Raw genomic sequence first — 114,931 nt, forward strand, 5'->3', positions numbered from 1 at the left:
AAGCGAGCCTTGCGCGCAATCCGATCAACGGCATTTTCCGCGGTGACATGCGCCGCGCCGATAAGATCGGCGACTTCTTTTCCGACGCCTACATCGCCGCGGAACGGGCGGCAGCCGAGAAGGACCTGAAGCAGCTAGGCCAGATCGACCGTGCCAAGCTGACCCCGACCAATCAGGTCGCCTATGACGTCTTCAAGCAGCAGACGGAGACGACGCTGAAGGGGTTCGACCCGGCCATCGTCGCGCTGACGATCGTACGGCCGATGGACCATTTTTATGGCATCCAGACCTTCTACCCCGAATTCGCCTCGGGCCAGGGCGCGGCACCGTTCAACACGGTGGCGGATTATGAGAACAATCTGAAGCGCAATTTCGAATATGCGCATCTGCTGGACGAGGCGATCACTCGCTTTCGCCAGGGCATGGCAAGCGGCATCGTCCAGCCCAAGCTGGTCGTGCGCAACATGATCGCGCAGTTCGACAATCTGCTTGCCGTGCCGGTCGAGAAATCGACTTTCTATGGCCCGGTACAGAATTTCCCGGCGGCCATCCCGGCGGCAGAGCAGGCGCGCCTGAAGGCCGCCTATGCCGCGCAGATCCGCGACGTGATCGTGCCCGCCGAGCAGCGGATGCGGACCTTCCTGGCCGACACCTATCTGCCGGTGGCGCGCGACACGGTCGGGCTTTCGGGGATGCCGGGAGGTGACAAGCTCTATGCCTATCTGATCGAGCAGAACACCACCCTCCCCCTCAAGGCGGAGGATGTGCACCAGCTCGGCCTATCGGAGGTCGCTCGTATCCTTAAGGCGATGGAGGTCCAGAAGCTGGCCGTCGGCTTCAAGGGGACCTTGGCAGAGTTCTTCACCTTCCTGCGCACTGACCCGCGTTTCGCCCCCAAGAGCGCGGCGCAGCTTCGCGAAGGCTATGAGGCGATCGGCCGCCGCGTCGATGCGCGCATCCGCGAGCAATTTTCGTTGATCCCCAAGACCGCGCTCGAAATCCGCCCGGTCCCGGCGTTCAAGGAAAAGACCGATGCCGGCGGCTCCTATCAGGGCGGCACGCCCGACGGCTCACGCCCAGGGGTGTTCTACTACAACACATACGACCTCCCCTCGCGCTATATGTGGGAGATGGAGACGCTGTATCTGCATGAAGCGGTGCCCGGGCATCACTTCCAGATCAGTCTCGCCCAGGAAAACACCGCCCTGCCCGCCTTCATGCGCTTCGGCGGCAACACTGCCTATGCCGAAGGCTGGGCGCTCTATGCCGAGACGTTGTGGCCGGAACTGGGCATGGAAACCGATCCGTATCAGCGCATGGGCGGCCTGAACGACGAGATGCTGCGCGCGATGCGACTCGTCGTCGACACCGGCATCCACGCCAAGGGTTGGACGCGCGATCAGGCGATCGACTATATGCTCGCCAACTCACCCATGGCACGCACCGATGCGACGGCAGAGGTGGAGCGCTACATCGCCATTCCGGGCCAGGCGCTGGCCTATAAGATCGGCCAGCTGACGATCAGCCGGTTGAAGGCGCAGGCGAAGGCCGAGCTGGGCGCGAAGTTCGATCCCCGCCGCTTTCATGCCGAGGTGCTCGATACCGGCGCGCTGCCAATGCCGGTGCTCGAAAAGAAGATCGCGGACTGGATCGCGGCCGAAAAGCGCCGCTGATCGGAGCAAGCGCCACGTCAGGGGACGTGGCGCTTCTCCAGTTTCCGCGCCAGCGTCCGGCGGTGCATGCCCAGCCGCCGCGCGGTTTCCGAAATGTTGAAGTTGGTTTCGGCCAGCGTCTCGTTGATCCGTTCCCACTCCAGCGTCTTGATCGAGCTGGGACGATCGGTGATCGCCGTCGTCGCGTCGCCGCTAGCCTTGTGGAAGGCCGCCTCGATATCGTCGGTGTTGGACGGCTTGGCGAGGTAATGGCACGCGCCCAGCTTGATCGCTTCGACCGCCGTCGCGATGCTGGCAAAGCCGGTCAGAACGACGATCAGCATGGCGGGATCGTGCGCGTGCAGCGTCTGCACACAGGCCAGGCCCGACGCCTGCCCAAGTTTAAGGTCGACCACCGCATAGCGTGGCGAGACCTCGGCCAGCACCTCCCGCAGCGTATCGGGGTTGCCCGCCACCCAGACCCTGTAGTCGCGCCGCTCGAACGAGCGTTGCAGGGTGCGCGCGAAGGTCTCGTCATCCTCGACGATCACCAATGAGCGTTCGTCGTCCATGTCTACTCCCGATCCGATACGCCGATCATACTTAAAGGTAGGGTGAGCGTGACGACCGCGCCACCCTCTTCCCGGTTTGCCGCCTCGACCCGGCCGCCGAGTTTGCGCACCACACTGGAAACCAGGAACAGGCCGACGCCATGGCCTTCGCCCTTGGTCGATTGCTGCGGCCTGCCCACCTGCAACAGCGTGGCGGGGGTAAATCCCGGGCCACGATCGGTGACGCGTACCGCCACCGCGCCGCCTTCCCGCGCAACGGTCAGGCCAACCCAGCCGGGCGAGGCTTCGGCGGCATTGTCGAGGACGTTCCACACCGCCTGCTTGATCGCAGGGTCGGAGACGATCGCGGCATCATCATCGGTTCGCTGATAATCGAGCGTGACCTGCCCGTGGCTGCGCCGCCATTCCTCGACGATGGCGTCGATGAAGCGGCCGACCTCCGACAGCTCGGCCGCCTCACCGCGCGGCTCGCCAGCGGATTGCAGGATGCGCGTCACGATCGCCTTGCACCGCTGAACTTCGGCCTGCATCTCCGCGATCTCGCCCATCAACTCGGCGTCGTCGCGCAGCTTGGGCACGCGCCGCCAATCGCTCAGGATCACCGACAGGCTGGCCAGCGGTGTGCCAAGTTCATGCGCCGCGCCCGAGGCGAGCAGGCCCATACGGACGATATGCTCCTCCTCCGACGCCTGCTGGCGCAGGTCCGCCAGCCGCGCGGCGCTGCGACGCATATTGTGGCTGATCCGGGTGACGAACAGGATCAGCAGCCCTGTGACCAGCGCGAAGCCCAGCCAGTTGCCCAGCGTGTGCAGTCCGGCAATGTCTCCGAACAGCCATGGCGGAAAGGCGAGCGGTCGGTGGTGGAGCGACAGCAAACCGAAACACAGCCCGGTAATCCCCGCCAACGCCCAGGCCGACCATGTCTCCAGCAGCACCGCACCCAGCACGACCTGGATCAGATAGAGCGAGATGAACGGGTTGGTCGCCCCGCCCGCTAGAAACAGCTGAAGCGTCAGCGTGCCGACGTCGAACATCAGTGCGAAGAGCAGTTCGGTGTTCGTGATCCGGTGGAAGCGCAGCCGGAAATGGCTCAGCAGGTTGATCGCCGCGGCCATCACCAGCACGCCCATCATCGCGGGCACCGGCAGTTGAACGCCCATGACCCGATTGACGAACAGGATGGTCACCAGCTGCCCCGCCACCGCCATCCAGCGCAAATGGATCAGCTGGCGCATATTGGCGGTGCCCGCAGCCGCGTCGGGCTCGCGCGGGCGCATGATGAAAGGCAGGAAGGGCGGATCGCCCGGTGTCACTCGCGGCCCCGCCGCCACAGAATGACGATGCCGACCAGCGTCAGTATCGCGAGAGCGAACCAGGTGAGCGCATAGGAGAGGTGGCTGTTTCGGAACGCCACGATCGTCAGACCGCCGACCGGATAACCGCCGGGATTGGGCGTCGCATCGGCGTCTATGAAATACGGGGCGACCGGGCCCAGCCGCTTGGCCTTCGCGATCGCCGCGACGTCGCGCGAATACCAGCGATCGGCGACCGGATCGTTCGAACGGAGGAAAGCGCCGCCCGGCGCCGTAGAGCGAACCAGGCCCGTGACGCGCACGGGGCCATCCGGGCGGCTATGATCGGTGCGCTTTTCGGTGGGTACGAAGCCGCGATTGACCAGCACGCTAAAGCGGGGAGCGATTAGCGGCGTCAGCACCCAGAATCCCGGCCCGCGCTCGGTCACCGCCTGAACGAACGTTTCGCGGTCGTTGCGAAACCGCCCCTCGATCGTCACGCGGGTATAGGCGTCGGACTGGTCGGCTGTTGGCGGCGCTGCGACGGGTGGGGCATGGAGCCGCGCATCCACCGTCGCGATCAGGTTCAACTTCCAGCTACGGCGCTGCAACTGCCACACGCCGAGCGAGAGAAACGCTGCGATCAGCGCCACGCCGATCGCAGTCAGGATCGCCAGCGTCAGTGGCGAGCGGCCGGGCCGCGCGCCGCTCACGCCAGCGTCCGCCATTACATGCCGCCGCCCATCTGGGCGGCCATGTCCGGCATCATGTTGGTGTTCATGTGATACATGACCCAGATCGATCCGCTCAGCGTGATGACGACCAGCACCGCCGTAAACACCAGCGCCATCATCGTCCAGCCACCTTCCGACTTGGTGTTCATGTGGAGGAAGTAGATCATGTGGACGACGATCTGGACAAAGGCCAAGCCCATGATGACCAGCGCGGTCGTCTGGGTATCGCCCAGCGCGCCCGTCATGACCGCCCAGAACGGGATGGCCGTCAGGATCACCGACAGCACGAAGCCGATCATGTAGCCCTTCAGCGAGCCATGGCCGCCATGGGAGTCGCCATGCGCATGATGCTCATGGCCGTGGTCGTTATGACCGTGGGGAGGATGAGCGCTCAACGGAGAACTCCCAGCAGATAGACAAAGGTGAAGACGCCGATCCAGACGACGTCCAGGAAGTGCCAGAACATCGACAGGCACATCAGGCGACGCTTGTTCGCCTCGATCAGGCCGAAGCGGCCGACCTGCACCATCAGCGTGACCAGCCAGATCGAACCGAAGGTGACGTGAAGGCCGTGCGTGCCGACCAGCGTGAAGAAGGACGACAGGAAGGCCGAACGCTGCGGCCCCGCACCCTCATGGATGAGGTTGGCGAATTCGTAGAGCTCGATCGACAGGAAGGCGAGACCGAACAACCCGGTAATGCCCAGCCAGATCAGCGTATTCGACTTCTGGTTCTTCTCCATCGCGATCATGGCGAAGCCATAGGTGATCGACGACAGCAACAGCATCGAGGTGTTGAGCGCGACCAGCGGGAGCTCGAAGATCTCCCGCGGGGTCGGCCCTCCCGCATAGCTGGTACCCAGCACGCCGTAAGTGGCGAACAGGATGGCGAAGATGAGGCAGTCGCTCATCAGGTACATCCAGAAGCCGATGGCCGTCGAGCCACCGCCTTCGTGATGATGATCCTCGTCCTCGACCAGATAATAGGTCGGGTTTTTGGCCGGATCGGCGCTCAGAACGTCGGTCGACATGGATCAGGCTCCCTGCCCGAGCAGACGGCGCCGCTCGCTTTCCGTAGCCACGACTTCCTCCACGGGGATGTAGAAATCGCGGTCATAGTTGAACGTGTGCCAGATGGCGACGACGACGACACCCAGCAGCGCGATCGCAGCCAACCACCACATATACCAGATCATGCCGAAGCCGAAGGCGGTCGACAGACCGGCGATGATGACGCCGGTGCCCGTGTTCTTGGGCATGTGGATCGGGCGGTAACCCTCGGTCGGCGCCTGTGCCTTCTTGTCCTTCATGTCGTACCAGGCATCCAGCTCATGGATGACGGGCGTGAACGCGAAGTTATAGTCCGGCGGCGGCGACGAGGTCGCCCATTCCAACGTACGGCCGTCCCAGGGATCGCCCGTCACGTCGCGCAGCTCTTCCTTCTTCCAGATCGACACGCCGATCTGAACCAGGAAGGCCCCGATGCCGCCCGCGATCATCAGCGCACCCAGCAGGGCGACGATGAAGTAGATTTGCAGCGACGGATCGTCGAAGTGATGGAGGCGCCGCGTCACGCCCATCAGGCCCATGATGTAGAGCGGGGTGAAGGCGACCCAGAAACCGATGACCCACAGCCAGAACGACACCTTGCCCCAGAACTGGTTGAGCTTGAACCCGAAGGCCTTGGGCCACCAGTAGTTGATCGCGGCAAAGGCGCCGAACAGCACACCGCCGATGATGACGTTGTGGAAGTGGGCGATCAGGAACAGCGAATTGTGCAGCACGAAGTCGGCGGGCGGAACGGCCAGCAGAACGCCGGTCATGCCACCGATCGAGAAGGTCAGCATGAACGCGATGGTCCACATCATCGGCAGCTCGAACCGGATGCGCCCCTTGTACATGGTGAACAGCCAGTTGAAGATCTTCGCACCCGTCGGGATCGAGATCACCATGGTGGTGATGCCGAAGAACGAGTTGACGCTGGCGCCCGAACCCATGGTGAAGAAGTGGTGCAGCCACACCAGGTACGACAGGATCGTGATAACGATCGTGGCGTAGACCATCGAGGTATAGCCGAACAGACGCTTGCCCGAGAAGGTCGAGGTCACTTCCGAGAACACGCCGAACAGCGGCAGGATGAGGATGTAGACCTCCGGGTGACCCCAGATCCAGATCAGGTTCACGTACATCATCGGATTGCCGCCGAGATTGTTCGTGAAGAAGTTGGTGCCGACATAACGGTCGAGCGACAGCAGGACGAGCGTGGCGGTGAGCACGGGGAAGCTGGCGACGATCAGGACGTTCGCGCACAGCGAGGTCCAGCAGAACACCGGCAGCTTCATCATGGTCATGCCCGGCGCGCGCATCTTGATGATGGTCGCGATCAGGTTGATACCCGACAAGGTCGTGCCGACACCGGCCACCTGCAATGCCCAGATATAATAGTCGACACCGACATCGGGACTGAAGTCCAGCTCCGACAGCGGCGGGAAGGCCAGCCAGCCGGTGCGTGCGAACTCGCCGATGAACAGCGACGCCATGACCAGCACCACACCGCCCGCGGTCATCCAGAAGCTCAGATTGTTGAGATACGGGAAGGACACGTCGCGCGCGCCGATCTGGAGCGGGACGACATAGTTCATCAGGCCGGTGATGATCGGCATCGCCACGAAGAAGATCATGATGACGCCGTGGGCGGTGAACACCTGGTCGTAGTGGTGCGAGTTCAGGAAGCCCTGATTATCGCCGAACGCGATCGCCTGCTGCCCGCGCATCATCAGCGCGTCGGCAAAGCCGCGCAGCAGCATCACGATGCCCAGCACCATGTACATGATGCCGATGCGCTTATGATCGACGGTGGTGAACCACTCTTTCCAGAGATAGCCCCAGAGCTTGAACTTGGTGATGAGCGCCAGCACCGCGATCCCGCCGACCGCGACACCCAGGAAGGTGCCGACGACGATGGGCTCGTGGATCGGTAGCGACTCGATCGATAGCCGTCCGAAGATGGTCTTTATGATGTTGTCCATGATGGCGTGCCTCAGCCGCGACCCACACCGGCATGACCAAGGGTCTGCGGGCCGGGGATCTGCGGGATGGAAAGGAAGGACATGCGGCGGTTCTTCATCTCACCGGGTTCCTGCACGCCGTTGGACGGCGTGGGCTCCAGGCTCTGATGCGGCGAGACCTCGATCTCGGAGGGCGACTTTTCCAGCGCGCCCTTGGTCCGCTCACCGTGCATCGGGCCGGTGTTGTTGACGGGCGGATTGCCCTCGCCGACCTTCATCTTGTGCGGGTCGCCGCCCCCGGTCATACGGTCGTGCATCATCACGTCCGACATGCAGGGCGTGTTGTCCGCAACGCAGCGGTTGACGACACGGTCGAACAGGCCGCCCTGAACCCCGTTGAAATACATGGCGGGCACATATTCGCTGGGCTTTTCGACGGTCAGGAACGCGGCCCGGGTCAGCTGACCCTTGCCCTTGCCCTGACCGGCCTGCGACGTGCGGACCTTTTCAACCCATTGGTCGAAGCCGTTCGACTGAAGCGCGAAGACGGGGAAATGCATGCCCGAGAAGCCCGCGCCGCTATAATGCGACGACAGCCCCTTGAACGTGCCCTCGCGGTTCAGGACCGCGTGTAGCTTCGTCTCCATGCCGGGCATGGTGTAGATCATGCCCGCCATCGCCGGGATATAGAAGGCGTTCATCACCGAGGTGCCGGTCAGGCGGAACTCGACCGGACGGTCAACCGGCAGGGCCAGTTCGTTGACCGTGGCGATGCCCTGTTCGGGATAGATGAACAGCCACTTCCAGTCGAGCGCAACGACCTGAACCTCCAGCGGCTTGACGTTGGAGGCGATCGGCTGCCCCGGTGCGGTGCGCTCGATCGGGCGATACGGGTCGAGCAGATGGGTGCTGGTCCACGTCACCGCGCCGAGGCAGATGATGATGAGCAGCGGCGCCGACCAGATCACCAGCTCCAGCATGGTGGAGTGGTCGAACTCCGGGTCATACTCGGCTTCCGTATTGCTCTTGCGATAGCGCCACGCGAAGAGCACCGTCAGCGCCATCACCGGGATGATGATGAGCAGCATCAGGGCCGTCGCGATCAGCACCAGATCGCGTTGCTGCACGGCGACGTCACCGGCAGGGTTGAGCACGACCGCGTCGCATCCCCCCAGCATGGCCAGGAGGGGCAAGGCGGCCCAGCGAAGAGGGCGCAGGCGCGCAAGGCTCGACGAATGAGACATATAGGATGGGCCGCTACGCCTTTGCTGCACCTGCGCACATTGGACAGTTTGTCCAATCCCCGTCCCGATCGGAAAGGCGCATAGGCGCAGCAGAATGGTGGTCATGCGCGGTCATTTTGCACCGCAACTGATCCGCTTCGATAACTTGGAAGAAGTCAGGACTGGCAGCTGATGAGCGCAGAGTTAACCGCATCGACCTCGACGCCCCTTGAGCGGGACGCGCGGCTGGTCAATGCCCGCGATCCGCACCATGTCGCACCGGGCGACATCGCCATCGGCGTCATCATCGGACGCACGTCGGAGTTCTTCGATTTCTTCGTGTACGCCATCGCCTCGGTGCTGGTGTTCCCGTCGCTGATCTTTCCGTATGTCGATGCGCTGACGGGTACGCTCTACTCCTTCGCGCTGTTCTCGCTGGCGTTCATCGCGCGGCCGATCGGCACCTTCATTTTCATGGCGGTCGACCGGAACCTGGGTCGCGGCGTCAAGCTGACCATCGCGCTCTTCCTGCTCGGTGGGTCGACCATGGCGATCGCCTTCCTGCCCGGCTATGCGCAGATCGGCCACTCGGCCGCCGTGCTGCTCGGCATCTTCCGCATCATGCAGGGTCTGGCGCTGGGCGGGGCCTGGGACGGCCTGCCCTCGCTGCTGTCGCTCAACGCGCCGGAGCGTCGTCGCGGATGGTATGCCATGATCCCGCAGCTGGGCGCGCCGCTCGGCCTGCTGGTGGCCAATGGCCTGTTTGCGTTCTTCCTTACGACGCTGAGCAATGCCGACTTCCTTGACTGGGGCTGGCGCTATCCGTTCTTCGTGGCCTTCGCGATCAATGTGGTGGCTCTGTTCGCCCGTCTGCGCATCGTCGCCACGCCGGAATTCCAGCGCCTGTTCGAGACGCGCGAGCTTCAGCCCGCGCCGGTCGGCGAGACGCTAAGCACCGAAGGCCGCACCGTGCTGCTGGGCGCGTTCGCCCCGCTCGCCAGCTTCGCGATGTTCCACATCGTCACCGTGTTCCCGCTGTCCTGGGTCGTGCTGTTCAACAAGGAACGCCCGCAGGACTTCATGATGATCGAGATCATCGGCAGCATCGTCGGGGTGTTTGCGATCCTCGCCTCGGGCAAGATCGCCGACCGGGTGGGTCGCCGCACCCTGCTGGGCGCCTCGGCTGCCGCGATCGCGGCCTATGCCGGTTTCGCGCCGCAGCTGCTCAGCCAGGGCGGCATGGGTGAGACGATCTACATCGTGCTGGGCTTCCTGTTGCTTGGGCTGGGCTTTGGCCAGTCGTCGGGCGCGATCAATTCGGGCTTCTCGCCGCTGCGTCGCTATACCGGCGCAGCCATCACGTCGGACCTTGCCTGGCTGATCGGCGCGGGCTTCGCGCCGCTGGCCGCATTGCTGCTGTCGAGCCATTTCGGCCTGATTTCGGTCGGCGCCTATCTGCTGTCGGGCGCGGTCGCCACGCTGGCGGCGCTGGGCATCAACAAGGAACTCGCCAAGCGCGCGTCCTAATCCGACCAGCCTGACTTTCTCGAAACGGCCGATGGGGCGACCCGTCGGCCGTTTTGCTTTCGTACAGGCGGCTCCCCATATTCCATTCCGGACAAGGACTTGGGAACCGGGATTGGATAGCGAATGAGCAAGGGTCTTTTGCGCGCGACGGGTATCGCGACCGCCTTGATGGGCATCGGACTGACGGCGGGCGTGGCGGATGCTCGGGTTCCGGCGGGAACCTGGGCAAACCCGTCCAACACGGTGCAGGTCCGATTTGCGCCGTGTGGACGCGGGGCGGACGCGCAATTGATGTGCGGCACCGTCGTTTGGGCGAGTGAGCAGGCGAAGGCCGATGCGGCGCGTGGCGGCTCGCCGCGCCTGATCGGCACGCAGCTCTTCAGCGACTTCGAGGAGGAAGAGCCGGGTCGCTGGTCGGGCACCGTCTACGTCCCCGATATAGGCCGTGAGGTACAGGGCACGATCACCCAGATCGACGCCCGCACCCTGGTCGGCGAAGGGTGCCTGTTCGGCAGCCTGGGCTGCCGCGAACAACGCTGGCGCCGGGTCAAATAAGCGGGACTCCAGGGAACCCAAGCCCGTTTGCGGCGTCCCCGACGCAGCAACTCTTGGGAAGGAACGCCATGGCGGAAGAATCGCTGACGGTCGTAAGCGGTACGGTCGAGGACAATGTCTCGGATCGGCAGGTCGAGTTTGTCGGGGAGCTGGACGGCGAGGAATATCAGTTCGCGGTCCAGTATGATCTGCTCGAAGCGCTGAGCGGCGACGTGCCGGAGGGCGATGCCGTCGAGCTGTTCGAGCGCTATTCCGACGATATTCTGGACGCCGCGCTGACTGCTCTTGGGCGTGAAATGGAGCAGTCGCTGGTCGTCGTCAGCGAGAACGACCTGGACTGAACCATCCGGTTCGGCTTGCTGGGATATCATCACGAGCCAAATCTGAGCCCCTCCCCTGCAAGGGAGGGGCATTTACAACTCCTCGCCCGCCAGGGTGCAAGCGGCCTGGATGACGGCCAGATGCGTCAGGCCTTGCGGCATATTACCGAGGTAATGGCCCGTCTTGGGATCGATCATTTCCGCATAAAGCCCGGCCCCCCGGCTATCCAAGGCATCGACTGCCCGATCGAACGCCGCTCGTGCCGCTTCCTCCTGGCCCAGAATGGCCCGCGCCTCGATCATCCAGAAGGTACAGGCGAGGAAGCAGCCTTCTTCCTTGTGAACGCCCGAATAGCGGTAGTGGAACGCACCCGCTGCCAGTTCCTCGTCGAGCGCGTCGAGCGTACGCGCAAGTCGATCCTGTCCGTCGAATCGGAACCGAACCGCCAACGCCAGACTGGCGTCAAGCGCATCCGTGTCGGGATGCATCAGATAGGCGCCGCGCTTTTCGGACCAGCAATACTCCCCGATCCACGCCTCGATCCGATCGCGCTCGCGGGCCCAGCGGTCGCGGCAGGTCGTCGGGATTTGCCCCTCGTCGGCAAGCTCCACCGCGCGCGCCAGCGCCTGCCAGCAGCTGATCTTGGACATGGTGTAATGCCGCTCCTCCGGCAATTCCCAGATGCCCGCGTCGGGTTGCCGCCAACGGTCGGCACAGGCATCCGCTAGATGCGACAGCGTCTCCGCGCTGGAGGTGTCGAGGAAATTGCCGCACGCGACGAAGCGACTCGCGGTCTCGAAAATGTCGCCATAAATCCCGTGCTGGTGTTGACCTCCGGCGAGATTGCCGACCCGCACCGGCTTGGAATGGCGATAGCCGCTGACGGCGATCTCGCTTTCCGACGGAACGGGCTGGCCACTCAGCGTATAGCAGACCTGGGGGTCGCCTTCGCCCAGTCGCTTCAGCAGCCAGGTAAACGCGGCTTTTGCCTCGCCATGCGCGCCGATGCGCAGGAACGCCTTGATGGTATAGCCCGCGTCGCGAACCCAGGCGTAGCGATAATCGTAATTTTTCTCCCCCCCGATCCCTTCGGGCAGCGAGGTCGTGGCCGCGGCCGTGATCGCGCCGGTGGGTGAATAGAGCAGCAGCTTCAACGCGAGCGCGTTTCGCAGGATACGCTCCCGGTGCAGGTCAGGCACCTTCAAGCCTTGCGTCCATTGGCGCCATTCGAAATCGGACAGGTCGATCCGGTCGTCGATCTGCTCGATATCCTGACAGACCAGCGGCTCGTCCTCGCCCGCGATGATCGCGATCCGGGCACGATCACCCGGCCCCACCGCCGCCGTGCCGGTGACGAGGCCGTCTTCGACCATATCGATCGTCACGCCGCCGCAGTGTCGGAAGACCCCCAGCACCCGGTCGACATGAAAGACATTATGCCCACCAGCAGGCGCGAAATAGGGACTGACCGTATCGGCCCGGCGGCTGAAGCGCAGGGTGATGGCGAAGCGGACGAAACCGTCCAACCCCTCGACGCGGCGTGCCAGTTCGGCCCAGGGCAGCCGTCCCGCCGGGCCGCTGTTGAGCGACTCCACCAGTTTCGCACGACCGCTCGCCGTGACGAAGATCGTCTCCAATACATTGCTGTCGGGGCGATAGCGGCGCTCGACCGTGAAGGGCTCGACCGGGGTGATCGAGAAGGTCCCACCGCGTTCCCCATCCAGCAGCCGGTCGAACAGCGGCGCGGAATCCATGTTGGGCACGCACCACCAGTCGATCGCCCCGTCGGCACCGCTGAGCGCGACGCTCCGGCCATCGCCCAGCGCGGCGTAGTTTTCGAGGTCCAGGAAACCGTCTGCGTCGCGAAGCGGGTCGGCATGCTGATCGGGTAAGGTCACGCGGGCATGGCTCCACTGATGCAGGTTAGGCGCATGAAAACTCGCCAGAACCATTTAATCTCCGTGGGACCTTCCCCGAATTGGCGCGTTGCAGCAGCCGTTACGAGATTTGGCGTCAAGAAATTTGGGAGAACGACCATGAGCCTGGCATCGGCATTTGGCTTCGGCACGAAGAAGGTTCGCTATGCGGTCGTGGGCGCGGGTGACATCACCCAGTCGGCGATGCTGCCCGGCATCAAGCACACCGGCAATTCCGAACTGACCGCGATCGTCACCGGCGATGCGGAAAAGGGCAAATTGCTCGCCGAGAAATACGGCGTCGAGCACGTCTATTCCTACGACGAGTTCGACAAGCTGCTGACCGCCGGGGTCTGCGACGCGATCTACCTCGGCACGCCCAACTGGCGCCATGCCGAGTTCGCCATCCCGGCACTGGACGCTGGCATCCATGTCCTGTGTGAAAAGCCACTGGAGATTTCGAGCGAAAAGGCCCGCGAAATCCAGGACGCCGAGCGGCGTTCCAAGGCGAAGCTGATGACGGCCTATCGCCTGCACTTCGAGCCGGGCACGCTTGATGCCATCGAAAAAATTCGCAACGGCGAACTGGGCGAGCTGGTCGGCTTCACCTCGTGTTTCGGGCAGAAGCTCGATCCCGACAATCATCGGGCGAAGCACGGCCTGGAGGCGGGGCCGCTCTTTGATATGGCCCCCTACCCCATCAACGCCATCCGTTATCTGTTCGGCGCCGAGCCGGTCGCGGTCGAAAGCGCGGTTGCCACGCGCCAGCCTAGCGCTGGCCTGGGCGACCTGGACGATACGTTCGCCGTGGTGCTGCGCATGCCGGGTGACAAACTGGCCAGCTTTACGGTCAGCTATGCCATGAACAACATCGACAGCCTGATCGTCGCGGGCATGAAGGGCTCGATCCACATGAACCCGGCCTATGGCTTCCAGTCGGGGATCGAACAGAATCTGACGATCGGCGACAAGCAGAGCCATGAGAAATTCAAGCACACCGACCAGTTCGGCGGCGAAATGCGGTATTTCTCCGACTGCATCCTGAACGACCGCGATCCCGAGCCGGATGCCGAGGAAGGCCTGTCCGACCTGCGCGTCATTGAGGGTATCGTGACCGCGCTCAAGACCGGCGGCCGTGTCGAATTGCCGCCCTTCACCCGCACCCGCCGGATCGATCCCGCAAGCCAGCGCCAGACCCTGTCGGCCGTCACCCCACCGGAGCAGGTGAAGGCGAAGTCGCCAACCGGAGATTGATCCGCATCAACGCGATTTTCGGGGAGCGTTATACGTGATCCAATCGTTACGCTCGCGATAACAGATTGGGTGTCACGATAGGGAGGTGACGGTGGACGACCGGGAAACACAGCTTCGGCAACGCGCTTATGGCATCTGGCAGTCGGAAGGCGAGCCACATGGGCGTGATCGCGACCATTGGGAACGCGCCGAGCGAGAGTTGGCCGAGGCTGCCCCGGAAGAAGGCGTCACCCCCGCCAAACCGACCGCACGACGGAAAAAGCCCGACACCGCGCCTCAGACGATCGCGGCAGAACCAAAGCCCAAGGCTCCTCGAAAGCCCCGAGCCAAGACCGCATGACCTTAGCTCGGTGGCATCGCAGTCGCGGATCGCTACCGGGCCGTCGCCCCTGTCCCTGCCGAAACCGTCACATGCATAGTCATCCGACTTTTGCCGGAGAGCCCTTTTGACCGATTTGCCCGACCAGATCCTGCCCGGTACCGCCTATCCGCTGGGTGCCAGCTTCGACGGCGAGGGGGTGAATTTCGCCGTCTTTTCGGCCAATGCCGACCGGATCGAGCTGTGCATCTTCGACTCCCAGGGCAAGCGTGAGCTGAGGCGTTACACGCTGCCCGAATGCACCGACGAAGTGTGGCACGGCTATCTGCCCGATGTCGGGCCGGGTCTGCTCTATGGCTATCGCGCACATGGCCGTTACGAGCCCGAGGCCGGGCATCGCTTCAATCCGAACAAGCTGCTGCTCGACCCCTATGCCCGCAAGCTGCATGGCGAGATCAAGTGGACCGACGCCCTGCACGGCTATCAGATCCGCTCGAAGAAAGAGGATCTGAGCTTCGACAAGCGCGACAGTGCTGCGGCCATGCCCAAGGCGGTGGTGGTCGACGACCATTTCGACTGGTCACGTGACGTAAAGCCGAACACGCCCTGGTCGGAAACCGTCATCTACGAAGCGCATGTCAAGGGCCTGACCAAGCTGATGGAGCTGGTGCCGCCGCGCGAACGCGGCACCTATGCTGGGCTCGGGCATCCCGCGGTCATCAAGCACCTCAAGCGGATCGGAGTCACCGCGATCGAGCTGCTTCCGATCCACAGCTTCACCCAGGACCGCTTCCTCCAGGAAAAGGGACTGCGCAATTACTGGGGCTATAACACGCTCGGCTTCTTCGCGCCCGAACAGGCCTATTTCGCGTCCGATACCCAGGATGAACTCCGCCGTGCGGTCCACAAGCTGCACAAGGCGGGGATCGAGGTCATCCTCGACGTCGTCTACAACCATACGTGCGAAGGGTCGGAGAAGGGCCCGACCCTATCCTGGCGCGGCCTCGACAATGCCAGCTATTATCGGCTGGTCCAGGATCAGCCTCGCTACACGATCAACGATACCGGCACCGGAAACACGCTTAACCTTTCCAAGGCGCGGGTGATCCAGATGGTGACCGACTCACTTCGCTACTGGGCGACGAGCTTCGGGGTCGATGGATTCCGCTTCGACCTGGGGCTGACGCTCGGGCGCGAGGCGACGGGGTTCGATCCGGGTGCCGCCTTCTTCGACGTGCTGCGGCAGGACCCGGTACTCGGGCGGCTGAAACTGCTAACCGAGCCATGGGATGTCGGCCCGGGCGGCTATCAGCTCGGCAATTTCCCGCCAGGCTTTTCGGAATGGAACGACAAGTATCGCGACACGGTTCGCAAGTTTTGGCGCGGCGATCCTGCCCAGCGTGGTGAGTTGGCAGCACGGCTGGCGGGATCGGGCGACCTGTTCGACCGGCGCGCGCGGCGGCCCTGGGCCAGCCTCAACATGTTGGCGGCGCATGACGGCTTCACGCTGGCCGATACCGTCATGTACGAGCAGCGCCACAATGAGGCGAACAAGGAAGACAATCGCGACGGCCATTCGGAAAATTATTCGCGCAACTGGGGTGCCGAGGGGCCGACCGACGATGAAGGCATCAAGGCCGCGCGTGGGCGCGTGATGCGCTCGATGATGACGACCCTTCTGGCCTCGCTCGGCACGCCGATGATCGTGGCGGGCGACGAGTTCGGCCGCACCCAACACGGCAACAATAATGCCTATTGCCAGGATAACGAGATCAGCTGGCTCGACTGGAAGGCCGCGGCATCCGAGGACGGCGAAGGCATGATCGCCTTCACCGCGCGTCTGGCCGAGCTGCGTCGCCGTTATCCGGTTCTGCGTTCGCCGAGCTTCCTCTACGGGCAGGACACGCCCGGCCATGGCATCAACGACATCGAATGGTGGGACGAACGCGGGCAGCAGCTGAGCCCCGAGGATTGGGACAATCCCGAAGGTCGCGCGCTGATGATGCGGCGGGCAAGCCCGACGGAGGATGGCGGGGTCGAAGCGGTATCGCTCCTCCTCAACGCCTCGCCCGATCCGATCACGTTCACCCTGCCCCCGCCCCATGCAAGCCGTACCGTCCTGATCGACAGCGCCAAGCCCGAACAGGGTGAGGTCGAGATTGGCGACAGCTATGAAGTCGGGCCGCAGAGTGCCGTGCTCATCACCTGGCGGGACTCGATCGAGGCATGACGACCTGGGGTCCCGAACTGCGCGAAGGCGCGGACACCCGGTTCCGCCTCTGGGCGCCGGATCGCAAGGCAATCACGCTGGAGATCGACGGCGCACCTTCGGTGACGATGGATCGTGATGGAGAGGGATGGTTCACCGCCACCGCTCCGGCGTCGCCTGGAACCCGGTATCGCTTTCGGCTGGACAAGGATCTGGCGGTGCCCGATCCGGCGTCGCGGCTCCAGTCGGGCGGCGTCCATGGCTGGAGCGTGGTCGTCGACCCGTTCTTCACCTGGAGCGCGACCGAGTGGCGCGGCCGTCCCTGGGAAGAAACCGTGCTGCTGGAGGTCCATGCCGGAACGCTGGGTGGTTTCGAAGGTATTCGCCAGAAGCTCCCCGCCATCGCCGCGTCCGGTATCACCGCAATCGAGCTGATGCCGGTCAACGCATTCGGCGGCACCCGCAACTGGGGCTATGACGGCGTGCTGCCTTATGCCGTTGCCGAGCCCTATGGATCGCCGGCCGAGCTGAAGACGCTGGTCGATGCCGCGCACGGCTTGGGCCTCTCGGTCTTTCTCGACGTGGTGTATAATCACTTCGGGCCGGACGGGAATTACCTGAACGACTATGCCAGCGTCTTCTTCCATAAGGAGGTCGACACTCCCTGGGGCGGCGCGGTGGCGGTGGACGCTGATCCGGTGCATCGCTTCTTCGTCGACAATGCCCTGATGTGGCTGCGCGACTATCGCATCGACGGGCTGCGCTTCGACGCGGTCCACGCCATCGAGAATGATGATTTTCTCGACCGGATGGCTGGCGAAATCCGCGCTGCCCTGCCCGAACGACATGTCCATCTGGTGCTGGAGAATGAGAAGAACGACGCCGATCGCCTGCGGGCGGGCTGTTATGACGCACAGTGGAACGATGATTTTCACAACGTCCTTCACGTCCTGCTGACCGGCGAGACCAGCGCTTATTATGGCGACTTCGCCGACCGTCCCGCCGAGCGGCTGGCGCGGTGCCTGAAGGAAGGCTTTATCTATCAGGGCGAGGGATCGCCCAATCATGACGGCCGCCCACGCGGCAAGCCTTCGGGCAACCTACCCAGCACCGCCTTCGTCGCGTTCCTCCAGAACCACGATCAGGTCGGCAACCGCGCGATGGGCGAAAGGCTGATCCGGTTGACCGACAAGGACCGGCTTCGCGCGGCGACCGCCTTGCTGCTGCTAGGCCCGCAAATCCCGCTGCTGTTCATGGGCGAGGACGAGGGCAGCGAAAGCCCCTTCCTGTTCTTCACCGACTTCCACGACGAACTGGCCGATGCGGTACGCGAAGGGCGGCGGCGGGAGTTCGCCAAGTTCGACGCGTTTGCCGACGAGCAAGCCCGCCAGCGCATCCCCGATCCCAATGCGCAAGGCACCTTCGAGGCCTCGATCCCCAAACCGGGGCCGCAAGCCGGAGCGTGGCGCGCGCTGTACCAGGAATTGCTGGCGCTGCGGCAGGTTCACATCATACCGCGCCTCAAGGGCACGGTCGGTCTGGCAGCCGATGTCACGGGCCCGGCTAGGGTCAAGGCGCGCTGGCGCATGGCCGATGGCGCGACGCTGACCATCGTGATCGACCTGGGTGATGCGCCGGAGCCGATCACGCAGGACGAAGGCCAGTTGATCCATCGCGAAGGCAATCGCTTTGCCGCATGGATCGCCGAATGAGCGATCTTCACACCCGGGCCCAAGCCGCTGGACTTTCCCGCGAGTGGCAGGACGCAAAGGGGAAGGATCAGGTCGTATCCGACGATGCGTTGGCCGCGATCCTGGATCGGCTAGACATCGATGTCGGTGAGACCGTGTTCGTCTCCGGCGAAGTGAACGAGGCGGTTGGCGTTCCCGACACATGCCGCAATGGCGTGGCTATGCTGACTTTGGAAAATGGCCAGACGTTCTCGGTCACGATCCATGACGGGGTTCTGCCGGGCGTTGCTCAGCCAGGCTATCACCGTCTCGAACAGGGCGAGCGGCAATGGAGGATCGCGGTGGCTCCAGCCCGCTGCCCGGCCCCGCCGCCCGGCAAGCATTGGGGCAGCGCCGTGCAAATTCCCTCACTGCGCGAAGGCCACAGCGCATTCGGTGATTTCGCCAGTCTGGCAAGTGCTGCCAGAACGCTGGGTCGGGCCGGTGCCGCTGCTCTTGCGATCAGCCCGGTCCATGCCCTCTTCCCCGCGGATGCCGCCCGGTTCAGCCCCTATGCTCCGTCGAGCCGGTTGTTCCGCAATGTCTGGCTGGCCCCTGCGGGTGATCCGGTGGCCGATGCGCCGGATTTGATTGACTGGCCGAACGCAGCGCCGGATCGGATGCGCGATCTGCGACCGGTCTATGACCAGCTGGACGAGACGCAACGCCGGGCCTTTGGTGAATGGCGAGCGGCGAGCGGCGGGCGGCTGGAGGCGCAGGCCCGATTCGACGCGCTCCATGCCTATTTCCATGCGCGCGACCGTGCGAATGGCTGGCTGGACTGGCCGGAGGAATATCGCGATCCGACCAGCGAGGCCGTCGCCCGTTTCGCCGCCGAGCATCGCGATGCCATAGACTTCTACGCCTTCGCGCAGTGGTGGGCCGACCGGGCGCTTCACGACGCGGCCGATGCGGCGTGGGGCCATGGCATGGCGATCGGTCTGATCGCCGACCTCGCCATCGGGGTTGCGATGAACGGCGCGGATGGTTGGAGCCGCCGCGACGAGTTGCTGACCGGCCTGTCCATCGGCGCGCCGCCCGATCCGCTCGGCCCGGATGGGCAGAATTGGGGGATCACCGCGCTGTCTCCCTTCGCGCTGCGACGGCAGGGTTTCGCCCCCTTTATCGATACGCTGCGGGCGGTCTTCGCCCATGCCGGCGGCATCCGGATTGACCACGCACTGGGACTGTGCCGCCTGTGGGTGGTGCCCGACGGCGCTCCGGCCGATCAGGGCGCCTATTTGGCGATGCCCTTTGCCGACATGCTACGCATCCTGCGAATCGAGGCGCAGCGCGCCAACCAGGGACGCGGCGCGATCGTCATCGGTGAGGACCTTGGCACTGTTCCGCCGGGCTTCCGCGACATGATGGCAAAGGCCGGTATGCTCGGGATGCGGGTCCTGCCGTTCGAGCGGGATGCCCAAGGCGCCTTCCTTCCGCCCGACGGCTGGAGCGATCAGGCCATCGCCATGACCGCCACCCACGACATCGCGACCGTCGCCGGGTGGTGGAAAGGCCGCGATCTGGAGTGGCGAGCGCGTATCGCTGGCCGTGCGGTGGCCAGCGAGGACAACGCCAGCCGAGCAGACGAACGCACCGCGCTCTGGACGGCGATCGGTGGCGATACGCCCGAGCCCGACGATCCTTCCGCCGTCGTCGATGCCGCCATTTCGGCCGTCGCGCAGACGCCCTGCTCGCTGGCAATCGTGCCGGTCGAGGATCTGCTGGGGTTGGACGAGCAGCCCAATCTGCCCGGTACGACCGACGAGCATCCCAATTGGCGCCGCCGCCTGCCGGATACGCTCGACCGATCCCTCGCCAGACGCGAGGTCGCGGCGCGCATCGCCGCGCTCGACGCCCGCTGACCCGTTTTATCGAAGGACGTCGCCCATGACGCCGCGCGCCACCTATCGCTTTCAGTTTCATAAGGACTTCCCCTTCGCCCGGGCGGAGGCGTTGTTGCCCTATCTCGACCGATTGGGGATCAGCCATGTCTATGCCTCGCCGATCACCACCGCCGCAGCAGGGTCGATGCACGGCTATGACGTGATCGATCCGACGCGGATCAATCCGGAACTCGGCGGCGACAAGGCGTTCCGGTCTTTGGCCGAGGCCGCCAGGGCGCGCGGCATGGGTGTCATCATCGACATCGTACCCAACCACATGGGGGTCGCGGGCGGCGGCAATCGCTGGTGGAACGACGTGCTGACGCACGGCGAGGCGAGCCACTTCGCACGCTTCTTCGACATCGACTGGTCGCGAAAGCTGGTCCTGCCGATCCTGGGCGATCCCCTGCGCAAGGTGCTGGCGGAGGGACAGATCGCCGTCGAACACCGGGATGGTCGCGCGGAGATCGTGGCGTATGGCGAACATCGTCTGCCCATCCGCGACGAGGATCAGGACGATGCCGAGACGCAGGAGATCGCCGCACTTGTCGACCGCCAGCATTATCGCCTGGCGTCATGGCGGGTGTCGAATGATGAACTCAACTGGCGGCGGTTCTTCACGATCAACGATCTGGCGGGCTTGCGCGTCGAGGACGATCAGGTCTTCGAGGAGACGCATGCCCTTTACTTCCGCCTCTATGAGGAAGGGTTGATCGATGGCGTGCGAATCGACCATGTCGACGGGCTGACCGATCCGATCGGCTATTGCCGCAAGTTGCGGGCCCGCTTCGACGCGATCGCCCGCGACGATGGGAACCACGCCTATATCGTCGTCGAAAAGATCCTCGCCGCCGAAGAGCCTATGGGCGACGATTGGGGCGTGGACGGCACCAGCGGCTATGACTTCATGGAGGAGGTCTCCGCCCTGCTCCATGCGCCCGAGGGTACGCGGCCGCTGGCAGAGCTTTGGGCGCACCAGAGCGGGCGTTCGGACCAGTTCGCGCCCGAGGAGCTTCAGGCACGTCAGGACCTGCTCGCATGGCAGTTCGCCGGGCAGCTGGACCAATGCGTGGCGGCCTTCGCATCGCTGACCGCCTCAACGTCGGAACTCGATGGAGCGATCACCACCCCGATGCTGCGCCGGGCGATCGAACGGCTGTTGTGGGTATTTCCCGTTTATCGAACCTATGGCCCCGACGCACCGGCGTCCGATGCCGCCATTCGAAAGATCGCGCGCAAGCGGGTGGACCCACACTTGCCGCCGGGCGAGGCGTTCGTCGTCGACCAGATCCTCGACTGGCTGGCGGGCGCTGGCCCCGGTGAGCGGGAACGTCAAAAAGAGGCCGTCCGACGGTTTCAGCAACTTTCGGCACCCATCGCCGCCAAGGCGGTGGAGGATACCGCCTTTTATCGCCATGCCACTTTGCTGTCGCGAAACGATGTCGGTTTCGATGCGGGGCGGTTGAGCCTGTCGATCGCCGCCTTCCATGAGCGGATGCGGGGTCGGGCGGAGCGTTTCCCGCTCGCCATGCTGACCACCGCCACCCATGACCACAAGCGTGGCGAGGACGTCCGGGCGCGTCTGGCGGTCCTCAGTGCCATGCCGGAAGATTGGCGGCGTCAGGTCGAGGCATGGCGGACCCAGACTCTCGATCTCGCGGAGGGTATCGATCCGGCGGACTGGTATATGCTGATCCAGACGCTGGTCGGCGCCTGGCCCGAACCGGACGACCTGGGCGATTTCGCAGAGCGCATTGCGGCGTGGCAGGAAAAGGCGTTGCGCGAGGCCAAGCGGCGCTCGTCCTGGGAAGCGCCCGACACCGATTATGAGGCCCGCTGCAATCACTTTGCGCAGGTGTTGATCGATGGCGACGAGGGCGCGGTTTTTCGCGAGGGCATGGCCGCGCTGCTCCGTCGCATCGGGCCTGCCGCCCACGCCAATTCGCTGGTTCAGGTCGCGCTGCGCTATACCGTCCCGGGCGTTCCCGACTGCTATCAGGGGACCGAGTTTGCCGATCTGAGCCTCGTCGACCCCGACAATCGCCGTCCCGTCGATTATGCCGCGCGGGAAGCGGCCCTGGCGCAGGGCCAGGTATCGAAGCAGATGCTGATCGCCGACTTGCTGGATATGCGGCGACGTCACCCGGATATGTTCACCCACGGCACCTACCACCCGCTCGCCGTGACCGGCCATGCGCGGGACCGGGTGATCGCCTTTCAACGGCGGCAGGGCGATGCGGTTCTGACGTGCGTCTTCGGCCTGCGGCTGGAGCCGTTGATGGATGAGCGTGGCGTCATCGACTGGCGGGATACCGCCGCCGCTTGGGACGGGGACACCTTCCGCATGGACACGCTGCTGAAGGACGGCCCCGTCTGGTATGCGTTGCGCACCCAGGGGGGATGAGGCCGCTTCCCCTACCCTTCTATCAGCGTGACGTAGACGAGGTCGCCCGCGCGCTGATCGGCGTCACGCTGACGGTCGATGGCGTGGGCGGTGTCATCGTCGAGACGGAGGCCTATGACGCCGCCGACCCCGCCTCGCACAGCTTTGCGGGGCGAACCACGCGAAACGGGGCAATGTTCGGGGCGGTCGGCCATGCCTATGTCTATCGCATCTACGGATTGCATCACTGTCTGAACGTCGTGTGCGGGGCCCCGGGAAGTGCGGTCCTGATCCGCGCGCTCAAGCCCGTCCACGGCATCGACGCCATGCATGGGCGACGGGGTGCGGCGCGTTCGCTGGAACACCTCTGTTCGGGACCGGGCAAACTTTGCGCGGCGCTCGATATCGGTCTGGGGCTGGACGGTGCTCCACTGACCGCTCCGCCATTCGCGTTGATCGGCGCCCCGACAGGTGTGCCGGTGGCCGTAGGGCCACGTATCGGGATCACCAAAGCGGCCGAACGCCCGCGTCGTTTCGGGTGGAAGGACTCGCCATGGCTGAGCCGCCCGATCAATTTTTAAATATGGCATTGCAGCATGATCCTACTGCAACGCAGCGACGTATTTACTTGATCTTCACCATAACAACAGCGAGCCTCTGGTCATAACATAAAAAAGGGCGAGTCGATGGAGTGGATCAAGGTCCTGGCGTTGGTTGCCATGGTCTATGGAATCTGGGCAGCCTATCGGTCCTTGGGTTCGCCAATTCTTCATCAGGGCTCGCGCTATTTCCGCCAGCCCGATGGAAGTTTCCGCCGCTGGTATGGCGGTCGTCGGTTCAGCGCATCCGAGGTGGGAATGCCGGACCAGGGCTGATCCGCCGATCCTGCGCAGTCAGCAACGATAAAGGCGGACGCCCCTATCTGCCGACCTTCGTCCGTCCCATCTATGGGCGGAACGAAGGAATGGAACCGCGATGTTTGCCGATCTGGGCGTCCCCCTACCCCTGTTAGCGATTGTCTTTGCCATTGTATTGGCGGGGATCATCGCTCGGCGTGTGCCCGTGCTCAGGGTCGCGATCAGCCTTTTCACCTGGCTGCTGCTCGGCGGCCTGTTGTTCGTCCTGGTGCAGCAGCGGCAGGAGTTCGATCCTTATATCCAACGCGCGATGCAGGTCCTCAACCTGCAGGATCAGAGCGTCGTCGGCGATACGGTTCGCATCCGCATGGCGCCGGACGGACATTTCTGGGCACGGGTGACGGTCAACGGCGTCAATCGCCGGATGCTGGTCGATAGCGGAGCGACCTTGACGGCGCTGTCGACCGAGACGGCGCGCGCAGCGGGGCTCCAACCATCGGTCCCGGCCTTTCCGGTCGTGCTTAACACCGCCAATGGCATGATCCGCGCCCAGACCGCACGGGTCGATTCGCTGCGCATCGGGACCATTCGTGCGGACAAGGTGCCCGTCGTCGTGTCGCCCGCTTTCGGCGAAACCGACGTGCTGGGCATGAACTTCCTGTCACGCCTCAAGAGCTGGCGGGTCGAAGGCTCGACGCTGATCCTGGAACCGCACCATCCCCAATCATTAACCGAGCGGTCATGACACCTCGGATAGACAAATCGACGCAAATCAACGTGATCGGCCTCGTCGCCGATTGACTTGACGGTATAGCTTACTCATGCGTCAACCCATGAAGACTCCCTTGTCGCGAACGCTGTCGCTTCCGCCGCAGCTCGACCGATATATCGCCGACGCCGTGGATGCGGGCGACTTTCCCGACGACCAGGCGCTGCTGATGGCAGCGGTCGAGCGTATGCGTGCCGATGGCCCGGTGTCGGACGTCGGCACCTGGCTGATCGGCGGGGGTGAGTGCGGGCAAAGGGTCCGCGACACGGACTGGTCGGCAAGCCCGCTGGGCGTGATCGGCCGCTGGCCAGGCGTGTTGCGCACCACCGTCGCCAACATCGTCCATTCGCCGATCGCCAAGGTCCTGATGTGGGGTCCCGACCATGTCATGATCTATAACGATGCCTATCGCAGCATTGCCGGACCTCGCCATCCGGAGGCGTTCGGCGGATTGGTGCCGCAGGTATGGCCCGAGATCTGGGACTGGAACCGCGACATCCTTGAACGAGGCTTTGGCGGTGAGGACATCGCGTATCGCGACCAGAAGCTGATCGTCACGCGCGCGGGCGTGCCGGAGGAGGTCGTGTTCGACCTCTATTACACGCCCGTCTATCTCGAATGCGGCAAGGTCGGCGGCGTGATGTGCACCGTCGTCGAAAATACAGGCCGGGTCGCGGCGGAGCGGCGGCTGGCGGAAAGCGAGGCCGAGCTTCGCGTCATCACGGACTCGCTGCCAGTCCTCGTCGCACTGGTCGATCGCGAAGAACGGTACTGCTTCGCCAACGACTATTACCGCGAGTTCCTGGGCGTCGATCCCGACGGGATGCTTGGCCAGCGGATCAGCGATGTCCTGACCGCCGACGATTATGCCGAGCGTCGTCCGCTTATCGAACGCGCGCTGGCCGGGGAAACGATCGTCGCGGACGTGCACATGCACCACCGCGATGGCAGCCGTCGTCGGGCGGAAACCCGCTATATTCCACGGCGCGGCGATGATGGCGAAGTCGTGGGCTTCCACATCCTGGTCTTCGACGTCGACGAACGCTCGCGCCATGCCGAGGCGATCGAACGCAGTAACCGCCGGTTCCGCGCCGCGATGGATGCGGTGCACGGCGTCCTGTGGACCAACAGCGCCGATGGGCGGATGATCGGTGAGCAGCCGGGCTGGGCCGCGATCACCGGCCAGACGTATGACGAATATCAGGGTTTCGGCTGGTCGAACGCGGTCCACCCCGATGATGCCGCCGCGTCGGTCGTGGCATGGAACGAAGCCGTCGCGGCCAAGGGCATGTTCGTCCACGAACACCGGGTCCGCCGCCACGACGGCGAGTGGCGCACATTCGCCATCCGCGCGTTGCCGATCATCGGAGCGGATGGCGGGCTGATCGAATGGGTCGGCGTCCATACGGACATCACCGAGCAGCGGGCCGCCGAGCAGGCACTGCGCGATCAGGCGACCCTGCTCGCACGCCAGGTCCATCACCGGGAGCGCGCCGAAGCGCAGCTTCGCCAGCTGAACGAGACGCTGGAAACCCGCGTCATCGAAGAGATTGCCGAACGCCGTCAGGCCGAGATGAAGCTCGCCCAGGCGCAGAAGATGGAGACGATCGGCAAGCTGACCGGCGGCGTCGCACACGATTTCAACAATCTGCTTCAGGTCGTGTCGGGCAATCTGCAATTGCTGGGCAAGGATGTCGCGGGCAACCAGCGCGCCGAACAGCGCGTCGCCAATGCGATGGCGGGCGTCTCGCGCGGGTCGAAGCTCGCCTCGCAGCTGCTCGCCTTCGGGCGGCGTCAGGCGCTGGAGCCCAAGGTCGTCAACGTCACCCGCTTCGTCCAGGGCATGGACGACATGCTTCGCCGCGCGATCGGTGAAGGCGTGGAAATCGAGACGATTGTGGGCGGTGGTCTCTGGAACACCTTCATCGACCCCGCGCAGATCGAGAATGCGCTGCTGAACCTGGCGATCAACGCCCGCGATGCGATGGATGGCCAGGGCAAGCTGACCATCGAACTCGGCAACGCGCATCTCGACGACAATTATGCCCGCACCCATGACGAGGTGACACCGGGCCAATATGTCATGCTGGCCGTGTCCGACACCGGCAGCGGCATGTCGGACGACATCATCCACAAAGTCTTCGAGCCCTTCTTCTCGACCAAGAGTGAGGGCAAGGGATCGGGCCTCGGCCTGTCGATGGTCTATGGTTTCGTCAAACAGTCTGGCGGCCATGTGAAGATCTATTCCGAGGTCGGCCACGGCACCACGATCAAGCTTTATCTCCCCCGCGCCATGGAAGCGGAGGATGTCGAGGTCGCGGTCGATACCGGCCCGATCACCGGCGGCACCGAGACGGTGCTGGTCGTAGAGGACGATGCGGAAGTCCGCGCCACCGTCGTCGAGCTGCTGTCCGACCTGGGTTACCGGGTCCTGAAGGCGGTCGATGCGCAAAGCGCACTCAGCGTTATCGAAAGCGGTATTCCGATCGATATCCTGTTCACCGACGTCGTCATGCCGGGCACGCTGAAGAGTCCGGAACTGGCCCGCAAGGCCCGTGAACGGCTCCCCGACATCGCCGTCCTCTTCACCTCGGGCTATACCGAGAATTCGATCGTCCATGGCGGGCGGCTGGACAAGGGTGTCGAGCTGCTGTCCAAACCCTATACGCGGGAAGCGCTGGCCCGGAAGTTCCGCCATGTGCTTGCCAACCAGCGGCAACGCCAGATGCCCAAGAGCGAGACCCCGTCGCGGGAAGTGCCCTCCGCAGGGGTGGAAACGATGGGGCAACCGCTGCACGATGGACGCACGATCCTGCTGGTCGAAGACGATGACCTGATCCGTGCGAACACCGCCGAAACGCTGCAGGATGCAGGGTTCGTGGTGGTCCATGCCGTGACGGCGGAAGAGGCGATGACCGCGCTGCAAACGGCGCAGATCGATGTGCTGGTGACCGACCTCAACCTGCCGGGCGAGTCGGGCGTCGAACTGGCGGGTCGGGCGCGGCAGTTGCGGCCGAACCTGTCGATCATCTTTGCGACCGGCGATGGCGGCATGGCGGCGCAAGCGGCCAACATGGATGCCGCGCTATTGACCAAGCCCTATTCGGCAAGCCAGTTGATCGGCGCGATCAGCGGCCGATTGGAAATCGTAGAGCAGGCGACACGGCGCTGAGCCGAGCCGCCTGCTCCATTCCGGTCGGGCCCATGCCGGAGGGGACAGCAGAGGAGCCGTTGCGAAACCTGTAAAGCGGGTTAGCGGGCCTTCCAGCCCTCGATCGCGGCGAAGGTGATGATTACCGCGAGCACCAGCAGGGCACCCTGCAATTCCAGTGCGGTCAAATCGAACTCCATCGTCATCGGTCATTCTCCCGACTGATATTGCCTAAACTCGTCAGAGGGGTGACGGCCCGACGTATCACGTTGGGCATCTCGTCCTCTGCGATCAGGATATACGCACCCATTTTTGCTGCCGTGCAGCGAGTGCGTGACAAATCATGTCCGACAATGAGGAAGGCGAATTTCGGCGCACAGACCCCCTTGTGGCCGGTTGGCGAGCGTCAGCTGCCCTCCCTCCGCCGCAACGACTCGCGCGACGATCGACAGCCCCAGGCCGAAGCCCACGGTGTCCCGCCGCCTTGCGGTATCGAGCCGTACGAACGGCTCCAGCACCAATTCCAGCGATTCGTCGGGGATGCCGGGCCCGTCATCTTCGACGCGGATACGCACGTCGTCACCGGGATCGGCCTGCAGGGTAATGATCGCATGTTCCCCGTAATGCAGCGCATTCTCGACCAGGTTGGTCAGCGCCCGCTTCATGCCGAAGCGGCGCAGGCGACAGTCGAAATGATCCGGCCCCTCATAGCGGACGTCGCGACCATGATCGACGGCGTCGTCGGCCAGATTGGCACACAGGATCGCGAGATCGGTCAACTCGGGCTGCTCGACATCGCCCTCGCCGCCCAGAAAGGCCATGAGCGAGGAGACCATCGCCTCCATCTCCTCGATATCCGTCCCGATCGGCTCGCGAACGTCGTCATCGCGGATCGCATCCGCGCGCAGGCGCAAACGGGCGAGCGGCGTGCGCAGATCATGGCCCACGGCGGCCAGCGCGCGGGTGCGCTCGTCGATCAGCCGCCCGATCCGGGCCTGCATCCGGTTGAAGGCACGGGTGACATGGCGAACCTCTCCCGGGCCCCGCTCCGGTACAATCAGCGTGGCTCCCTGCCCGCCCGGCCCCCGACCCAACTTGTCGGCGGCGCGTGCCAGCGTCCGCAGCGGGTGGAGGATGCGGCCGATCATCGCACCGCTCAGCAGCATCAAGGCGATGGCGGGGATCAGTGCCAGCAGCACGCGCCCGAGCGCCAGGTCGAGGGTTCGGACGCCCTCGCGCATCCGAAAGCTGAGCAGCGATCCATCGTCGAGCCGCAAGTCACCCGAGACGACCGACGTACGTCCCGGCGAGGTCAGCCGCAGATGAATATCCGTCGCCGCCAGCGACGGCTCCCAATCGACGATCTGGCGCTGCATGCTGTCCATGGCGGGGGCGATGGTCGGGCGAGGCGGCGCGAAGGGTGACCAGCTGACGATGTAGCGGTCGGTGGTCAGTTCCTCTGCCACCTCGGGTCGCTCCACCGGAGGGCGTTCATTGAGGACGCGGCGCGCGACAATCAGATGCTCGGCGAGACGCCGCGCTTCGTCGTCCCGTACCGAGACATGGCTGGCCCGCTCGTAGAGATAGGTCGAAATCGCGAACTCGATCGTGACCGCCAGCAGCAGGATCGCGACGATCCGGCCGAGCAGGCCGACCGAGGGGCGGATCACCGTCGTTCCACCGGCACGTTCAGCATGTAGCCGACGCCGCGCACCGTGACGATCGGCGCGGCCCCGCCTGCCCCGGACAGCTTGCGGCGCAGGCGGCTGACCAGCACGTCGATGCTGCGATCCGAGCTGTCCCCGATCCGCGCCCGCGACAGCTCGATCAGACGCTCACGCGCGACGACACGCTGCGCATTGTCGAGAAAGGCGACAAGCAGGTCGAACTCCGCCCCCGTCAGCTCGACCTGCGCGCCTGAGGGCGACATCAGCTCGCGGCGAGGCAGGTTCGCAGTCCAACCGTCGAAACCCAGGATTCCGGCCTCACGCTCGCCCGGCGTATTCTCCAGGCCGCCGCGACGCAGGACGGCGCGGATGCGCGCAACCAGCTCGCGCGTGCCGAACGGCTTGGCGAGATAGTCGTCGGCGCCCAGTTCCAGTCCGACGACGCGGTCGACCTCGCTACCCTTGGCACTGATGAAGATGATCGGGACCGAACTCTTCTGGCGAACCTGGCGGCACAGGTCGATGCCGCTGGTGCCGGGCAGCATGATGTCGAGCAGGATCAGGTCGATCTGCCCGACCTCCAGCGCCTGCCACATCTCCGGGGCGGCATTGGCCAGCTTCACGGCGAAACCATTTTCCTGAAGCGCGCGAGCGGTCAGGGTACGAAGGGCGGGATCGTCCTCGACGATCAGGATGGTGGGCGGGGTCACCCCCTTTGGCTAGGCAGGTCGCGTCGGCGCGTCAACGTTTGCGCCGGCTTCCGAATCGTCCAGCCGCGTCAGTCCTGCGGCATAGCGCCCGGCGCGCTCGGCATAGCCGGTGGCGGACGCAAGCAGGCGCTCGATCTGGCCGGGCTCCAGCGTTCTGACGGCCCGAGCGGGCGCACCGACGATCAGGCTGCCCGGTGGAAAGACCTTGCCCTCCGTCACCAACGCGCCCGCGCCGACCAGCGACCCCGCCCCGATCACGGCATCGTTGAGCACGATCGCCCCCATGCCGATCAGGCACCCGTCGCCAACCGTACAGCCATGCAGGATCGCACGGTGGCCGATCGTACAGTCCGCCCCTACGGTCAACGGACTGCCGGGGTCGGAATGCAGCACCGCTCCGTCCTGAACATTCGTTCGCGCACCGATATGCACCGGCCCGTTGTCGGCGCGAACGACCGCCCCGAACCACAGGCTGACCTGTTCGCCCAGAACCGCTTCGCCGATCACATCTGCCGAGGGCGAAATCCAGGCGGTGTCGTGAACGACCGGCCGCCGATCCTCCAGCGCGTAAAGCGGCATCAGGCCTTCTCCTCCGACTTGGCCTTCGCACGATAGCGGTGGAGCAAAGGCTCGGTATAGCCATTGGGCTGCGCCAGTCCTTCGAAGATCAGCGCGCGGGCGGCCTGCATGGCCAGACCGTCCTTCGTCATGGGCCGATAGAGCGGATCATCGGCATTCTGCGCGTCGACCTTCGCCGCCATGCGGATCAGTGCCGCTTCGACCTGATCGGCCGACACGACGCCATGATGCAACCAGTTGGCGATATGCTGCGACGAGATACGAAGCGTCGCGCGGTCCTCCATCAGGCCGATATCATGGAGGTCGGGAACCTTAGAACAGCCCACGCCCTGATCGATCCACCGCACGACATAGCCGAGCAGCCCCTGCGCATTGTTGTCGAGTTCCGCCGCGATCTCCTCCGGCGTCCAATCGGGCGCTGGTGCGATGGGGGGCGTCAGCAGCCGTTCCAGCGCTGTGACGGGCTCGGCGGAACGCTCGGCCTGTCGAGCAGCAACATCGATCCGGTGATAATGGGTCGCGTGCAATGTCGCAGCGGTCGGCGAGGGCACCCAGGCGGTCGAAGCGCCCGACGACGGATGTGCGCCCTTTTGCGCCAGCATGTCGGCCATCCGATCGGGGGCCGCCCACATGCCCTTGCCGATCTGCGCGCGCCCGGCAAAGCCGCAGGCCAGGCCGATCTGGACGTTGCGATCCTCATAGGCGGCGATCCAGTCGCATTCCTTCATCGCCGCCTTGCGAACCACCGGGCCACCCAGCATCGCGGTGTGAATCTCGTCGCCGGTTCGGTCGAGGAAGCCGGTATTGATGAAGACGATCCGGTCCTTCACGGCATGGATGCAGGCGGCCAGGTTGGCGGACGTCCGCCGTTCCTCGTCCATCACCCCGATCTTGATGCGATGCCGCACCAGTCCCAGCATATCCTCGACCGTGTCGAACAGGCGGTCGGCGAACGCGACCTCCTCCGGCCCGTGCATCTTGGGCTTCACGATATAGATCGAACCCGGCCGTCGCATCGCGATCAGGCTGGTGACGATCGCGTCCAGCAGACCCTCGGGCGCTTCGCCGCCGTCCGCCAGCCGAAGCGCGGGCGTGGTCATCAGATGACCGACATTGCGCACGAACAACAGGCTGCGTCCGGGCAGCGAAAAACCCGTCCCGTCGGGATCGCGATAGTGGCGATCGGCGGCAAGCGTCCGGGTGATCGTGCGCCCGCCTTTCTCGATCTCCGCCGAAAGCGTGCCGTCGATCAGGCCCAGCCAATTGGCATAGCCTGCCACCTTGTCCTGCGCATCTACCGCCGCGACCGAGTCCTCCAGGTCGCAAATGGTGGTCAGCGCAGACTCCAGCACGACATCGGCGATCCCCGCCGGATCGTTGCGGCCGATCGGGTGATCGGGATCGACCACGATCTCGATATGCAGGCCATGATGGCGAAACAGCCATCCCTTGTCGCTCCGTCCCCGGAACAAGGACGGATCATCGAGCCGTTCGACGGCGCTGGCGAGATCGGTGACGCTGCCCCATCCGCCCGCGATCAGCAGCGCGTTGTCCAGAAAGTCGCGGACCCAACGGATTACGGCCGCACCACGCTCCGGGTCATAACCGCCAATCCCGGACGGGGCCGCGATGGCGTCGCTGCCGTATAGCGCATCGTACAGGCTGCCCCAGCGCGCATTGGCCGCGTTGAGCAGAAAACGTGCGTTGAGCATCGGCACGACCAGCTGCGGCCCGGCCCTTAGCGCGACCTCTTCGTCCACATCCTTCGGTGCGATGGTGAAGGGGGCGGGCTCCGGCACCAGATAGCCGATCTCGGTCAGGAATGCCCGCTGCGCCGCTCCATCGCGCGCGGCGCCCCGCCGATACCAGGAGTCGATCTGCGCCTGAAGAGCATCCCGACGGCGCAGCAGCGCCTCGTTCTCGGGGGCATAGCGGGCAAAGAGGCCGGCCATGCCCGCCCAGAAACGATCGGGCGCGACGCCACTGCCGGGAAGTGCGCGCTCCTCCAGAAACCGGACCAGCGCCGGAGCAACGGACAGGCCGTGGCGGTCGATCATGCGGCTTTGCTGAAGCACGGAAACTCTCCTCTTGCCCGATATCGGCCAGGATAGGGCATCGCCATTTGCTGCGGTAGTCGGCATAATCGAAGCGCTGTCGATCGCCGGAGGAACGAATGGACCCCGATATTGCGCTCTTCGTCGATATCGTTCGCGAAGGGAGCCTGGCCGGTGCGGCGCGTCTCTGGCGACTATCCCCGGCCATGGTGTCCAAGCGGATCGCGCGGCTGGAAAACCGATTGCGGGTAAGGCTGCTCCACCGCACCACCCGGCGTCTGGCGCCGACCGCTGCAGGGGCGGCGTTCCATGCCGAAGTCGCGCCACTGGTCGCGGGGCTGCGCGCCGCCGAAGCGCGCGTGACGCAAATTGGCGAAGGGCCCGGTGGCCCGCTTCGGGTCAGCGCGCCGACGTCCTTCGGTCGCCTGTGGATTGCGCCCCATCTCCCTGCCTTTCTCGACCGCTATCCGGCGATCCGGCTGCGGCTGGACCTGACCGACGATTTCGTGGACGTGATCGACGGCGGGATCGACCTGGCGGTTCGGATCACGGCCTCGCCCCCCGCGGGGCTGGGATCGCATCGTCTGGCGGACAATCGCCGCATCCTTTGCGCCAGCCCGGCCTATCTCGCGAAGGCGGGAATACCCCGGACGATTGAAGATCTGGCCAGCCACGCGCTGCTCGCCGCGCAGGGCCAGTTTCCCTGGCGACTGACGGGGGCGACGGTGAACGGCAAGAGCCTGGTCGAGACCCAGTCCAGCGAAGTTGTCCGTGAACTGGTACTCGGCGGCGCGGGGGTGGCGCTGCGCTCGCTTTGGGACGTGGGCGATGCGCTGGCGGACGAGCGGCTGGTGAGAGTGCTGCCCGATCACGAGGGATCCGCCGCCGTTGGCATCTGGGCCGTTCACGCATCGGCGGCTCCTCCCGCTGCGGTCCCTGCGCTGCTCGACCATTTGCGAGACGCGTGGCGCGGGGCCGCCTGGATGAGATGACGGCTCGTTCATTTTTCCGTGCATCGGCCGGGCCTAGCCACTAGGCAAAGGCCAACAGGGTTTAGGGAGTTGAGGATCGATGGCGGGTGGTCTGGTCGCATTGCTGGACGACGTGGCGGCGATCGCCAAACTGGCGGCGGCGTCGCTGGACGATGTCGCGGGCGCGTCGGCGCGGGCGGGCGCGAAGGCGGCGGGCGTGGTGATCGACGATACCGCCGTCACGCCGCGCTATGTCGTCGGCCTGGCGCCGCAACGCGAATTGCCGATCATCGGCAAGATCGCGCTGGGATCGCTGCGTAACAAGCTGATCTTCCTGCTGCCCGCCGCACTGCTGCTCAGTGCCTTTGCGCCTTGGGCGATCACGCCGATCCTGATGGCGGGCGGCGCGTTCCTGTGTTTCGAGGCCAGCGAGAAAATCCTCGAAACGCTGACCGGCCATCATGCCGAGGCGGAAGATGCCGCGCCGGTCGATGCGAAGCTGCTGGAAGAGCGGCAGGTCTCGGGCGCGATCCGAACCGACCTGATCCTTTCGGCGGAGATCATGGCGATCGCCCTGTCGGAGCTGCCCGACCTGTCGATCGGTACGCAGGCGATCGCGCTCGCCCTGGTCGGCATCGCGATCACGGTCGGCGTCTATGGCCTGGTCGCGGCGATCGTAAAGATGGACGATATCGGCCTGCACCTTGCCCGCCGCGACAACGCGGCGGCCCAGGCTATCGGCCGTGGATTGGTGAAGGCCATGCCCGTCATCCTGCGGGTCCTGGCGGTCGTCGGCACCGCCGCGATGGTCTGGGTCGGCGGCGGGATTATCGTCCACGGGATGGAGGAGTTCGGGCTGCACAGCCTGCCCCATCTGATTCATGGCACCGCGCATCACATCGGTGAGGCGATGCCTGTCGGTGGTGCGGTCGCCGAGTGGCTGATCGGCGCGATCGGCGCCGCCATTGTCGGCCTCGTCGTCGGAGCGGTCATCGTGGGCGTGCTGCACCTGCTGCCCGGCAAGAAAGCGCATTGAGCCGGATCAGGCCGTCCGGACGCCCTCGACCTCCATCACCTCGGGGGTGAGCAGGTGCCCTGTGACGGCCACCGACTTTCCGACATGATCGACGGGCACCCGCATCAGGCGAAGCTCCAGCACGTTGCCGTCGTCGCCTTCCAGTATGAAGGCCCCGCCCCGGCGTACCAACCGACCGCTCTTGACCAAAGATGGGGAAGTGCCGGCTCGTTCGTTCGTCATCATGGCCGTCCAACCCCGACCATCCCGCGCGGGTTCCGGCCTCAGGCTGCCCGTGCGACCCGGTCCCGTCCGCTACGCTTCGCGTCGTACAGCGCCTCGTCCGCCCGGCGGATCGTTGCCGCCAGGTCTTCGTTCGGCCGCCATTCGGCCACGCCCGCGCTGAAGGTGACGGCGATCACCTGATTGCCCACGAGAAGCGGGGTGCTCGCCATCTCGGTGCGCAGGCGGTCGACGATGGCCGTCGCGCTGTCGAGGACCTGACCGGGGAACAGAATAGCCATCTCCTCGCCACCATAGCGGCAGACGACGTCATCTGTTCGAACCCCATTCTGCAGGCGGCTGGCCAGCCGTACCAGCACTTCGTCACCGGCCGCGTGACCATAGCCGTCGTTGATCCGCTTGAAGTGATCGATGTCGAGCAGCGCGAAGGAAAAGCCTTCATCGTGGGCGTTGCCACGGTAACCGGCATTTTGCAGCGCCGCCATCAGGGTCCGACGATTGGCCAGTCCGGTCAGCGGATCGGTGCTGGCCAGCCGGTCGAGCTGTTCGTTGGCCGCGCGCAGGGCTCGCGTCCGCTCCTCGACCATCGTCTCCAAAATCCGGGCTCGACGGCGGATGACGGCGGTGACCGCCCAGATGGCGGCCCCTAGCAGCAGCAGGAACAGCGCGGCCAGGCCGATCCGCCCCAGCCAGCTTTCATACCATTGAGGCTCGACCGTAACCTCCACCCGTCGGACGACGGTGCGTGCGCCCAGCCCGGGGATCTGCGCGCGGAGTTCGAGGTCATAGGTGCCGGCCGGAAGATTGGTATAGGTCGCGCTCGCTGGTGTCCCGATGGGAACCGTCATCCAGCCCCGGTCGAACCCCTCCAGGCGATAGCTGTATCGAATTTCCTCGGGTGCGTCATAATCGGCCAGCGCAAAGTCGATCCGCAGAGTCCGTCCGTCTTTTCCCCACCGCAATGACAAGGCGTTGACGGTGGAATCCACGGTCAGCGGATGGCCGTCGACATCGGCCGAGCTGACGATCAACGGCCCCGACGTGGCACGGTCGAGCCGCCCCAGCAATATATCCGGTTGCAGCACGATCAGCCCGTCTGGCGCGCCGAACAGCAGCGAACCGTCCGCCATCCTTGCGGCCGCACGCTGATTGAAGGCGCTGGCGGTCAGACCGTCGCGCTGGCTCATCACACGAACCGATCGCCCCGCCGCGCCAATGACCGAGATACCACCCGCGCTCGCGATCCAGGGGCGCCTTTGCGCGTCGAGGACAACCGACGCGACATTGTCGCCCGCCAGACCCTGGGCTTCGGCGATCGTTCGAAAACGCCAGCCGCCGGGCACGGCTCGCCCGAATGCGGCGCCGCCATAGGTCCCGACCCATATATCCCGCCCGACCGGAACGACCGATCCGACATAATCCTGGGGAAGGCTTCCCGGCCCGCCCGATCGGCTCGAGAAGTTGGTGAACGTCCCGCGCGACACATCGAACATCGCGATGCCCCCTGGCGTCGCGACCAGGATACTGCCGTCAGGCCGGGTGATGATATTGATGACTTCGTTATTGGCCAGACTGTACGGATCGCCCGCATCATGTTCGAAAACCTTGACCTGCCCGTCGCTGCGACGGCGGACGAACAAGCCCCTATACGTCCCGATCAGCAGAAACTCGGGCGTTTCCGCCATCGAGATCACCGGCAGGTCGCCCAGTTTGTCCACTGTCAGCACATGCTGGGACAGGGTTCGCGGATCGATCGCGAGAACACCGCGTGCACCGATCAGGATCGTACCGTCCGACGATTCCACCAGCGCCTTGATATCCTGCCCGCCATGCGTGCCTTTCAGGGTCAGGCGCCGGACGATCCCGGCCTTGCGGTCGAGCGCGTCGACCGTGCCGTTGCTCATGCCCAGCCAGACCCGGTCGTGCCGGTCGACCAGAATGCCTCGCACATTGTCGTCCGACAGCGACATGCGCGGATCGGGCATGGCCGACCCGATCCGCAGCGTACCACCGCCCGGCCCCTGGGTCCGCGCCGCGCCCATTTCGGTCGCGGCCCAGATACCCCCCGATCCGTCCAAAGCCAGGCTTCGCACCGTGTCGCCGGCCAGCGACATGGGATTGGCGGTCAGGTGTCGCATCGCCACCGCGGAAAAGCCCTGGGCCGGGTCGATCAGCACGATCCCCATGCCGTCCGTCCCGACCCACAACCGTTCCCGGCGATCCTCCAGGATTGCCCGGATGGTCCGATGGCCGATCAGTGGCGCCGACCCGCGCAGGGCGGGCAGCTGAACAAAATGCGGGCGCCAGCCCCGGTCGGTGGACATATAGATACCGTCCGACCCCGTCCCGACCCATAGTCGCCCAGCATGGTCGCGCATAATCGACCAGATATCGCGGCTCCGGTCTCTGTCGACCAGCGTCGTCGGCCGGAAGCGCGAGGCCCCGGCAGGCCGCACCCACAACCCGCCTTCGCAACCGGCCCAGAGCGTGCCATCGGCTTCGCGATAGACGGCAAAGGCGCCCTGGCGGTGGCCGTCCGGCCCGACGATCGCGGCGTTCGCCATCGAATCGATGCTGTCGGTTCGCGCGATATAGTGATGAACACCCCCATCGGAGGCGACATAGGCCCCGCCCGCCCCGTCCGGCGTGAAGCCCGAAATGCGGCTGCCAATCGGACCATTTCGCGACTGCAACCGGACGAACCGATCGCTCGACGGCTCATAGCGCGCCAGCCCACCGACATTGGTCCCGACCAGCAGGCCGCCATCGGGCAGCGCCAGCAGCGAACGGACATAATTGTCGGGGAGGGAATAGGGATCGCTCGACCGCGCCTTGAAATTGCGGACCCGCTGCCCATCGTATCGCGTCAGGCCGCCGCGCGTGCCGATCCACATCGTTCCGTCACGGGCCCGTACGACGGCCGTCGCGGTGATATGCGGCAACGCCACGGTATCACCCAGTCGCTTGAAGCTGGTCCATTGCCAGGCTGCCCACGGATCGACCCGTGCCTCGCCCCGGGCCATCGCGGGCAGACACAGAAGCATCAAAAGGGCGGCAGCCCCGAAGGAGCGAAAGCGTTTCAAATCCTGATCCCGAGCGCCCTTTTAGAACGAGATCGATAAGAGGATATTAACGTCGATCAATGGCGGCGGGCACGGTGATGCGACCCGGGGGTTGACGGAAGCACGATGTTCCTGTTTCGTTTTCAAGCCCGTAGCATGCGGGTTCGAGGATCGCCCGGCCTTTCGCGTGTCAACATTTCCCCCTGATGAAGCGGTGCCGCACGTCGGGCGCAAGGTCATCCATGTGGATATGGACGCCTTCTACGCATCGGTGGAGCAGCGCGACGATCCCAGCTTGCGGGGGCGTCCCGTTGCGGTCGGCGGGTCGCGCGCGCGGGGCGTGGTCGCGGCCGCGAGTTATGAGGCCCGGACCTTCGGTGTTCGTTCGGCCATGCCCTCGGTCACCGCGATCCGGCGCTGTCCCGATCTGGTTTTCGTGCCGCCGCGCTTCGATGTCTATCGCGAGGTATCGCAGCAGATCCGGGCCGTATTCGCTCGCTATACCGCCTTGATCGAGCCACTGTCGCTCGACGAGGCCTATCTCGACGTGACCCAAGACCAGGCGGGTCTGGGCTCTGCCACGGCGATCGCCAATGCTATCCGCGAGGCGATACGCGCGGAGACAGGGCTGACCGCGTCTGCCGGAGTCAGCTACAACAAGTTCATTGCCAAGCTCGCCTCGGATCAGAACAAGCCTGATGGCCTGTGCGTGATACCGCCGACCCATGGCGCGGCGTTTGTCGCAAGCCTGCCGGTCAAGCGTTTCCACGGTGTCGGCCCGGTGACCGCACGCAAGATGGAGGCGCTGGGCATCCTGACCGGCCAGGATCTACGCGACCGGCCGCTGGAATTCCTGCAACGCCATTTCGGCAGCTATGCCGACTATCTCTACGGCGCAGCACGCGGAGTCGATCACCGCCCGGTGCGCGCGCATCGTATCGCCAAGTCGGTCGGTGCCGAGCGGACGTTCGAGACCGACCTGTCGGATCGCGCCGGACTTCAGGCGGCATTGGAGCGGGTCGTCCACGCTGCTTGGACGCGGATCGATCGAAACGGCGTGTCCGGCCGCACGGTCACACTGAAAATGCGGCACAGCGATTTCCGGACGATCACCCGCGCGCGCTCGGCGGCTCATCCGATTGCCGATCGGGCGGAGTTCCTGGCGATAGGGCTTGAACTGCTAGATCAGCAATTGCCGGTGTCGCTGGGCGTTCGCTTGCTGGGGCTGACGCTTTCCGGGCTTTCGACCGGGGAGGATGATGAAAGATCGGGTCCGGTTCAGGTCGAACTGCCGCTCTGAACCCAGTTCAGGCGGCCAGTTCGATACGCTGGTCCTGTTCGCTATCCGTATCGAGCGTCAGGATCGCCACCGCGCCGGTGCCGCGGCCGGCGCTCCGCAATTCCAGCGTGCCGCCCATAACCGCCATGGAGTTGGCGCACCAGTGAAGGCCAAGCCCCCCCGATTTCTCGGTACGCGTCGAATAGCCGGGTTGAAACAGTCGCGTCGCCTGACTCGGCTCGAAGCCCTCCCCGTCGTCGATGATCCGCACCGTCAGGCGCCCGTCGACCGGCGATGCGAGGTCGACCGTGATCGAGCCATGATCGCGACCCGTCGCCACGATCGCCTCGACCGCGTTGGAAAACAGGTTTCCGATCACCTGGCTCAGGATAACGCGATTCGCGACGACATAGGCCGGATGGGCGGGAAAGGTGAAGCCGACCGACACGGCCTGGGCGTATCTTGCGATGGTCGCGTTGCGCACCACGATGTCGCTGATGTCGCAACGTTCGCGAGGGGGGCGTTCATGGGCGCGGGCCTGTTGCGCGCCGATGATCTCCAGCGTCTGACGCATGGCGTCGCGCCCCACTTCCAGTTGGCGCCGGACCTCATCGCGGGCGATGGCCTCCGCCTCGAAAGCGGTCGCCACGAACGCGACCAGCTTTGTGCGTCGTTCCGGAGGAACGTCGCGCCGCGCCAGTTCGGCCAGTGCGCGATCGACCAGCTCGCGTCGGGCCATATCGCCCCGCCCGATGCCATGGCTCAGGATCGTCGCCAAGGGGGCCAGCGCGTTGCGGACATTGTGGAGAACCGCAACCGCGCTTTCCGAACGACCGAGCGCGAAGCTCTGTATCTCGTTGCGTTCGCGCAGATCCTTCAACTGACTCAGCATCGCGTTGAAGCTGCGGCCAAGCGATCCGAACTCCTCGCATCGGCCCTGGTCGTCCTCGAACGGCAACAACGCGCCTGAGGCCTGCACACGCTGCATGTGCCGCTCCACCCGGTCCAGCGGCGCGAGGACGAACCGACCCAGAGCCCGGCGCAGCATCAGCAGAAGCAGGACGAGCAAAAGGATCGACGCCGCCGCGGCCAGCAGCAGCACGCGACGGCCAAGCAATACGACCTCGCGCGAGACCTGGAAACGCGCAGCCGCCACCGGCCGCGCGTCGGGACCTGCGATCGGAACGGCGACGTCGATCAGCTGCGCCCGCCTGCGCATAGTGGTATCGGCCGGGGCCATCGGGGAAATCGTGACGCGCCGCCCGAACAGATGAGACAGATGTCGTCCCGTCAGCCGACGAGCGACCGCGACATAGTCATCTCCCTCTGCGGCCCTTGCCAGGCCGATGGCCATGACCTGGTGTCCGGCGGAAACATAGAAGTGCGTGGAATCCGCAGTTCCCAAAAGCCTAGCGGCGTCGAGCCGTTCCAGCGCACGCGCGACCGCTGCAGATGCCCCTCCAGGGCGACCGCGCCGAAGCACCGGCTTGTCCCCTGGCGCCATCCGATAGATCAAGACGTCCGCCATAGAACGATCATCGGCGCTGTCGGAAGCGGCCTTGGACTGCTCGCGTGCCATGACCTCCGTCATCGCGGAGAATTCCGCCACGGTCGTCACGGCGCGGGCGCAATATCCCTCGGTCGCTCGGTCCTCCAGCTCGGCGAACCCCGGCGAAATGACCAGTGTGAGCAAAACCGCCAGTGCGAGCGCGCCGCCGATGCCGGTCAGCGTCAGGATCGACACCATGATATCGCGGAGCGAACGGGGCCGCTGTCGCGTCTCCTTCCAGCGGCGTATCACGTTCCGGCCGATCAGTGCCGCGCAGCCGCGACCAGCGACGGTGCCGCGGCATTCCCACCCGACAGCGACAGGAACTTGCGTGTGACCAAGTCCCGCGCTTCGGCAGCAGGAACCGGCTTGGAGAAAAGATAGCCCTGCAGATGGCTCGCCCCCGCCACGCGCAGCGCCTGCGCTTGGGACTCGGTTTCGACGCCCTCGGCGATCACACCCAATCCCAGCGCCCGGCCGAGATGGATGATCGAATGGACGATCGCCGCGGACTCGCGCTCGCGGCCCATCCCGTCGATGAAGCTACGGTCGATCTTCAGGCAGTCGAGCGCGAATTTGCGGATGTTATAAAGGCTGGAATAGCCGGTACCGAAATCGTCCAGCGCGATCCGGAAACCCAGCTTGCGCAATTCGCACAAGGTTTGTGCGGCGTGTTCGGCATCGTCGAAGATCGCCGTTTCGGTGATCTCGATCTGGACGCGGTGCGGCTCGACGCCAGCCCGCCTTACGCTGTCCATGACATGGCCGACGAAATGCGACCGGCGGAACTGGATCGGACTGAAGTTCACCGACACATATTGACCGGGCCAATGCTGTAGCTCGGCCAGCGCATGATCCAGGATCCAGTCGCCAAGCTCGTGGATCAGATGGCTTTCCTCGGCCAGCGGGATGAAGATCGCCGGGCTGATCGCACCGCGCTCCGGTGTGTTCCAACGCACCAGCGCCTCGAACCCGACAATGTCGAGTTGTCCGCGCCCGACGATGGGTTGATACGCCAGGCTCAGCTCGTTGCGGGCGATGGCCCGGCTCAGCCCCGCCTCGATTTCGCGGCGGACGCGGATGCCCTCGTCCATGCTGACGTCGAATACCCGCACGGTGTTGCGCCCCGACCGCTTGGCCTCGTTCAGCGCCATATCGGCCTGACGAAGCAGGTCGGTCGGATCGCGCTCGCCGCCGGGCTGGCTCGTCACCAGGCCGCAAGAGGCCCCGCAACGAACGGCGTGGCCCAGCACGTTGAAGGTCGAGGCGCAGGCCGTCACGATCCGGTCGCAGACCGACACGGCCGTCTCGGCATCCTCGGCATCGAAGAAAATGCCGAACTCATCGCCGCCCAGCCGTGCAACCATCGCGCCCTCGGGAACATGCGATTGAATGGTCGCGCAGACTTCACGGATGAGCTGATCCCCGGCGAGATGGCCGAGCGTGTCGTTAACCAGCTTGAACCGATCGAGGTCCAGCATCGCAGTCACGAAGGGTGTCCCCTGCCGCCCCCGCTCGGTCAGGCCGCGCAGGAAGGCGGCGCGGTTGGGGGCGTCGGTCAGGGCGTCATGCATCGCGAGATGCATCGCCCGGCTCTCATTCGCCTCCAGTTCTGCGCTCTTCTCCTCCAGTGTGGCGACCTTTTCGGCCAGGAGCGCGCGGGCAGCGGACAGTTCGCGATCATTGTCCCAGCGGCGGCACAGCGCGAGCGCCATCTGCTGGATTTCGCTGACCTCGAACGGCTTGGCGATGTAGAAGATCTTGTCGGCGGGTCCGGCGACCTTTCCGATTTCCGCCGGGGAGAAGTCCGAATAGCCGGTTACGATAACCAGGTGGATGTCGGGATCGATCGCCCTGATGCGCCGCGCCGTTTCGCGACCATCGATACCGGGCGGCATCCGGATGTCGATAAAGGCGACTGCGAAGGGCATCCCATCGGCACGGGCCTGCTCGACGGCCTCGACGGCCTCCAGCCCTTGAAGGCAATGGCGACGCTCGGTCGGAACCTCGATCGTCCCATTGCTCGCCGGTTCGCCGAACAACTCGGTCGCCATGGCGTCCAGCGTTCCAGGCCGCGCCGGGAAGCACAGTTCATAGCTTTCATGAACGGCCGGTTCGTCGTCGACGATCAGAATACGCATCCGGCTACCACCCGTCACAGTCACTTAAAACTGGGACGGATGGTAACCAAAGAGGCTTAAAGTGACGTAAATGATCCGTTATTCGACCGTCACGCTCTTTGCCAGGTTGCGCGGCTGGTCGACATCGGTGCCCTTGGCGACGGCGACGTGATAGGCAAGCAGCTGCACCGGCACCGCATAGACAATCGGTGCGATCAGCGGGTGGACCTTGGGCATGGTGATGGTCGCGATGCAGCCCTCTCCGGCTGCCTCGATCCCGTCATAGTCGGAGATCAGGATGACCTTGCCGCCGCGCGCCTGAACCTCCTGCATGTTCGAGACGGTCTTCTCGAACAAGGGGCCCGAGGGAGCGATGACGATCACGGGGACATGCTCGTCGATCAGCGCGATCGGCCCGTGCTTCATCTCGCCCGCCGCATAACCTTCGGCGTGGATGTAGCTGATTTCTTTCAGCTTCAGCGCGCCTTCCAACGCCAGCGGGTAATCGGTGCCGCGGCCCAGATAGAGCACGTCGCGCGCACTGGCGACGGCACCAGCCATACCTTCGATCGCTTCGTCATAGGCCAGCGCGCCGTTGATCGCGGCGGGGGCTTCGGCCAGATGGCGGACGATCTGCTTCTCCTCGTCGGGCGACAGCTTGCCCTTCGCCTTGGCGAGGTTGGCGGCGAGTGCGGCAAGCACGCTCAACTGGCAGGTGAACGCCTTGGTCGAGGCGACGCCGATTTCCGGCCCGGCATGGGTCGGGAGCAGCAGGTCGGCCTCGCGCGCCATCGAGCTGGTAGGCACGTTGACCACCGCCGCGATCGTCTGGCCTTCCGCCTTGGCGTGGCGCAGGGCGGCCAGCGTGTCGGCGGTTTCGCCCGACTGGCTGATGACGATCATCAACCCGCCCGGCTCCATCACCGGCGCGCGGTAACGAAACTCCGACGCGACATCGAGGTCGACGGGGACGCGCGCAAACTGCTCGAACCAATATTTGGCAACCATGCCCGCATAGAAGCTGGTGCCGCAGGCAACGATGGTGACGCGCTTGATACCCGACAGATCGAATTCGGGGATCGGCAGCGCGATCTTGCCCTCCAGCCGCTGCAGATACGAGCGCAGCGTCTGGGCGACGACGATCGGCTGCTCGTAGATTTCCTTCTGCATGAAGTGGCGGTGATTGCCCTTGTCGATCAGCGCCCCCGTCACGCCCGACAGGGTGACAGGCCGGTCGACGGGGGTGTTGTCACGGTCATAAACCTGCGCGCCTTCGCGCGTGCAGACCACCCAGTCGCCCTCGTCGAGATAGGCGATACGCTGGGTCAGCGGCGCCAGGGCCAGCGCGTCCGATCCCAGATAGATCTCGTCATCGCCATACCCGACGACCAGCGGCGAGCCGAGTCGCGCGCCGATCAGCATGTCGGGCTGGTCGCGGAACAGGATGGCGAGCGCAAAGGCCCCGTGCAGGCGCGGCAGCACCTCACGGACGGCGGCGACGGGATCGAGACCCTGCTCGACCTTCTCACTGACCAGATGGGCAACGACCTCGGTATCGGTTTCGCTGGTAAAGACCCGGCCACGGCCGATCAGTTCGTCACGCAGCGCCTTGAAATTCTCGATGATGCCGTTGTGCACGACCGCGACATGATCCGTGGCGTGCGGGTGCGCATTATTGGTCGTCGGGCCGCCATGCGTCGCCCAGCGGGTATGCGCGATCCCGATCGAGCCGGGCAGCGGATGCGCCGCCAGTTCCTTGGCCAGGTTGACCAGCTTGCCCGAGGCGCGCCGACGCTCGATCTCGCCATGGTCGATCGTTGCGATCCCGGCAGAGTCATAGCCGCGATACTCCAGGCGGCGGAGGCCATCGAGCAGGCGCTCGGCGACGTCATCTCCGCCCAGAATTCCTACGATACCGCACATAGTCTTACTCCCCAGCCTTCTTAGCGGCCTTCTTGGCCGTCATCATCTCTCGGAAACGTTTCGCCCAGCCGGGCTTGGTCTGGCGTTCGGCGCGGACCAGCGCGAGGGCATCGGCCTCGACATCGCTGGTCACCACCGCCCCCGCCCCGACGATCGCGCCCGCGCCGATCGTAACCGGGGCGACCAGCGCGGAGTTGGAGCCGATAAAGGCCCCCTCCCCGATTACGGTCTTATACTTCAGGAAACCGTCGTAATTGCAGGTGATGGTGCCTGCACCGATATTCGCGCCCGCGCCCACCTCGGCATCGCCCAGATAGGTCAGGTGATTGGCCTTGGCACCTGGCCCCAGCACGGCCTTTTTCATTTCGACGAAATTGCCGACCCGGGCTCCCTCACGTACGTCCGCACCGGGGCGCAAGCGTGCGTAGGGGCCGATGTCCGCACCCGTGGCGACGGTCGCGCCCTCCAGATGGCTGAACGCATGGATGGTCACGCCGTCCGCGACACGAACGCCGGGGCCGAACATCACATGCGGCTCGATCACCACGTCGCGGCCCAGACGGGTGTCATGTGAGAACCAGACCGTATCCGGTGCGATGAGCGTTGCCCCCTCGGCCATCGCGCGCGCACGGCGGCGAACTTGCCAGTCGCTCTCGACCACCGACAATTCGGCGCGGCTGTTGACGCCTGCGACCTCGCCAGCCCCCGTCTCGATGACGGCGGAGTGGCGCCCATCGGCGGCCGCCAGCATGACGATGTCGGGCAGATAATATTCACCCGCCGCATTGTCGTTGCCGACCCGGTCGAGCAGCCCGAACAAATCGGCTGAGCGCACGGCCATCAGGCCGGAATTACAGAGGTTTACGGCACGTTCTTCGGGGTTGGCATCCTTGAACTCGACCATGCGATCGATTCGTCCATCGCGGTCGGCGATGACGCGGCCATAAGCCGCCGCATTGGTGGGGCGGAAGCCCAGCACCACGGCGGCGGGAGCATCGGCTTCCCCCAGCCGGTCGATCATCGCGCGCATGGTCCGCGCCTCGACCAGCGGAACGTCGCCATAGAGGATCAGCACGTCACCGTCGAACCCCGCCAGCGCCTCCCGCGCCTGGGTGACCGCATGGCCCGTACCCAGTTGCTCGGCCTGGAGCGCCGTCGCGACGCCGAGCGGAGCCACCGCGGCCTCGACCTGCTCGCGCCCCGCGCCCGTCACCACGACCATGCGCTCGGGCGCCAAGGCCTTCACGCTGTCGATCAGGTGGAGCAGCATCGGCCGTCCGGCGATGGGATGAAGAACCTTGTGCAGGTCCGACTTCATACGGGTGCCCTTGCCCGCGGCAAGGATGATGGCGGCGATCGGTCTCGTCATGACGATTGCGCCTGCCACGGATTTTCGGCCAAAGCCAGCGGGAGACAGCATTGGGATCGAACATGGACGCCAATTCACCGCATGATTTTCCCTTCGCCATCGTCGGCTTCGACCTGGACGGTACCTTGCTGGACACCAGCGGCGACCTGGCCGCCGCCGTCAACCATGCGCTGGCGTCGATCGGACGAGCGCCGCTGAGCGTCGAGGCGGTCAAGCCGATGATCGGTGGCGGCGCCCGCGCGATGTTGCAGCACGGGCTGGACGCGACCGGCGGCTATGATGCGGAAACGCTGGACCGGCTGCATCGCCTGTTGCTCGACCATTATGAAGCCAACCTAGCGGTGCACACCGCACCGTTTCCCGGCGTGCTCCAATCCCTCGACGAACTCGCCTCTCGCGGGGTCAAGCTGGGCATCATGACCAACAAGCTGGAACGTTTCGCACGGGCTATTCTGGGGTCATTGGGACTGACGGATCGCTTCACCTCGATCATCGGGGGCGACACGCTGGGCGTGTCCAAGCCTTCGCCCCGGCCAATCCAGGCGATGGTCGAGCAATGCGGCGGCGGTTCGGCAGCCTTTGTCGGCGACTCGATCTTCGACGTCCAGGCCGCCCGAGCGGCCGGGCTGCCGGTCGTCGCCTGCTCCTTCGGCTTCCTCAGCCAGCCCGTGGAGGCCTTGGGCGCCGATGCGATCATCGACGGCTATGCCGAGCTTATACCGACCCTGATGCGGCTTTCCCCTTCCGCCACTTGATCCACAAATGCCGGGCCAGCATCGGCAGCGGCATTCGGATAAGGTGGGAACGGATGTAGAAGGCTTTGCGCAACATTCTGTGCCGCTCCCGCCCCCAGCCGTCTCGCGCCAACATGCGGCGTCGATAGAGATGGTCGAACACGTTCAGCCGCTGACATGGCTCTGGAACGCGGGTGCCGTAAAGGGCATGGCACAATCGGAGCGCTCGGCCGACCGCGGCGGACAGGCCGTGAAGTGCGGCCCGCGCCTCCAATCCGGCCATGCCCCGCTCCTCGATCAGCGCGTGTATGTCCCAGAGATTACGCAGCCCCCCCGCGAGCTCGCCGTCGGCAAAGAGGTGCGCGGCGGCATGGACGAGCATGTCCGCATGACACAGGACCGCCAGGTTGCCATGGAGCGCCTGGGCATCGGCAATCAGCGCCTGGGCATCGGGCATCGGCCCGGCCGTCGGCGGCAGGATCGTGTGGTGTACGTCGACCATCCGGCCACGCTCGCCATGGACGAGCGGCGGCAGCTCATGCATCCAGCGGCGGTAATAAAGGTCGTCATAGGGATCGGACTTGATCCATTCCCAACCGGCATCGACCAACAGCTTCTCGGCATGATCGAGCAGTCGCTTCGGCAGCAGGATGTCGCAATCGCCGATGCCCCGCCCCTGACCGGCCGCCAGCCCGGCAGCGACGAAGGCTGTGCCCTTGAGGAGAATGACCGGATGCCCAAGGCGGCGCAGCGCCAGCGCCACACGGTTTGCTTCCCATAATGCCGTTCTCCGCGCCTCGGCGGCATCGATCCGCGCCTCGGCCAACGCCTTGGCCACGACGTCCGGCAGAGGGAAGCCCTCCAGCCGATGCGCCAGCGTTCCCGCCAGCGTCTCGGCCCGTGCAACCGCCAGAACGGCGGTCCAGCCCGGCGGGTCGATCGTGTCCGCCTGTGTCGGATCACGCAGCAGGGCGACCAGCGTTTCAGCCGCCGTCACAGCGCGTCCCACAAGGCTTCGATGGCGGCGACGCCCGCTTCACCATCGGGATAATCCAGCGCCACGGCGGGCACCTCCGCTCGAAGCCGGGTAAGGGTCCGGAACCCCGCCTCCCCCATGGCGACATAATTGGTCGATGCCTGGGTCAGGCGGACGAAAGTCTCGGTTGGGGCGAGGCCGCTCAGGGCGGCGGGAAAACCAAACCTGAGAAAGACCAGCAGGGCGGGCCGGGCGGGCGCTGCCATCGCGGCGATCGCGGATGCGGGCGGCGCGACGTGACGGACATCACCCTTGGGCGTCCCGACCAGCAACGGGCCGACGCGACAGCCTTCGGGGATCAATGCGAGGCTTTCGTTCTTCAGACTCACCGGCCGGGGAAAGGGATGCGCCCAGCCGGTATCCGGATCGATCATCGCGAACTCGTCGCCCAGGAACCGCCATCCCCTTTGCGAAAGCATCAGCGACAGCGTCGACTTGCCCGCGCCGGACACACCGCTCATCAGGATCGCCCGATCATCCCGCGCGACGACGGCGGCATGAAGCAGCAGATGACGACGATGCCCCAACGCGACCTGAAGGTTCATACCCATCTCCGCCGCGAGCAGCCCCTGTATCAGCGGCAAGGGCGAGGCGTCCGGTAGCGTATAATCCCCCGCCAACCGGATCGAAGGACGAAGCCAGCGCCGCCAGGGGGACGCCGCCTCCAGCCGGACACTATAATCGGCAAAGGCCGGTCGCGGATAATCGCGGTACAGCGCATCCAGCGCCGCGATCGGCGCGGGCCAGTCCGAACCGACCCGGAAGCTCACCGGCCCGACGCCCAAAGTGATCCGGTGCCTCACACCCGGTCGACCAACCCGGCCGCCTCCAGCTCATCCAGCCGTGCGCGGAGCAAGGCCGTCCCGTCACCCACGCCCAGGTCATATTTCGACGCCAGCCGGGCGAGCAGGCCCTCCATGGTCAGCGCCCCCTGCGAGAGCGCATCGAGGATCTGGGGCGCAGGTTCGTTCAGCAAATGGGTAACGCCCGAGGGACGATGGAAGACGGCCGTGAACATATCTAGCGGCTCGACGATCAACAACGCCGCCTCCGCCGCGCGCCAGCGCGGATCGGCCATGCGGTCAGCCCGTAGGATTCTGAATGGATACGAAGCAGGTATAGCCAGCCTGACCGCCGCTCAGCTTCCGGATATATTTCAGATAGGCGTCGTTGGAATAATAGGTCGTGCCGGGCAGGTATACGCCCTTGGTGAGGGCCGCGCGCACCTCCTCGCCGGTGAACGGGCGGGATGGCGGCGGATACGGCCCCCCGAACAGCGCGCCGAGCGGCCCCAATGGTCCAGGGTTCACGACATTGCCGTTCCTGTCGATATACTTACCGGCATTGCCCGGATCGGGCACCGGAATTTGGCAGGTCAGGACCGATGCCGTGGCCTGGGCGAGTGCCGGACGAACGGCGATGACCGTGCTGGCCCCGACGGCGCCGAGCATCAGCATCCGGCGGCTGGTCACGCTGGAAGCGGGGGCGGTCGCCGATTCCTCGGGCGCAGGGCCAGGTTCGGTGGGCATTTCGTCCATGACGAATCGATCTCCCATATTCGTCGCCGCGCTACAAGAACATCTGCATGGCCAACGGCTTCCCAAAACTGGAAGTGAAATGACGCAAGATGGCCAGCGGCGGGATGAGGATGCAGAAATGGAGACACGACGCGTGTGCCCCGCTACATCGGCACGTCATGGGATTCGGCATTCGTACCTTGTGGGCCATCGTGGTGGTCGTGGTGGCCGCCGCCGTCGTCTTCCTGACGGCGGGACCTGCGCCAGCGATCATCGCGCTGGTCGGCGGGATCGCCGCGGCGCTGGTCGCCAGCGAGGGCGTGCCTGACGAAACAGAAGACGATGCCCCCACAGAGGACGGCACGACCGGCCTTTCACCCCTGCTGGAGGAAGCGCTGGATGCAATCGTCGAACCCGTCCTTCTGATCGAGGGCGGCCGGGTCATCCTCGCCAATCGATCGGCGCGCGGATTGCTGGGCAAGCATATCGTGGGCGAGGATGCTCGTATCGCCATCCGCCACCCGGCGGCGGCCGAACGCCTGCTGTCCAGGGAAGGCGTGACCGATCCGGATCACCCCATTTCGCTGGTCGGGTTGGGTTCGCTCGAACAGCGTTGGGAAATGCGGGTCGCCGATACGACGAGCGGCCAGCGTATCGTCCACCTGATCGACCAGACCGCGCACGACGCCGCCGAGCGGATGCGCGTCGATTTCGTCGCCAATGCCAGCCATGAACTGCGGACCCCGCTCGCCTCGATCCTGGGATTTATCGAAACGCTGGGCGACGAAGCGGGCGAAGACACGGAAATCCGCGCGCGTTTTCTGAAGGTCATGTTCGACGAAGCGCGACGGATGCAGCGTCTGGTCGAGGATCTCATCTCGCTCAGCCGGATCGAGGCCGACAAATACAGACAGCCTGCCCAGCCCGTCGACATGGCCGAACTGGTCGATCACGTCTGGGAAGAATTTCTCGATTCCGGTTCACCGCGTGCCGACGATATTACATGCGAGCTGACCGAGGAGCTTTCGCCGATCGCGGGCGACCGGGCGCAATTGTCTCAGATGCTGCACAATCTGATCGGCAACGCGATGAAGTACGGCAAGGCCAAGACGCCGGTGCGCGTCAGGCTGGACCGCGACGGCGCCATGGTGCGTCTGAGCGTCGCCGACCGCGGCGAAGGCATCGCCGCCAGCCATCTGCCCCGCCTGACCGAACGCTTCTACCGCGTCGATTCGGGGCGCAGCCGGAGCATCGGCGGTACGGGCCTGGGCCTTGCCATCGTCAAGCATATCGTCGAGCGGCATCGCGGAAAGCTGGACATCGCCAGCGAGGTCGGTGTCGGCACGACCGTGACGGTACGATTGCCCGCGCTGAAATCACCCGAAAAAATCGCTTCCGAGAGCCCTGTCACAAAACCACAATAAAAATGTCACACGGGAGTATGGCGAGCGTGGCAGCGCCGGTTCGCACCTGTTCCGGTGTTTCCAAGGATCTCGATGCGTCTGCCCTGCCTTCTCGCCGCGATGTTCGCGCTGGCGGCCTGCCACGATCAGGCCAATGGCGGCGGCGCGGGCGTGCGGGAGCAGATCACGGCTGTCGGTTCGTCGACCGTCTACCCCTTCACCACCATCATCGCCGAACGTTTCGTCGCGGCCGATCCCGACGCCAAGGCGCCGGTGATCGAGTCGACCGGCACGGGCGCGGGCATGAAGCTATTCTGCGCCGGGATCGGCGCGGCGCATCCCGACCTCGAAGATGCCTCGCGCCGGATGAAGGCCAGCGAATATCGCGACTGCGCGGCGCATGGCGCTGGCGCCGTGCTGGAAATCCAGATCGGGATCGATGGCATCGCCTTTGCCGAGTCCAAACGTGGACCGCACATGGCGCTGACCACGGTCGACATCTATCGCGCGCTGGCGGCCCATCCGGGCGGCAAGCCCAACACCGCGCGCACCTGGGCCGATGTCAATCCATCCTTGCCCGCCGTTCCGATCCAGGTCTACGGCCCGCCCGGAACCAGCGGTACGCGCGACGCACTCGCCGAACTGATCCTGATGAAGGGGTGCGACGCGGTCGAGCCGGAGGCAGCCGCGCTGGCCGCCCGCGATGTCGACGCGCATCGCCTGTTCTGCACCCGCGTTCGCGAGGACGGGGCCTATATCGATGCGGGCGAGAACGACAATCTGATCGTCCAGAAGTTGCAGGCCAACCCGGATGCACTGGGGGTCTTCGGCTATTCCTATCTGGAAGAAAACCGCCAGACCGTCGACGGAGTGACGATCAACGGCGTCCAGCCGACCTATGACGCCATCGCCGCCGATCGCTATCCGGGATCGCGCCCGCTCTACGTCTATGTAAAGAAAGCGCATCTCGACGCCATTCCAGGCCTGCGCGCTTTCCTGCGGCTCTATGCCGATAACTGGGGCAAGGACGGCCCATTGGTCCGGCGGGGCCTGATCGCCTCGCCCGTCTCGATTCAGGCCCGTTCGCGAGCGATCATCGCCCGTGAGATCCCGCTTGATCCGGCCAGCCTGCCATCATGAACGGTATCGTCCTTCTCATCCTGACGGTCGGGCTGGGCATCATCGCCTGGGCGGCCACGCGGATGCACGCGCTCGGCTTTCGTCGTCGGGCGGGGACGCGTGCCAGCTCGCTGCCGCATCACCATGGCTGGTATGTCGCGCTGTGGACCGCGGTACCACCTCTGATCTTCCTTGCGGTCTGGGCGGCGACCTCCCCCGCCCTTGTCACCGACATAGTCCTGAAAGACCCGGCCGCTGTGCAATTGCCACCGCCGGGGTTCGAGCGGGCGGCAATCCTGTCCGAGGCCCGCGCGCTGGCGGCGGGACAGGCGCAGGGTGCATTCCATACGCTCTCGCGCAGCCTCGCCCCCGCCTATGAGGCGGCGCAGACCCGGATCGACTGGATCGCCAGCGCCGTCGTCCTGCTGCTGGCGCTGGCCGGGGGCGCCTATGCCTATCTGCGTGTCCGGCCCGAATTTTCGGCGCGCACCCGGATCGAGCGGGTGGTGCTGGGCCTGTTGCTGGGCGCATCGTTGATCGCGATCTTGACCACGGCGGGGATCGTCGCCTCGCTCCTCTATGAGGCGGCCAGGTTCTTCTCGGTCGTGCCGATCACCGACTTCCTGTTCGGCACCCATTGGAGCCCCCAATCGATCGACCCGCGCCATCCCGGCACATCGCTGGGCGCGGTGCCGCTGTTCTGGGGCACTTTCTTCATCGGGGCGGTCATCGCCATGGCGGTCGCCATCCCCTTCGGCCTGATGAGCGCCGTCTACTTGACCCAATATGCCGCCCCTCGCGCCCGCCGGATCATGAAGCCGGTGCTGGAGGTACTCGCAGGGATCCCGACCGTCGTTTACGGCTATTTCGCCGCGCTGACCGTCGCGCCCGCCGTCCGCCAGTTCGCGGTCGCGATCGGCATCGACTGGGCCTCGTCGGAAAGCGCGCTGGCCGCCGGGCTGGTCATGGGGGTGATGATTATCCCCTTCGTATCGTCGATGGCCGACGACAGCCTGGCCGCCGTCCCCAATTCGATGCGCGACGGCAGCCTTGCGATGGGTGCCACACCTTCCGAGACGATCACTCGCGTCCTGCTGCCCGCCGCGCTGCCCGGCGTCGTGGGCGGCGTGCTGCTCGCCGTCAGCCGCGCGATCGGCGAGACGATGATCGTCGTGATGGCGGCCAGCGGCGTCGCGACGCTGACCGCCAATCCCTTCGCCAGCACGACCACCGTCACCCGGCAGATCGTAGACCTGCTGACCGGCGAGGCCGAGTTCGACAGCCCCAAGACGCTGGCCGCCTTCGCGCTGGGCCTGACCCTGTTCCTCATCACGCTGCTGCTGAACATTGTCGCACTGAATGTGGTGAAGCGGTACCGGGAAACCTATGAATAAACCGCCTTCCCCGCCTTCGGCCGCCGGGTGGAACAGCCCGGCGATGGCGCGACGCCTGCGTCGGCGCTATGCCGCCGAGCGTCGTTTCAGACGGCTCGGCGCGGCCGCCGTTGCGCTGTCGGCGGCGTTCCTGGCCTTCCTGCTCATCACCATGCTGGCGCAGGGGCTTCGCGGCTTTACCGAGACACGCGTGACCATGCCGGTCAACCTCGCGGCCGCCGACCTGCCCGTCGAGACGGCCCGACTGAAGGGGCGCGGAGCCGATCTGGCGCTGGCCGGGGCCGGGCTGGAAAATGCGGTCGACACCGCTGCGACCAGCGCCTTCGGACCAATGGGAAGCGACCTGCTCTCGCCCGGCGCATGGATGATCGTCCGCGACGCGATCAAGGCGGACCCGAGCCTGCTCCATCGCACGGTTCGGTTCGAACTCCCGCTTGCCAGCCGCTACGACGTCGCAGCAAAGGGCATCGGCACGCCGGAGGCCGAGCGGGTCGTGGCCCGGCTCGAAAGGCGCGGACTGTTGTCGACGGGCTGGGATCTGGGCTTCCTGCGCGACGCCGATGCCACCGATCCGACGCGGGTCGGCATCTGGGGCGCGGCCAAGGGCTCGCTGTTGACGATGCTCGTCACGCTCGCCCTCGCCTTCCCGGTCGGCGTGCTCGCTGCCCTCTATCTGGAGGAGATCGCACCGAAGAACCGCTGGACCGACATGATCGAGGTCTCGATCAACAATCTGGCGGCGGTTCCCTCGATCATCTTCGGCCTTTTGGGGCTGGCGGTGTTCCTCGGCACCTTCGGCCTGCCACGTTCGGCCCCGCTGGTGGGTGGCCTGACGTTGGCGCTGATGACCATGCCGGTCATCGTCATCGCGGGGCGCAATGCGATCAAGGCGGTGCCGCCCTCGATCCGCGACGCGGCGCTGGCGGTCGGGGCGTCGCGGGTGCAGGTGATCTTCCACCACGTCCTGCCGCTCGCCCTGCCCGGCATCATGACCGGCACTATCATCGGCATGGCGAGGGCACTGGGCGAGACCGCGCCGCTCCTGATGATCGGGATGCGCGCCTTCATCGCCGCGCCGCCACGCGGGTTGACCGATCCGGCGACCGTGCTGCCGGTACAGATCTTCCTCTGGTCGGATCAGGTCGACCGGGGCTTCATCGAGAAGACCTCGGCCGCGATCATCGTCCTGCTCGTCTTCCTGCTCGCGATGAACGGGCTGGCCATCTATCTCCGCAATCGGTTCGAGACACGCTGGTGAGTACCCCCAAGATAACAGCGCGCAACGTCAGCGTGTCCTATGCCGACAAGCAGGCGATCCATGACATCTCGATCGATGTCGACATGGATCACGTCATCGCGTTCATCGGCCCGTCAGGCTGCGGCAAGTCGACCTTCCTGCGCACGCTCAACCGGATGAACGACACCATCCCCTCGGCGCGGGTGTCGGGCGATGTGCGCCTCGACGGACAGGATATCTATGCACCCGAAATGGACGTGGTGCAGCTCCGCGCCCGGGTCGGCATGGTGTTCCAGAAGCCAAACCCCTTCCCCAAGTCGATCTACGAAAACGTCGCCTATGGCCCGCGCATTCATGGCCTTGCGACCTCCCGCAGCGAGATGGACGCGATCGTCGAACGGTCGCTGACCCGTGCGGGGCTGTGGAACGAGGTCAAGGACCGCCTGTCGGAAAGCGGCACCGCGCTGTCCGGCGGTCAGCAGCAGCGGCTGTGCATCGCCCGCGCCATCGCGGTCGACCCCGAAGTCATCCTGATGGACGAGCCGTGCAGCGCGCTCGACCCGATCGCGACCGCCCGGATCGAGGAGCTGATCCACGACCTGCGCGGCCGCTACGCCATCGCGATCGTCACCCACAACATGCAGCAGGCCGCCCGCGTCTCGCAGCGAACCGCCTTTTTCCACCTAGGCACGCTCGTCGAGTACGGCAAGACGTCCGACATCTTCACGAACCCGAAGGAAGAGCGGACAAAAGACTATATTACCGGCCGTTACGGCTGAGGACGAGGATCATGGACCACACCGTAAAAGCCTTTGACAACGACATCGGCCGCCTGCGCGGGCTCATCAGCCAGATGGGCGGATTGGCCGAGGAGGCGATCGCCAATGCCATCAAGGCGCTGCAACGCTCCGACCTGGAACTGGCGCGCAAGGTTCGCGAGGACGACAAGGCGATCGACCTGATCGAGGCGGAGGTCGAGCGGCTGGCGGTGCGCACCATCGCGCTCCGGGCGCCGATGGCCAACGACCTGCGCGAGGTCGTCGCCGCGCTCAAGATCGCCAGCGTCGTCGAGCGGATCGGCGACTATGCCAAGAATATCGCCAAGCGCGTACCGATGATCGAGAGCGAGGACCGGATCGAGCCCGTCTCGATCCTCCCCGCCATGGCCAAGATCGCCTCGGCGATGGTGCATGACGTGCTCGACGCCTTTGCCGCGCGCGATGCCGAGGCGGCGGTGCGGGTCCGCGGCAGCGACAATGCGCTCGACGATTTCTACGATTCCATCTTCCGCACGCTCGTCACCCACATGGTCGAGAATCCCAAGACGATCGGACAGGTCGCGCACCTGCTGTTCATCGCCAAGAATCTCGAACGGATCGGTGACCATGCGACCAACGTCGCGGAGATGGTCTATTTCGCCGCCACCGGCACGCAAATGGGCGAGCGTGACCGCAGCGGCTCCTTGCCTTCTTGAGGGAACAGGCACCATGGCACGCGTAAAGATGTTGCTGGTCGAAGACGATGCCGCGCTGGCGGAACTGCTCGTCTTCCATTTCAAGCGCGAGGATTTCGAGGTCACCCATACCCCGGACGGCGAGGAGGCGCTGCTGCTGGCACGCGAAAGCACGCCCGACATCGTCCTGCTCGACTGGATGGTCGAGGGAATTTCGGGGATCGAGGTCTGCCGTCGCCTGCGACGCTCGGCCGAAACCGCGAATGTGCCGATCATCATGCTGACCGCGCGCGGCGAGGAAGAGGACCGGGTGCGCGGGCTGGAGACGGGCGCGGACGATTATGTCACCAAGCCCTTCTCCCCGCGCGAACTGGTCGCCCGCGTCGGCGCGGTGCTGCGCCGCGTCCGCCCGGCGCTGGCTGGCGAAGCGCTGACCTACGCCGATATCGAGATGGATACGGTCGGCCACAAGGTCCGCCGCGCGGGCGAGGTCGTCTCGCTCGGGCCGACCGAATTCCGCCTGCTCAAGCATTTCCTGGAGCATCCCGGCTGGGTCTTCTCGCGCGAGCGGCTGCTCGATGCGGTGTGGGGGCATGACTCGGATATCGAAAGCCGGACGGTCGACGTGCACATTCGTCGCCTGCGTAAGGCGATCAATATCGGCGACCGGCCCGACATCATCCGCACGGTTCGCTCGGCGGGCTATTCACTCGACGCGGGCGGCTGACGCCCGTCCGAAAAGGCGGTCAGGATCGGGTCGCAAGCGAAACGAGGGAGCCAAGTGCGGCGACGGGCGTTCTGCCCCACGCGCTTACACACTTGCGCTTCTGAACAGGAGATTCGCATGAAGCTCGTTTTTCTGGCCGCCACCGCTCTGATGGCGGCGCCCGCCATGGCCCAGCAGACCCAGACCGACACCACCGCGCAGGCGGGGATGCAGGCGGGCGCTTCGACCCAGACGGATACGACGACGACGCAGACCGACACCTCGGGCTCGATGCAGGCCAATGCCGCGGCGACCGCGGGCACGATGACGGCAGGTGGCTATCAGCCTGCGCAGCCGCCGATGGCAGCCCCGCCGCAGCCAGGCGCGCCGATCGTCTTCAAGCAGGCGCCGAGCCCCGAACAGGCCTATCCGGCCCCGGCTCCGCTGAAGAGCTATCCGATCTGCAAAAAGGGTCAGTACGACCAGTGCCGTCAGCGTGGCGGCAAGTAAGCGGCCCATCACCCGGCTGTGAAATGGCGTCGGTTCCTATAACGGGGACCGGCGCTTTTTCGTTGGGTGAGGATTATTCCTCGACCAGTTTCATCAACCGCCGTTCGACCGGGGCCAGTACCGGCCCCAATTCATGCCCGCGCTTCAACACCGCGCCGCCCTCGCCGATCAGTGCCCACATGCCCTGACGGTTGCGCAGCGCCGGGCGTTTCTCGATCCGGAACTCGGGCCGTTCGGCCGCACGGCGAAAGGCGGAGAAGATCGCCGCGTCACGCCCCATGTCCATCGCATAGTCGCGCCAATGGCCTGCCGCGACCATTCGGCCATAAAGATCGAGGATGCGGGTCAGCTCGGCGCGCTCGAACCCTACCTGTCCCGCCACCTTGGGAAAGGGTACGATCCCCATCAGGCGCGGTCGCGCTCGTCGCCCCGCTCGGCCAGCGCTGCGTCCAGCCGTCGCCGCATCGTCTCAAGCTCACAGCGGAGCATCTCAATCTTCTGGGTCTGCGGATCAAACATCTCGGAACAGGGCGTACCATAGGGGACGAAGCGCGGCTCGGGAGCCGCCCCGCCCTCGACCATGGTGGGACGCGCCGGAATGCCGACCATGACCGCACCTTCCGGCACGTCACGCGTCACGACGGCATTCGCGCCGACACGGGCGCGCGGACCCACCGTAATCGGCCCCAGCACCTGCGCGCCCGATCCGACGATCGCCCCGTCCATCAAGGTCGGGTGCCGCTTGCCGGCGACCCCATTGTCCGGACTGGTGCCGCCCAGCGTCACGCACTGGTAAATGGTGACATCGTCGCCGATCTCGGCCGTCTCGCCGATCACGACGAAGCCATGGTCGATGAAGAAGTTGCGCCCGATCGTGGCGCCGGGGTGGATGTCGATCGCCGTCAGGAAGCGCGTGAAGTGATTGACCAGTCGCGCCAGGAAGAAGGCTCGCGACTTGTACAGCCGATGCGCAACCCGATGCCCGGCCAGCGCCCAGACGCCGGGATACAGCAGGATCTCGGCCCGCGAATGCGGTGCGGGGTCACGGGCCCGGATCGAATCAAGATAAGCGGCCAATCGGCTCGGCATGAGCATGTCCCCAGGTGCGATATGCGCATTTAGGCATAGGCTTGGCCGAAATCCAGATCGACCCCCGATTGCGCGATCCTTGCTTGGGGACAGGCAAACTCTATCGCGGTTGCAGCGTTGCCTGCAAAGCGGCATGGCCGTCGGTCACAAGGCACAGGAGACATGATGGACCCGACCAGCAGCGAACTGATCCACATTCTGCCGTTCGTCGCCGTGGGCTTTGCCGCGCAAGTCGTCGACGGCGCGCTGGGCATGGCCTTCGGGGTGATCTCCAACACGCTGCTCATCAGCCTGGGCGTACCGCCCGCCGCAGCCTCGGCGGGGGTGCATAGTGTCGAAACCTTCACGACCGCCGTTTCGGGAATCAGCCATGCGGTCCATCGCAACGTCAACTGGCGGCTTTTCCTGCGGCTGATGATCCCCGGCGTGATCGGCGGGGCGCTGGGCGCCTATGTCCTGTCGAATATCGATGCGGCCGTGGTGAAGCCGTTCATCCTCGCCTATCTGACCGGCATCGGCCTCTACCTGCTGATCCGCGCCTGGCGACACAAGGCGGCGACGCGCGAGCCGAAGGTGGTCGAGCCGCTCGGCTTCATCGGCGGTTTTCTCGATGCGGCGGGCGGCGGAGGCTGGGGGCCGGTCGTGACGTCCAACCTGCTCGCGCAAGGCGCCGCGCCGCGCACGACGATCGGGACGGTCAATACAGCCGAGTTCTTCCTGACTGCGACCATCTCGGCGACCTTCATTACCCAACTGGGCTGGGGCGCCTTCACCATGGCGACGGTCGGGCTGCTGATCGGCGGCATCTTCGCGGCGCCGTTCGGGGCCATGCTGGCGAAGCGGGTTCCGGCGCGGACGCTGTTGACGCTGGTTGGGGTCATCCTGACGCTGACCAGTCTCTGGGGCCTGTATCAGGCCATCAAAGGCTGAGGTTCCTCCCCTGCAAGGGGAGGTGGCAGTCCGCAGGACTGACGGAGGGGGGCTTCCACAAGGGACGTCCTTGGCCGCAAGCCCCCTCCACCATGCTGCGCATGGTCCCCCTCCCCGTGCCGGGGAGGATGTTTGTTACGCGATCGCCGAGTGAACGGTCGCAACGGCCTGCATGACTGCCGCGATACGAACCGCCGTCTGGATGATCTCGGCCGAGGCACCGGCCTTTTTCAGCACTGCCTCATGCGCGTCGATGCACATGCCGCAGCCGTTGATCGCCGACACGGCCAGGCTGAACAGCTCGAAATCGATCTTGTCGATGCCCGGTGCGCCGATCACGTTCATGCGCAGCTTGGCGGGCATGTTGCGATATTCCTGGTTCCCCGCCAGGTGGGTGAAGCGGTAATAGACGTTGTTCATCGCCATCACCGCCGCCGCCGCGCGCGCCGCATTGGCGGCTTCGGGGGACAGCTTGGGCGCGCATTCCGCCTCGGCAGCATCGACCAGCGGCTTGTGCCCGGTACCATGCGCGCAGGCGAGTAGCAGGCCATACTTGCGCTGATCGTTCAGCACCGGCACGTTCAGCAGCGAGCCGACGTTCAGGCGGATGTCCTTGGCGAAATCGGGCAGCTGCCCGGCAAATTCCTTGAGAGACATGGGGGGTATGCTCCGGATAAACGACGCCCCAGTCCGGGCCGCCGATCCGCCATGGACCAGCAACCCTCGCCGGGGCGTCGGGAATGGTAGGTCCGGGGACGTCATCGCCCCCGGACGACAGGATTACTCGGCCGCGAGCTGGAGGACGTCGTCGCCCTTGTTCCAGTTGCACGGGCACAGTTCGTCGGTCTGCAGCGCGTCGAGGACACGCAGCGTCTCGGCCGGGTTGCGGCCGACGTTCAGGCCGTTGATCGTGACGTGCTGGATGACATTGTCGGGATCGATGATGAACGTCGCGCGGTAGGCGACATGCTCATTCTTGTCGACGATGCCCAGCGCGTCGGCCAGGACGCGGCCATTGTCCGCGATCCAGGGGAAATCGGCCGCCGCCAGATCCGGGTCCGACTTGCGCCATGCCAGGTGGACATGCGCGGTGTCGGTCGACGCGCCGATCAGCACGGCGTCGCGGTCCTCGAAATCACCCTTCAGCTCGGAATAGCCGACGATCTCGGTCGGGCACACGAACGTGAAGTCCTTGGGCCAGTAGAACAGGACCTTCCACTTGCCCTCATAGGAGGTGTCGCTGATCGTCTCGCCGGCGGGGAGCGCGTTGGTGCCCTGCTGGACGGGAACGGTGAATGCGGGGAGCTTGTCTCCAACGGTCAACATGGCAATGAGCCTCCATTCTGAAAAATCGGGCTTCAGCCATCCTCTCGCAACGTCGACGGTGGTCCGCCTGTATTCGTTGTCGCGACGAATATGGGGACTGGCGCCTTTGATCCAACAAGCTATTTGTCACATCGCAATCGACTGAGACGATCAATGGCCGCGACCTATCTACCGACCCTGAAACAGTTACAATATCTAGTGGCCTTGCAGGACCATGGCCATTTCGGCCGGGCGGCCGATGCGTGTTTCGTTACCCAGTCCACCCTGTCGGCGGGCCTGCGCGAACTGGAGACGCTGATCGGCGTGACGCTGGTCGAGCGGACCCGCCGGGTCGTGCGCTTCACGCCGCTGGGCGAGCGTATCGCCGACAAGGCGCGCCGCGTCCTGCGCGAGGCGGACGAGCTGGGCGACATGGCCCGCGCCGCCGGGCGACCCTTGTCCGGCGAAATGCGGATGTCGGTGATCCCGACGATCGCGCCGTTCATGCTGCCGCGCATCCTGCCGCGCCTGCGCCGCGACTATCCCGACCTGAAGCTATTCCTGCGCGAGGAGCCGAGCGGCCCGGCGTGCGAGCGGCTGCATAATGGGCGCACCGATTGCGTGCTGCTCGCGCTTCCCTATGCCTGCGGAGAGGTGACGGCCGAGCCGTTGTTCGACGACCGGCTGTTCGTCGCCTTCCCGACCGACGAGGACCTGACGCCGCCCGCGGCCATTCCGGCGTCGGCAATCGATGAAGCCCGCTTGCTGCTTCTCGAGGACGGGCATTGCCTGAAGGACCATGCGCTGGCCGCCTGCAACCGGCCCGAACTGCGCGCCGAGGCGACCATGCTGGGCACGTCGCTCCACACGATCGTGCAGATGGTCGATAACGGGCTGGGCATGACGATGCTGCCGGAGATGGCACTCCGTTCCGGCATATTGGACAACACCCAGATCACCGCCCGTCCGCTCGATGCCGAGAATGCGATGCGCAAGATCGCGCTCGTCTGGCGTCGCGCCAGCCCGCGCGAGAAGGATTTCCGCCTGCTCGCGCAAGTTCTGGCCGAGGCGGCCTGACCCCTTCCGATTTCGTCCCAACTTCAGGAGATTTCGTCCATGACCCATAATGCTCGGCGGCTGATCCCCGCTCTGCCGCTCATCGCCATGATCGGGTTGAGCGCGTGCGGAGGCGGACGAAATCTGCGCGAGGCACCTGCCGCTCCATCCCGCACGCCTGCGGTCACGATGCCCGCGCCGCAGCCCGATCAGCCGATGGTGCCGACACGGACGATCCTGGACAACGCCACCGCGACACCGTCGCTGTCCTCGCTGGTCGCAGCGATCCGCGCGACGGGCTTGGCAACGACGCTGGCAGGCCCCGGACCCTATACCCTGTTTGCCCCCTCCAACGAGGCCTTTGCCCGATTGGCCCCCGGTGTGCAGGAAGAGCTGCTCCAGCCCGCCAACCGCGATTCGCTGGTCAAGCTGATCCGCTTCCACATGGTGCCGGGCATTGTCGGCATCGCCGATCTTCAGGAAAAGATCGCGGCGGGCGGCGGCACCGCAAAGCTGCTGACGGTGCAAGGCGAATGGCTGACCGTCAGCATGACCCAGTCGGTCATCACGCTGACCGACAGCGGTGGAAACAAGAGCTATATCGAGGCGGGCGACATGCCTCAGGCGAACGGTGTCATTCACATCGTCAACGGTGTTTTGGTACCCAAACTGGATTAAGTGCGTTACTCCCGATGGGACGGCCGTTTCGTGTCAGGAACGGTCGACCTGCCCTTCACCATGCGGCGCGACGCGACCCCGCTCCGTCGCCAGAAGAACGGGAGTATGCCTTTCATGTTGAAGACCTTTGCCATCCTTCTGTCCGCCACCGCCCTGACCGGCGCGGGCGCCGCCATCGCGCAGACCGCGCCGATGCAACCCGCCCCCGCCCAGACGGCGCCCGCAGCCCCGGCCGCGCCGGCGACCGCGACCCCGGTTGCCACGGGCAACATCGTCCAGATCCTCGCCGCCACTCCGGATCGCAGCACGCTAGCCAAGCTCGTCGCGACGGCGGGGCTGACCGCCGACCTGTCCGGTCCTGGCCCCTTCACCGTCTTCGCGCCCAGCAACGAAGCGTTCAGCCGGATGCCCCCGGGCGCGCTCGACACGCTGAGCAAGCCGGAGGCCAAGGCAACGTTGGCGACCATCCTGAAATATCATGTGGTACCCGGCAAGCTGACCGCCGAGCAGCTGAAGGCGCAGATCGCGGCCGGGAACGGCACCGCGACGCTGACCACGCTGGCAGGCCAGCCGCTGACGGCGCAACTCGGCCCCAACGGCAACATCATGCTGACCGATGTGAACGGCCAGAAGGCCTATGTCGACAAGGCCGATGTCGATGCGACGAACGGCGTCGTGCACCTGACCAACGGCATCAATGTGCCGAAGATCGGTTAAAAGCGACGAACCGGAACACGGGAAGGCGGGGCTTCGGCCCCGCCTTTTTCTATGGGATCCAGCGCTCGGCGGCGGCCGTGTCGCTCTCGCGTGCCTCGACCCAACGCGCCTCGCTGCCGCGCGTCTCCCGCTTCCAGAAGGGCGCATCGGTCTTCAGCCGATCGATCAGATAGGCGCAGGCGTCCAGCGCGTCACGGCGATGCGGCGCGGCCGCCAGGACCAGTACGATCCGCTCGCCCGGCCGCATCGGGCCGACCCGGTGGACGATCGTGGCCGCCTGAAGCGACCAGCGCTCCGCCGCTTCGCGTGCGATCCGGTCGAGCGCGACTTCGGTCGCGCCGGGGTAATGCTCAAGTTCAAGGATATCGACGCCGTCATCGGCCCGAACGAGCCCGCAGAAGCTGGCCACCGCACCGGCATCCTGCCCCTCGATCCGTGCCATTTCGTCAGCAAGATCGATGGGATCGACCGAGACCAGGATGCGGATCATCCGCCCGTCACCGGCGGAAAGATTGCGACCTCGCGGGCATGTCCGATCGCCGCATCGAGGCCGACGAAATTCTGGTCCACCGCCGCGCGCAGCCGCTCGGGCTCTGCCATCGCCTCGGCATAGCCACCCCCGCGCGTAGCCAGCCAAGCCACCAGATCGCCGACCGTCGCCACATGGTCGGGCAGCGTCACCGTCTCTTCGGCCTGCCCGATCCGCTCGCGGACCCAGGCGAAATACAGGATCGTCAACGTCATCAGCTATCCATGTGCTTGAGGCCGACGCGCAGATAGTCCCAGCCGGTGACGAGCGTCAGCACCGCCGCCGCCCAGAGCGCGGCCAGTGCCGCCTCGTGCAACCAGGGCCAGCCCGGCAGCGCCCCGCCGAGGATCAAGCCGCCGAGCGCGATCAACTGCAGCGTCGTCTTCCACTTGGCCAGGCGTGAAACGGGTACCGACACCTGCAACTGCGCGAGAAATTCGCGAAGGCCCGACACCGCGATCTCGCGCAGCAGGATGACGAGGCCCGCGACGACGCTCAACCCGCTCAGCACCTGCACGGCGACCAGCACCAGAATGACCGAGGCGACCATGATCTTGTCGGCGATGGGATCGAGGAACACGCCAAGCTTCGACACCGCCCCTTGCGCGCGGGCAAGATAGCCGTCGAAATAATCGGTGATGCCCATCAGGCAATAGAGCGCAAAGGCGACGCCGTAACCCAGCGCCCAGTCCGGTTGCCATAACAGCCCCGCGAGCAGCGGCACGGCCAGGATTCGCGATAGCGTTAACAGGTTGGGCAGCGTCAGCATGTCGCCTTCTAACCGCTCGTTCGCCCATGACAAACCGCTTTAAGCGGTTGGCGATACGGGTACGCATAGCTATGTTGGTGTCATCCTGTTGCCACGATCGGGCCATTTTTCGTTATGCTCAATGCCCTCGGGCTACTCAAACAGCGACGCTTCCTGCCGCTGTTTGCCACCCAGTTTCTCGGCGCCTTCAACGACAACCTGTTCAAGACGTCGATGGTGTTGTTCGCGACATACGCGATCTTCACCGACCCCCATTCCGAATTCTACTTCAACTGCGCGGCGACCGGCGCCGCCATCCTGCCGTTCGTCTTCCTGTCGGCGCTGTCCGGGCAATTGGCGGACAGCCATGACAAGGCGCGCATCATCCGCATCGTCAAGACGGTCGAGATCGGCATCATGCTGGTCGGTGCGGCCGGTCTGCTGATCGCCAAGGCGGGATATACGACGGCCGGGTTGTCCCTGATGCTGGGCACCGTCCTCGCGCTCGGCGTCCACTCGACCTTTTTCGGGCCGATCAAATACGCCATCCTGCCCCAGCATCTGGAGCCCGAGGACATATTGGGCGGCACCGGCCTGGTCGAAGCCGGGACCTATCTGGCGATCCTGCTCGGCACGGTCGCGGCGGGATGGATTTCGATCGAGGCGGCGGCGATCGGCGTGCTGGTGGTCGCCGTCATCGGCTGGTTCATCGGTCGTCAGGTGCCTCCCGCCCCACGCGAAGGGCCGCCGCTCAAGCTCAACTACAATCCCTTTACCGCATCCTGGCGGCTGATCTCCGCGACGTTGCATATCCGCCGCCTGTTCCTGGCGATCATCGCAATCAGCTTCTTCTGGACGATCGGTGCGGTCCTCATCATCATCTTCCCGCCGCTGGTGAAGAATGTGCTGACGGCAGACAAGGAAGTCGCCAGCCTCGCGATCGCCATCTTCTCGATCGGCGTGGCGATCGGGTCGGTCGTCATCAACACGATGCTGAAGGGCGAAATTTCGGCGCGCTATTCGCCGATGTCGGTGATCGCCATGGGCGCGTTCGTCGTCCTGTTTTCCTTCCTTTGCCGCAACTGGACCCCGGCGGCGGGTGGCGGCCTGTATAGCTGGCAGGCGTTTCTGGCCGAACCGCGTGCGATCGGTATCCTTGCCACGCTGCTGGCGATCGCGACCACCGGGGGCATGTTCGTGGTCCCGCTTTATGCCTTCCTGACCACCACGGTCGAAAAGGATCAGACGGCGCGCACGGTGGCCGCCAACAATATCGTGAATTGCTTTGCAATGACGATCGGGTCCGTACTCGCCTTCGCGATCAGTGCGGCGGGCGTGTCGTCATCGGACATGCTCTTCGTCGTGGCGGGCATGTGCCTGGTCTCGGCCTGGCTGGCACTTCTACTGCACCGCGCCTGCGGCGAGGTCGACGTCGAGCCTGTTCAGAACAGGAACGTATAGATGCAGATGAAGAAGGCCGTGAAGCTGAGCACGAACAGCCGAATGTCCTGATCGTCATCCTGCTTCCGCCGCCCTTGGACGGACGGCGGCAGCGAGCGCCGAAAGGGGTGGCGGGCGGCGTCATCGGTCAGGACCAGGCGGCGTCTCATAGCAACCTGTTAACGTCTCGTTTACCGTCTCGGCAGCAGTTCGATATCGGATCGACTGTCCCCGCTGCCCCGTAACGAGACAGCGGGGACACGACCTTAATGGTCGAGCGCCCCGGAAGCGCCGATGCCCGTCTCCGAACGGCCACGCTGCGCCGGATAACCCGCCTTGTCGACGGCGGCGCGGCCACTCCGATCGGTGATAGACACCAGCCAGATCGTCAGGAACGCCAACGGCATCGAGAAGATCGTCGGCGATCCATAGGGAAAGATCGGTGCGGCATGACCCAGCACGGTCACCCAGATGGCGGGCGAAAGGATGGTCAGTACCAAGGCCGTCAGCAGGCCCACCAGGCCGCCTGCCACGACGCCGCGCGTCGTACAGCCCGACCAGAGCAGCGACAGGAACAGCACCGGAAAATTGGCCGAAGCCGCCAGCGCGAAGGCCAGGCTGACCATGAAGGCGACATTCTGCTTCTCGAACAGGATACCCAGCAGAATGGCGACGACCGCCAGCGCCAGCACGGTGATCCGCGACACGCGAAGCTCGGAGGCGGAGTCCGCCTCCCCCTTCTTGATGACCGTCGCATAGAGGTCATGACTGACCGCCGAAGCGCCCGACAGGGTCAGGCCCGCCACCACCGCAAGGATCGTCGCGAACGCCACCGCCGAAATAAAGCCCAGGAACAAATTCCCCCCGACCGCCTGCGCTAGGTGGATCGCGGCCATGTTGCTGCCGCCGCGAAGCGCCCCCTCTGCGTCCAGGAAGCCCGGATCGGTCGCGACCAGCACGATCGCGCCGAAACCGATTACGAAGGTCAGGATATAGAAATAACCGATCCAGCCGGTCGCCCAGAGCACCGAGCTGCGGGCCGCCTTGGCATTGGGCACGGTGAAGAAACGCATCAGGATATGCGGCAGGCCCGCCGTGCCGAACATCAGCGCGGCGCCGATCGAGATGGCGGAGACAGGGTCCTTGATGAACCCGCCCGGCCCCATGATCGCCCGCCCCTTGGCCACCGCCTCGTCCGGCCCCGCACCCGCCAGGGCGGCCAGCGCCGTCTTCACCTCGACCGCGCGCGCGAAAAGCGCCTCGGGGCTGAACCCGAACCGCGCCAGCACCGCGATTGCCATGAAGCTCGCCGCGCCGAGGAGCATCATCGCCTTGACGATCTGCACCCAGGTCGTCGCCGTCATGCCGCCGAAAAGGACGTACATCGTCATCAGCACGCCGACGATGACGACCGCATAGCCATAAGGCAGCCCGAAGAGCAGGCGGATCAGCTGCCCGGCCCCGACCATCTGCGCGATCAGGTAGAACAGCACCACGAGGAGCGTCGAACAGGCCGCGACCATCCGCACCGGCGTCTGCGCGAAGCGGAAGGAGGCGACATCGGCAAAGGTGAATCGTCCCAGATTGCGCAAACGCTCGGCCATCAGGAACAACAGGATCGGCCAGCCGACGAGGAAGCCGATCGAATAGATCAACCCGTCATAGCCATCGGCGTAAATCTGCGCCGATATGCCCAGGAAGGATGCGGCGGACATGAAATCGCCCGCGATCGCCAGTCCGTTCTGAAAGCCGGTGATCCCGCCCCCGGCCGTATAGAAATCGGAGGCCGTGCGCGTCCGCCGCGCGGCCCAGCGGGTAATGGCCAGCGTGAGCGCGACGAAGGCGGCGAACATGCCGATCGCGGTCCAGTTCGTCGCCTGCTGGACGGCGGGGCCGATCGCATGCGCCTCCGCCGCGTTGATCGGCAGGAACGCCAGCGATGCCGAGAGCGCAACGAGCGCCCACCTCATGCGCCATACTCCGCCCGCAGGGCTTCGATCGCGGGGTCGAAATCGCGATTGGCGCGCCAGACATACAGGCCAGTCAGCACGATCGCGAGCGCGATCACGCCCAGCCCGACCGGAATGCCCCAGCTCGTCGCGCCGCCGCTGACCGACCGGGCCAGCAACGCCTTGTCGAAAGCGATAGTCAGGACGAAACCGAAATAGACGATCAACATGATGACCGTCAGGACGGTGGTAAAGCGCCCTCGCCTGCGAACCAGCGCGATATAGCGCGCATCGCTTGCCAGACGGGCTGCGGCATCCTCCATGGCATTCTCCCAAGCCCCGCACCGTCGATCGGTGTCGTGGCCGTCATGCTCGTCCGCGCCCGGCGCAACGTCAAGCGCGATTGGGTCGATAGGCGTTCAGGTCGATGCCGTGCCGCGCAACCTTGTCGTAAAAGGTCTTGCGCGGGATGCCGAGGATGGCCAGCGCGGCGCGGACGTCGCCTGCCACCTCCTCCAGCACGCTGCGGATCGTCGCGCCCTCGAACTGCTCGACGCGCTCTGGCAAGGGAAGCGGATCACCCGCATCACGGGTTTCGCCGAACAGGCCCAGCGCGACACGGTTGGCATAGTTGCGTACCTCGCGAACATTGCCGGGCCAATCGTGCGACAGCAGTCGCGCCTGAATCCCGCCGTCGATCATCGGCACCGGGCGACCGAACCGCTCCGCCGCCTCACGCAGGAAATGCGCGAACAGCAGCGGCACGTCCGCCCGCCGTTCCCGCAGGGGCGGAACGCGCAGCCGCACGGCGTCCAGCCGATAGAGCAGATCGGCGCGGAAGCGCCCCTCCTCGACCGCACGCGCCAGATCGGACTTGGCGGCGGCAACGATGCGCAGGTCCAGCGACTGCGGGTCCTCGGCCCCGATCGCGCGCACCTCCCGCTCCTCGACCACGCGCAGCATCCGTCCCTGGAGAGCGGGTGCCATGCTGTCCACCTCGTCGAGGAACAGCGTGCCGCGATTGGCCGCCGCGATCCGTCCCGGAGTCCGGCCATGCGCCTGGCCGAACAGCTCGTCCTCGGCGATCGCCTCGGGCAGGGCGGCGCAGTCGACCGCGATGAAGGGGCGCGTCCGGCGCGCGCTCCAACGATGAAGTAGCAGCGCCACCAGTTCCTTGCCGGTGCCCGTCTCGCCCTCGACCAGCACGTCGACATCGGCCTGCGCCACTTGTCGCACCGTATCGCGCAGTCGCATCATGACCGGCGTCTCCCCGATCAGAGGGTAGGCGCCCTGTGCGTCCTCCGCCGCCTGGCGCAGACGGCGATTGTCGAGAACCAGCCGCCGCATCTCAAGCGCACGTTCGGCACTGGAGATCAGATGATCGGCGGCGAAGGGCTTGGCGACGAAATCATGGACGCCCTGTTTCAGCGCCGCGACCGCCATCGGCACGTCGCCATGGCCCGTCATCAGGATCACCGGAATTTCCGCATCGATGGCGGCGACGCGCTTCGACAGCTCGATCCCGTCGATTCCCGGCATCCGTATGTCGGAGACGACCATGCCCGGAAAATCCACTGTGATCGTCGCCAGCGCTGCCAGCGGATCGCCATGCGCCTCGACATCGATCCCCGCCAGCTCGAACGACTGGGCCAGCGCCTGTCGCAGCACCGTGTCGTCATCGACCAGCAGAACGCGCAACGTCTCGCTCATGCCCGGCGCATCCTCAAGCGAAAGCCCGCGCCGCCCAGCGCAGAGGGGATGGCTTCCAGCATGCCGCCAAACTCCGTCATGATATCCCGCGCAATCCCCAGGCCCAGTCCCAGTCCATCGGGCTTGCCGGTCACGAAGGGGGTGAAAATCTCTGTCGCGATCGCCGGATCAAGGCCGGGGCCATTATCCTCCACGGTCAGCTCGACCCCGTCACTATGTTCCACCACAGTCAGCCGCACGCGGGGGGCGGGCGTCTCGGCCACGGCATCCAGTGCATTTTGAAGCAGATTGACCAGCACCTGCTCCAATCGGACCCGCCCCGCCATGACTTGCGGGAGGGCTCCGCTGCGGGGACGCTCCAACGCGACCCCAGCCGTGCGAAAACGGTCGCCGATCAGGAGCATGGTTCCGTCCAGCACCGCATCGAGCGACACCGGCCCCAGTCCATGGGTGCCACGCCGGACGAAGCGCCGCATTTCCTGGACGATCGATCCGATCCGCTCGGTCAACTCGACGATGGTGGCCAGATTGCCCGCCGCCTTGTCGGGCTTGTCGCGAGACAGGAAGGTGCGCGCATTGTCCGCCAGCGTGCGGATCGCCGCCACCGGCTGGTTGATTTCATGCGCCACGCCCGCCGTGATCGAGCCTAGCGAGCCCAGTCTGTTCGCCTGGGCTAATTCCTCGCGCGCCGCGCGGAAACGCTGATCGGCGCGGATCCGCTCGGCAATCTCGACGGTCAGCTGGTCATTGGTCGCACGCAATTCGGCGGTGCGACGCGCGACCTCCTGTTCCAGCGCCTCGCGCGCGAGTGACGCGCGTTCGGCGCGTGTCCGCCGCCAGATTGCCAGCAAGGTAAGCCCAATCAGTCCGACCGCGATCAGCGCCGTCACCGAACGGACCCAGCCATCGGCCTCCTTCAATGCGGGCTTGAACGGCAGGACGTGGACAAGCTGCCACCGGGGGAGCGGCGCGGGTACCAGACCGACGACATAGCGAACGCCGTCGCGATCGATCGCATCCCCATTCGCGATCCGAAAAGGACCGGGGCGCAGCGCAATATCGCCAAATTGCTGGCTCTGCCGGATCGCGGCCTGCGCCGCAGGGGGCAACGGCCGGGTCAGCGTAAATTCGGCGGCCGGATCGGTCGTGACCACGACGACGCCATGGTCGTCGAGCAACAGCGTCTGACCCGCATCGCTGGCCCAGGCTTGGATAATGCGGGCGAACTCGACCTTGACCACGACAACTCCATCGGGGTCCGAGGCCGGACCTATGCGACGCGCCAGGAACAGGCCGGGCCGGTGGCTGGTGTTACCCAGCGCGAAATATTCGGCGGTGCCCGTGCGCATCGCCTGTCGGAAATAGGGCCGAAAGCCATAGTCCCGCCCGACGAAGCTGTCCGCCTGCCCCGCATTGGATGCGGAGACCGTCCGGCCGTGCCGATCGATGGCATAGATGACCGGGGCGCCGGTTCGCTCGGCCAGGCCACGCAGTTTCTCGTTCAGCCGCTCGGCCGCGCCAACCGATCCGTTGCGCAGCGCGTCGCGGACATCCGGATACTCTACCAGCACGATGGGCAACAGTCGGAAGCGCTGCAACTCGCTGTTGAGCAGCCGCTCCTCCTGCCGGGCGATCCGGGCGGCGTCATCGCGGAGCCCCGTCACCGCCTGCCGATGGGCGTAGAAGCGTAACAGCGACCCGGCCACAACGGTCAGCAGCACGACGACGATCAGCGGCAAAGCAAAGCGACGCAGATACGTGCGACCGAGTAAGGGCGAAACTTGCATCTGTGCGGATTATCGCAACCCAACCCGGAGCGCCATGCGGATTTTCGCGCTTCGATGGTCAAACGCAGACATTTTATCGTGCTTTCTCTATGTGTTATCTGCACCTTTAGGAAATTTGTAATGCTCAGCGGCATTCTGCACACTCGTGGCAATTCGGAAGCGCGGCCCACCGCGTCCGGCCCACTTTTTTGTAGAGGATGCCGAAAAGCCATGATCGCACAAGATTATGCCGTAGCAGAGACGCCCCGGCGGGCGCGTGTCTGGTCACACTTGTACGTCCAGGTCCTGTTCGCCATCGCGCTGGGCGCGATCATCGGTCATTTCTGGCCGAGCTTCGGCGAATCGCTCAAGCCGATCGGTGATGCCTTCATCAAGCTGGTGAAGATGATTATCGCCCCCGTCATCTTCCTTACCGTCGTTACCGGCATCGCCGGGATGCGCGAACTTGGCTCGGTCGGACGCGTTGCCGGCAAGGCCTTTTTCTATTTCATCACCGTATCGACCTTCGCGCTGATCGTCGGCCTGATCGTCGCCAACGTCGTCCAGCCGGGCGCGGGCATGAACATCGATCCCTCGACCCTGAAGGTCGGATCGATCGCCGAATATACCGCCAAGGCCCATGACACGACCGTGACCGGCTTCCTGCTGGGCATCATCCCCGACACGCTGATCAGTGCGTTCACCCAGGGCAACATCCTCCAGGTGCTCATGGTCGCGATCATGTTCGGTATCTCGATGGCTCTGGTCGGCGATCCTGCGCGTCCGCTTCTCAACAGCCTGGAGCGGATCAGCGTCGTCATCTTCCGCATGGTCGGCATCTTGATGCGTGCCGCCCCGATCGGTGCCTTCGGCGCGATCGCCTTCACCATCGGCAAGTACGGCGTCGGCAGCCTGGTCAATCTGGGTGCCCTCGTCGCGACCTTCTACCTCACCTCGATCCTGTTCGTCGTCGTCGTGCTGGGCACCATCGCTCGCGCCAATGGCTTCTCGGTCCTCAAGCTGATCCGCTACCTCAAGGCCGAGCTGCTGCTCGTCCTCGGCACCTCGTCGTCCGAAGCCGCCCTGCCCAACCTCCTCGTGAAGATGGAGAAGGCCGGTTGCGAAAAGTCGGTCGTCGGCCTGGTCGTGCCGACCGGCTATTCCTTCAACCTCGACGGCACCAACATCTACATGACGCTGGCCGCGCTGTTCATCGCCCAGGCCTGCGGTGTCGATCTCTCGCTGGGCCAGCAGCTGGCCCTCCTCCTCGTCGCGATGCTCTCGTCCAAGGGCGCGGCAGGCGTCACCGGCGCGGGCTTCATCACCCTCGCCGCCACCCTCTCGATCGTGCCGGACGTGCCGGTCGCCGGTATGGCGCTGATCCTCGGTGTCGACCGCTTCATGTCGGAATGCCGCAGCCTGACCAACTTCATCGGCAACGCCGTCGCCACCGTCGTGGTCGCACGTTGGGAAGGAGCGCTCGACAAGGAGGCGCTGGACGCCGCGCTGAGCGGCAAGCCGGTCCTGACCGCGCCCGCCACCACCGTTCAGCCCGCCATCGCCTGATCCGCATCCCGACATGACCCGGCCGCTCCCATCGGCCGGGTTTTTGTTTACCAGGATGCTATAGAGCAGTTGAAGCGACGACAGATTGGTTCGATCGAGGGGGATTATCATGAAGTTTCTATGGCTTGCTGGCACCGCGATGGTGTCGGCATCGGGGGTCGCCGTTTCCCCGGCGATGGCGCAGACCTTCACCCCGAAGGCCGCCGCAGAGCCCGCCAGCCCTGCCAGCACCGCGTATCCCACCAGCGCGGCGGGCGATGGCAACACCGTGGGCGGCTACAACCAGTCGCGCTGGGCCGAGGACTGGCGCAGATATTGCGACCCGGCCAAGCGCGACGATGTGATCGATGCGCTGAAATGCGTGAAGCTGACCGAGGACGGCAAGTCCTATGTGACCTTCTCCGGCGAGCTGCGCACCCGCGTCAACATCACCACCAACCCCAATCCGCGTGAAGTGCAGCAACAACGTCAGGACATCGCCCGCATCGTCGGCGGCGCCGACGTTCATCTCGGCGATCATTTCCGCGTTTTCGGCGAACTGGGCCGGGCGGAATTGCAGGGCATCAACCTGGGCGCGCCCGGTGGCAACCTGCGCAACCAGCTGGCCGTGCAGCAGCTCTTCGCCGAAGTGAAGGGCAAGGCCCTGGGCCTGGACGTCGGCGTCCGTGCCGGTCGTCAGGAATTCTTCGATGGGCCGCAGCTGCTGACCGTCGGCCGCGACAACAACACGCTGTATTTCGTCCTCGACGGCGTGCGGGCCTATGCCCGTGGCAAGGATGCCCGGATCGACGTGTTCGACCTGAATTACGTCACCTATGGCTTCAAGGGCATCAGCGACGACAAGACGAACCCCGACGTGCGTTTCACGGGCGCGACCTTCGGCTTCCGTCTTTCGCCCAAGCTGTTCGGCGGCTCGAAGCTGTATCTCGATCCCTTCATCTGGCGGCTGCGCAACCGTCGTGCCGTCTGGGGGCCGACGACGGGGCTGGAGGAACGCTATTTCCTGGGTCTTCACGCCTATGGCGATGTCGGGCCGGTCAATGTCGACTGGACCGTCAACAATCAGCGCGGGACGTTCAACAATCGCCCGATCGAGGCGTGGCAGGCCTTCATCGCCCAGACCTATCGCTTGGGCAAAAAGCCCGATGCGCCGCGCGTCGGCGTCCATGTCGACTATGGCTCGGGCGGCGGTGCCTATCAGCGTACGGGTGAGCTGAACACGACCAACGGCCTGTTCGGCAACAACATCTATTACAGCTACGGCCTGTTCCTGACGCCGACGAACCTGTTGTACGCCGCGCCGAACTTCACCTTCACGCCGATCAAGGGCGTGCGTCTGGCTACCGAATACGGCTTTGCCTGGCGGCCGGACGAGTTCGATGCCGTTTACCGTGCAAGCGGCGCGGCATGGGCGGGTACGCAGAATGTGCGTGGCAAGAAGGTTGCCGAGGTCGCCCGCTTGCAGGCGACCTGGACGATCACGCCGCGTCTGTCATTCGTCGGCCGTTACGAACATTTCAAGGCCGACACCGTGTTGCAGCGGGCCAATCTGAAAAGCTCGGACTTCTGGGCCGGGTGGTTGAGCTTCCGCTTCTAAAATTCAGGCGCCCGGCCGCGACGAATTCGGCCGGGCGGATGCGGGGGACGGCGGGGAACAGCCCGATCGTCGAGGACTGATCCTCAACCGCCCCGCGCGGCGAGCACCCGCGATACGATCGGGCCAAGGCTTTCCGCCTTGGCCCGATCCACATGCGAGATATGGGTGATAAGCGCCTGATCGAGCACGGTATCGATCGGCGAGGCAGTGCGCTCTTCCGGCAGCATCGCCGCCAGTTCGGCGACCAGCGCCCGTGCCGTCGCGGCGTTCCGGTGCAGCTGTGCGAGGATCGTACCGACCTCGACATGCGCCTCATCCTCGCGCCAGCAATCATAGTCGGTGACCATGCCGATCAGCGCATAGGGAAGCTCCGCCTCGCGGGCGAGTTTGGCCTCGGGCATCGCGGTCATGCCGATCACGTCCGCGCCCCATTGGCGATAGAGATGACTCTCCGCACGGGTCGAGAATTGCGGCCCCTCCATGGCGAGATAAGTACCGCCATGCGCCATCGATGCCCCTGCCCGCTCGCCCGCCTGCGCCGCCAGGGTCGACAGGCGCGGACATACCGGATCGGCCATCGAAACATGCGCGACCAGCCCCGCGCCGAAGAAACTGGTGTCGCGGTGCACCGTCCGGTCGATGAACTGGTCGACCGCGACGAAATGGCCGGGCGGCAGTTCCTCGCGCAGCGACCCGATCGCGGAGATCGCCAGAATGTCGGTACACCCGGCCTGCTTCAACGCATGGATGTTGGCGCGCGCGTTTACCTCGGTCGGCGACAGGCGGTGTCCCCGGCCGTGGCGGGGGAGGAAGACGAAGCGTACGCCCCCGATCCGCCCGCGCACCAGCGTGTCGGACGGAGCGCCCCACGGCGTATCGAGCACCAGCGTCTCGACATCGTCCAGCGCGTTGATCGCGTAGAGGCCGGAGCCGCCGATGATACCGATCGTCCAGCCCGTCATGTCCCGCTCCTGTTGCATCATCCGTCGGTTAGGCGCTTCGTCAGACAAAGCAAAGGGGCGCACGGGGGGAGAATCCCGTACGCCCCTCGCTCAACCGCGTCGGCCGGGGGTTCGGGGATTTAGCCGGACGCGGGAACCGTCGACGCCGCCCCGGTCTCGCGCAGGCCACCGCCCAGCGCGACATAGAGGGTGACGTCGTTTTGAAGGGCGGCGCTGCGCAGCGTCAGCAGTTGCTGCTCGGCCGAGAACAGGTTGCGCTCGGCATCCAGCACCTCGAGATAGATGGCGATGCCGTTGGTATAGCGCAGCCGTGCGGTGCGGGCGAGGCGGCGTTGCGCGTCCACCGCGCGCGTCTGCGCCTCGATCTGTTCGGCATAGCGACGCCGTGCGACCAGCGCGTCGGCCACTTCGCGGAACGCCCCCTGCACCGTGCGCTGATAGGCGGCGGTCAGTTCGTCCGCCTGCGCCCGGCTGAGCTTCAACTGCGCGTTGCGCCGTCCCCAGTCGAAGATCGGGAGCAAGGCCGCGCCCTGCACCTGATATTGCTGCGAATTGCCATCGATCAGGCTGCTCAGCGCGGGCGAGACGAAGCCCGCCAAGCCGGTCAGCGAGATGCTGGGCAGGAACGCGGCCCGCGCCGCGCCGATATTGGCGTTGGCGGCAAGCAACTGCTGCTCAGCCTGAAGCACGTCAGGCCGGTTGACCAGCAGGGCGGAGGGCAGGCCCGGCTCGATTGCTGCGAACTGGTTCTGGTCGTTCAAACGCCGCCCGGTGGGAAGCGGGGCGGTGATCGGGCCACCGACCAATACGGTCAGCAGGTTCTGCGACTGGGCGACGGTACGGCGCAGCTCGGCCAGCTGTGTCTCCGCCTGGGTCAGCAGGGCCGCCGCCTGGTCATAATCGACACTGGAGGTCACGCCAGCATCCATCCGCCGCTTTGCGATGCCCAGTCCGTCGCGGCGGCTGGTCACGGTCTGCTCGGCGAGCGCGATCTGCTCCTCGGCGGCGCGGATCTGGAGATAGGTGGCGGCGACCTGCCCCACCAGCGACAGGCGGAACGCGCGCTCCGCCTCGACCGTCGCCAGATATTGCCGCCGCTGCGCTTCCGCTAGGTTGCGCACCCGACCCCAGAAATCCAGCTCGAAGCTCGACACCCGCGCGCCCAGCGAAAACTGGTTGTAGGTGATCGAGGTCGGGTTGTCGGCGTTGCCCGCCCCCGGGATCGCGTTGCCGAAACCCAGCGAGTTGAGCGGCACGCGAGTGCGCGATGCCCCCGCCGTGGCGTCCAGCGCCGGAAGGCGCTGCGCATCCTGAATGCGATACTGGGCCCGCGCCTGCGCCACCCGCGCCACCGCCTGGGCGAGGTCGCGATTGTTGGCAAGTGCGGCGGCGATATAGGCTTTGAGCTGCTCGTCGGCGAAGAACTCCCGCCAGCCGATCTCGGCCGCTGTCCGCGTGCCGCGCACCGCTTCCGGATAGGTGGCGGAAACGGGGGCGATCGGTTGATGATATTTCGGCGCCAGATTGCAGCCCGCCAGCGCGCTGGTCAGCGCCAATGCGGCGGTCGCACGGGAAATACCCTTATGCATGGGCCGGGCCCTCCTCTTCGCGGGTTCGTGCCTCACCTTCGCGCGCTTCCTCCTCGGCATCCGCCGCCTCATGGTCGTGCTCGCGCGCCAGCCACTTCTTGGCCGCGATATAGAAGACCGGCGTGAAGAAGATGCCGAACGCGGTGGCCGCGATCATCCCGCCCATGACGCCGGTGCCGACCGCACGGCGGCTGGCTGCGCCCGCACCGCTCGCGATGAACAGAGGCACCATGCCCAGGATGAAGGCAAGGCTGGTCATCAGGATCGGGCGCAGACGCTGCCGCGCAGCTTCGACCGTCGCCTCGAAGGGAGTGCGTCCCCCTTCCTCGTCCTCAATGGCGAACTCGACGATCAGGATCGCATTCTTCGCCGCCAGACCGATGATCGTGATGAGCCCGACGTTGAAGTACACGTCCGCCGAGAAGCCCCGGAAGATGGTCATCAACACCGCGCCCAGCACGCCGAACGGGACCACCAGCAACACCGCCAACGGGATCGCCCAGCTTTCGTACAGGGCCGCCAGCAGCAGGAAGACCACGATCAGCGACAGGCCGAGCAGAAGGCCGATCTGGCCACCCGCCTGCTGCTCCTCATAGGCGGTGCCGGTCCACTCGAAGCTCATGCCCGCGGGCATCACTTCGCGCGCGATCTGTTCCATGTGCTTCAGCGCGGTGCCGGTCGACTGGCCGGGTGCGGCCATGCCCGACACGGTCAGCGACGGATAGCCGTTATACCGCTCCAGCTGCTGCGGCCCGTTCTGCCAGCGCACCTTCGTGAACGCCGAGAAGGGTACCATATTGCCCTGCGTATTGCGGACACGCAGCGCCAGCACGTCCTCAGGCGACATGCGCTGCGGAGCATCGGCCTGAAGATAGACGCGCAAGACATTGCCTTCGCGGACGAAATCGTTGGCATAGGCCGAGCCGAAAGCGATCGACAGCGTCTGGTTCACATCCGCGATCTGGAGCCCCAGCGCACGCGCCTGGATACGGTCGATATCGACATAGAGCTGCGGCGCCGGGCCCAGGCCTTCCGGACGGACGCCCATCAGCGCCTTGTCCTGTGACGCCTTGGCCAGGATCGCGCCCTGCGCCTGCTGCAAGGCGGCAGCACCCAGGCCCGAGCGGTCCTCGATCTTCATCGAGAAGCCCGTCGCGTTGCCCAGTGCCTGGATCGGCGGCGGGTCGAGCGCGAAGATGGTCGCCTCCGGGATCGACTGGACGAAGCCCATCGTCTTGCCGACCAGCGTCGTCGAGTTGTTCTCCTTGCCGGGACGATCATGCCATGGCTTCAGGTTGACGAACGAGATACCCGCCGCCTGCCCCTGGCCGAAGAAGTTGAAGCCCGCGACAGACACGATGTCGGACACCTGCGGCTGGGCATGGAGGAACTTCTCGACCTTGGTGATCGCCTCGCCCGTCCGCTCCAGCGTGGCGCCGGGCGCCGCGTCATAGGACACGAAGATATAGCCCTGATCCTCGGTCGGCAGGAAGCCGCCGGGGATGCGGGTGAACATCACGCCGGTGATGACGACGACCACGGCGAATACCGCCAGCCAGCGCACCGGCCGCGACATCATCCGCTTCACGCCGCCTGTGTATTTTTCCGTGCCTCGGCCGAACTTGTCGTTGAACCAGTTGAAGAAGCGCTGCGGCAGGCCGCGCACGCCGGGCTTGGGCTCGGGGCGGTCCTCCGTATGCGCGTCCTCGTGCTTCAGCAGCGTGGCGCACAGCGCAGGCGTCAGCGTAAGCGCAAGCACCGCCGAGAAGAAGATCGACACCGCCAGCGTCACCGAGAACTGACGGTAGATGCCGCCCGTCGAGCCCGGAAAGAACGCCATTGGGATGAACACCGCGACCAGCACCAGCGTGATGCCGATGATCGCGCCAGTAATCTGCCCCATGGCCTTCACGGTCGCGCGGCGGGGACTCAGCCCCTCTTCCGACATGATACGCTCGACATTCTCGACGACGACGATCGCGTCGTCGACCAGGATGCCGATCGCCACCACCATGCCGAACAACGACAGCGTGTTGATCGAGAAGCCGAAGGCGAGCAGGCCGATGCACGCGCCGCCCAGAGCGATCGGAACGACGATCGCGGGGATCAGCGTGGCGCGCCAGTTCTGGAGGAACAGGAACATCACCAGGAAGACGAGGATCATCGCCTCGACCAGCGTATGGATCACGCTGTCGACCGAAGCGGTGATGAACGGCGTCGTGGTGAAGGGAACGCTCCAGGTCACGTCGGCGGGGAAGCTCGACTGGAGCTGCTTCATCTTGGCCGACACCGCGTCGGCCGTCGCCAGGGCGTTTGCGCCGCTCGCCAGCTGGACGGCCAGACCGACGGTCTCCTTGCCGTTCAGGGTGAGGCGAAAGCCGTAATTGTCCTTGCCCAGCTCGACCCGCGCGACGTCGCCCAGTCGAACCGCCGAACCGTCGGGGTTCGCGCGGATGATGATCTGGCGGAACTGCTCCGGCGTGGCGAAACGGTTCTGGGTGATGATCTGCGCGGTGAACTCGGCCGTGCGGGTCAGCGGCTGCGCGCCGATCGAACCACCGGCGGTCTGGCTGTTCTGCTCCTGCACGGCGGCCAGCGCTTCGGAGGCCGACAGGTTGTACCCGGCCAGCTTCTGAGGATCGAGCCAGATGCGCATCGCATAGGGCGAACCGAACAGCTGCACATCGCCCACGCCTTCGATACGGCGCAGCTCGTTCCGGATGTTGTTCTCGGCGAAGTTGCCCATCGCGACCGGGCTGGTCTGACCCGACTTCGAGCTGAGCGTGATGACCTCCAGGAAGCCCGCCGAGCCCTCGGTCACCTGAATGCCGAGCGCGCGAACCTCCTGCGGCAGACGCGGCTCGGCGCGGCTGAGGCGATCCTGGATCTGGGTGCGCGCCACGTCCAGGTTAGTGCCGGGCTTGAAGGTGACGGTGATCTGCGCGGTGCCGTTGGAGCGGCTGGTCGACGCCATATACAGGAAGTTGTCGACGCCGTTCAGTTCCTTTTCGATGACCGCGGTCACCGAACGGTCCATCACCTCGGCATCGGCGCCGTTATAGGTGACCGCCAGGTTAAGCGCGGGCGGCGCGACCGAGGGGTAGTTCTCGATCGGCAGCAGGCGCAGCGAAATCACCCCGAACAAGGCGATGAAGAGCGCGATCACCCAGGCGAATACCGGGTGATAGACGAAAAAGCGGTTCATGATGCTCTACTCCGGCGATCAGCGGGCCGCTGCGGGCTGTTGACCCGGCTGACCCTGCGCCTGCGCGCCACCGGGCTGCCCCGGTTGCTCGATCCGGACCTTCTGGCCGGGTTGAACTTTCTGCCAGCCCTCGGTGATGACCTTCTCGCCGGGCTTCAGCCCCGACAGGATCACCCAGTTGCTGCCGACCTGTCCGCCCAGCGTTACCGGACGCGCCTGGACCGTGCCCGATCCGTCGACGACCATCACGGAGGCCGCCTGATTGCTCAACTGCACCGCACGCTGCGGCACCGATATGCCGTTGCGGATCGTCCCGGCGTTGACATGCGCCCGGACGAACTGGCCGGGCAGCAGGGCCCGGGTCGGATTGGGGAAGCGGGCACGCAGCTGCTGGCTGCCCGTCGTCGGGTCGACGGTCTGCCCGGCAAAGTCGAGCTGCCCGGTCGGGCCATAGTCGGACCCGTCCTCCAGCGTCAGGCGGACGGTGATATGCGAGAGGTCGGGCAGCGCCAGACCGCCTGAACGGGCCTGTTGGATCAATTCGCTCAGCGCGGCGCTCGACTGGGTGAAGACCGCATAGATCGGCGACATCTGGTCGACCTGGGTCAATGGCGTCGCCTGGGTCGCGCTGACCAGCGCGCCCTCCGTCACCTGCGCACGCCCCACCCGGCCCGCGATCGGCGCGCGCACGATGGTATAGCTCAGCTGCAGCTGGGCGCGCGACAGGGCGGCGCGCGCATCGGCGACGCTGGCATCGGCCTGACGCAGCGTGGCCTGGGCCGCATCGAATTCCTGGGCGCTAACCGCCCGTTCGGACACCAGCGGCTGATACCGGCGCACGATCGACGCCGCATTGACCCGCGCCGCCTCCGCCCGGGCCAGCGCGGCCTGGGCCTGCTGCACCTGTGCACGGTAATCGCGCTGGTCGATACGGAACAGCGGCTGTCCTTCGGCGACGTCGGTGCCTTCGCGGTACAGCCGCGCCTCGACGATGCCGTCGGTTCGCGCACGCACTTCGGCCGTGCGGATCGCCTCGATACGACCCGGCAGCTCGATGATGTTTGGCACCGCGGCGGACTGGACGGTGATCGCGGTGACGAGGGGCGGTGGCGGAGCAGCCTGTTGCTGCTGCGACGCTTCCTGCCCGCACGCCGCCAGCGCCAATGCCATCGCAAGCGACGACCCCAGGACGGTAAATTTGGACACGCCGTGAAACTCCCTGAAGCAGATGACGTTTAAGTCATTCGAACCCCCTGTACCCCGCACCTGCAAAAAAGCAACGGGCAGGTGTAATTAAATTTGACCAATCTGGTGGGAGGACGCAAAGGGGGATCATGACTGTTACCAAACGGACTGCCGGACGCCCGACCCGCGAGCAGGCGCAGCATATCGACGACATCATTCTTTCCGGTGCGCGAGAGGCGTTCTGTAGCCGCGGGATCGAAGGCACCTCGATGGAGGAAATCGCCTTATCCGTGGGGGTTAGCAAGCATACCATCTATCGGCGCTACACCGGCAAGATGGCGTTGCTGGACGCCGTGGTGACGCGCGACCTCGACCGGCTGAACCGGGCGATGCTGGAAGACAATAGCGGGTCCAATCCGTTGGAGCGATTGAAGAATTCGGCGCGCCGGTTCTTCTTTTTTTGTGTAGAGCCCGATTCGGTCAGATTCCTCGCCTTTCTGACATCGGAGGCTATTTTCTCCGAGGAACTGCGCGACCGATTCGCGACCTGGGATCGAGTCATGGCCGATCCGATCATCGCCTGTATCGAGGCGTCGCAGGATGAAGGCCTGTTGAGGCGGGACGATACCGCATTGGCGCTGTTCAGCCTGCTGGCCGACATGATCGATGGCCCCAGCCGCCGGATGCAGTTCAATCTGCCCGACCCCTTCAACGGAATGACGCCGGATCAGTTTTTCGAGCATCGCTGGTCCGTCTTCCTGAAGGTCGCGACGGCCGGTTGACCGCACTCGGTCGATCTCCATCGGGAACGCAGCGATGAGAGCGGGCGTTGGCGGGCCATGTCCGACGATCTGCTGATCTTCCGCCCCGATGATGTCGACCTTTCCCGTTCGCCGCTTCGACGCGGCGTTTCCGAGCCGACCTATGTGCTCGGCGCCTTCAATCCGGGCATGACCCGGCTCGCGAATGGCAACATCCTGCTGATGGTCCGGGTGGCCGAAGCGTTGAGCGAACCCATCGAGGGCGATCATGTCCGCGCGATCCGCTGGACTGCGCAAGGCTATGTCCTAGACAGCTATCCCTTGTCGGCGGTCGATATGACCGACCCGCGCCAATTCGCCATTCGCGGCAGCGCCCACCGCATATTGGCGCTGACCTCCCTGTCCTGGTTGTTGCCCGTCGAACTTTCGGCCGATGGTTCGGCGATCGTAGCGATCCATTACGACAAGGCCATCGAACCGGCAGCGACGTGGCAGGATTATGGGGTCGAGGACGCCCGGATCAGCCGGGTGGGCGACCGATGGTATATGACGACCTGTTCCGTCTCGGCCGAGCGGCATTCGACGACGCTGCATATTTCCGACAACGGCCTCGACTATCGGCTCGCCGGGATCATCCTCGACCATCAGAACAAGGATATGCTGTTCTTCGAGGGGCTGGTCGGCGACCGCTTCATGGCACTGACCCGGCCGCTGGGCGAGGTCTATTTCGCCTATCCCGACGAAAGCCCGTTCGTCGGTGGCCCATCGATCAATTTCGCCACCTCGCCCGACGGGCATCACTGGAAGCCCCTGGAGGCGCCTGGCATTCGCGCGCGCAAGGACTCCGTATCGGCGATGAAGGTGGGGGGTGGCACGCCGCCGATCCTGACAGAGCGTGGGTGGCTGACGCTCTATCACGGCGTAGAGCGGCGCGATTCCGTCGGCATCTATCGCAGCTTCTGGGCACTGTTCGACAAGGACGACCCGACCCGCATCCTGCACCTCGCCGATGATCGGCCTATCCTGGAGGCCGCACCCGACCTGACCGCCTCGATCGCGCACCAGATGTATCTGCCGACGCCGGTCGTGTTTTCGACGGGCATGATCGATATGGGCGACCATTATCTGGTGGCGAGCGGCGAGGCCGATCTCGCCTGCCGCATGACCCGCCTTTCCAAGGGCTTGTTCGCATGACCAAGCGCCCCTGGTGGCAATCGGCCGTCCTCTACCAGATCTACCCCTGGTCGTTTCAGGACAGTGATGGCGATGGCATCGGCGACCTTCGCGGTATCGAGAACCGCCTGGACTATCTGGTCGATCTGGGCGTCGACGCGATCTGGCTTTCGCCGATATTTCCGTCACCTATGGCGGACTTCGGCTATGACGTGGCGGATTATTGCGGGATCGACCGGCGGTTCGGCACGCTGGCGGATTTCGACTCGCTGCTTGCCTCGGCACACGCGCGTGGTCTGAAACTGCTGCTCGACTTCGTGCCCAATCACAGCTCGGACCAGCATCCCTGGTTCGTCGAGAGCCGGTCGAGCCGCGACAACCCGAAGCGCGACTGGTATATCTGGCGCGACGCGGCTCCCGGCGGTGGCCCGCCGAACAACTGGATCAGCGACTTTGGCGGCCCGGCCTGGACCTGGGATGCCGCGACCGGCCGATATTACTACCACGCCTTCTTGAAGGAACAGCCCGACCTGAACTGGCGCAATCCCGAATTGCGCGCGGCGATGCTCGACGTGCTGCGCTTCTGGTTCGCGCGCGGGGTCGATGGATTTCGGATCGACGTGCTGTGGCACATCGTCAAACATGCGGACTTTCCGGACAATCCGATCAATCCCGATTGGGACCCGGCGACCGGCGAGATGAACCAGGTGTTCCAGCTACACTCCACCGATCAGCCCGAGGTACATGACATCGCCGCCGACATGCGCGCCATCGCCGATGCCTTTGGCCGAGAGGGCGACGACCGGGTCCTCATCGGGGAAATCTATCTGCCGGTCGAACGGCTGATGCGCTATTACGGTCGGCATGGTGAGGGGGTCCACCTGCCCTTCAACTTTCAGCTGATCGACGCGCCCTGGGATGCCCGGCATCTGGCCCGGATGATCGCAGACTATGAGGCTGCTTTGCCCCCCGGCGGCTGGCCCAATTGGGTGCTGGGCAATCATGATCGCCCACGCAGCGCGACCAAACGCGGTTCGGCGCAGGCGCGCGTGGCGGCGATGCTGCTCTTGACGCTGCGCGGCACCCCGACGCTCTATTATGGCGACGAGCTGGGCATGGAGAATGGCGACATTCCCCCTGACCGGGTTCGCGATCCGCGTGAACTGCGTGAGCCGGGGCTGGGACTGGGCCGTGATCCGGTTCGCACGCCGATGGCCTGGGACGACAGCCCCCATGGCGGCTTCACCACCGGCGAGCCTTGGCTGCCGCTCGGTGCCGGTTGGCAGAAACGCAATGTCGCGGGCGAACTGGCCGACCCCGCGTCCATGTTGTCGTTCCACCGCGCATTGCTGGCGATCCGGCGGACGAGTCCAGCGCTGACCACCGGGTCGATACGACTGATCGAGACGGAGGGAGCCGTCCTCGCCTATGAGCGTAAGGAAGATGGCGAGCGCATGGTCATCGCACTCAACCTGAGCGACACTCCGGTCCCCGTCGACCTGCCGCACGGAACGCCGCTTCTCTCCACGCTGGGCGGCCTTCCCGCTCGTGCCCCTTCCCTATTGCGCCCCGATGAAGGGCTGATCCTGAAAGTCGATACGCCCGCATGAAGATCGCAATGATTGCCCCTATCGCGTGGCGCACCCCGCCGCGCGCCTATGGTCCCTGGGAGTTGGTGACGAGCCTCCTTACCGAAGCGTTGGTCGCGCGCGGCGTGGATGTCACCCTGTTCGCGACGCAGGACAGCATCACCGCCGCCACGCTGGCGGGGCCAGTGCCCGCCCCCTATTCCGAAGACCCATCGATCGATGCCAAGGTCTGGGAGATGCGCCATCTGGCCGCCGTTTTCGAGAGATCGGGCGAGTTCGACCTGATCCACAACCAGGCCGATTTCCCTGCTCATGCCTTTGCCGGACTGGTCGAAACGCCGATGGTCACCACGATCCACGGCTTTTCTTCCGAACGGATCGTGCCGATGTATGAACCCTATCAGGATCGGGTCCATTATGTCGCGATCTCCGACGCCGACCGGCACCCCGGGCTGCGCTACGCCGACACGATTCACCACGGTATTCCGATCGAGGATTTCCCCTTTGATCCAATGGGTAGCGACGACCTCCTCTTCTTCGGTCGCATCCACCCGGACAAGGGCGCGGCCGAGGCGGTCGCCGTCGCGCAAGCGACTGGCCGCCGCCTGGTCATGGCAGGCATCGTACAGGATCAGGGCTATTGGGAGCGCAAGGTTCGCCCCCATGTCGACGATGAGCGCATCATCTATCGCGGGCCGGTCGGCGGCGCGGATCGCACTGCGGCACTGGGCCGTGCCAAGGCGCTGCTCCACCTCATCAACTTCGACGAACCGTTCGGGCTCTCGGTGGTCGAGGCGATGGCCTGTGGCACGCCGGTTATTGCGATCCGACGCGGATCGATGCCGGAACTGATCGAGGACGGGGTCAACGGCTTCCTGGTGGATACCGTCGAACAGGCGATCGACGCCGTTCACCGGATCAGTGAGATCGACCGGGCAGCCTGCCGCAAAGTCGCCGCCGAGCGCTTCTCGGTCGACCGCATGGCCGACCGCTATCTCCAGCTCTATCGCTCGATCCTGGGTTGATCGCGCTGCGCCAGCGCGACGGCGTCGATCCGGTGGAGCATCGTCACGAACGCTTCCAGTTCGTCCGGCGAGAACCCCGCGAACAGCTGCGCCTCCAGCTCTAGCGCCTTGGGCGCGACATCGGCGTAAAGTTCACGCCCCGCATCGGTCAGCACCAGCAGGTGTGAGCGCCGGTCGCCGTCATGCGCCGTTCGCCCGAGCAGCCCGCGCCCGACCATCGCGATGGCGGCACGGGATACAGTGACCTTGTCCATCCGGCTGCGCTCGCACACCGCCGACTGGGCGACCGCGCCCTCCTCCGCCACGATCGCGATCAGCCGCCATTCGGGGATGGTGAGCCCGAACAGCTGCTGATAGGCGCTGGCGATATGATCGCTGACCAGATTGGACGTGATCGACAGGCGATAGGGAAGAAAGCCGTCCAGCCGCAATTCGTGAGATCGTAACATTTGACACCAATTCCCCGTTCTGCGATCTAGTAACGGAAGATACTGGATCAGGAGTTGGACGTCATGGCAACCACCCCGAACAATCCGCTGGGCCTGGACGGCTTCGCTTTTTGTGAATTCACGACGCCCGAGCCCGAAACGCTGGCCCGGCAGTTCGACATGATGGGCTTCGTGCCCACCCATCGGCACCCGGAAAAGGCGATCACCCGGTACAAGCAGGGGCGCATCACCCTGCTCCTGAACGCCGAGACGACGGGCCAGGCCGCCGACTTCCGCGCCAAGCACGGTCCCTCGGCCAGCGGCATGGGCTTCTACGTCGCCGATCCGGCGGAGACGTTCGATCATGCGATCAAGGGCGGCGCCACGGCGGTCGACACCGCGCGCGGTTGCCTGACCCCGGATGCCAAGGCGATCGAGGGGATCGGCGGCAGCTATCTCTATCTCGTGAAGGCGGGCGAGGACCTGTTCGCCGACTGGACCGAGATTGCCGGCTGGCAGCAGGCGGAGGCGGAGAATAATGTCGGCCTCGACCTGCTCGACCACCTGACCCACAATGTCCGCCGCGGCGAAATGCGGACCTGGTCGGGCTTCTATTCCAAGCTGTTCGGCTTCGAAGAGCAGAAGTATTTCGACATCAAGGGCAAGGCGACTGGCCTGTTCAGCCAGGCGATGATCGCCCCCGACAAGGCGATCCGCATCCCGCTGAACGAGAGCCAGGACGAGAAGAGCCAGATCGAGGAGTTCATCCGCGAATATAATGGCGAAGGCATCCAGCATCTCGCGCTGACCACCGACAATATCTACGAGACGGTCGAGAAGCTGCGCGCGCGCGGCGTCCGGCTGCAGGACACGATCGAGACCTATTACGAGCTGGTCGACAAGCGCGTGCCAAACCATGGCGAGGACCTGGAGCGGCTGCGCAAGAACCGCATCCTGATCGACGGCAATGTCGGTGAGGAGGGCATCCTGCTCCAGATCTTCACCGAGAACATGGTCGGCCCGATCTTCTTCGAGATCATCCAGCGCAAGGGCAATGAAGGCTTCGGCAACGGCAATTTCCAGGCGTTGTTCGAGAGCATCGAGCTGGATCAGATCCGGCGCGGCGTGATTACCGTCGACGCCTGACTGCTACGGCCAAAACCCATTCCTCCCCTGTAAGGGGAGGGGGACCATGCGCAGCATGGTGGAGGGGTGTCCCCCTCTCGATAGCGGGACACCCCTCCGTCAGCGCTACGCGCTGCCACCTCCCCTGCCAGGGGAGGAAGAGGGGGCGAAAAGAGGTGAGGACCATGAACGAGGCAACAAATCCGAGCTACATCCCCGGCTTCGGCAACCACGTCGCGACCGAGGCGGTTGCCGGTGCCCTCCCCATCGGCCGCAACTCGCCGCAGCGCCCGGCTTTTGGCCTTTACGCGGAGCAGCTCTCCGGCACCGCCTTCACCGCGCCGCGCCATGAGAACCGGCGCTCCTGGCTCTACCGCCTGCGCCCGACCGCCGAGCATCCCCCCTACGAGCCCTATACCGGCGCGGCCCGTTTTGCCCCTGGCACCAGCGGCGCCCCCCTGCCCCCCAATCGCCTGCGCTGGGACCCCGCACCGATGACGCCGCCGGGAACCGACTGGATCGACGGGATGACGACGATGCTCGCCAACCGCGATCCGGCCGACCTGGAGGGCGTGGCGGTCCATGTCTATGCCTGTAATCGCAGCATGGAACGGGTGTTCGTCGATGCGGACGGGGAGCTGGTCTTCCTGCCGCAATCCGGCCGCCTCACCATCCTAACCGAGCTGGGCCGGATCGACATCGCACCGGGCCAGATCGCGCTAGTGCCACGCGGGGTGCGGTTCCGGGTCGAGCTGCCCGATGGCGAAGCCGCCGGCTATGTCGCGGAAAATCATGGCAGCCTCTTCCGCCTGCCCGACCTCGGCCCCATAGGTGCCAATGGGCTGGGCAATCCGCGCGATTTCGAGACGCCGGTCGCGTGGTTCGAGGACCGCGACGAACCCACTCAGGTCGTCCAGAAGTTCCTCGGCTCGCTCTGGACGATGACGCTCGACCACAGCCCGCTTGACGTCGTCGCCTGGCACGGCAATCTCGCGCCGTGGCGTTATGATCTGTCGCATTTCAACACGATCAACACGGTCAGCTTCGACCATCCCGATCCGTCGATTTTCACCCTGCTGACCTCGCCCAGCGACGTGCCGGGCCGGGCGAACGCCGACCTCGTCCTGTTCCCGCCCCGCTGGATGGTGGCGGAGGACACGTTCCGGCCGCCCTGGTTCCACCGCAACGTCATGTCGGAGGCGATGGGCCTTATCACCGGCGCATACGACGCCAAGGCGGAGGGCTTCCGCCCTGGCGGGCTATCGCTGCACAATCTGATGGCTGGACACGGCCCCGACCTCGCCAGCTGGCAGGGGGCGAGCAACGCCGATCTCAAGCCGCACCGGATCGAGGGCACCATGGCGTTCATGGTGGAGAGCTGCTGGCCCTATCGCCCGACGGTGCATGCGCTATCCCACGCGCAGCTCGATTACGATGCGGTGTGGAAGGACTTTCCCAAGGCCAAATTGCCATGAGCCTGACGCTCCACGGCTATTGGCGGTCGAGTGCGGCCTATCGCGTGCGGCTTGCCCTGGCGCTGAAAGGCTTATCCTATGACAGCGTCGTGCACGACCTGCGCACCGGCGCACAGCGTGCGCCCGACTATCGTACGCTCCAGCCACAGGGGCTGGTGCCGGTGCTGGACGGTCCCGATGGCCCGCTGATCCAGAGCCCCGCCATCCTCGAATGGCTGGAGGAGCGCTATCCCAATCCCCCATTGCTGCCCGCCGAGGCCGCCGGCCGCGCCGTGGTACGGGCCATGGCCGCAATCGTGGCATGCGACATCCACCCGATCAACAACCTGCGCGTCCTGACCATGCTGCGTCAGGACATGGAGGCGGACGATGTCGCGATCGGCCGCTGGATCGGGCATTGGGTCAGGGAGGGCTTTGCCGCACTGGAAACGCTGATCGAACGGCATGGCGCGGGCTATGCCTATGGCGATACCCCGACCCTCGCCGACTGTCATATCCTGCCGCAGGTCTATAATGCGGAGCGTTTCCAGGTCGACCTTTCCGCCTTTCCCCGGCTGGTCGCGGCCGCCACACGGCTTCGCGACCGCACGCCCGAGGCGGCTCCCGAAATGCAGGCCGACGCGGCATGAGCGACGAACGCCTGACCGCCACGCCCGCCGGGATCACGCTCGGCCCGCTCGATGCCATAGCGGACGGCGCAGCGCGAAACTTCGTGCTTCAGATGCGGGCGGGCCGGTTCCACGGCTTCGTCGTCCGGCGCGGCGAGGCGGTTCACGGCTATGTCGACCGCTGCCCGCACATGGGGCTGCCGCTGGCCCAGCAGCTCGACGCCTATCTCACACCCAATGGGGACCAGATAGCCTGCTCCTGGCACGGTGCGATCTTCGACGTGGCGGACGGCCAGTGCCTGGGCGGCCCATGCATGGGACAGCGGCTGACACCCTGGCCGGTCACGGTGAGCGGCGGGGCGATCGTCACGGCCTGACGGCCGTCACCTCCGCATGGGCGATGGATTCCAGCCGCCCGATAAGTCGCGGCTCCAGCCCCAGGTCGATTCCCGCCTTCTCCTGCTCGCCCAGCCGCCGTACGTCGAACCCGGTGATTTTCCCGAAGACGACCAACGCCTCGAGATAATAGCCCGCCGCACTGGCGTGATACTGGTCCCAGGTCCACAGGTCGACCTGACCGAAAGCGGTCCCGTCATAGGGGTTGGGGTCCGCGACCCGTTCCGCCCAGGCGCGGTTCCACGCCTGCCCGACCGGGATAGTGCCCGAGATTTCGGGGTAGCGCCGAACGGCATAGGCGTTGGCCGCTGCCAGATCGTCCGCCATCGCGGCGATCGGCCTGCCTCGCCACGGACTGGCCGTGCGATAGGTAAGGTCCGCGCGGCTCCATGTGGACACCAGTTCCACGCGGACGCGCGGATTGGCCCGCCGCAGCATCGCGGTCAGCAGCCCGGCCGCCTCTGCATGACGGGTCGGGTCGCCCGGCCGCTGGGCATCGAGTGTGCTATAGCCTTGCAGGACGACCACGTCCCAGCGCCGGTCGATCTCCTTGCGCTTCTGTTCGTAATGATAGGCGAGGTCTCGACCGCCTGCCGTTTCCAGGCTGACCTGCCAGTCCTGCCCCGCCTCCTCGGCAAAGGTCTTGAAGAGCGCAGGCACGCCGCCAATGCCTTCACGATTGAGATCGCGGACGAGATCGGGGCGATAGCGCATGACCGGGGAATGCGCGCCGAAGGTGAAGCTGTTGCCGACGAAGAGGATCGACTCGGCCGCGACCGGCGTCGCCACCATCGATGCCAATGCCGTCAGGCTCCACCATTGAAAACGCCCGATCATGCCCGTTCCCCTGTTCCTTATCACCGCCCCCTTTGACGGAAGCCTCCACCCTTTCGCAACCCGTCTGTTGATTACCTTAGCCATATACCCTATACCCCTATGCATTATGGCTCATGTGACGACCAGCAAGGAAAAGATCATCGCACGCGTTCGGCGAATCGCGGGGCAGGTTGCCGCGATCGAACGCTCCGTCACGGCCGACGCCGACTGCGCGGAGACGCTGCACCTCGTCGCCGCAGTGCGTGGTGCGGTGGCGGGTCTGATGGACGAGCTCGTCGAGGATCATCTGCACGCCCATGTCGCGGCGCCCGGCCTGTCGGACGAGGAACGCACCGCCGCCGCCACCGAGCTTGCCAAGCTGCTCCGCCGCCATTTCCGTTGAAGATCGCCGACGAAGGACGTTTCGCCGTGAACACGCACAGCCACGACTATCTGGGCCACGCCCATGACGAGAATGCGCGCCGCACCCGACTGGTCGTGTGGTTGTCGACGGGCATGATGGTCGGTGAGATCGTAGCGGGCTATCTCACCGGATCGATGGCGCTGCTTGCCGATGGCGTCCACATGGCGACCCATGTCGGGGCGCTGGGGATCGCGGCCATCGCCTATTCCTATGCCAAACGCCATGTCGCCAACCCCCGCTACAGCTGGGGCACGGGCAAGGTCGGCGAACTGGCCGGGTTCGGATCGGCGATGGTGCTGGGGCTGGTGTCGCTCGGCATCGCATACGAGTCGATCATGCGGCTCGCCGATCCGCACGCGGTCGCGTTCGGCGACGCGATTTTCGTCGCGGTGCTGGGCCTGCTGGTGAACGTCGCCAGCGCCTGGTTGCTCGGGCACGGGCATAGTCACGGGCACGATCACGGGCATAGCCATGGGCACGGACACAGCCATGGGCATGGGCACGATCACCTCGACCATTCGCATGATCGCTATGGTGGCGACACCAATATGCGGGCGGCCTATATCCATGTCCTGGCCGATGCCTTGACCTCGGTGATGGCCATTCTGGCGCTGGTCGCGGGGCGCTATCTGGGCTGGGTCTGGCTCGACCCGGCGGTCGGCCTGCTCGGTGCGGCGGTGATCGCCAACTGGTCGGTGGGCCTGATGCGCCAGGCTTCGACCGTCCTGCTCGATGCCGCCGATCCCAAGCTCGCCGGTCAGGTTCGCGAGCGGGTGGAGGCCCCCGGCGACCTGCGCATCCACGACTTTCATATCTGGCGCATCGGCCCGACCGCGCACGCCGTGGTGCTGTCGGTCGAAGGGGTGGACACCGTGCTGACCAGCGCCGCCATCCACCAGCGGCTCAACGGCATGGCCGCGCTCGGCCACGTCACCATCGAGATTCGCTAACCCTTTATTCCGTAGGGAGTGCTAAAGAGCGCAGGATGAAAGCGCTGCAACTTCTAGCCGGAGCGATCCTCTTGGCTGCGGCGGGCGGCGGCGTGCTGCTGGCCCGCCACGCCTATCGGGACGCCGCGCCCTATGCGGTTCGCCCAGTGCCGCGTCCCGCCGCTCCGACGCCGCCGGTTCCGAAGTCCTCGCCCTCCCCGACACCGGCCCCCTTCACCGTCCGCCGCATCCTGGACATCAAAGGACCGCTGAAGCATGGCGACTTCGTATGGGACGAAAGCGGCGCACCCACCGGGCCGATCGTCATCACCGTCGATCTGGCCGCGCAAGTCGTCTCCATCTTCCGCGACGGCTATGAGATCGGGACGGCTGCGATCATCTACGGCGCGGACAATATGCCGACCCCGCTGGGCGTCTTTCCTATCCTTCAGAAGGATGCGGATCACGTCTCCAACCTCTACGACGCGCCGATGCCCTATATGCTGCGGCTGACCAACGACGGCGTAGCCATTCATGCCAGCGATGTGCGGTATGGAAACGCGACCCATGGCTGTATTGGCGTGCCCAAGGGTTTTGCCAAGAAATTGTTCGCCGCGACCCATTTGGGAGATCGGGTGATCGTGACCAACGGCAAGACCATGGCGCTCGGCCAGTCGATCATCAGCTGAACGGCGGCCCAAGAAATTTGCCGCGAACCGCTTGCCAAATTCCCATGGCTTGAATAGGCAGCGTCGCATCGCGGGTGTAGCTCAATGGTAGAGCAGCAGCTTCCCAAGCTGAATACGAGGGTTCGATTCCCTTCACCCGCTCCATCGCATCGCCGATGATCGCGTCGTCTCAGACGCCGTAATATTCCCGGTACCAGGCGACAAAACGCTTCAGCCCCTCGGCCAGTTGGACCTGTGGCGCATAGCCGGTCAGCGCGTTCAGTTTCGACACATCGGCATAGGTCGCGGTGACGTCGCCCGGCTGCATCGGCTTCATGATCTTGATCGCGTCGCGGCCCAGCGTCCGCTCCAGCGTGGAGATCATGTCCATCAGCCCGACCGGCTGACTGTCGCCGATGTTCAGGATGCGGTGGCCGCCCTGTTCCGGCGGATGATCGAGCGCACCGATGATGCCGTCGACGATATCGTCGATATAGGTGAAGTCGCGCGCCATCCGGCCCTGCCCGAAAATCTCGATCGGCTCACCGCCCAGGATTTTCCGGGTGAACGAGAAATAGGCCATGTCCGGCCGCCCCCAGGGGCCATAGACAGTAAAGAATCGCAGCCCCGTCTGCGCAAAGCCGTATAGCGTCGCATAGGACTGGCTCATCAACTCGCACGCCCGCTTGGTGGCGGCATAGAGAGAGACCGGCGAGACCGAGGGTTCGTCTTCGCTGAACCCCTGCCCCCCCATCGGCTTGTCGCCATAAACCGAACTGGACGAGGCATAGACGAGGTGGACGAAGCCCGGCTGGTGGCGACAGGCCTCCAGCACCGCCAGATGCCCGCCGACATTGGAACGCTCATAGGCGAAGGGATGGTCGATGCTGTGCCGCACGCCCGCCTGTGCCGCGAGATGGATCACGCGGGTCGCGCCATGCTCGCGCAGGACCGCCGCGACGGCTGGCGCATCTGCCACGTCCATCATGCGGAAGGCAAATCCGGGCATGCGCTCCAGGCCGGCCAGCCTCGCCCGCTTCAGCGCCGGGTCGTAATAGTCGTTGAGATTGTCGATCCCGATGACCGTCTCGCCGCGTGCGAGCAAACGATGCGCGGTGGCGTGACCGATAAAGCCCGCCGTGCCGGTGACCAGAATAGGGGCGGACATGGCCTCAGCGCCCCGCAGGCGTACTGCAGCGAGCGAACCGTACTGCGCCAGTCACCACAATCCGCATCCAGAACCACTCCGTCTCACCGTCCGCGCAAGGCAAGCTCATCTGCCCCGCCGTTACGCGCTTAGTCCGTCAGTCTTGAAAAAGTACGAAAATGCAAGCTGGTCGGAGGATCAGATGCCGCCGGCGATCACATCCCGACCATCGGCTTGCAGCGCGTCCGTCAGGTCTTTGAGACAGGCGTCGACGCGCTCGGCATCGGGGCTGCGGACCACGAAGTTCGCACCGGTGCGGCCTTCGCGAAAGAAAGGATAGCTGCCGATCGCCACGCCCTCATGCGACTTTTCGGCCTGGCGCAGCAACTCTGCGACTTCGCTTTCGCCGACCCAGCAACCGATCGTACCCGACACCACCGGGCGGCCACCTTCGAGGGTGCCGGTCAGCGCATCGAGCATACCGGCGGTGATGTGCGGCACCCCGGCCATGATGAAAACGTTGCCGACCCGAATGCCCGGCGCGCCGGATACGCGATTGGGGATCAGGGTCGCCCCCTCCGGCGTCCGCGCCATCCGGGCCCGCGCGGCAGTGACCCCGCCGCGCGCCGTATAATAATCCTCGAGGATCGCGCGCGCTTCGGGATGCTCGATCACCGGCACGCCCAGCGCCTCGGCGATCGCGTCGACGGTGATATCGTCATGCGTCGGCCCGATCCCGCCGGTGGTGAACAGATAGTCGTTGCGCACGCGCAGCGTATTGACCGCCTCGACGATAGCCGCGGTTCGGTCGGCGACCACACGCACTTCGGCTAGTCGGATTCCCTGCACATTCAACCATGTGGCAAGCTGGGCGATGTTGCGGTCCTGCGTCCGGCCCGAGAGGATTTCATCACCGATGACGATCAATGCGGCGGTCCAGATACGCTCGGGTGAGGTCGCTATTTCCATGCGCCCGACATAGCCTCGCAAAAGCGGCCACGCCACGCTATATCGCCGCCATGACCGATTATGTGACCGTTTCCGCCGACGCGCCCCAGGGACGAACCGGCGCGATCAAGCTCTGGGGCCGCGAGGCGTTCGACGGCATGCACAAGGCGGGCCGCCTCGCGGCCGAAACGCTGGACATGCTGGTGCCGCACATGGTGCCGGGCGTCACCACGGCGGAGATCGACCGGCTGATCCACCAGTTCATCCTGGAGCGTGGCGGCGTGCCTGCGACCCTGGGCTATCGCGGTTACACCCACTCGACCTGCATCTCGATCAACCATGTCGTCTGCCACGGCATTCCGTCCGAAAAGACGTTGAAGTCGGGCGATATCGTCAATGTCGACGTGACCCCGATCGTCGATGGCTGGCACGGCGACACCAGCCGGATGTACCTGATCGGCGACGTGCCGCTAAAGGCGCGCAAGCTGGTCGAAGTCACCTATGAATGCCTGATGCTGGGTATCGAGCAGGCCAGGCCCGGCAATCACATGGGTGACGTGGCCCATGCCATCCAGCGTCATGCCGAGAAGCATCGTTACGGTGTCGTCCGCGATTTTTGCGGCCATGGACTGGGCCTGCTGTTCCATGACGCCCCCGAAGTCGTCCATGTCGGCCGCCCCGGCACCGGGCCCGAATTGAAACCCGGCATGATCTTCACCATCGAGCCGATGATCAATATCGGGCGCCCCGATGTGAAGCTCCTCGACGATGGCTGGACCGCGGTGACGCGCGACCGCTCGCTGTCGGCCCAGTTCGAGCATTCGATCGGTATCACTGAAGAGGGCTGCGAAATCTTCACGCTTAGCCCGGCGGGCTACACCCAACCGCCCTATAGCTGAGCCGATGCTGCTGGGCGCGATCAGGGTTGCGGCACGCGACCGCGCCCGGCTGGCCGAGGTGATCGCGACCACCTCGCGCTTCGGGTTGGACGTGTTGCTGGCCCGGCTCGGGCTTGATCCGGCGCGGCGCGATCCGGATGCCCTGCCCTTCGACCTGCCCGCCCGCACCCGGCAGGCGATGGAGGCGCTGGGGCCGGTCTGGGTCAAGCTCGGTCAGATCCTGGCGACGCGCGCCGATCTGTTGCCGCCCGAATGGATCGCCGAGTTCGAACGGCTCCATAGTGCCGCGCCGCGCCTGCCGTTTGCCGACCTTCGCGAACAGGTGGAAGCGGCGCTGGGCGAGCCGCCGGAAACGGCTTTCGCCCGGTTCGATTCCGAACCGCTCGCCGCCGCTTCGATCGCTCAGGTCCACCGGGCGGCTCTGGCAGACGGGACCGAGGTGGTCCTGAAGGTCCGCCGCCCCGGCATCCGCCCGGTGATGGAGGCGGATCTCCGCCTGCTGGCGCAGCTCGCCGCGATGGTCGAGGCCACCAATGCCGAGGCCCGGCGCTACGGCGCGGTGCGCATGGTGCGCGAACTGGGGCGCGATATCCTTGAAGAGCTCGACTTCAGCAATGAAGGCCGCAACGCCGATCGCCTGCGTGAGGATTTCGCGGGCGACGCGCGGGTGGTCGTGCCGACGATCCACTGGGCACACACGTCCGAGACGCTGCTGGTGATGGACTTCGTCGAAGGCGTGCCGCCCCGCAACGCCGCAACCCTGCGGCACGCGGGAATCGATCCGGCCGCCATTGCTTCGGCGGGCGCGGACATCGTCTTGGACATGACGCTCATCAACGGGCGCTTCCATGGGGATCCCCATCCGGGCAATTTGCTCTGCCTGCCCGGTAATCGCATCGCGATGCTGGACCTGGGTCTGATCGGCCATGTTTCCCCACGGCGGCGCGAGGAGGTCATCGCCTTTACCCAGTCCATCGCGAACAGTGATCCGGCCCTCCTGGCGGAAACACTCAGGAACTGGTCGCAAACCGATGATATTCCACCCGAACGGTTCCAGAGCGTCGCCGACCGTCTGGTCACGCGGCATGGCGGCGGGGCGCTGCGGCTGGCCGCGATCCTCGGCGATATCTTCCCGGTACTCCGGGAGGAACGCATCGTCCTGCAGCCCGACATGCTGCTGCTGTTCAAGGCGCTCATCACCATCGACGGCGTCCTGAGCGGCATCCAGCCCGACTTCGACCTGTCGGCCGCGCTCCGTCGGGCCAGTAGGCGAATCGTCGAGGCACGGCTCGCCCCCGAACGCTGGACCAGACGCGCCGTCGCGCTGGCGCTGGAACTCGACCGGCTCGGCGACGACCTTCCCCGCCTGATCCGCGCCACCACGCGCAAGCTGGAGAGCGAACAGGCCGTCGTTTCGACGGACGGCATCGAAGCCGCGATCCGCACCGGCGCAGGCTGGATCGCCGGAGCGCTGGCTCTGTCGGGCCTCGCCATCGCGGTCGCGATGCATTTCGGGTAGCATCTTCCCCAACAGCGATAGTGACGAACCCGCGACACCGCGTTAAAGGCGCGGGCCATGACCGAGATCACGCCCCAGATCGTCGCCGACCACGGCCTGTCCGAAGAAGAATATCAGCGCGTGCTGACCGCGCTGGGCCGCGAGCCGAACCTCGTCGAGCTTGGCATCTTCTCGGTGATGTGGTCGGAGCATTGCAGCTACAAGTCGAGCCGCATCCACCTCAAGAAGCTGCCGACCGAAGGCCCCCAGGTGATCTGCGGTCCCGGCGAGAATGCGGGCGTCATCGACATCGGCGACGGCCAGGCCGCCATCTTCAAGATGGAGAGCCACAACCACCCTTCGTACATCGAACCCTATCAGGGTGCGGCGACGGGTGTCGGCGGCATCCTGCGCGACGTGTTCACCATGGGCGCGCGGCCGGTCGCGAACCTGAACGCGCTCCGCTTCGGGCGGCCCGATCACCCCAAGATGCGCCACCTGATCTCGGGCGTGGTGCATGGCATCGGCGGTTACGGCAATTGCGTCGGCGTACCGACCGTGGGCGGCGAGGTGAACTTCCACCCGGCCTATGACGGCAACATCCTGGTCAATGCGATGACCGTGGGCGTCGCGGACCAGGACAAGATCTTCTACTCGGCGGCCAGCGGCGTCGGCAATCCGATCGTCTATGTCGGCTCCAAGACCGGCCGCGACGGCATCCACGGCGCGACCATGGCCTCGGCCGATTTCGGCGAGGATGCAGAGGCCAAGCGCCCGACCGTGCAGGTCGGCGACCCCTTCACCGAAAAGCTGCTAATCGAGGCGTGCCTCGAACTCATGGCCTCGGACGCGATCGTCGCGATCCAGGACATGGGCGCGGCGGGCCTGACATCCTCGTCGGTCGAGATGGCGTCCAAGGGCGGCGTCGGCATCGAACTTAACATGGACGACGTGCCCCAGCGCGAAGAGGGCATGACCGCCTATGAGATGATGCTGTCGGAAAGCCAGGAGCGGATGCTCATGGTGCTGAAGCCCGGACGCGAGGATTTCGCCGAAGCCATCTTCCGCAAGTGGGAACTCGACTTCGCCGTCATCGGCCATGTCACTGAGACCGGGCGCATGGTCCTGCGCCACAAGGGCGAAGTGGTGTGCGACATCCCGCTGGCGCCGCTGGCCGACGACGCACCGCTCTACGACCGTCCGCATGTCCCGACCGAAGTTCCGACCGCGATCACCTCGCCCGGTTGTCAGGACCCGGCGGCGGATCTTCTGAAGCTGATGGGCTCGCCCGATATCGCCTCGCGCCGGTGGATCTGGGAGCAGTATGACCACATGGTCGGCGGCGACACGGTGCAGCGCCCCGGTGGCGACGCCGCCGTGGTCCGCGTCCATGGCACGCAAAAGGGGCTCGCCATGAGCACCGACTGCACCCCGCGCTATTGCTATGCCGATCCGGTGACCGGCGGCATGCAGGCGGTGGTCGAGACGTGGCGCAACATTACCGCGGTCGGCGCCAAGCCGCTCGCCATCACCAACTGCCTCAACTTCGCCAACCCGCAGCGGCCGGAGATCATGGGGCAGATCGTCGGCTGCCTCGACGGCATGAGCCAGGCCTGCCGTGCGCTGGATTACCCGATCGTGTCGGGCAACGTCTCGCTCTACAACGAGTCGAAGGCGACCGGCGGCGGCTCGGCGATCCTGCCGACCCCGGCGATCGGTGGCGTCGGCCTCATGACGGACTGGTCCAAGTCGGCGACGATCGCCTTCAAGGGCACGGGCGACGTCATCGTCCTGATCGGCACGCCGAAGGGCGAGATCGGCCAGTCGCTGTGGCTGCGCGAAGTTCACGGCCTCGAAGGCCGGGACGCTGGCCCGCCACCGTCGATCGATCTGGATGCCGAGCGTCGCACCGGCGATCTCGTCCGCGAGGCGATCACCGCCGGACACCTTACTGCCGTTCACGACGTGTCGGACGGCGGCATCGCGGTCACGATCGCGGAGATGGCGCTCGCTGGCAATATCGGCGCGTTGATCCAGTTCCCGGAAAGCGGCGAGGCCTGCCGCCAGCTTTTCGCCGAGGACCAGGGCCTGTACATCGCCACGGTCGAGGATACCGCGCTGATGGACTTCCTGGCGAACGCGCATCAGGCGGGCGTCGAGGTCGAGCGGATCGGCCGCACCGCGGGCACGCGCCTAATCTTTGAGCGCGAGGACGGCGATTTCGTCGTGGCGCTCGATGATCTGCGTCGCGCGCATGAGGGCTTCTTCCCTGCGCTGATGGGGGTGGACGCCGCCCTCGCCTAAATCCACACCGGAGCCTCGGCCGTGTGCCGGGGCTCCGCGTGGTGGTGGCAGGTCGCATGGTCGATCCTCTCAACCGAGAAGATTAACGGCGGCAGCGCGTGCGATAGCCTGTGTGCGCCGAAGGCTATCTTAACCGCCACTCACAAAAGTCGCTCGAATGCATGAGACGAGGAAGTTTTGGCACCCGCCAAGGCTACGGTCGTCGTAAACGGCAGCGGGTTGCCCGTCTCATTGCATCCGACGCAAACGGGCTCGATCCTATCAGAGCGTGATGACATGAGATTAACCCACCCCTCCCCTTCAGGGGAGGGGCCGGGGGTGGGGCGCTTCCGCAAGCGTGAGGCCTATGGCGAGGCCCCACCCCAACCCCTCCCCTGAAGGGGAGGGGCTCTCTTTGGTTCAACGCAACGTCATCACGGAATAAGGGATGCGAGGCGCGATACGCGCCGGACAGGCTGGGCGATAACCTGTTCCTATCGCGATGCTTCGTATCTGCGCCGGTTGCATCCGCGGTGACCGGGACTATGCCGCGAAGGGCATCTGGAGCGTAATCATTGGTCGACGGTCCCGCCCCCATTCCGACGTTGCCCACCCCACGGGATCGCATCCTGTCGCTGGACGTGTTGCGCGGGGTGGCGGTCATGGCGATCCTGCTGGCCAATCTGCCAGGCTTCGCGCTGCCTGACCCGGCCTATTCCAATCCCATCGCCTGGGGCGGGCAGCGACCGATCGATATCGTCGTCTGGTTCCTGACCGAGACGTTCGTCAACGGTCGGATGCGCGGGCTGTTTTCGTTGCTGTTCGGCGCGTCGACGCTTCTGGTAATCGAGCGGGCGGATGCCGCAGGAGGGAACGGCGCGTCCTTCCATCTGCGGCGGATGGCGGTGCTGTTCGTCCTGGGAATGGTCCACCTGACCTTCATCTGGACCGGCGACATCTTGGCGCATTATGCGCTTGTCGGCATCGTTGCACTGGCCTTTGTGGGCCTGACGCCCCGGGCATTGTGCTGGAATGCGGCGGCCTTTGCCGGGTTGTCTATGGCGCTGGGCGGGCTGGAGTGTCTGGGCCTATTCGCTGCCGCCGCGCGGGATACGCCGCAGATGGCGGCTCTATGGGACAGTTACCAGTCGGCGTTCGGCACCCCTCCACCGGCCGCTTTGGCACCCGAAATTGCAGCGATGCGTGGGCCATGGTCGACAGCGACCGCTTTCCGCCTGGAGCATAACGGCAATCCGCTGCTCGACCTGTTTCAAATCGGCCCGGACACGCTGAGCGCGATGCTGCTGGGCATGGCCGCGTTCAAGTGGGGCTTGCTGACGGGCCAATGGTCACGCGAGGCCTATCGGCGATGGGTCCTGTTCGGACTGGGCGTCAGCATCGGTGCCTATGCCGTGATGGCGTTGGGCGTGATGGCGAGTGGCTATGATGTGCGAGCCGTGACGCTGGTCCAGTTGCTCCTCAACGTCCCCTTCCGTCTGATCGGCACGCTGGGCTATGCCGCGCTGATCCTATTGCTGATGCGGCCGGATGGCGGGTGGACCACGCGCATTGCGGCGGCGGGGCGGATGGCGTTCACCAACTATATTGCGACCAGCATCGTGATGACGGCGATTTTCTATGGCCATGGCTCGGGACAGTTTGCCCGCTGGGGTAGGGCCGAACTGTACCTTCTCGCTCCGTTGATGTGGGGGCTGATGCTGTTTTGGTCGAAGCCGTGGCTGGCGCGCTTCGGACAGGGGCCGTTGGAACGCATCTGGCGACTGGCAAGCAGAGGACTGGCTGGCAAATCGGGCTAGTTTTCTGCAAACGCCTCGCAACATCCTTGCGATCCACTCTCATTAGCGCTATACCGTCGGCGTTATCGATGGAGAGCGCCTTGGTCGTCTGCGTGTGCAATGCCATTCGGGAATCGCAGGTTCGCGACGCGGCCCGTGCCGGGTCCATGACCCCCTGCCAAATGTATCAAGCCCTGGGTCGTCAGCCCAAATGCGGCCAGTGCGCGGTCCTCGCACGGGCCATCATCGAGGAGGAACGGGCCGCCGCGTAAACGGCCTTCCCCCCCGCATCCCATGAGACCCACGGCATCCCCGCGCGTTCAGGGGCTTTGGGAGAATGGGGATGGAAGACGATCGGAATCTTCAAGTCGGCCTGCGCCGAACGGCCGAAATGGCGGCGGTCTTCATGATCGGCGACGGGCTGCTCGGCCTGTTACAGCCAAGGCGCCATGTCGATCTGTGGCGTTCGGACGTGGCGGCCGTCGACATTCTGGTCCGCCCGTTCGCCGACCATCCCCGGCGCAGACGGATCTATGGGCTGCTCCAGCTGGGTGCAGGACTTGCCCTCGCCTCGATCTTGGCCCCGCCAGCCAGCGAGAACGTCCAAAGCCGCCAAGCTCCCTAGAATGGGCACGGTTACCGCGCTGAACGGCATAAGTGCCGGACGGCCAAGCCTTGGCCCCGCCCCCTCGATGGCTGCAAACAACAGGTTGCCGATCGCGGCGGCCCCTTTCAGACCAGCAGCAAGAGACCAACTGGCGTCGTCTCGCTACCAGCTTCGCTGCAACGCTATACCGTCTCGGTGAGCAAGGCCTAGGTGGCAAGGTTCACACCCCCCAGCCAAGGCCCAGCAGAACCAGCATTATCTCAAACACCGCATCCCGCCACCGTGCTGGGGCCAGCAACGTCCCGGCCATCAGTAATCCGGACCCCACGATTCAAACCAGTTATCGTCACTCGGTTTGGCGGACCCCGACGATATGCTTTGCGGAACCACAAAGTGTATGATGGCGAGTACGACGAGGCGTCGGTTCACGGAGGAGTCCAAGCGGAAGGCGGTGGCGCTGTGGAAGACGAGCGGATGCTGACCCTGGACAAGATATTGCCGCTCGCCAGGGATCGCATCGTCCTGGACCTCTACGTCAAGGACGCCATTTACGGCGATGTCGTTGACGCCGTGTACGGGGCGGGCGCGCAGGACCGGGTGATCGTGAAGACGTTCGCGGGCGTCGCCTCAGGACCGTGGGCCTGCCCGTCTGGGTCAACACGCTCTTTGCGGGCTTCGTCGCCGGCCTGGGCGGCGATCCCGAAGCGCGGCGCGATCCCGCAGCGGTCTGGGGTCGACTGGCAGATATGGGCGTCCGCCTGATCCAGACCGATGCGGTGGAGGCGCTGCTCCGCTATCGGGCGTTGCGCGGGCGGCGAGGTCGCCGGAACCAGAAGCTCCACACCGCCAGCGATCCCAGCAGGGTCAGGGCGAGCCCGCTGGCGGTCATCAGCAGCTTCCACGCCACCCCGCCGACCCGCCCGGCATGAAGCGGATAGAGCATATTATAGACCCGGGCGGCACGCGGCATCGCCATCGCGTCGGTGCTCGACAACAACCGGCCGGTGGCGGCATCGAAGGACAGGGTCGTCCGGCCGTTGGGCAGCCACTCGTCCGCCCGCCGCATCCGCAACGTGATGGGATCGCCGGGCTTGCGCGGCAGGCTCAGGATACGGGGCACGGCGTCCGGGAAATGTCGGGTCGCGGTCGTCAGCATCGCATGCCAGGGTGGGTCGGCGGCCAGCGCGCCGCCATGGACCTTGCCCGGACGCAAGACGGCCAGCGCCTTGGCGGGCGAACCGAAGGGAGCGACGACGATCATCGCAAACGGCCGAAACACCATGGCCGCGCCGGTAACCGTCGAGAGCAACAGAAGGGGTGCGACGACGATGCCCAGGTCGCGATGGTGCATGACGATCGCAGGACGGCTCAGGCGCTTGGGCAACAGCCGCCATTTGAAGGTTCGCCGCGTCCGCCACCACAGGATCGCGCCCGTCACGACGAAAAACAGCCCACAAAGGCCCGCCACGCCGATTACCGTCTCGCCGACATCGCCGGTGAAGAGGTGATGGTGAAAGTCGAACAGCCACAGCTCCGGGCGCTCCCACTGGCTGCTCCAACGGTCGACGACGTGCCCGGCCTGATCGGCATAGGCCCCCGCCCCGCCTGGCAGTCGAAGCTGGTTCAGCGCAAAGCCGTTATCGGCGAACACCACGCTCGCCCCGCGCCTTGGCTGGGGCAGCAATCGCTGCACGGCCATCGCGACGGATGCCGGATCGCGGATCAGGGGCATCGACTTGCCCGGCACCATGATCCACGCCGCCTTCCAGACGAGCAGGCATCCGGTCAGCCCGAGCAGCGCCAGCACCAGGCCGATCACACCGCCCGTCCAGCGATGGAGAAGGTCCAGCCATTTCATGGTCAGAACCTCACGTCCCAACCCAGCGTGATGGTCCGACCGCGCCCGGCAAAATAGCTGAAATTGTCGGTCGGCAGGCGCGTGTCGCTGGAATAATCGATATAGAAGCGGTCAAGCAGGTTCTGCGCCGCGAGGTAGATGGTTCCCTTGCCGGTGTCATAGGCGACGGTCCCGTCCACGACCGTGTAGCCGCCAAAGTCGTTGCGCGGATCACGCGACGGGCCCTTGAACGTACGCGACAGGAAGAACTGGCTCTGCAACCGCGCGGACCAAGGTCCGCGATCATAGCTGGCCGCCAGGTTGAGCCGGTCGGGTGAGATATTGGTGCCGTCCAGGTCGGTATCGACGACACCGTCAGGCGGCGTACTGCTGTCATAACGGCCGGAGAGATGCGCATAGCCGATCGACAGGCGCGTCCCCGGAAGCGGCAGATGCATGCCCAGGTTGATCTCCAAACCTTGGATCTCGGTGCGCAACCGCTGGACGTCGAAAATCCCGCCGGGATTGGCGATCAGCAACTGCCCCTTGTCGCTCGACGACCAGAAATAGGCGGTGCTGGCGTCGAACGGCCCGCGCTTCACCTCGACACCGATCTCCCGATTGTTCGAAACGATCGGCGCGATGTCGAGGAACTTGTCGATCTCGACGCCGGGCCGGTTCACCGCGCGGGTGATCCGACCAATGTCGGGTACGGTGAAACCCTCCGCATAGCTGGCATAAGCGCGGATGCCGCGGATCGGCTCGACGATGACACCGCCATTGAACAGCGCGTCCTGAAAGATCGGGGCACCGCCCTTCACCGAAACGCGGTTGGACGTGGCGAGCGTCGTATAGTCATCGATGCGGATGCGCACATTTTCCCACCGTACACCGCCCGCCAGCCGCACGGCCTTGTCGAACAGCGCCAGGTTCAGCTGACCGAACGGGGCCAGGCTGCGGAAATCGCTGGGCGGCACCCAGACGCGATCGGTCAGGATCAGCCGTTGCTCGGTTCGGTCCCACAACGCGTCGAAGCCGACGATGGCGGTCAGCGCCTCGAAACCTGGAATGGCGCGCTCGTAGCTGATCTTCCCGCCGATCTTGCGGCTGCGGTTCTGCGACTGGTCGATCAGCGTGCCGACCGGCGCGATCCGCGGATCCTGAAAGGTCGCGATCGGATTGATCTCCGCGCCGAACGTATCATGGGTGCGGTTCCAAAAGATTTGACCGACCAGATTACCCTCGGCCATATCGGGATCGGTCAGCGACAACGCAACGCTCTCCGTCCGGCTGGCGGCACTCCGCCCAGGCGGGTTGCCGCGCTGCGAGCTGGTCGGCAGGCCGGTCAGGCGGTTGCCCGCCACCGCGACATAATCCCCGTCCCCCTTCAACTCGAAACGGCTGGCGATCAGGTCTAGCCGCATCGTATCGGTCACGGCATAGCCCGCCCGCGCGAACAAAGAGGTCGTGCGCGAATCCTGCGTCTCTCCCTGGGTCAGGTTCAGGCCGACACGGCGCCCCTCGCCATCATAAAAGACGCCGCGCTTCTCATAGACGGCGCCTGCGCTGATATCGAAGCGGCCGGACTTGTACTGAAGCAGTCCGCCGACCTTGCCGCCCAGTCCCTCACCGTGAAAATCGGTGTCGGCGGTGCCCTGCACAAGCGCCCGCCCGCTCAGTCCCTCGCGACGCGGTGCGCCCACGGTCACCTGGTTGACGATACCGCCCGTCCCGCCGATGCCCTGGAGCGCGTTCGAGCCATAGATCAGCTCGACCCGGTCGATAAAAAAGCCGTCGATCGTATAGCCGTCCCGGCTGCCGTCGCGCAGCGGGGTCGTCTGCGGGATGCCGTTGATCGCATAGAGCGGCGAACGCCCGCGCAGCGTTTCGCCCGCCCCCGACAGCTTCTGACGGGTCGGAGAGAAGGACGGGGTCAGCGTCGCAACCGCATCGACGACAGAGCCGGAAATGGCGAGCTGCTGGTCTAGCGCCTGCTTGTCGATGACATCGATCGTCATCGGCAGGGCATTGGGCGGCAGAACGGAGCGGGACGCGCTGACGACAATGTCCTTCGTGGGCGCATCGCCAGCCTCTTCAGTGGCTATCGCCTCTTGCTGCGGCCTGACGTCCTGCGCATGGGCGATCGCCGGATATAGTGCGACCGTCGTCATCGCCAAAAGCCGCCAGCGCATATTCATTCCTGCCACCCCCTTTGTGGTGGCAGGCGCTTAGCCAAAAGATCATGCGATTGCAACTCGCTCGCAATAGCTGTCAGGACCTATCCGGCGACAGGCCCGATCGTCGTCACGCGTCACAAAGGTTTTTCCGATGAATATTCGATACTTGGTACGAACCATCGGGCGACAGGGCGCGTTGACGCTGTTCACTATCGAAAGCATGTCGTGCCGCATTATCTGATCGCGCAAAGCGAATTGCCCGAAGAGCGCGAAGCGCGTCGCCAGCGGGCCGGGAAAAGCTCCGGTGAGACCTATGCTTCGACGCTCGAGCAGATGCAGCCCGGCATCCAGACGACGATTCTATCCCCCGCCGACGATGCGGCATGCGATTTTACAACCGATCGGCTGGCCCAATTTGATGCGGTCTTCCTGACCGGATCGCCGATGCACGTCTATGACGACAGCCCCGAGGTCAGGCATCAGCTCGACTTCATGCGAAGGGTCTTTGCGGCGGGTGTTCCGTCCTTCGGCTCCTGCGCAGGATTGCAGATCGCGGTTGCCGCGGCAGGCGGGCGGGTGCGCAAGATGCCCACCCGGATGGAAGCAGGCATAGCCCGACGCATCGCCCCGACGGAAGCAGGCCGAAACCATCCGCTGCTGGCTGGCCGACCGCCCAGCTGGGACGCGCCCGCCATTCACGGCGACGAGATCGAGGAACTGCCGCCCGGTGCCGTTCTGCTCGCTAGCAATGCGGTGACGCAGGTGCAGGCGGCGGAAATCCGGTTCGACCGGGGCGTCTTCTGGGGCGTCCAATATCATCCCGAACTCGCCCTGCGCGAGATCGCCATCGCGATTGCCGCGCAGGGCGCCGATCTGGTCGAGGCCGGGCTCGCCGACCGTGAGGCGGATGTCGAGACCTGGACCCACGACCTCGATGCCCTGCACGACGCTCCGGCCGACCGGGCCTTACGATGGCGTCTGGGTGTCGATGGCGAGTTCGCGGAGGAGCAATGCCGCCGCCGCGAACTCGCCAACTTCCTATCCAACCTCAATAGATGGAGGGGGTAGGATCAGGGGCCGACATCCGCCGCGCCGGTCTGTACACGCAGCGCCTTGCCCGCCTTGAAGCCCAGCGCGGCACCCACCCGGTCATCCCAGCCATAAGGATCGTTGCGCACGATCGGCTCGCCAGCATCGTCGAACAGCACGGTCTGATAGAGCAGTCGGACGGGAATCTGGCGGGGCAGCTTCACGAAGCTCTCCTTGCCCGTCTCACGCGCCTTGTGCCATTCGTCGAGCACGCCTTCGTCCTTCGCCAGCATCTCGGCAAAGCCCAGCGCATCGTCGACGCGGACGCAACCATGGCTTCGCTGACGCTGGACCAGATTGAACAGCGCCTTGGCAGGCGTATCGTGCAGATAAATGGCGTGGTCGTTCAGCATGTCGAACTTGACCAGCCCCAGCGAGTTCTTCGGGCCGGGCTGCTGCACGATCCAGCCATCCTTCCAGACCATGTTGTTGGCCTTCAGATAGCCCGGCCCCTTCTTCGCCAGATCCTTTTCCTGGATCGAGCGGGGTACGGTCCAGGTCGGATTGGCGACGAGGCGGTAGATGGGCGAACCCAGTTGCGGCGTTTCCGTATCCGGCTCGCCGACCACGACCTTGCGGCTGTCGACGATCTTGCCGTCGCGCCAATAGGTCAGGCGGGCGGCGGCGATATTGACGTCGATCCGGGTTGCGGGCGGCGTCCGCTCCAGCCAGCGCAACCGCTCCATGGCGACAGCAATCGCGCGGGCCCGGTCGGCGTTCGACATGTTGAGGATCGCCAGCGCCTCGCTGCCGATGATGCCGTCGGGCTTCATGCCGTAATCGGCCTGCATGCGGCGCACGGCATCGACGATGGTCGGGCTATAGCTGTCGCCTTGCGCGGCGTTGGGCGCCAGATAATCGAGAACGACCAGCTCGCGCATGATGGCGGGCAGGCGCGGATCGGTTACGCCCGGCTTGATCGGTTCGCCGGTGCCCGCGATCTTGACATCGGCATCCTGGGGCTGCTGCCGCAGCTTGAGATAGGCGTCGGACAGCCGCTTGTAATTGCCATCCTGCGGCGCGAGGCCGTTGAGCCACTTGGTCAGGTCGCCATCGCGCAGCGCCGCCGCCAGTCCAGCCTTCAGGTCGGGCGATGGGCGGGGAACCGTATAGACCTCGTACAGCTTGGTCGGATCGGTCGCCCCCCGCGCCAGGGCGGCGGCGAAGCGCAGCGCCTGTTGCGTGGTCGCGGCGTCATCCCCGTTCGGCACGTCGAACGCCATCTGGTCCAGCCCTTGCGCCGCGCGCGCGTCGATCGCCTGCTTGAGCTGTCCCCGGGTGCGGTCGCTCCACCGCGCGGGACCGGCCTGTTCATCCGCCTGGGATGTCGCATTCTGATCTGTCGCGACCTGACCGCCACATGCCGACAGCAGCAATCCCAGCGCCAATACCGTCCCTGTCCGCATATCGATCGTCACTCCCTCTTTCGGTTTGTAAACGCACCGAAATGAAGTCGGCTCCCGTTCCGATCGGACGGTGCTACCAAGCCATGGTCAGCGAGACGGTGGCGTGCGGAACCACGGTCGCCGTGGTCCCGCCCGGCGCATCGAGTCGGCGGAGCCGGTTATCCCGGACCAATGCGAGGAAATCCGCCTGCAAGGTTGCGGCGCTCCCACCGAGTTTGACGGGGTGGGCGAGCGTCAACCCACCGCTGCCATAGACGCGCGTACCGCTGCCCTTGGCATAGAAGCCGTTCCAACCGATGCCGACCAGGACCGGCACGCCTAGCGACAGGCCGTCTTTCCGCCCCGAAAGCGCGAAGGACGGGCTGATCCCGGCGATCGTATAGAGGCCGCCCTCCCCTTGCGTACGGCGGGTGATCGCCGCGCGCGGCTTCCATCGCCCCAGCCCGCGATCCGCCGTGTAGAATATGCTGACGCTCGCTTCATGCGTTGTCGAGGCCACGCCGTTGGGGCTGGTCTTGATCGTATAGCTCGCGGCGGTCGTGAGCCCTGCCACCGGACGCCATGCGAGCCCCAGCAGATTGTTGCTCTCATACCAGGCGCGTGGCGCGATACGCTCGTCGGCGCGAGGCGCGTGAAAGCCGTTGGAGCTTTGCCCGATAACGAACAGATCGCCTTCGCCATCCCGTCCGCGCCGGACGACCAGCGCGCCGCCCAGCGCAAAATGAATGGGCACACGGTCGAGCGCGGCGTCGTCATCGTCCAACGCGCCGCGCGCATAATCTCCGTTGCGGATGTCGAGCGTTACCACCGGATGCCAATCCCTGCTGCCATCCTTCACATCGATCTCGGACAGCGTGGCATCCTCGGTGTCGGCGAACGGGATCGACTGGCCTTGGGCGGGACCGGCGGCCGCGACGGTGACCAGCCCGAAGGCCGCCATCGCCACACCATATCCGCATTTCACGAGCTGCGACGAACCAGCCAGACCGTGTCCCCCGCATCGTCGAGCACGAAGATCGCGCCGTCCTCACGGGTCTGGATACTGACCGGACGGCCATAGACCTCCCCCTTCTTGGCATCGGCGACGAAGCCGGTCAGGAAGGGTTGTGGCGCAGCGGTCGGGCGGCCGCTCGCAAACGGTACCGCCAGCACGTCATAGCCGCTGAAGCTCGAGCGATTCCACGACCCATGCCGTGCGACATAGGCGGTTTGCCCCGAATTTCCCTTGTCGAACGCCACGCCGAGCGCGGCGGAATGGGGGCCCACCGCAACGTCGGGCATCAGCGTGGTCGCCAGCAGATCACGACGCTCATTGGCATGGCGGGGGTCCTGCTTCCCGTAATAGCTGTACGGCCAGCCATAGAAGCCGCCCTCCTTTACGCCGACCAGATAATCGGGCGAGATGTCATCGCCGATCTCGTCCCGTTCGTTGACCGCCGTCCACAACACACCGCCAGGCGCCCAGGCCATGCCGACGGGGTTACGCAGGCCCGAGGCATAGAGCCGCTCCCGCCCGGTAGCTAGGTCGACCGCGAGGATCGCGGCGCGGCGCTTTTCCTCGTCCATGCCGAACTCCCCGACATTGGAAGCCGAGCCGACTGAGACATAGAGCGTACGCCCGTCGGGGCTGAGCAGCAGGTTGCGGGTCCAGTGATTATTATACCCCCCGGCGGGCAACGCGATCAGCGTTTTGGGTGCGGCGGTGATCGTTGTCTGGCCAGGCTGGAAGGGAAAGCTCACCACGCCGTCGGTGTTCGCGACATAAAGCCGTCCGCCGACATATTGCATTCCGAACGGCTGGTTCAGCCCTTCGCGAAGCACGAACCGCTGTTCCGCCACCCCGTCCCGATCCGCATCACGGAGCAGGGTCAGGCGGTTGGCGCTGAAGCCGGTGGCCTTGGACAGCGCCTGCCCGCGTTGCACCTCGGGATCGGCGTCGAGCTTGGGCTTGGTTCGCGCCTCCGCGACGATGACATCGCCGTTGGGCAGAAGCAGCGCCTGTCGCGGATAGTCGAGGCCGCCCGCGAATTTCACCACCTCATAGCCACGCGGGGCGACCGGCTTGCGCCCCTCCGGCCAGCCAATGGTCCTGGGGTGGTTGATGACCGACTCCGTCGCATAGGGCGCCGGCTGCGGCGGTAGTCCGACGACCTGCGGCGCCAACTGGGCGGCGGCCCCGCCTGCGACCATCGTCGAAGCGAGAAGAAGATGGGCGAAGGCGATGCTGTTCATATTGGCTCCCGGCTATGCGAGCGAGAAACCAACCGATCCGGCCATATATCCGACCCCGCGACCGGGACATGAAATGTTACACGGGGCGGATCCGCACGTCCCGGTAGCGCGGGTTGAGGATATGGAAGACCAGTAGCGCGACGAGATAGGCGACGCCGCACGCGATAAAGAAGGGTTGATAGCTCCCCACCCGGTCGAGCAACGCGCCCAGCGCCTTGGACGCGATGAACCCTCCCGCCGCCCCGGCAAAGCCGCCCAGCCCGATCAGCGTGCCCTGCGCATAACGCGGGAACTGGTCGCCGGGCAGGGCGAAGAGGTTGGTCGAAAAGCCCTGATGCGCGGCACAGGCCAGACCGATCATCGCCACCGCGATCCAGATGCTGCCTGCCTGCGCGGCGAACATCACCGGCAGGGCGAACAGCGCGCAGGCGAACATCGCCCGCTTGCGCGCCCGCCCCGTCTCGACGCCACGCTTGAGCAGACGCGACGAATACCAACCGCCGACGATCGCGCCGGCATCGGCCAGGATATAAATAGCGACCAGCGGCGGCCCGAAATTTTTGAGGTCATAGCCATAGCGAGTGTGGAAGAAGTCGGGCAGCCAGAACAGGAAGGTCCACCAGACCGGGTCGATCAGGAACCGCCCGGTCATGTAGGCCCAGCTTTCGCGGTGGCGCAGCACGGTGAGGAACCCGGCGCGACCGCTCGTCTCGACCGGCTCGGCCTCGATCCAGGCGCGCTCCTCGGGGGTGATGCGCGGATGGCTCTGCGGCGGATGGTACAACCGCCACCACGCCGTCAGCCAGACGAGGTTGAACAGCCCGGTGATGATGAACGCCCAGCGCCAGTCGAGCACCAGATCGGCGATGAGGAACCCGATCAGCAGCGGTGTCACCACCGCACCGACATTGGCCCCGGCATTGAAGATGCCGATCGCCATCGCACGCTCCTTCTTGGGGAACCATTGCGACGCGGCGGCCAGTGCCGAGGGAAATGTGCCCGCCTCCCCCAACGCCAGCGGAATACGGGCGAGCGCGAAGCCGGTCGTCGAGGTAACGAGTGTCTGTGCGAAATGCCCGACCGTCCACGCCCCCATCGCCAGCATATAGCCCGCACGCGGCCCGATCCGGTCGATCAACCAGCCGAACAACAGGAAACCGAACCCATAGGCGACCTGGAAATAGCCGGTAATGTCGCCATAGCCGCTGTTGCTCCAGCCATAGAGCGCGGTCAGCTGCGGCTTGAGCACGCCCAGCACCAGCCTATCGATATAGCTCAGTACGACGGCGGCGAAGAGCAGCCCGCAAATGACCCAGCGAACCCGCCCACGCGGCGGCGGCACGGCATGGGCGGCGGTGTCGGGCGCGGTGGCGGCAGCCTGGGTCAGATCGCTCATGTCACCAGCTCCACAAGGTCCCGTCCTCCAGACGGTTCACCGGCAGATAGGCACGCTTGTAGGGATGGGCTCCAGCCAGCGTTTCGTCGATCTCGGCGCCCAGGCCGGGTGCGTCGCCGGGGTGCATCATACCGTCCTCGAAGCGATAATGATGCGGGAAGACCGCGTCCGTCTCGGCCGTGTGCGGCATGTGTTCCTGAATGCCGAAATTGGGCACCGACAGCCCGAAATGCAGCGCCGCCGCCATGGTGACAGGCGACAGGTCGGTCGCGCCGTGACAGCCGGTGCGCACCTGATAGAGGTCGGCAAGCGAGGCAATCTGCCGCAAATGGGTCAGGCCGCCCGCATGGACGACGGTCGCACGGATATAGTCGATCAGCCGGTTCTCGATCAGATGCTTGGCATCCCATATCGAGTTGAAGATTTCACCTACCGCCAGCGGGGTCGTCGTATGCTGGCGGATCAGCCGGAAAGCCTCCTGGTCCTCGGCGGGGGTCGCATCCTCGATCCAGAAGGGGCGATAAGGCTCCAGATCCTTGCCCAGCCGCGCCGCCTCGATCGGGGTCAGCCGGTGGTGGACGTCGTGGAGCAGATGCACGTCCCAGCCCAGCGCCTCCCGCGCGGCGGCGAAGAGTTCGGGGACCACGCGTAGATATTTCTCGGTCGACCAGACGCTTTCGCTGGGAAGGTCGGCATCGGCGGGCTCATAGCGCTGGCCCGCCTTGGCGACGCCATAGGTGGAGGCCAGGCCCGGCACGCCGCATTGCAGGCGGATCGCCCGATACCCCTCGTCCCGGTGGCGGATCGCGGTGGCGATGGTGTCCTCGATCGTCGTGCCATTGGCATGACAATAGACCATGCAGCCCTCACGCGCGGCACCGCCGAGCAGCTGATAGACGGGCAGCCCAGCAATCTTGCCCTTGATGTCCCATAGCGCCATGTCGACCGCCGCGATCGCCGTCATCGTCACCGGCCCGCGCCGCCAATAGGCGCCCTTGTAGAGATACTGCCAGATGTCCTCGATCCGGTGCGCTTCCCGACCGATCAGGCACGGAATGACGTGATCCTGCAGATAGCTGGCGACGGCCATCTCGCGCCCGTTGAGTGTGGCATCGCCCAGGCCGGTGGTGCCGTCGTCGCACTCGATCTTCAACGTGACGAAGTTGCGGCCCGGCGATGTGACGATCAGGCGGGCGGAAACGATCTTGGGCATGGAAACGTCCTTCAGGCGAACGAGAGCGCGACGGAAGGACGGCCGCACGAAGCGGCATGGCGGATCGGGTCGTGCCAGCGAGTCATTCAGGCCCCTCCTGTCAGGCAGCCGGTCCAACCCGACTTGCCAATTGGTCTGATAGCGGTAACGTGCGGGCCAAGCGTCGGCTTGTCAATCGCCGACGCATCGGGAGAGTATGGCATGAAACGGTTTTGCGCTTGGGCCACCGCGCTATCCCTGGCCGCGGTTGCGCTGCCGTTTCCGGCGGCGGCCGACGATGGTTACGCGCTGTGGCTGCGCATGACGGCGCCATCGGTCGGACAGGTCGACGTCAGGCTATTGGGGGCCTCGCCGACGCTGAGCTTAGCGGGCTCCGAACTGCGCCGCGCCTTGCCCGCTGGCTCGCCCCCCGTGGTGGTGGCGACCGCCTCGGCCCCTTCCCTCCACGCGCTGCGCTTGCCGTTCGAGGGGCTTGGTGAGGAAGGCTATCTGGTGCGCTCGGTGACGCTGGACGGGCAGCGGGTGCTGCTGGTCGCGGGCAACAGCGATCGCGGCGCACTCTATGGCGCCTTCGCGTTGATCCGTTATCTCGCCACCGGCGGCAAGGCGGATGGCGTGGCGCTGCGCTCGGCTCCCAAGATCAGGCTGCGCGTGCTCGACCACTGGGACAATCTCGATGAATCGGTCGAGCGCGGCTATGCGGGGCAGTCGCTCTGGGACTGGTGGACGCTGCCGGACTTTCGTGATCCGCGCTACACTGATTACGCACGCGCCAATGCCTCGATCGGGATCAACGGCACTGTCCTGAACAACGTCAATGCGAAGGCCGACAGCCTGACCGCTCCCTATATCGCCAAGGCGGCGGCACTGGCGGATGTCTTCCGACCCTGGGGCATCAAGGTCTATCTGTCGGTAAAGTTCTCCGCGCCGATCGAACTGGGCGGGTTGAAGACAGCCGATCCGCGCGATCCGGCGGTGGCGGCGTGGTGGAAGGCAAAGGCCGACGAAATCTATCGCGCCATCCCCGATTTCGGCGGCTTCCTGGTCAAGGCCAATAGCGAGGGACAGCCTGGCCCGCGCGACTATGGCGCGTCCCATGCCGACGGCGCCAACATGCTGGCCGCTGCGGTAAAGCCTCATGGCGGCATCGTGATGTGGCGTGCCTTCGTCTATGCCGAAACCGATCCCGAGGACCGCGCAAAGCAGGCCTATACCGAGTTCAAGCCGCTCGACGGCCAGTTCGCCGACAATGTGCTGGTGCAGGTCAAGAACGGCGCGATCGATTTCCAGCCGCGCGAGCCCTTCCACCCGCTGTTCGGTGCGATGCCGCATACGCCGCTGATGATCGAGTTCCAGATTACCAAGGAATATCTGGGCTTTGCCACCCACCTCGCCTATCTCGGCCCGCTCTTTACCGAGGTGCTGGACGCCAAGACCGGGCAGAAGCCGGGCGAGACGGTTGCCGATGTCGTCGACGGGCAGGCGGAGCATCACAAGCTCTCCGGCATGGCGGGCGTCGCCAATATCGGGCGCGACCGCGACTGGAGCGGATCGACCTTCAACCAGGCGAACTGGTATGCCTTTGGCCGCCTGGCCTGGGATCCCGATCTGTCGGCGCAAGACATCGCCCGCGCCTGGGCCGCACAGACCTTCGGTAACGATCCCCAGGTCATCGACACCGTCACCGCGATGATGATGGGAAGCCGCGAGGCGGTGGTCGACTATACCGGCGCGCTGGGCCTCGCGCATCTGATGGCGACGGGGCATCACTATGGACCGGGACCGTGGGTGTCCGATCTGGCGCGGCCTGAATGGAACCCCACCTATTATCACCGCGCCGACGCAAACGGCATCGGCTTCGACCGAACGGCTTCGGGCAGCAACGCAGTCAGCCAATATGCCGGGCCGGTCGCCAAGGCCTTTGCGAAACCCGAGACGACGCCCGAATCCATGTTGCT

The 114,931-nt window shown here is 65.3% G+C and carries 101 protein-coding genes, 1 tRNA gene and 1 pseudogene (2 of these 103 running past the window's edge); 54 read left to right on the forward strand and 49 right to left on the reverse strand.

The annotated features are described in order from the left end of the window. A protein-coding gene (locus AC1GI4_RS02160; protein WP_479628370.1) for a DUF885 domain-containing protein crosses the window boundary here: on the forward strand, positions 1-1,673 show its 3' portion. It extends 217 nt beyond the left edge of the window; only the last 1,673 of its 1,890 coding nucleotides appear in the window; the start codon falls outside the window, past its left edge; the stop codon is at positions 1,671-1,673. 17 nt (positions 1,674-1,690) lie between these two features. Here AC1GI4_RS02160 and AC1GI4_RS02165 read toward each other — a convergent pair whose 3' ends face one another. Genes AC1GI4_RS02165 through cyoA form a run of 7 tightly spaced genes read right to left on the reverse strand, consistent with a single transcriptional unit; the run spans position 1,691 to position 8,501 of the window. Beyond that, on the reverse strand, positions 1,691-2,224 hold the full coding sequence (locus AC1GI4_RS02165) for a response regulator transcription factor (RefSeq protein WP_479628371.1): 534 nt from the start codon (positions 2,222-2,224) through the stop codon (positions 1,691-1,693). Between the two features lie 2 nt (positions 2,225-2,226). After that, a complete protein-coding gene (locus tag AC1GI4_RS02170; protein ID WP_294273761.1) occupies positions 2,227-3,501 on the reverse strand; it encodes an ATP-binding protein in 1,275 nt (424 codons plus the stop codon). A 32-nt stretch (positions 3,502-3,533) separates the two neighbouring features. After that, positions 3,534-4,244 (reverse strand): SURF1 family protein, encoded by a 711-nt coding sequence (locus tag AC1GI4_RS02175; RefSeq protein ID WP_479628372.1) that lies wholly within the window; start codon positions 4,242-4,244, stop codon positions 3,534-3,536. After that, the gene (cyoD, locus tag AC1GI4_RS02180; protein WP_433910619.1) at positions 4,244-4,645 is read right to left on the reverse strand and encodes a cytochrome o ubiquinol oxidase subunit IV; all 402 of its coding nucleotides are present in this window, start codon (positions 4,643-4,645) and stop codon (positions 4,244-4,246) included. Before cyoD ends, AC1GI4_RS02175 begins: the two co-directional genes overlap by 1 nt. Beyond that, positions 4,642-5,280 (reverse strand): cytochrome o ubiquinol oxidase subunit III, encoded by a 639-nt coding sequence (gene cyoC, locus AC1GI4_RS02185; RefSeq protein WP_058715635.1) that lies wholly within the window; start codon positions 5,278-5,280, stop codon positions 4,642-4,644. The genes cyoD and cyoC overlap by 4 nt, the downstream gene beginning before the upstream one ends. 3 nt (positions 5,281-5,283) lie before the next feature. Beyond that, positions 5,284-7,278, reverse strand: coding sequence for a cytochrome o ubiquinol oxidase subunit I (cyoB, locus tag AC1GI4_RS02190; RefSeq protein ID WP_433910620.1), 1,995 nt, complete (start codon positions 7,276-7,278; stop codon positions 5,284-5,286). Positions 7,279-7,289: 11 nt separating this feature from the next. Beyond that, a complete protein-coding gene (gene cyoA / locus AC1GI4_RS02195) occupies positions 7,290-8,501 on the reverse strand; it encodes a ubiquinol oxidase subunit II (protein WP_479628373.1) in 1,212 nt (403 codons plus the stop codon). A 171-nt stretch (positions 8,502-8,672) separates the two neighbouring features. Here cyoA and AC1GI4_RS02200 point away from each other — a divergent pair, with 171 nt between their 5' ends. From AC1GI4_RS02200 to AC1GI4_RS02210, 3 genes are all read left to right on the forward strand, one after another. After that, positions 8,673-10,007, forward strand: coding sequence for an MFS transporter (locus AC1GI4_RS02200; protein WP_294273770.1), 1,335 nt, complete (start codon positions 8,673-8,675; stop codon positions 10,005-10,007). Positions 10,008-10,130: 123 nt separating this feature from the next. Further along, the gene (locus AC1GI4_RS02205; protein WP_479628374.1) at positions 10,131-10,562 is read left to right on the forward strand and encodes a DUF2147 domain-containing protein; all 432 of its coding nucleotides are present in this window, start codon (positions 10,131-10,133) and stop codon (positions 10,560-10,562) included. Positions 10,563-10,630: 68 nt separating this feature from the next. Further along, complete coding sequence (locus AC1GI4_RS02210) at positions 10,631-10,903, forward strand: DUF1488 family protein (protein WP_479628375.1); 273 nt, start codon at positions 10,631-10,633, stop codon at positions 10,901-10,903. Between the two features lie 72 nt (positions 10,904-10,975). Here the strand turns inward: AC1GI4_RS02210 and AC1GI4_RS02215 are convergent, their stop codons facing one another. After that, complete coding sequence (locus AC1GI4_RS02215; RefSeq protein ID WP_479628376.1) at positions 10,976-12,835, reverse strand: glycoside hydrolase family 15 protein; 1,860 nt, start codon at positions 12,833-12,835, stop codon at positions 10,976-10,978. A gap of 84 nt (positions 12,836-12,919) precedes the next feature. Between AC1GI4_RS02215 and AC1GI4_RS02220 the strand changes: the two genes are divergently transcribed. The 10 genes from AC1GI4_RS02220 (at position 12,920) to AC1GI4_RS02265 (ending at position 27,378) form a co-directional block, all read left to right on the forward strand. Beyond that, the gene (locus AC1GI4_RS02220) at positions 12,920-14,053 is read left to right on the forward strand and encodes a Gfo/Idh/MocA family protein (RefSeq protein ID WP_479628377.1); all 1,134 of its coding nucleotides are present in this window, start codon (positions 12,920-12,922) and stop codon (positions 14,051-14,053) included. Between the two features lie 91 nt (positions 14,054-14,144). Then, positions 14,145-14,393, forward strand: coding sequence for a DUF2934 domain-containing protein (locus AC1GI4_RS02225; protein ID WP_479628378.1), 249 nt, complete (start codon positions 14,145-14,147; stop codon positions 14,391-14,393). A 106-nt stretch (positions 14,394-14,499) separates the two neighbouring features. After that, positions 14,500-16,602, forward strand: a complete 2,103-nt coding sequence (gene glgX, locus AC1GI4_RS02230) for a glycogen debranching protein GlgX (RefSeq protein ID WP_479628379.1) — start codon at positions 14,500-14,502, stop codon at positions 16,600-16,602. Then, on the forward strand, positions 16,599-18,293 hold the full coding sequence (gene treZ / locus AC1GI4_RS02235) for a malto-oligosyltrehalose trehalohydrolase (protein ID WP_479628380.1): 1,695 nt from the start codon (positions 16,599-16,601) through the stop codon (positions 18,291-18,293). Before glgX ends, treZ begins: the two co-directional genes overlap by 4 nt. Beyond that, positions 18,290-20,176 (forward strand): 4-alpha-glucanotransferase, encoded by a 1,887-nt coding sequence (gene malQ / locus AC1GI4_RS02240; protein WP_479628381.1) that lies wholly within the window; start codon positions 18,290-18,292, stop codon positions 20,174-20,176. The genes treZ and malQ overlap by 4 nt, the downstream gene beginning before the upstream one ends. A 25-nt stretch (positions 20,177-20,201) precedes the next feature. Beyond that, positions 20,202-22,601 (forward strand): malto-oligosyltrehalose synthase, encoded by a 2,400-nt coding sequence (treY, locus tag AC1GI4_RS02245; RefSeq protein WP_479628382.1) that lies wholly within the window; start codon positions 20,202-20,204, stop codon positions 22,599-22,601. After that, entirely contained in the window at positions 22,598-23,161 is a 564-nt protein-coding gene (locus AC1GI4_RS02250) for a DNA-3-methyladenine glycosylase (protein ID WP_479628383.1), read from the forward strand. The genes treY and AC1GI4_RS02250 overlap by 4 nt, the downstream gene beginning before the upstream one ends. A 105-nt stretch (positions 23,162-23,266) precedes the next feature. Continuing rightward, on the forward strand, positions 23,267-23,455 hold the full coding sequence (locus AC1GI4_RS02255) for a hypothetical protein (protein ID WP_433910630.1): 189 nt from the start codon (positions 23,267-23,269) through the stop codon (positions 23,453-23,455). 100 nt (positions 23,456-23,555) lie between these two features. After that, positions 23,556-24,182 carry a retropepsin-like aspartic protease family protein gene (locus AC1GI4_RS02260; protein WP_479628384.1) on the forward strand — a complete coding sequence of 209 codons (627 nt, stop codon included), beginning with the start codon at positions 23,556-23,558 and terminating at the stop codon, positions 24,180-24,182. Positions 24,183-24,270: 88 nt separating this feature from the next. Continuing rightward, the gene (locus AC1GI4_RS02265) at positions 24,271-27,378 is read left to right on the forward strand and encodes a response regulator (protein WP_479628385.1); all 3,108 of its coding nucleotides are present in this window, start codon (positions 24,271-24,273) and stop codon (positions 27,376-27,378) included. Positions 27,379-27,698: 320 nt separating this feature from the next. On the opposite strand, the gene AC1GI4_RS02270 is transcribed toward AC1GI4_RS02265, so the two are convergent. Genes AC1GI4_RS02270 through AC1GI4_RS02285 form a run of 4 tightly spaced genes read right to left on the reverse strand, consistent with a single transcriptional unit; the run spans position 27,699 to position 32,370 of the window. Next, entirely contained in the window at positions 27,699-29,027 is a 1,329-nt protein-coding gene (locus AC1GI4_RS02270) for an ATP-binding protein (RefSeq protein ID WP_479628386.1), read from the reverse strand. Further along, on the reverse strand, positions 29,024-29,734 hold the full coding sequence (locus AC1GI4_RS02275) for a response regulator (RefSeq protein WP_294273808.1): 711 nt from the start codon (positions 29,732-29,734) through the stop codon (positions 29,024-29,026). Before AC1GI4_RS02275 ends, AC1GI4_RS02270 begins: the two co-directional genes overlap by 4 nt. Positions 29,735-29,743: 9 nt before the next feature. Then, a complete protein-coding gene (locus tag AC1GI4_RS02280; protein ID WP_479628387.1) occupies positions 29,744-30,313 on the reverse strand; it encodes a gamma carbonic anhydrase family protein in 570 nt (189 codons plus the stop codon). Beyond that, positions 30,313-32,370, reverse strand: a complete 2,058-nt coding sequence (locus AC1GI4_RS02285; protein WP_479630332.1) for a malate synthase G — start codon at positions 32,368-32,370, stop codon at positions 30,313-30,315. Before AC1GI4_RS02285 ends, AC1GI4_RS02280 begins: the two co-directional genes overlap by 1 nt. A gap of 116 nt (positions 32,371-32,486) precedes the next feature. Between AC1GI4_RS02285 and AC1GI4_RS02290 the strand changes: the two genes are divergently transcribed. Then, the gene (locus AC1GI4_RS02290) at positions 32,487-33,359 is read left to right on the forward strand and encodes a LysR family transcriptional regulator (protein ID WP_479628388.1); all 873 of its coding nucleotides are present in this window, start codon (positions 32,487-32,489) and stop codon (positions 33,357-33,359) included. Positions 33,360-33,438: 79 nt separating this feature from the next. Then, the gene (locus AC1GI4_RS02295; protein ID WP_479628389.1) at positions 33,439-34,374 is read left to right on the forward strand and encodes a DUF808 domain-containing protein; all 936 of its coding nucleotides are present in this window, start codon (positions 33,439-33,441) and stop codon (positions 34,372-34,374) included. 6 nt (positions 34,375-34,380) lie between these two features. On the opposite strand, the gene AC1GI4_RS02300 is transcribed toward AC1GI4_RS02295, so the two are convergent. Further along, positions 34,381-34,599 (reverse strand): DUF5818 domain-containing protein, encoded by a 219-nt coding sequence (locus tag AC1GI4_RS02300; RefSeq protein WP_479628390.1) that lies wholly within the window; start codon positions 34,597-34,599, stop codon positions 34,381-34,383. A 38-nt stretch (positions 34,600-34,637) separates the two neighbouring features. Beyond that, positions 34,638-37,640: a ligand-binding sensor domain-containing diguanylate cyclase gene (locus AC1GI4_RS02305; RefSeq protein WP_479630333.1), complete on the reverse strand. Its 3,003-nt coding sequence runs from the start codon at positions 37,638-37,640 to the stop codon at positions 34,638-34,640. A gap of 205 nt (positions 37,641-37,845) precedes the next feature. On the opposite strand from AC1GI4_RS02305, the gene dinB reads away from it, so the two are divergent. Next, a complete protein-coding gene (gene dinB, locus AC1GI4_RS02310) occupies positions 37,846-38,958 on the forward strand; it encodes a DNA polymerase IV (protein WP_479628391.1) in 1,113 nt (370 codons plus the stop codon). 7 nt (positions 38,959-38,965) lie between these two features. Here dinB and AC1GI4_RS02315 read toward each other — a convergent pair whose 3' ends face one another. The 4 genes from AC1GI4_RS02315 to glmU all read right to left on the reverse strand — a co-directional run bounded on the left by AC1GI4_RS02315 (position 38,966) and on the right by glmU (position 45,898). Further along, positions 38,966-40,738: an ATP-binding protein gene (locus AC1GI4_RS02315; protein ID WP_479628392.1), complete on the reverse strand. Its 1,773-nt coding sequence runs from the start codon at positions 40,736-40,738 to the stop codon at positions 38,966-38,968. 11 nt (positions 40,739-40,749) lie between these two features. Then, entirely contained in the window at positions 40,750-42,627 is a 1,878-nt protein-coding gene (locus AC1GI4_RS02320; RefSeq protein WP_479628393.1) for a two-component system response regulator, read from the reverse strand. A 78-nt stretch (positions 42,628-42,705) separates the two neighbouring features. Further along, positions 42,706-44,529: a glutamine--fructose-6-phosphate transaminase (isomerizing) gene (glmS, locus tag AC1GI4_RS02325; RefSeq protein WP_479628394.1), complete on the reverse strand. Its 1,824-nt coding sequence runs from the start codon at positions 44,527-44,529 to the stop codon at positions 42,706-42,708. Positions 44,530-44,533: 4 nt separating this feature from the next. Next, positions 44,534-45,898 carry a bifunctional UDP-N-acetylglucosamine diphosphorylase/glucosamine-1-phosphate N-acetyltransferase GlmU gene (glmU, locus tag AC1GI4_RS02330; protein ID WP_479628395.1) on the reverse strand — a complete coding sequence of 455 codons (1,365 nt, stop codon included), beginning with the start codon at positions 45,896-45,898 and terminating at the stop codon, positions 44,534-44,536. 62 nt (positions 45,899-45,960) lie between these two features. Between glmU and AC1GI4_RS02335 the strand changes: the two genes are divergently transcribed. Then, positions 45,961-46,653, forward strand: a complete 693-nt coding sequence (locus AC1GI4_RS02335; protein ID WP_479628396.1) for an HAD-IA family hydrolase — start codon at positions 45,961-45,963, stop codon at positions 46,651-46,653. On the opposite strand, the gene AC1GI4_RS02340 is transcribed toward AC1GI4_RS02335, so the two are convergent. The 4 genes from AC1GI4_RS02340 to AC1GI4_RS02355 are packed head-to-tail and all read right to left on the reverse strand — an operon-like array spanning position 46,613 to position 49,224. Continuing rightward, entirely contained in the window at positions 46,613-47,629 is a 1,017-nt protein-coding gene (locus AC1GI4_RS02340) for a nucleotidyltransferase domain-containing protein (protein WP_479628397.1), read from the reverse strand. The two genes, AC1GI4_RS02335 and AC1GI4_RS02340, sit on opposite strands and share 41 nt — an antisense overlap. Further along, positions 47,626-48,471, reverse strand: a complete 846-nt coding sequence (locus tag AC1GI4_RS02345; RefSeq protein WP_479628398.1) for an HprK-related kinase A — start codon at positions 48,469-48,471, stop codon at positions 47,626-47,628. The genes AC1GI4_RS02340 and AC1GI4_RS02345 overlap by 4 nt, the downstream gene beginning before the upstream one ends. Continuing rightward, positions 48,468-48,746: an HPr-rel-A system PqqD family peptide chaperone gene (locus AC1GI4_RS02350; RefSeq protein WP_479628399.1), complete on the reverse strand. Its 279-nt coding sequence runs from the start codon at positions 48,744-48,746 to the stop codon at positions 48,468-48,470. The genes AC1GI4_RS02345 and AC1GI4_RS02350 overlap by 4 nt, the downstream gene beginning before the upstream one ends. A 4-nt stretch (positions 48,747-48,750) precedes the next feature. Then, positions 48,751-49,224, reverse strand: coding sequence for a hypothetical protein (locus AC1GI4_RS02355; RefSeq protein WP_479628400.1), 474 nt, complete (start codon positions 49,222-49,224; stop codon positions 48,751-48,753). Positions 49,225-49,364: 140 nt separating this feature from the next. Between AC1GI4_RS02355 and AC1GI4_RS02360 the strand changes: the two genes are divergently transcribed. From AC1GI4_RS02360 to AC1GI4_RS02395, 8 genes are all read left to right on the forward strand, one after another. After that, on the forward strand, positions 49,365-50,609 hold the full coding sequence (locus AC1GI4_RS02360; protein WP_479628401.1) for a sensor histidine kinase: 1,245 nt from the start codon (positions 49,365-49,367) through the stop codon (positions 50,607-50,609). A gap of 72 nt (positions 50,610-50,681) precedes the next feature. Further along, entirely contained in the window at positions 50,682-51,728 is a 1,047-nt protein-coding gene (locus tag AC1GI4_RS02365) for a substrate-binding domain-containing protein (protein ID WP_479628402.1), read from the forward strand. Further along, a complete protein-coding gene (pstC, locus tag AC1GI4_RS02370) occupies positions 51,725-53,101 on the forward strand; it encodes a phosphate ABC transporter permease subunit PstC (protein WP_479628403.1) in 1,377 nt (458 codons plus the stop codon). The genes AC1GI4_RS02365 and pstC overlap by 4 nt, the downstream gene beginning before the upstream one ends. After that, positions 53,094-54,359 carry a phosphate ABC transporter permease PstA gene (pstA, locus tag AC1GI4_RS02375; RefSeq protein ID WP_479628404.1) on the forward strand — a complete coding sequence of 422 codons (1,266 nt, stop codon included), beginning with the start codon at positions 53,094-53,096 and terminating at the stop codon, positions 54,357-54,359. Before pstC ends, pstA begins: the two co-directional genes overlap by 8 nt. Continuing rightward, a complete protein-coding gene (gene pstB, locus AC1GI4_RS02380; RefSeq protein WP_294274970.1) occupies positions 54,356-55,117 on the forward strand; it encodes a phosphate ABC transporter ATP-binding protein PstB in 762 nt (253 codons plus the stop codon). The genes pstA and pstB overlap by 4 nt, the downstream gene beginning before the upstream one ends. Positions 55,118-55,128: 11 nt before the next feature. Next, a complete protein-coding gene (gene phoU, locus AC1GI4_RS02385; protein WP_479628405.1) occupies positions 55,129-55,812 on the forward strand; it encodes a phosphate signaling complex protein PhoU in 684 nt (227 codons plus the stop codon). Positions 55,813-55,825: 13 nt separating this feature from the next. After that, positions 55,826-56,518: a phosphate regulon transcriptional regulator PhoB gene (phoB, locus tag AC1GI4_RS02390; protein ID WP_294274968.1), complete on the forward strand. Its 693-nt coding sequence runs from the start codon at positions 55,826-55,828 to the stop codon at positions 56,516-56,518. Between the two features lie 117 nt (positions 56,519-56,635). Continuing rightward, positions 56,636-57,007, forward strand: coding sequence for a hypothetical protein (locus AC1GI4_RS02395; RefSeq protein WP_433910652.1), 372 nt, complete (start codon positions 56,636-56,638; stop codon positions 57,005-57,007). Between the two features lie 73 nt (positions 57,008-57,080). Here the strand turns inward: AC1GI4_RS02395 and AC1GI4_RS02400 are convergent, their stop codons facing one another. Continuing rightward, positions 57,081-57,413, reverse strand: coding sequence for a DUF2794 domain-containing protein (locus AC1GI4_RS02400; RefSeq protein WP_294274966.1), 333 nt, complete (start codon positions 57,411-57,413; stop codon positions 57,081-57,083). Beyond that, entirely contained in the window at positions 57,413-58,096 is a 684-nt protein-coding gene (epsC, locus tag AC1GI4_RS02405) for a serine O-acetyltransferase EpsC (RefSeq protein WP_294274965.1), read from the reverse strand. The genes AC1GI4_RS02400 and epsC overlap by 1 nt, the downstream gene beginning before the upstream one ends. Before the next feature lie 165 nt (positions 58,097-58,261). On the opposite strand from epsC, the gene AC1GI4_RS02410 reads away from it, so the two are divergent. Continuing rightward, positions 58,262-59,026 (forward strand): sulfite exporter TauE/SafE family protein, encoded by a 765-nt coding sequence (locus tag AC1GI4_RS02410; RefSeq protein WP_294274964.1) that lies wholly within the window; start codon positions 58,262-58,264, stop codon positions 59,024-59,026. A gap of 135 nt (positions 59,027-59,161) precedes the next feature. Here the strand turns inward: AC1GI4_RS02410 and ahpD are convergent, their stop codons facing one another. Together ahpD and AC1GI4_RS02420 are read right to left on the reverse strand one after the other, a co-directional pair. Then, positions 59,162-59,683 carry an alkylhydroperoxidase, AhpD family gene (ahpD, locus tag AC1GI4_RS02415; RefSeq protein WP_479628406.1) on the reverse strand — a complete coding sequence of 174 codons (522 nt, stop codon included), beginning with the start codon at positions 59,681-59,683 and terminating at the stop codon, positions 59,162-59,164. A 123-nt stretch (positions 59,684-59,806) separates the two neighbouring features. After that, the gene (locus AC1GI4_RS02420; RefSeq protein WP_042488670.1) at positions 59,807-60,352 is read right to left on the reverse strand and encodes a peroxiredoxin; all 546 of its coding nucleotides are present in this window, start codon (positions 60,350-60,352) and stop codon (positions 59,807-59,809) included. Positions 60,353-60,505: 153 nt separating this feature from the next. Here AC1GI4_RS02420 and AC1GI4_RS02425 point away from each other — a divergent pair, with 153 nt between their 5' ends. From AC1GI4_RS02425 to AC1GI4_RS02435, 3 genes are read left to right on the forward strand one after another with little or no spacing between them, the layout of a single operon-like run. Then, entirely contained in the window at positions 60,506-61,408 is a 903-nt protein-coding gene (locus AC1GI4_RS02425; protein ID WP_294274962.1) for a hydrogen peroxide-inducible genes activator, read from the forward strand. Positions 61,409-61,447: 39 nt separating this feature from the next. After that, positions 61,448-62,065 carry a fasciclin domain-containing protein gene (locus tag AC1GI4_RS02430; RefSeq protein WP_479628407.1) on the forward strand — a complete coding sequence of 206 codons (618 nt, stop codon included), beginning with the start codon at positions 61,448-61,450 and terminating at the stop codon, positions 62,063-62,065. Further along, positions 62,066-62,782, forward strand: coding sequence for a fasciclin domain-containing protein (locus AC1GI4_RS02435; protein WP_479628408.1), 717 nt, complete (start codon positions 62,066-62,068; stop codon positions 62,780-62,782). A 49-nt stretch (positions 62,783-62,831) separates the two neighbouring features. Here AC1GI4_RS02435 and AC1GI4_RS02440 read toward each other — a convergent pair whose 3' ends face one another. From AC1GI4_RS02440 to pgsA, 3 genes are read right to left on the reverse strand one after another with little or no spacing between them, the layout of a single operon-like run. Next, the gene (locus AC1GI4_RS02440) at positions 62,832-63,272 is read right to left on the reverse strand and encodes a molybdenum cofactor biosynthesis protein MoaE (RefSeq protein WP_479628409.1); all 441 of its coding nucleotides are present in this window, start codon (positions 63,270-63,272) and stop codon (positions 62,832-62,834) included. Continuing rightward, complete coding sequence (gene moaD, locus AC1GI4_RS02445) at positions 63,269-63,526, reverse strand: molybdopterin converting factor subunit 1 (RefSeq protein ID WP_433910657.1); 258 nt, start codon at positions 63,524-63,526, stop codon at positions 63,269-63,271. The genes AC1GI4_RS02440 and moaD overlap by 4 nt, the downstream gene beginning before the upstream one ends. Then, the gene (gene pgsA, locus AC1GI4_RS02450; protein WP_479628410.1) at positions 63,526-64,080 is read right to left on the reverse strand and encodes a CDP-diacylglycerol--glycerol-3-phosphate 3-phosphatidyltransferase; all 555 of its coding nucleotides are present in this window, start codon (positions 64,078-64,080) and stop codon (positions 63,526-63,528) included. The genes moaD and pgsA overlap by 1 nt, the downstream gene beginning before the upstream one ends. A gap of 114 nt (positions 64,081-64,194) precedes the next feature. On the opposite strand from pgsA, the gene AC1GI4_RS02455 reads away from it, so the two are divergent. Continuing rightward, positions 64,195-65,520, forward strand: coding sequence for an MFS transporter (locus tag AC1GI4_RS02455; RefSeq protein ID WP_433910658.1), 1,326 nt, complete (start codon positions 64,195-64,197; stop codon positions 65,518-65,520). On the opposite strand, the gene AC1GI4_RS02460 is transcribed toward AC1GI4_RS02455, so the two are convergent. The 5 genes from AC1GI4_RS02460 to AC1GI4_RS02480 form a co-directional block, all read right to left on the reverse strand. Further along, positions 65,502-65,669 (reverse strand): hypothetical protein, encoded by a 168-nt coding sequence (locus AC1GI4_RS02460; protein ID WP_294274955.1) that lies wholly within the window; start codon positions 65,667-65,669, stop codon positions 65,502-65,504. The two genes, AC1GI4_RS02455 and AC1GI4_RS02460, sit on opposite strands and share 19 nt — an antisense overlap. 96 nt (positions 65,670-65,765) lie before the next feature. Then, positions 65,766-67,469 (reverse strand): cation acetate symporter, encoded by a 1,704-nt coding sequence (locus tag AC1GI4_RS02465; protein ID WP_479628411.1) that lies wholly within the window; start codon positions 67,467-67,469, stop codon positions 65,766-65,768. Next, the gene (locus tag AC1GI4_RS02470; RefSeq protein ID WP_294274953.1) at positions 67,466-67,771 is read right to left on the reverse strand and encodes a DUF485 domain-containing protein; all 306 of its coding nucleotides are present in this window, start codon (positions 67,769-67,771) and stop codon (positions 67,466-67,468) included. The genes AC1GI4_RS02465 and AC1GI4_RS02470 overlap by 4 nt, the downstream gene beginning before the upstream one ends. Before the next feature lie 70 nt (positions 67,772-67,841). Beyond that, positions 67,842-69,158, reverse strand: coding sequence for a sigma-54-dependent transcriptional regulator (locus AC1GI4_RS02475; protein WP_433910661.1), 1,317 nt, complete (start codon positions 69,156-69,158; stop codon positions 67,842-67,844). Continuing rightward, positions 69,155-70,945: a sensor histidine kinase gene (locus AC1GI4_RS02480; RefSeq protein WP_479628412.1), complete on the reverse strand. Its 1,791-nt coding sequence runs from the start codon at positions 70,943-70,945 to the stop codon at positions 69,155-69,157. The genes AC1GI4_RS02475 and AC1GI4_RS02480 overlap by 4 nt, the downstream gene beginning before the upstream one ends. Before the next feature lie 210 nt (positions 70,946-71,155). Here AC1GI4_RS02480 and AC1GI4_RS02485 point away from each other — a divergent pair, with 210 nt between their 5' ends. Both AC1GI4_RS02485 and AC1GI4_RS02490 read left to right on the forward strand, forming a co-directional pair. Further along, complete coding sequence (locus AC1GI4_RS02485) at positions 71,156-72,490, forward strand: dicarboxylate/amino acid:cation symporter (protein ID WP_479628413.1); 1,335 nt, start codon at positions 71,156-71,158, stop codon at positions 72,488-72,490. 268 nt (positions 72,491-72,758) lie between these two features. After that, complete coding sequence (locus AC1GI4_RS02490) at positions 72,759-74,087, forward strand: alginate export family protein (RefSeq protein ID WP_479628414.1); 1,329 nt, start codon at positions 72,759-72,761, stop codon at positions 74,085-74,087. A gap of 83 nt (positions 74,088-74,170) precedes the next feature. On the opposite strand, the gene mtnP is transcribed toward AC1GI4_RS02490, so the two are convergent. From mtnP to AC1GI4_RS02510, 4 genes are all read right to left on the reverse strand, one after another. Further along, complete coding sequence (gene mtnP, locus AC1GI4_RS02495) at positions 74,171-75,049, reverse strand: S-methyl-5'-thioadenosine phosphorylase (protein ID WP_479628415.1); 879 nt, start codon at positions 75,047-75,049, stop codon at positions 74,171-74,173. 119 nt (positions 75,050-75,168) lie between these two features. Then, positions 75,169-76,638: an efflux transporter outer membrane subunit gene (locus tag AC1GI4_RS02500; RefSeq protein ID WP_433910666.1), complete on the reverse strand. Its 1,470-nt coding sequence runs from the start codon at positions 76,636-76,638 to the stop codon at positions 75,169-75,171. Next, positions 76,631-79,843, reverse strand: a complete 3,213-nt coding sequence (locus AC1GI4_RS02505) for a multidrug efflux RND transporter permease subunit (RefSeq protein WP_433910667.1) — start codon at positions 79,841-79,843, stop codon at positions 76,631-76,633. Before AC1GI4_RS02505 ends, AC1GI4_RS02500 begins: the two co-directional genes overlap by 8 nt. 18 nt (positions 79,844-79,861) lie before the next feature. Further along, positions 79,862-81,049, reverse strand: a complete 1,188-nt coding sequence (locus AC1GI4_RS02510; RefSeq protein ID WP_294270341.1) for an efflux RND transporter periplasmic adaptor subunit — start codon at positions 81,047-81,049, stop codon at positions 79,862-79,864. A gap of 128 nt (positions 81,050-81,177) precedes the next feature. On the opposite strand from AC1GI4_RS02510, the gene AC1GI4_RS02515 reads away from it, so the two are divergent. From AC1GI4_RS02515 to AC1GI4_RS02530, 4 genes are read left to right on the forward strand one after another with little or no spacing between them, the layout of a single operon-like run. Further along, entirely contained in the window at positions 81,178-81,810 is a 633-nt protein-coding gene (locus AC1GI4_RS02515; RefSeq protein WP_294270344.1) for a TetR/AcrR family transcriptional regulator, read from the forward strand. A gap of 57 nt (positions 81,811-81,867) precedes the next feature. Continuing rightward, positions 81,868-82,983, forward strand: a complete 1,116-nt coding sequence (locus AC1GI4_RS02520) for a glycoside hydrolase family 130 protein (RefSeq protein WP_479628416.1) — start codon at positions 81,868-81,870, stop codon at positions 82,981-82,983. After that, on the forward strand, positions 82,980-84,572 hold the full coding sequence (locus AC1GI4_RS02525; protein ID WP_479628417.1) for an alpha-amylase family glycosyl hydrolase: 1,593 nt from the start codon (positions 82,980-82,982) through the stop codon (positions 84,570-84,572). Before AC1GI4_RS02520 ends, AC1GI4_RS02525 begins: the two co-directional genes overlap by 4 nt. Then, positions 84,569-85,576, forward strand: coding sequence for a glycosyltransferase family 4 protein (locus AC1GI4_RS02530; RefSeq protein ID WP_479628418.1), 1,008 nt, complete (start codon positions 84,569-84,571; stop codon positions 85,574-85,576). Before AC1GI4_RS02525 ends, AC1GI4_RS02530 begins: the two co-directional genes overlap by 4 nt. Here AC1GI4_RS02530 and AC1GI4_RS02535 read toward each other — a convergent pair. Further along, the gene (locus AC1GI4_RS02535) at positions 85,555-86,025 is read right to left on the reverse strand and encodes a MarR family winged helix-turn-helix transcriptional regulator (RefSeq protein ID WP_294270354.1); all 471 of its coding nucleotides are present in this window, start codon (positions 86,023-86,025) and stop codon (positions 85,555-85,557) included. The two genes, AC1GI4_RS02530 and AC1GI4_RS02535, sit on opposite strands and share 22 nt — an antisense overlap. A 63-nt stretch (positions 86,026-86,088) precedes the next feature. Here AC1GI4_RS02535 and hppD point away from each other — a divergent pair, with 63 nt between their 5' ends. The 4 genes from hppD (at position 86,089) to AC1GI4_RS02555 (ending at position 89,589) form a co-directional block, all read left to right on the forward strand. Further along, positions 86,089-87,150 (forward strand): 4-hydroxyphenylpyruvate dioxygenase, encoded by a 1,062-nt coding sequence (gene hppD, locus AC1GI4_RS02540; RefSeq protein ID WP_479628419.1) that lies wholly within the window; start codon positions 86,089-86,091, stop codon positions 87,148-87,150. 164 nt (positions 87,151-87,314) lie between these two features. After that, a complete protein-coding gene (gene hmgA / locus AC1GI4_RS02545; RefSeq protein ID WP_479628420.1) occupies positions 87,315-88,604 on the forward strand; it encodes a homogentisate 1,2-dioxygenase in 1,290 nt (429 codons plus the stop codon). Further along, complete coding sequence (gene maiA, locus AC1GI4_RS02550) at positions 88,601-89,233, forward strand: maleylacetoacetate isomerase (protein ID WP_479628421.1); 633 nt, start codon at positions 88,601-88,603, stop codon at positions 89,231-89,233. Before hmgA ends, maiA begins: the two co-directional genes overlap by 4 nt. After that, a complete protein-coding gene (locus AC1GI4_RS02555; protein ID WP_479628422.1) occupies positions 89,230-89,589 on the forward strand; it encodes a Rieske (2Fe-2S) protein in 360 nt (119 codons plus the stop codon). The genes maiA and AC1GI4_RS02555 overlap by 4 nt, the downstream gene beginning before the upstream one ends. Here AC1GI4_RS02555 and AC1GI4_RS02560 read toward each other — a convergent pair. Further along, positions 89,579-90,445 (reverse strand): PEP-CTERM sorting domain-containing protein, encoded by an 867-nt coding sequence (locus tag AC1GI4_RS02560; protein ID WP_479628423.1) that lies wholly within the window; start codon positions 90,443-90,445, stop codon positions 89,579-89,581. The two genes, AC1GI4_RS02555 and AC1GI4_RS02560, sit on opposite strands and share 11 nt — an antisense overlap. Positions 90,446-90,551: 106 nt before the next feature. Here AC1GI4_RS02560 and AC1GI4_RS02565 point away from each other — a divergent pair, with 106 nt between their 5' ends. The 4 genes from AC1GI4_RS02565 to AC1GI4_RS02580 all read left to right on the forward strand — a co-directional run bounded on the left by AC1GI4_RS02565 (position 90,552) and on the right by AC1GI4_RS02580 (position 92,610). Further along, positions 90,552-90,827, forward strand: coding sequence for a metal/formaldehyde-sensitive transcriptional repressor (locus AC1GI4_RS02565; RefSeq protein WP_294270373.1), 276 nt, complete (start codon positions 90,552-90,554; stop codon positions 90,825-90,827). A gap of 2 nt (positions 90,828-90,829) precedes the next feature. Further along, positions 90,830-91,798, forward strand: a complete 969-nt coding sequence (gene dmeF, locus AC1GI4_RS02570) for a CDF family Co(II)/Ni(II) efflux transporter DmeF (RefSeq protein ID WP_479630334.1) — start codon at positions 90,830-90,832, stop codon at positions 91,796-91,798. Between the two features lie 35 nt (positions 91,799-91,833). Continuing rightward, positions 91,834-92,466 (forward strand): L,D-transpeptidase family protein, encoded by a 633-nt coding sequence (locus AC1GI4_RS02575; protein WP_479628424.1) that lies wholly within the window; start codon positions 91,834-91,836, stop codon positions 92,464-92,466. A 70-nt stretch (positions 92,467-92,536) separates the two neighbouring features. Continuing rightward, positions 92,537-92,610: transfer RNA gene (locus tag AC1GI4_RS02580), tRNA-Gly, on the forward strand. A 25-nt stretch (positions 92,611-92,635) separates the two neighbouring features. Here AC1GI4_RS02580 and AC1GI4_RS02585 read toward each other — a convergent pair. Both AC1GI4_RS02585 and AC1GI4_RS02590 read right to left on the reverse strand, forming a co-directional pair. After that, a complete protein-coding gene (locus tag AC1GI4_RS02585) occupies positions 92,636-93,613 on the reverse strand; it encodes an NAD-dependent epimerase/dehydratase family protein (protein WP_479628425.1) in 978 nt (325 codons plus the stop codon). Positions 93,614-93,790: 177 nt separating this feature from the next. Continuing rightward, the gene (locus AC1GI4_RS02590; RefSeq protein ID WP_479628426.1) at positions 93,791-94,561 is read right to left on the reverse strand and encodes a competence/damage-inducible protein A; all 771 of its coding nucleotides are present in this window, start codon (positions 94,559-94,561) and stop codon (positions 93,791-93,793) included. Positions 94,562-94,611: 50 nt separating this feature from the next. Here AC1GI4_RS02590 and map point away from each other — a divergent pair, with 50 nt between their 5' ends. The 7 genes and pseudogenes from map to AC1GI4_RS02625 all read left to right on the forward strand — a co-directional run. Then, entirely contained in the window at positions 94,612-95,439 is an 828-nt protein-coding gene (gene map, locus AC1GI4_RS02595; protein ID WP_294270387.1) for a type I methionyl aminopeptidase, read from the forward strand. Positions 95,440-95,443: 4 nt separating this feature from the next. Further along, positions 95,444-96,958, forward strand: a complete 1,515-nt coding sequence (locus AC1GI4_RS02600; protein ID WP_479628427.1) for an ABC1 kinase family protein — start codon at positions 95,444-95,446, stop codon at positions 96,956-96,958. A 57-nt stretch (positions 96,959-97,015) separates the two neighbouring features. After that, on the forward strand, positions 97,016-99,241 hold the full coding sequence (gene purL / locus AC1GI4_RS02605; protein WP_479628428.1) for a phosphoribosylformylglycinamidine synthase subunit PurL: 2,226 nt from the start codon (positions 97,016-97,018) through the stop codon (positions 99,239-99,241). A 554-nt stretch (positions 99,242-99,795) separates the two neighbouring features. Next, positions 99,796-101,037: a DUF418 domain-containing protein gene (locus tag AC1GI4_RS02610; protein ID WP_479628430.1), complete on the forward strand. Its 1,242-nt coding sequence runs from the start codon at positions 99,796-99,798 to the stop codon at positions 101,035-101,037. Between the two features lie 80 nt (positions 101,038-101,117). After that, the gene (locus AC1GI4_RS02615; RefSeq protein ID WP_042489390.1) at positions 101,118-101,288 is read left to right on the forward strand and encodes a (2Fe-2S)-binding protein; all 171 of its coding nucleotides are present in this window, start codon (positions 101,118-101,120) and stop codon (positions 101,286-101,288) included. Positions 101,289-101,359: 71 nt separating this feature from the next. Then, complete coding sequence (locus tag AC1GI4_RS02620; RefSeq protein ID WP_294270404.1) at positions 101,360-101,641, forward strand: hypothetical protein; 282 nt, start codon at positions 101,360-101,362, stop codon at positions 101,639-101,641. 617 nt (positions 101,642-102,258) lie between these two features. Beyond that, positions 102,259-102,360 (forward strand): annotated as a pseudogene (locus AC1GI4_RS02625) (glycerophosphodiester phosphodiesterase family protein); the annotation flags it as partial. Between the two features lie 56 nt (positions 102,361-102,416). On the opposite strand, the gene AC1GI4_RS02630 reads toward AC1GI4_RS02625, so the two are convergent. Together AC1GI4_RS02630 and AC1GI4_RS02635 are read right to left on the reverse strand one after the other, a co-directional pair. Beyond that, entirely contained in the window at positions 102,417-103,481 is a 1,065-nt protein-coding gene (locus AC1GI4_RS02630) for a PepSY-associated TM helix domain-containing protein (protein WP_479628431.1), read from the reverse strand. Positions 103,482-103,483: 2 nt separating this feature from the next. Beyond that, on the reverse strand, positions 103,484-105,658 hold the full coding sequence (locus AC1GI4_RS02635; protein ID WP_479628432.1) for a TonB-dependent receptor: 2,175 nt from the start codon (positions 105,656-105,658) through the stop codon (positions 103,484-103,486). A gap of 204 nt (positions 105,659-105,862) precedes the next feature. Here AC1GI4_RS02635 and AC1GI4_RS02640 point away from each other — a divergent pair, with 204 nt between their 5' ends. Then, positions 105,863-106,705: a type 1 glutamine amidotransferase gene (locus tag AC1GI4_RS02640; protein ID WP_479628433.1), complete on the forward strand. Its 843-nt coding sequence runs from the start codon at positions 105,863-105,865 to the stop codon at positions 106,703-106,705. 2 nt (positions 106,706-106,707) lie between these two features. On the opposite strand, the gene AC1GI4_RS02645 is transcribed toward AC1GI4_RS02640, so the two are convergent. The 5 genes from AC1GI4_RS02645 to manD form a co-directional block, all read right to left on the reverse strand. Next, positions 106,708-108,138: a L,D-transpeptidase family protein gene (locus AC1GI4_RS02645; protein WP_479630335.1), complete on the reverse strand. Its 1,431-nt coding sequence runs from the start codon at positions 108,136-108,138 to the stop codon at positions 106,708-106,710. Between the two features lie 67 nt (positions 108,139-108,205). Continuing rightward, positions 108,206-109,078 (reverse strand): hypothetical protein, encoded by an 873-nt coding sequence (locus AC1GI4_RS02650; protein ID WP_479628434.1) that lies wholly within the window; start codon positions 109,076-109,078, stop codon positions 108,206-108,208. A gap of 14 nt (positions 109,079-109,092) precedes the next feature. After that, positions 109,093-110,364: a PQQ-dependent sugar dehydrogenase gene (locus AC1GI4_RS02655; protein WP_479628435.1), complete on the reverse strand. Its 1,272-nt coding sequence runs from the start codon at positions 110,362-110,364 to the stop codon at positions 109,093-109,095. Positions 110,365-110,440: 76 nt separating this feature from the next. Then, positions 110,441-111,760, reverse strand: a complete 1,320-nt coding sequence (locus tag AC1GI4_RS02660; protein ID WP_479628436.1) for an MFS transporter — start codon at positions 111,758-111,760, stop codon at positions 110,441-110,443. Position 111,761: 1 nt separating this feature from the next. Then, entirely contained in the window at positions 111,762-112,973 is a 1,212-nt protein-coding gene (gene manD, locus AC1GI4_RS02665; protein WP_479628437.1) for a D-mannonate dehydratase ManD, read from the reverse strand. A 201-nt stretch (positions 112,974-113,174) separates the two neighbouring features. Between manD and AC1GI4_RS02670 the strand changes: the two genes are divergently transcribed. Next, on the forward strand, positions 113,175-114,931 hold the 5' portion of the coding sequence (locus tag AC1GI4_RS02670; RefSeq protein WP_479628438.1) for an alpha-glucuronidase family glycosyl hydrolase. Its footprint extends 337 nt past the window's final position; only the first 1,757 of its 2,094 coding nucleotides appear in the window; it begins with the start codon at positions 113,175-113,177; its stop codon lies off the right edge, out of view.

The sequence above is a fragment of the Sphingomonas sp. 77B genome (assembly GCF_056497825.1).

Bases quoted from the DNA above. Each gene is read 5' to 3' on its own strand.
- AC1GI4_RS02165 (WP_479628371.1), bottom strand. From the start codon at position 2,224: ATGGACGACGAACGCTCATTGGTGATCGTCGAGGATGACGAGACCTTC.
- AC1GI4_RS02170 (WP_294273761.1), bottom strand. From the start codon at position 3,501: ATGCGCCCGCGCGAGCCCGACGCGGCTGCGGGCACCGCCAATATGCGC.
- AC1GI4_RS02175 (WP_479628372.1), bottom strand. From the start codon at position 4,244: ATGGCGGACGCTGGCGTGAGCGGCGCGCGGCCCGGCCGCTCGCCACTG.
- cyoC (WP_058715635.1), bottom strand. From the start codon at position 5,280: ATGTCGACCGACGTTCTGAGCGCCGATCCGGCCAAAAACCCGACCTAT.
- cyoB (WP_433910620.1), bottom strand. From the start codon at position 7,278: ATGGACAACATCATAAAGACCATCTTCGGACGGCTATCGATCGAGTCG.
- cyoA (WP_479628373.1), bottom strand. From the start codon at position 8,501: ATGTCTCATTCGTCGAGCCTTGCGCGCCTGCGCCCTCTTCGCTGGGCC.
- AC1GI4_RS02200 (WP_294273770.1), top strand. From the start codon at position 8,673: ATGAGCGCAGAGTTAACCGCATCGACCTCGACGCCCCTTGAGCGGGAC.
- AC1GI4_RS02205 (WP_479628374.1), top strand. From the start codon at position 10,131: ATGAGCAAGGGTCTTTTGCGCGCGACGGGTATCGCGACCGCCTTGATG.
- AC1GI4_RS02210 (WP_479628375.1), top strand. From the start codon at position 10,631: ATGGCGGAAGAATCGCTGACGGTCGTAAGCGGTACGGTCGAGGACAAT.
- AC1GI4_RS02215 (WP_479628376.1), bottom strand. From the start codon at position 12,835: ATGGTTCTGGCGAGTTTTCATGCGCCTAACCTGCATCAGTGGAGCCAT.
- AC1GI4_RS02220 (WP_479628377.1), top strand. From the start codon at position 12,920: ATGAGCCTGGCATCGGCATTTGGCTTCGGCACGAAGAAGGTTCGCTAT.
- treZ (WP_479628380.1), top strand. From the start codon at position 16,599: ATGACGACCTGGGGTCCCGAACTGCGCGAAGGCGCGGACACCCGGTTC.
- malQ (WP_479628381.1), top strand. From the start codon at position 18,290: ATGAGCGATCTTCACACCCGGGCCCAAGCCGCTGGACTTTCCCGCGAG.
- treY (WP_479628382.1), top strand. From the start codon at position 20,202: ATGACGCCGCGCGCCACCTATCGCTTTCAGTTTCATAAGGACTTCCCC.
- AC1GI4_RS02250 (WP_479628383.1), top strand. From the start codon at position 22,598: ATGAGGCCGCTTCCCCTACCCTTCTATCAGCGTGACGTAGACGAGGTC.
- AC1GI4_RS02255 (WP_433910630.1), top strand. From the start codon at position 23,267: ATGGAGTGGATCAAGGTCCTGGCGTTGGTTGCCATGGTCTATGGAATC.
- AC1GI4_RS02260 (WP_479628384.1), top strand. From the start codon at position 23,556: ATGTTTGCCGATCTGGGCGTCCCCCTACCCCTGTTAGCGATTGTCTTT.
- AC1GI4_RS02265 (WP_479628385.1), top strand. From the start codon at position 24,271: ATGAAGACTCCCTTGTCGCGAACGCTGTCGCTTCCGCCGCAGCTCGAC.
- AC1GI4_RS02280 (WP_479628387.1), bottom strand. From the start codon at position 30,313: ATGCCGCTTTACGCGCTGGAGGATCGGCGGCCGGTCGTTCACGACACC.
- AC1GI4_RS02285 (WP_479630332.1), bottom strand. From the start codon at position 32,370: ATGATCGACCGCCACGGCCTGTCCGTTGCTCCGGCGCTGGTCCGGTTT.
- AC1GI4_RS02290 (WP_479628388.1), top strand. From the start codon at position 32,487: ATGGACCCCGATATTGCGCTCTTCGTCGATATCGTTCGCGAAGGGAGC.
- AC1GI4_RS02295 (WP_479628389.1), top strand. From the start codon at position 33,439: ATGGCGGGTGGTCTGGTCGCATTGCTGGACGACGTGGCGGCGATCGCC.
- AC1GI4_RS02300 (WP_479628390.1), bottom strand. From the start codon at position 34,599: ATGATGACGAACGAACGAGCCGGCACTTCCCCATCTTTGGTCAAGAGC.
- AC1GI4_RS02305 (WP_479630333.1), bottom strand. From the start codon at position 37,640: ATGCTTCTGTGTCTGCCCGCGATGGCCCGGGGCGAGGCACGGGTCGAT.
- AC1GI4_RS02320 (WP_479628393.1), bottom strand. From the start codon at position 42,627: ATGCGTATTCTGATCGTCGACGACGAACCGGCCGTTCATGAAAGCTAT.
- glmS (WP_479628394.1), bottom strand. From the start codon at position 44,529: ATGTGCGGTATCGTAGGAATTCTGGGCGGAGATGACGTCGCCGAGCGC.
- glmU (WP_479628395.1), bottom strand. From the start codon at position 45,898: ATGACGAGACCGATCGCCGCCATCATCCTTGCCGCGGGCAAGGGCACC.
- AC1GI4_RS02335 (WP_479628396.1), top strand. From the start codon at position 45,961: ATGGACGCCAATTCACCGCATGATTTTCCCTTCGCCATCGTCGGCTTC.
- AC1GI4_RS02350 (WP_479628399.1), bottom strand. From the start codon at position 48,746: ATGGCCGATCCGCGCTGGCGCGCGGCGGAGGCGGCGTTGTTGATCGTC.
- AC1GI4_RS02355 (WP_479628400.1), bottom strand. From the start codon at position 49,224: ATGGGAGATCGATTCGTCATGGACGAAATGCCCACCGAACCTGGCCCT.
- AC1GI4_RS02360 (WP_479628401.1), top strand. From the start codon at position 49,365: ATGGGATTCGGCATTCGTACCTTGTGGGCCATCGTGGTGGTCGTGGTG.
- AC1GI4_RS02365 (WP_479628402.1), top strand. From the start codon at position 50,682: ATGCGTCTGCCCTGCCTTCTCGCCGCGATGTTCGCGCTGGCGGCCTGC.
- pstC (WP_479628403.1), top strand. From the start codon at position 51,725: ATGAACGGTATCGTCCTTCTCATCCTGACGGTCGGGCTGGGCATCATC.
- pstA (WP_479628404.1), top strand. From the start codon at position 53,094: ATGAATAAACCGCCTTCCCCGCCTTCGGCCGCCGGGTGGAACAGCCCG.
- phoU (WP_479628405.1), top strand. From the start codon at position 55,129: ATGGACCACACCGTAAAAGCCTTTGACAACGACATCGGCCGCCTGCGC.
- phoB (WP_294274968.1), top strand. From the start codon at position 55,826: ATGGCACGCGTAAAGATGTTGCTGGTCGAAGACGATGCCGCGCTGGCG.
- AC1GI4_RS02395 (WP_433910652.1), top strand. From the start codon at position 56,636: ATGAAGCTCGTTTTTCTGGCCGCCACCGCTCTGATGGCGGCGCCCGCC.
- AC1GI4_RS02400 (WP_294274966.1), bottom strand. From the start codon at position 57,413: ATGGGGATCGTACCCTTTCCCAAGGTGGCGGGACAGGTAGGGTTCGAG.
- epsC (WP_294274965.1), bottom strand. From the start codon at position 58,096: ATGCCGAGCCGATTGGCCGCTTATCTTGATTCGATCCGGGCCCGTGAC.
- AC1GI4_RS02410 (WP_294274964.1), top strand. From the start codon at position 58,262: ATGGACCCGACCAGCAGCGAACTGATCCACATTCTGCCGTTCGTCGCC.
- ahpD (WP_479628406.1), bottom strand. From the start codon at position 59,683: ATGTCTCTCAAGGAATTTGCCGGGCAGCTGCCCGATTTCGCCAAGGAC.
- AC1GI4_RS02420 (WP_042488670.1), bottom strand. From the start codon at position 60,352: ATGTTGACCGTTGGAGACAAGCTCCCCGCATTCACCGTTCCCGTCCAG.
- AC1GI4_RS02425 (WP_294274962.1), top strand. From the start codon at position 60,506: ATGGCCGCGACCTATCTACCGACCCTGAAACAGTTACAATATCTAGTG.
- AC1GI4_RS02430 (WP_479628407.1), top strand. From the start codon at position 61,448: ATGACCCATAATGCTCGGCGGCTGATCCCCGCTCTGCCGCTCATCGCC.
- AC1GI4_RS02440 (WP_479628409.1), bottom strand. From the start codon at position 63,272: ATGATCCGCATCCTGGTCTCGGTCGATCCCATCGATCTTGCTGACGAA.
- moaD (WP_433910657.1), bottom strand. From the start codon at position 63,526: ATGACGTTGACGATCCTGTATTTCGCCTGGGTCCGCGAGCGGATCGGG.
- pgsA (WP_479628410.1), bottom strand. From the start codon at position 64,080: ATGCTGACGCTGCCCAACCTGTTAACGCTATCGCGAATCCTGGCCGTG.
- AC1GI4_RS02455 (WP_433910658.1), top strand. From the start codon at position 64,195: ATGCTCAATGCCCTCGGGCTACTCAAACAGCGACGCTTCCTGCCGCTG.
- AC1GI4_RS02460 (WP_294274955.1), bottom strand. From the start codon at position 65,669: ATGAGACGCCGCCTGGTCCTGACCGATGACGCCGCCCGCCACCCCTTT.
- AC1GI4_RS02465 (WP_479628411.1), bottom strand. From the start codon at position 67,469: ATGAGGTGGGCGCTCGTTGCGCTCTCGGCATCGCTGGCGTTCCTGCCG.
- AC1GI4_RS02470 (WP_294274953.1), bottom strand. From the start codon at position 67,771: ATGGAGGATGCCGCAGCCCGTCTGGCAAGCGATGCGCGCTATATCGCG.
- AC1GI4_RS02475 (WP_433910661.1), bottom strand. From the start codon at position 69,158: ATGAGCGAGACGTTGCGCGTTCTGCTGGTCGATGACGACACGGTGCTG.
- AC1GI4_RS02480 (WP_479628412.1), bottom strand. From the start codon at position 70,945: ATGCAAGTTTCGCCCTTACTCGGTCGCACGTATCTGCGTCGCTTTGCT.
- AC1GI4_RS02485 (WP_479628413.1), top strand. From the start codon at position 71,156: ATGATCGCACAAGATTATGCCGTAGCAGAGACGCCCCGGCGGGCGCGT.
- mtnP (WP_479628415.1), bottom strand. From the start codon at position 75,049: ATGACGGGCTGGACGATCGGTATCATCGGCGGCTCCGGCCTCTACGCG.
- AC1GI4_RS02500 (WP_433910666.1), bottom strand. From the start codon at position 76,638: ATGCATAAGGGTATTTCCCGTGCGACCGCCGCATTGGCGCTGACCAGC.
- AC1GI4_RS02505 (WP_433910667.1), bottom strand. From the start codon at position 79,843: ATGAACCGCTTTTTCGTCTATCACCCGGTATTCGCCTGGGTGATCGCG.
- AC1GI4_RS02515 (WP_294270344.1), top strand. From the start codon at position 81,178: ATGACTGTTACCAAACGGACTGCCGGACGCCCGACCCGCGAGCAGGCG.
- AC1GI4_RS02520 (WP_479628416.1), top strand. From the start codon at position 81,868: ATGTCCGACGATCTGCTGATCTTCCGCCCCGATGATGTCGACCTTTCC.
- AC1GI4_RS02525 (WP_479628417.1), top strand. From the start codon at position 82,980: ATGACCAAGCGCCCCTGGTGGCAATCGGCCGTCCTCTACCAGATCTAC.
- AC1GI4_RS02530 (WP_479628418.1), top strand. From the start codon at position 84,569: ATGAAGATCGCAATGATTGCCCCTATCGCGTGGCGCACCCCGCCGCGC.
- AC1GI4_RS02535 (WP_294270354.1), bottom strand. From the start codon at position 86,025: ATGTTACGATCTCACGAATTGCGGCTGGACGGCTTTCTTCCCTATCGC.
- hppD (WP_479628419.1), top strand. From the start codon at position 86,089: ATGGCAACCACCCCGAACAATCCGCTGGGCCTGGACGGCTTCGCTTTT.
- hmgA (WP_479628420.1), top strand. From the start codon at position 87,315: ATGAACGAGGCAACAAATCCGAGCTACATCCCCGGCTTCGGCAACCAC.
- maiA (WP_479628421.1), top strand. From the start codon at position 88,601: ATGAGCCTGACGCTCCACGGCTATTGGCGGTCGAGTGCGGCCTATCGC.
- AC1GI4_RS02555 (WP_479628422.1), top strand. From the start codon at position 89,230: ATGAGCGACGAACGCCTGACCGCCACGCCCGCCGGGATCACGCTCGGC.
- AC1GI4_RS02560 (WP_479628423.1), bottom strand. From the start codon at position 90,445: ATGATCGGGCGTTTTCAATGGTGGAGCCTGACGGCATTGGCATCGATG.
- AC1GI4_RS02565 (WP_294270373.1), top strand. From the start codon at position 90,552: ATGGCTCATGTGACGACCAGCAAGGAAAAGATCATCGCACGCGTTCGG.
- AC1GI4_RS02575 (WP_479628424.1), top strand. From the start codon at position 91,834: ATGAAAGCGCTGCAACTTCTAGCCGGAGCGATCCTCTTGGCTGCGGCG.
- AC1GI4_RS02585 (WP_479628425.1), bottom strand. From the start codon at position 93,613: ATGTCCGCCCCTATTCTGGTCACCGGCACGGCGGGCTTTATCGGTCAC.
- AC1GI4_RS02590 (WP_479628426.1), bottom strand. From the start codon at position 94,561: ATGGAAATAGCGACCTCACCCGAGCGTATCTGGACCGCCGCATTGATC.
- map (WP_294270387.1), top strand. From the start codon at position 94,612: ATGACCGATTATGTGACCGTTTCCGCCGACGCGCCCCAGGGACGAACC.
- AC1GI4_RS02600 (WP_479628427.1), top strand. From the start codon at position 95,444: ATGCTGCTGGGCGCGATCAGGGTTGCGGCACGCGACCGCGCCCGGCTG.
- purL (WP_479628428.1), top strand. From the start codon at position 97,016: ATGACCGAGATCACGCCCCAGATCGTCGCCGACCACGGCCTGTCCGAA.
- AC1GI4_RS02620 (WP_294270404.1), top strand. From the start codon at position 101,360: ATGGAAGACGATCGGAATCTTCAAGTCGGCCTGCGCCGAACGGCCGAA.
- AC1GI4_RS02630 (WP_479628431.1), bottom strand. From the start codon at position 103,481: ATGAAATGGCTGGACCTTCTCCATCGCTGGACGGGCGGTGTGATCGGC.
- AC1GI4_RS02635 (WP_479628432.1), bottom strand. From the start codon at position 105,658: ATGAATATGCGCTGGCGGCTTTTGGCGATGACGACGGTCGCACTATAT.
- AC1GI4_RS02655 (WP_479628435.1), bottom strand. From the start codon at position 110,364: ATGAACAGCATCGCCTTCGCCCATCTTCTTCTCGCTTCGACGATGGTC.
- AC1GI4_RS02660 (WP_479628436.1), bottom strand. From the start codon at position 111,760: ATGAGCGATCTGACCCAGGCTGCCGCCACCGCGCCCGACACCGCCGCC.
- manD (WP_479628437.1), bottom strand. From the start codon at position 112,973: ATGCCCAAGATCGTTTCCGCCCGCCTGATCGTCACATCGCCGGGCCGC.